The following is a 112,346-nucleotide window of genomic DNA, read 5'->3' as shown; positions in this document are numbered from 1 at the left end:
GTGTGGTCACGGCCCTCTTGCGCGCAGCCGAGCAGGAGGGGGCGCGGGTGATCAAGGCCGTCGACGCCCACGTCCTGGGGGCGCTGGCCGCGCTGACGGACGCGGCCGAGCACGTCCAGCGCCGCACGCCCGCCTACGCGACCGAAATAGCCCGCTGGGCGCCGTCGCCGGCGACGGCGCGCAAGGACGGCGTCCAGGAGATCTCCTACCCCGCGCGGACGCCCAGGACGGAGCCGCACTTCCCGCCGCGGGATTTCGCCCGCGGTCAGGGATGGGGAGTCGAGGCCGCCGATGACGACGGCACCGCGCTCGCGGGGATCGCCCTGCTGCTCGTGACGGCCGAGGACACCCCGGCGGCGTGGCTGCGGGCCGGTCAGGCGCTGGAGCGCCTGCTGCTGTGCGCCACCGAGCACGGTCTCGCGGCCGCCCAGCACACGCAGGCGTTGGAGGTCCCCGAACTGCGGGCCTTCATCCGCACGCATTTCTGTGGCGACGCATACCCGCAGATGCTCCTTCGGATCGGCGTACCGGCAGGGGAGGAGCTGGCGACCGTGCGGCGGCCGGTCGAGGACGTCATGATCGAGGAGGCTTGATCAAAATACCCCGCCGGAGCGGGAGCGGCCGCTCGGAAGTCAGCGCCCGGTGAAGGACCGGGACGGGGGCGAGGCTGCTTCCGCCCGCCATGTGGGGCATGAAATGAACGGTTGGTCGTAAGCGAAGTACTCTGCGTGAACAAGAGCCATCCGGCCACGGCCCAATGGCGCCTCGCCTTATGTCCGGGGCCGCCGGTCGGCGATACTGGGAAGGTGACCGACGAGTCTGGGCCAGGCGAGGACAAGGCGCGACTGATCCTGCCTCAGTTGCAGCTGGACGATCTCCTGGCGGAACTCCAGACGCGGCTGGAGGCCGCGCGGTCGACGCGCGACCGGGTGCACGGGCTGCTGGAGGCCGTGGTCTCGATCGGCGGCGAGCTGGACCTGGAGACGGTGCTGAGGCGCATCACGGAAGCCGCCGTCACGCTCGTCGACGCCCGCTACGGCGCCCTCGGCGTGATCGACGAGGAAGGCGAGCGGCTCGTCCAGTTCGTCACCGTCGGGGTCACCGAGGACGAGATCGCGGCGATCGGCCACTGGCCGCACGGCAAGGGCATCCTGGGCCTGCTGATCAAGGAACCGCGGCCGCTGCGGCTGCCGGACCTGTCCGAGCACGCCGAGTCGTACGGCTTCCCTGCCGACCACCCGCCGATGCGCACGTTCCTGGGCGTCCCGATCCGGGTCAGGGACGAGGTCTTCGGCAACCTCTACCTGACGGAGAAGGCCGGCGGCGGCGTCTTCGAGGAGGAGGACGAGGTCGTCGTCACGGCGCTGGCGACGGCGGCCGGCGTCGCGATCGAGAACGCCCGCCTGTACCAGGAGACCCGGCGTCGCGAGCGGTGGCTGGAGGCGTCTGCGGAGGTCTCCACGAGGCTGCTGTCGGGCACCGACACCCACCAGGTCACCTCCCTGGTCGCCGAACGGGCGCGGCAGGTCTCCGACGCGGGCCTGGCGACCGTCGCGCTGATCGACGAAGCGGGCGGGGAGTTCACGGTGGAGGCCGCGGACGGCGCCGATGCGGGCCGGGTACGCGGGATGCGGCTGCCCAGGGGCCACTCGATCGCCGGGAAGGTGTTCGAGGAGGGCGTGGCGCTGCGCCTGGCCGACGGGGCGGACGCGGTTCGCGAGGCCGGCACTCCGGTCGACCTGGAGATCGGTCCGCTGCTGGTGGTGCCGCTGGGCGTCGGCTCGTCCGCCCGCGGCGTCCTGTCGGTCGTCAACGCGCCTGGCGAGCCGGCATTCTCCGAGGGGACGCAGCGGCTGCTGGAGGCGTTCGCGGGGCAGGCGGCGGTGGCGCTGGAGCTGGCCGAGCGGCGCCGGGACGCCGAGCGCCTGGCGCTGCTGGAGGACCGGGACCGGATCGCCAAGGACCTGCACGACACCGTCATCCAGCGGCTGTTCGCCATCGCGATGACGCTGATGGCCGCGATCAAGATCACCCAGAAGCGGGAGGTCGCGGTCCGGGTCCAGCGGGCAGTGGACGATCTCGACGACACCATCCGCCAGATCCGGTCATCGATCTTCGCACTACAGGCGACGGGAGACGAGGAGTCGTTGCGCAGTCGCGTCCACGCCCTCGTCGACGGCGCCGCCGAGCAACTCGGGTTCTCCCCTTCGGTCCGGCTCGACGGCCTGCTCGACACCGCCGTCGACGACGACACCGGCGAGCAGCTCCTCGCGGTCGTGCGCGAAGCGCTGTCGAACGTGGCACGGCACGCGCAGGCCGGCGAGGCCGTCGTCGCCATCGACGTCGGCGACGAATTGACGCTTCGGGTCGAGGACGACGGTGTCGGCATCCCCGATGGCGGCCGCCGCAGCGGCCTGCGCAACATGAGCGAACGCGCCGAGGTGTGCGGCGGGTCCTTCAGGACGCGGCAGCGGCCCGGCGGCGGCACGATCCTGGTCTGGCGCGTGCCCCTCAAGGACGGCTGACCGTTCACGGTCCGATGCGGTGCCGGTCGAAGTCGGCCCACGCGGCGTCCCAGAGCCTGTAGCGGACCTCGTCGAAGCGGCGCCGCAGGAGCTGGTAAGCGCCGAAGAAGACCGCCGCGGTCACGGCCACCGTGCCAACGGCGTAGGCGACGGCGTCACCGATCGTCCGCGCGTGCGGCCGCGGAGGGTCCTCTCTGACGCCCGCCGAGCCGACCCAGACCCGAACGTGATCGCCCACGGACGCTCCACGCCAGGTCTCGTAGCCGCCGGTCCGGCGAGAACCGTCCGGGGCGACCCAGGACACCGTCACTCCGCGGGTCCGGCTCGCCTCGTGGACCTTAACCACCGTCGCGTCGGTCGCATGGAAGACAGCTGCCTCGTGGCGTTCGGTCCGGACCCCCGAATCGTAAACGGCGCCCCCGATATGGACGGCCGCGACCGAAGCGACCACCGTACCGGCCAACAGCAGCATCAATCCGATGAACCACTGCCACCGGTCCATTCCGCGTCGCAGGTCGTTCCGGTCGAAACCGCAGCTACGGCGCCGGCGTTCCATCGTCCGCTCGATCCTCGACAGTTCCATAACTTCCTCCCGCCAAAGTCCTTCTCGGTGAAGCTAAGAGACCGGCCTTCCACACGGCAGGGTCGTCCGGCCCGAAAATGTGATGCTTTGTGAGCGCGGAAACGGCTGGACAACAGGACTTAAGTCCCGTCAGCCATGCGCCGAACGGACCTACAGCGCGCGTCCGCCATGGAGTTGAGTTCGGGGTGGCAAGAGAAAAGGCGATGCGATGGAAGGTGAGACACGATGGCGGTCTCCGAGCACAAGATGAACACCCGGCACGGGCACCACGCGCTGGTGCGGGTGGTGACCCCCAAGCCGCTGACCGAGTCGCCCGCGGCCCGGTACGTGTGGGCGGCCGCGCGGCTCGCCCTCGGCTGGGTCTTCCTGTGGGCGTTCCTGGACAAGCTGTTCGGGCTGGGCCACGAGACCCCCGCCGCCAAGGCGTGGACCAAGGGCGGCGGCCCCACCGAAGGGTTCCTGAAGTTCTCGCCGAAGGGCCCGTTCGCCGGGTTCTACCACGACATCGCCGGCGCGGCCTGGGCCGACTGGCTGTTCATGATCGGGCTCGCGGGCGTCGGTGCCGCCCTGATCCTGGGCATCGGCATGCGGATCGCCGCCGCGGGCGGCGCGGCGCTGCTGGTCATGATGTGGTCGGCGGTCCTGCCCCCGGAGAACAACCTCTTCATGGACGACCACCTGATCTACGCGCTGCTCATCGTCGGCCTCGCCCTGGTCAGCGCCGGCGACACCCTCGGCCTCGGCCGCTGGTGGGCCAAGATCCCGCTGGTCAAGCGCCTCCCGATCCTGAAGTGATCCAAGCCGAGACCGCCGGAGAGGCGCTCGCCCCAAAGGGTGAGCGCCTCTCCGCCATGTCGAGACTCGCCCATCAGGCACATTGACGTGGTGCTAGGCGTGGTGGCGCGCGAGGTGGACTTGGAGAATGGCGTGCCGGAACTGATAGACGGGGCCTACCTGCCGTAGCAGACCAGCCTGGTGTGCTTGCTCAAGGAAACGCATTAAGCGGAGGGGAGGCGCCGGCGGATTCGTAGGAGCACGATCGTTGCGAGATAGGTTGCTCCCGCACTCTGGAGCCCGGTGCCGAGCCCCAGCCCGAGCATCGCACCGATCCATGCGCCGACGGTGAGCATGCCCCCCACTGTCTCCCAGTCGACGGCCCCGTCGATCATCAATGCCTCCGGTATCACCAGGGTGTAGAGGAGCATGATGAACGTCATCGCCAGCAGGCCGCTGACCGCGACGGTGAGGTAGTTCAGCCGCAGGTCTCCACGCAACGAGGCTGACGGGGTCCTGGGCCCGTCGTCATCGGCCTGGGGAAACTCCGCCCAGCGGCGGAGGCCCACGACGAGCCCGGCCCCCACCGAGGCGAGTCCCATCAGGACCGCCGACGCGAGATCCAGTACCGGATAGAGCACCACCCCTATCGCGGTGCCGCCGGCGGCGCCCTCCCCGGCGCTGGTCGCCAAGGCGCGCATGATCAAGCCGGTGCGCCCACGAAAACTCAGCTCGGCGTAGGCCGGTTCCCTTCCCAGGCGGAGCAGACGCCTGGCCGTCGATCCGCCGGCGAGCCCGACGAATCCGAGAAATCCTGAAACGGCCATCATGAACAGGCTCGTGAAGGCAAGCCCGTCCTCCGGGTCGTCGCCGCGGAGGACGCTGGCCATAATCGGGACCAGCCCCGTCAGGACGGTCACCGTCAGCAGCGGAAGCAGGCTGACGGCTCTCGTTCCGGCTGTGGGCACGGCTCGGCGCAGCTGCCATCAGGCCAGGTCACGGCTGCCCCGCGCGTGCATGTGAGCGGCAAGCAGCCCCAGGCGTCGCCGGACCTCAGCGGGGCCAGGGGAACGCCACCAGGGATCGGTGCCCACGATCGCGTCGATGAGGTGGTTGAGAAGGTGCTCGGTGATCGCGTCCGGGGTGGGGAACCGATCGCGGTCCGCCAGGCCGGACGGGTCCTTGCCGCCGTCGATGTAGACCTTGCGCATCAGCCATAACGTCAGTGGGGTTGTCAGGGCGCGGGTGAGCGGTGTGTCTGCATGGCCCCTCAGCGCCGCGATCACTGCAGGCCAGCCCCCCGCCGGAGCGAGGCGGACGGCAGGCGGTCAGATACGCGGCGGCTGCGGCGGGGGCCACCGGGACCGGCTCGATGACGGCGCCGCTGGTGAGCACATCCCCCGCCGGTGGCGTCCACGGCGGAGACGTACTGCTCGGTGCGGCAGGTGAGGACGAGCCCGTCGTCGCTGGTGAGCGCATTGTTGAGGGCCGTCAGCACGCGCGGGCGCACCGGTTCGGGGATCTCGTCGAGGCCGTCGAGGATGGGCAGGATCTTATGGCCGTCCAGCAGGGCGCGGACGGCGTCGGGACCGAATCGCCCGGCCCGCATCGCTGGGTACGTGTCGGTGATCCGGTCGGCCAGCCAGCTGCGCAGCGGCTGGACTGCCGGGTTCCAGTCGGATAGGGGGAACAGGACCGGGACCGGCTCATCGGGCTGCCGGGAGCGGAGGAGCTCGCGCAGCAGCAGGACGGCCAGTGTGGTCTTCCCCATGCCCGCCTCGCCGAGGATGACCAGTCTGCGCCGCGGTAGTGCGCGCAAGCGCTGTGCCAGAGCCTCGATACGGTCGCTGCGGCCATCGAACCGGACCCGCCTGCGGGCCAGCGGCGACCAGGCGCCGCCTGGGCCGATGATGTTGCCGGGGTGATCCGCGACGGGCCGTTCGGTGAACCGCCGGCGCACGGTCAGCGGCGCCGGGTTATCCAGCTGCCGGATGATGATCTCCTCGTCCCACTGGACGCGGAGCAGGTGCGCCAATCTCTGCTGAGCTCGCATCGCCTGCTCCGGCGTACTGGTCGAGGAGACGCCCCCTGCACCGTGGCGCATCCATCTGACGGCGACCGCGGCCAAGGGAGTCAGCCCGGCCACGGCCAGCACGACCGACACCAGTTGCGCCCGATTGGCCTGCACTTGCAGCCCGCGTCCTTCCAGCACGTATGCGGTACCGGCGACGAGACCCACCACCAGGGCCCCAGCGCCGCCCCGCCCGCCCAAGCACGCCATTGCGATCCCCCGGTCGCCATCCATCCATGCTGTCAGCACAACATCTGGATGCGCGTTGTTTCCGCCTGGCAGGTCCCCCTGAACCCTCGGGTGGCTGATCGGCTGGATCGTCAGAATCCGCGTCAGGAGCTGTGGCCGCCCTCGGCGGGCTCGCCGCCCATCCCGTCACCATCGTCACCCGGAACTGGATCTTCGTGTGTCATAGCCTGGCCAGCGGGATCGCGCCTCTCGAGCCCGAACGGCCGGGATGCCGTCAGCCGGGGGAGAGGAAGGGGCGGCGGGGCCAGACCAGCTCGGCGCCGTGGGGGCGGACGACCGGGAGTGCCCGTTCCAGGGCCGCGGGCAGAGGGCCGCCGGTGTCGATCGTGGTGGCCTCGGGCCAGGGTGCGGTGTGAGCGGTCATGGCGAGCGCGATGTCTGTGTCTGCGTCAGAGACGCCCTGAGTCCGTTGCCGCATGCGTTCGGCGGTGAGGGTTTCCGGTGCGTCGCAGCGGAGCGGTATGAGGTCGGCGTGCTCGCGGCGCGCGACGGAGGCGATGAGGTCGCGTTCGGTCTTGTCGGTCCAGGAGGCGTCGAGGATGACCGTTTCGCCCATCTGGAGCAGCCATGCGGCGCGTCCGGCGAGTTCCTGGTAGGTGCGCCGGCTCCATTCGGGCGTGTAGATGCCTGTGCCGTAGGGGGTGGCGGCCGGCGTCTCAGGGGTGATTCCGGCCAGTTCCTTGCGGACGCGGTCGCTGCTGAGGACGGTGCAGCCGAGCCGATCGGCCAGGGCGCCGGCGAGGGAGGACTTCCCGGTTCCGGGTAGCCCGCCGACCAGGATCAGATCGACCTTCCCGGCACGCAAGTGGCGCACGGCGAGGTCGGCGTAGTCGCGGGCTTCGGCGGCCGCGTGGTCGTCGCCTTGGGCGTGGCGCAGGCAGGCGACCTTGGCGCGGACGAAGGCGCGGTAGGCGACGTAGTGGTGGCGCAGCGAGGGCGGGGCGGGGTCGGCGGCGAACTCGGTGTACCAGCCGATGAACCGTTCGGCGAGGTCAGGTGCGCCGAGGTGCTCCAGGTCCATGGCGAGGAAGGACGCGTCGTCGAGGCCGTCCAGCCAGCGCAGGTGCTCGTCGAACTCCAGGCAGTCCAGGATCCGCGGGCCGTCGTCGAGGCAGAAGATGTCGGTGGCAAGCAGGTCCCCATGGCCGTCCAGGACACGTCCGTCGGCGATGCGGGCGTTGAAGAGCGGATCGCGGCCGGCGAGGAAGCCGGTCGCGAGCCGCTCGATCTCGGTTACGGCGGAGGGGGCGACGCCGTGGACGGGGAAAGCCCTGGCCTGTTCGAAGCTGTCGTGCCAGCGGGACCGGACGGCGTCGCGCGTCTCCTGCGCGGAGATCTGCGGGCCGCGCGGCGCCTCGGCGTGCCACGCGGCCAGGATGCGGGCCGTGTCGCGCAGCGCGCCTTCCACCGGCTCGTGCGCCTTGATGAGCGTGGACATGCGCCGGTCGGCGGGCATCCGCCGCATGGTGACCAGGTGGTCGCAGACGTTGCCGTCGGGGCCGTGGACGTCGCAGACGCCGAGGTAGACGTCCGGTGCGAACCGCCGGTTGAGCCGGACCTCCTCGTGGCACGCGTGTTCGCGCCGTTCCCGGGTGCTGAAGTCAAGGAAGCCGAGGTCGAGCGGCTTCTTCAGCTTGTAGGCCCGGTCGCCGACGAAGAAGACGACGCCGCTGTGGGTCTCGCTGACGGCTGCGTTGCTCACCTGGTCGGTCATCGTGGCTCAGGCTCTCGGGTAGGCGGTCGGGTGGGTGTCGTCGTGTTCGTAGGCGAGGTCGCTGATGACGTCCACGACGCCTTCGGTCGCGGCGGTCATCCGCACCACGACGGGGATGAGGCTCTTCAGCTCCATGCGCCCCGAGAGCCGGACGACGCCTTCGCGGACGTCGACGTGGACCTCGGACGGGTCCTGCCAGAGCCGGGACACCAGCACGTCGTAGACGATCTCGTCGCGGATGTCGTCGTCACCGCGGTGGAACACGCTCAGCAGATCGCGCCGGGCGACGATGCCGCACAGCGCTCCGCTCTCGTCGACGACGGGCGCGGCCTTGAAGCCGCGCGAGGCCAGCAGCCGTGCGGCCTGGGCGACGGTGGCGTCCGGTTTCACCGTGACGGCGGGTGTGCTCATCAGGCCGCGGGCGTCGACCGCGCGGGCCTTGGCGAGGGCGTGGTGGCGCCGACGGCCCCACAGGGGACGCTCCCCGGCGTCGTCGGGCTTGAACTGCTCCTTGCGGAGCAGGTCGGCTTCGGTGACGATTCCGATGACGCGCCGGTCGTCGTCGAGGACGGGCACGGCGCTGATGCGGTGCTCGGCCAGGGCGTCGGCGATCTCGGCGAACGGGGTGTCCTCGACGACCGTCACGACCTCGGTGGTCATGACGTCCTTGACCGTCCGGCGTTTCATGGCTTCCTCCAAACGGCGCGCGGGCTCACGGGACCTGCTCGGACGCGGCGGTCTGGTCGGCGCAGATCACGACCGGGCACCGTGCGAGCGAGCGGACGACGGGCACGGTGTCCCCGCCGAACGGGTTGCCGTGCTCGGAGTTGACCCGCGCGCCGATCACCAGCAGCTCGGCGTGCTCGGTGGCTTTGGCCAGCGCCTCGCCCGGCCTGCCGTGGGCGATCTTGAGGCGGGTGGTGAGGTGCTGCGTACGGGGGATGGTGTGCGCGACGAGGTCGCGCAGCCGCAGCCACTCCTTGGCGGTGTGCAGCGGGCGAGGGGTGGAGCCGGCGCCGGGGTTCACCACGCGGATGACGTCCAGACGCGCATGCCGCTCCACGGCCTCCCGGGCGGCGCGGTGGAGCGCGGCCAGGGAGTTGGGGGATCCGTCCACGCCGACGACGACGGCGCGGTGTTCGGGCATGACCTGCATTGATGACCTCCCTCAGTCGCTTCCAGCCTCGCAGTCGGCCGGCCTGGGGATCAGTGCCGAGCGTCCCCTGCGATCGGGACCTTGGGCCCGTCCCGTAGGCGGACGAGGTCCCGTGCCGGCCTCAGAGGAACTCGGTGTGATCGAGCGTGAACCTGATGAACTCCCCGCGGGTCCAGCGCTCGGTTCCGTACCACCATCCGGCTCGCACGGCGGAGGGCACGGTATAGCCGCCGTAGGATGCCTCCCCGCTGAAATGGGCGCCGAAAACGTGCCGGTCGAAGCTTCCGCCTTCCGGGGCGCCCCAGCGGTGGAGTGTCAGCTCGATGAGCGAGCCTTCGGGTGAGACGGTCAGGACGACCGAGTGAGCGGTGCCGTTGACGGTCAGCTCAGCGCGGGCCCGGTCGCCGCCGCCCGGCTCCCAGGACACGGCAGGCGACAGCGCCACGGCGGGCACGAAGACGAATTCGCTCGCCAGCCGCCCCGCGGCGCTGCGGGTGATGTCCGGCCCGGTGGCCGACATGACGGGAAGCGCGCCGAGCATTCGCCAGCGCATCTCCCCGTCCCCGCCGCTGTAACGGTCGAAGCCCCTGACCGGCAGCCCGGCGACACGGACGCCGGCGGCCCAGATGAAGCCGTGCGGGGGACGCAGGATCTGGGTCGCGCGGAACGTCCGCCAGGAGCCGAGCCGTATCCGCCCGTGCATGCGCAACAACGCCGCCGGAGACAGCGGCGTACCGGGTCGGATCGCATGATCCAACCAGCGGCGGGCGGGCTCGGGCAGGTGCCGGGTCATCTCCGGGTCAAAGGGCGTCTCGAACTCCGGAGCCGCCACGAGGGCCGTCCAGTCGCGCCGTGCCGCTCCCGCCAACCGCGGAGCCGGCAGGGGCGAACGGCGATTTACGGGAATCGTCCGGGGCCGACTTGTGCTCATTGCCCGCCTCCTACAGCCGTCACCAACTTCATGAGAACGTTCGGGTACGGCCGATCGGCACGGTCGTAAGTCCCCTGCACCCAGAGGAAGGTCCCCTTCGCCCCATGTCTTCGGGGCGTGTCCCAGGCGGGCCCTTCGGCCCTGTGCGTTGCACCTGCGTGGTGGTGAGGTGGTGATGACGGCGAACGTGGAAAGCCGATTTCGATGATTTCGCATCGCGCCGGTCCGCCGGGTGTGGAGCGGCTCGCTATTGCAGGGGGGTGAACGTGGTGGGCGTACTGACCGGTGAGGAACTCGCTCGCGAACCGTTCCTGCACGGCATGAGGAGAGCCGATCTGACGAGGCTCGCGACGGCGGGCCGTCGCGTCACGATCCCGGCCGCACACCGAATCTGCGCGGAGGGACGACCTGCCGAGCATTTCTGGATCATCGACGCCGGAACGGTGACCGTCGACCTGCGGCTGCCCGATCGGCGCGCGATCATCGAGAGCCTGGGACCCGGGTCCGTTCTCGGCTGGTCATGGCTGTTCCAGCCACGTCGATGGAGCTACGGAGCCGTGACGGATACGCCGGTCGACGCGATCGAGTTCGACGGACGGCTGGTGCGCACCCTTTGCGCGGTCGACACGTCCCTCGGGTACGAGCTGACGCGCCGCTTCGCGGAACTCGTCGTCGAACGGCTCCAGGCCATCCGCCTCAGCCTCCTGGAACAGGCACCGGCTCCGGCTGGAGCCGCCCACTGAGGGCGACCAAGAGCCGACACCAGCGCGAAGGAAGCCAGCGTCATGTGCGAATACTGCGGATGCCAGGCCATAGAGTCGATCCGGCAGCTGACCGATGAACACGACCTCGTGGTCGATCTGATCGGTGAGGTGCTTTCCGCTCACCGAGCAGGAGATCGGGACCGGATGAGCGCTCTCGCCTGCCGGATCGCGACGGTCCTCGGTCCGCACACCGCCGTCGAGGAGAAGGGTCTGTTCCCGGCTATAGCCGGTGACTTCCCCGACCACATCGAGGCACTCGTCCATGAGCACCGTCTCATCGAGGCGGCGCTCGCGGAGGCCGCCGAAGCGGTGGAGGCGGAAGGGGAGGAGCGCCTGCTGGACGCCCTGGCCGTCCTACGGCAGCACATTCTCGCGGAGCAGGACGGTGTGTTCCCCGCCGCGCTCGCGACCCTCGCGACCGCCCAGTGGGAAGCGATCGAGGGGGTACGGGCCCAGGCGGGTTCGGCGCTGCGCGGCCCGCCGAGTGCGGCCTGACGTCCCGGACGCCGTCGGCTCCCGCGCATCCCCGGCGCTTGGGGCGCCGCTGTTCCCGCCGTCAGGCCGGTTCGTCGTTGGGGTCGATGTGCTCAGTCGTGATGGCGCCCGGGTGGAGGGGAATACGGCGTCCGGTGATCTTCGCGGGCGTCAGCCGGACGAAGAAGGGCTTGGGAGCGGCGATCCACGGGGCGAGCGGCAGCGACTTCAGGCGTTCGATCTCCGCCGGGTCGGTGACGACCTCGGCGGGGCCGGTGACGATGACGCTCCACGCGGTGCGCAGGGCCGGTTCGAGGTCGTCGGCCTCGAAGGTCAGGGGGCGTCCCGCCTCGGCCGCTTCCATCTTGGAACCGTGCGCGGTAGCGAACACCACTGCGGCACCGTCCAGCACGAAGTTCACCGGCAGGATGGACGCGGTGCCGTCGTCGCCGGCCCAGGCGACACGGCCGACGGGCACGCTCTGCAGCAACGTCAGGCAGGTGTCGCTGTCGAGACTCTGCAGACCGGTGCTCATCGCGCCTCGATTCTGGTGCCCGCACGGCCGGCGAGCAGGGCGGGCGCGTCGGCGAGAGAGCCGATGACCGCCACGGCGCCGGGGCGCTGCTCGGCGAAACGGCAGCCCGCCTCGGCCTTCGGGCCCATGGAGCCGCCCGGCAGGTCCATCGCGTGCAGCTGTTCTGGGGTGATGGTGGTGACAGGGCGCGCGTTCACGGTCCCATAGTCGCGCATCACCGCGGGGACATCGGTGAGCAGCAGCAGCGTGTCCGCCTTCAGCCGCGCGGCGAGCAGCGCGGCTGTGAGGTCCTTGTCGACGACCGCCTCGACACCGTGGTGGTCCGGGTCGACCGGGACGCCCCCGCCGCCGGCGGCGATGACCACGCAGCCGTCGTCGACGAGCCGCCGCATGGCGGGCAGTTCCACGATGTCGCGCGGTTCGGGGGAGGGGACGACCCGTCGCCACATGCGGCCGTCCGGGCGCATCGCCCAGCCCCGATCGTCCCGCAACCGCCTGGCCTCCGCCGGTGGGTAGCCACGGCCGATGAACTTGGTCGGATCACCGAAGGCGGGGTCGGCCGGGTCGACCAGGGTCTCGGTCAGCAGGGCGACGATCTCCCGTCCGGGAAGGGCGCGGCGGAGTTCGCGGATCAGCCAGTAGCCGATCATGCCCTGGGTCGCGGCGCCGAGGACGTCGAGTGGGTACGGCGCGGACAGTTCGGGGTCGGCGGCGCTCTCGATCGCCAGCAGCCCCACCTGCGGGCCGTTCCCGTGCGTGACGATCAGCTCGTTGCCGTCCGCCAGCGCCGCGAGGCCGCGGACGGCCTCGCGGACGTGAGCGATCTGGACGGCGGCGTCCAGGGGTTCCCCGCGCCGTAGCAGCGCGTTGCCTCCGAGCGCGGCGACGATCCTCATCGGTGGCCCTCCAGCCGGTCGGTCAGGAGGGCGTAGAGGACGGCTTGGGCGGCGGGGAGCCGGTTGGCCGCCTGCCGGAAGGCCAGGGACCGGCCGCCGTCGATGACGTCCGCGGCGACCTCCTCGCCGCGATGCGCGGGCAGGCAGTGCATGAACACCGCGTCCCTGCCGGCGTGGTCCATGAGGTCCTGGTCCACCTGGTAGGCGGCGAACAAGTCCTTGCGGTGCGCGCGTTCGTCCTCGGAGTCGCCCATGGACAGCCAGACGTCGGTGTACACCACGCTCGCGCCGTTGACGGCAGCCGCGGGATCCTGCGTCACGGTGACGCTTCCGCCGTGCCGTTCGGCTTGGCCTCCGGTGGATGCGACGGCGTCCTCGCCGGGCAAGTAGCCGTCCGGGGCCGCGATGGCGATGTCCATGCCGGCGAGCGCGGTGGCCTCCATCAGGCTGCGGGCGACGTTGTTGCCGCCGTCGCCGACGTAGGCGATCCGGTGACCGCGCAGGTCACCGAAGTGCTCCTTGACGGTCAGCAGGTCGGCGATGGCCTGGAGCGGGTGGTGGCCGTCGGTCAGCGCGTTGATCACCGGGATCGGAGCGGCGGCCGCCAGCTCGGCGACGTCGGCGTCGGCGAACGTGCGGATGACGACCGCGGCGGCGTAGGAGCCCATGACGCGCGCGGTGTCGCCGATGGTCTCGCCGCGCCGCAGCTGCAGCTCGTCCGGGCCTACCGTGACGGGGGAGCCGCCGAGGCGCGCGACCGCCGCCGCCGTGGACAGCCGGGTCCGGGTGGACGGTTTGGCGAAGTACATCGGGACGATCCGTCCCGCGAGCAGTCCGGACTCGGCGGCGGGCTCATCCTGGAACCCGGCGGCCAGCTTCAGCAGCAGGGACAGGTCGCCGGCGCTCAGGTCGGCGACGCGCAGCAGGTCCTTCACGGGGTCACCTCTTCACGTTCCAGAGGGCAGCTCATGCAGCGGGGACCGCCACGGCCGCGGCCGAGCTCGCCGCCCGGGATCGTGATGACCTCGATGCCCTGGCGGCGGAGCATGGTGTTGGTCGTGACGTTGCGCTCGTAGGCGACGACGACGCCCGGCTCGACGGCCAGGACGTTGTTCCCATCGTCCCACTGCTCCCGCTCGGCCGCGCGGACGTCCTGCTCGGCGGACAGGACATGGACGTGGGCGAGGCCCAGAGCGCGGGCGATCGCGGGGAACAGAGCCTCGTTCTCGTGCACCGCGACCTCGTCGGCGCGCCCCGGCGACAGGGTGTAGGAGCGCAGCGGCGGCAGTTCGGGGTAGACGGTGAAGACGTCCCTGCCGACCATCGTCATGACGGTGTCCAGGTGCATGAACGCCCGCCGGCGCGGCAGCTGCGCGGCGATGACGCGTTCGGCGGCGCCGGCGGCGAACACGCGCTGAGCGAGCAGCTCGATGGCCTGCGGGGTGGTGCGCTCGCTCATCCCGATCAGGACGAGGCCGTTGCCGAGGACATGGACATCGCCGCCCTCGATCGTCGGCAGCGTGAAGTCCGCGCCCGGATACCAGACGGTCGGTGGCCGCTCGGCGAACATCGGGTGGAACCGGTAGATCGCGCTGAGGTGCAGCGTCTCGCGGCGGCGGGCGGGCTTGGCCATCGGGTGCAGCGTCACGCCGCCGTAGACCCACGCGGACGGGTCGCGGGTGAACAGGTGGTTCGGCAGCGGCGGCAGCACGAAGTCGCCGTCGTCGAGCGAGGCCAGCAGCAGGCTGTGGACGGCCAAGCCCATCTCCGCCTTCGTCAGGCCGCCGATGAGGTGCCGTGCGAGGGTGTCGGGGTCCAGCTCGTCCAGCGCGGCCCGGACGGGCCCGGCCAGCGTCGGGCCGAGCGCGGTCTCGGAGGCGGTGTGGTCGAGCAGGTGCGCCCGCGCCTGCTCGATCTTCAGGGTCTCGGCGAGCAGTTCGCCGAGGTAGTACACCTGGACGCCGCGTTCGCGCAGGGTGTCGGCGAACACGTCGTGCTCCTGGCGGGCGCGCTTGGCCCACAGCACCTCGTCGAAGAGGAGGTCGTCCTTGTTGTCGGGGGTGAGCCGGAGCAGCTCCAGGTCGGGGCGGTGCAGCAGTACCTGCCGGAGCCGTCCGACCTCGGAGGAAACGGTGAACACGGATGTACGTCCTTTCAGGCGGTGTAGAGGGTGGCGGGTCAGGCGGCCCTGGCGGGCGGCTGGGTCTCGCCGCCCACGGCCTTGATCGGGGCGCGGTTCTCGCGGTACCTCAGCCAGGCGTAGACCGGCATCCCGGCGAAGATCAGCAGCGTGCCCTTGTAGACGACCTCGTAGCCGGCGCCGCCGATCGCCCAGACGGTGTAGCCGAACGCCAGCAGCGCGATGACGCCGGAGCGGGCGAGGCGTCCGCCGGAGAACGCGGCGCGGTCGGTGGCCAGCAGCACCAGCTCGGCCATCGCGGCATAGGCGTAGGGGATGAGGGTGGTGAGGGTGGCCAGCAGGATGATGAAGGTGAACTGGTCGACCAGGCTGCTGTTGTAGTTCATCAGCATCAGCCCGGTGACCAGGACGCTGGAGACCACCAGCCCGACGACGGGGGTGCCGCCGCGTCCGGTGCGAGTGAACGCTCGGGGGAACAGGCCGTCGCGGGCGGCGGCGAAGGGGATCTGGCCCTGCAGCAGGATCCAGCCGTTCAGGGCCCCGAACGCGCTGATGGCGGCTCCGGCGGCGACGAGGTCGGCGGCCCATCCGCCGAACGCGGCGTCGGCGGCGTCGGCGAACGGCGCGGTCGAGGTCGCCAGCGCCGCCGCGGGCACCAGGCCGAGGACGGCGACGGTGCCCAGGATGTAGATCAGCGCGGTGACGGCGGTGCCGGCGACGGTGGCGCGCGGGATGTTCTTCTGCGGGTCCTGGACGTCCTCGGCGGGGACGGTGGCCGACTCCAGGCCGATGAACGACCACAGGGTGAGCGCGGCCGCGGCCGTCACCGCGCCGAACGCGCTGTCGCCGCTGGCGTTGAACTCCCCGAAGTTGCCGGACTTGACGAAGAACAGCCCGCCGACCGCGATCAGCAGCAGCGGCACCAGCTTGATCACCGTCGTGAGGACCTGCAGGGCGCCGCTCTCCCGGACGCCATAGGCGTTGACCGCGGTCAGCAGCCAGATCGCCGCCACCCCAACGCAGGCGGCCAGGACCTTGTCATCGCCCAGCACATGCCAGAAATGGGCGAGGTACCCCACGAACGCCACCGCGATCGCCGCGTTCCCGGCCCACACCGCGATCCAGTAACCCCACGCCGTCTGGAACCCGACGAAGTCGCCGAACGCCCGCCGCGCGTAGGCGTACGGGCCCCCTGTCTTCGGATAGGCGCGCGCCAGCCGCGCGAACACCAGCGCCAGCAGGATGGCGCCGGCGGCCGTGAACACCCAGGCCACCAGTGAGATCGGGCCGTACTTGGCCAGCGAGCTCGGCAGCAGGAAGACGCCGGATCCGATCATGTTGCCCACGACCAGAGCCGAGGCCATCCACAGCCCGAGTCTCCGGCGGGCGGGTTGCGTGCGCATGAGCGCCTCCTCGATGAGCGGCCCGCGTGCCGCACCATCAGCCGATCACCGGCGGGCTCGGCCGGTCGCCGGGCTTCGGTCCCCGGGGTGCCGGACCAAGGTCCCGCCGCACATGCCCCGTCGGTCCTTGCGGGCTTCCGACGGATCGGGTGATCGCGACGCACGAACCGGGGCCGGGCTCCGCGGACCCGTCACGTGGCTGAGAGGCTTGGAGCCGCTGGCCGGGGGCATGCCGCTGTCACGAGGGCCGAAGGTCCCGGGGGGCGATGACGTTCGGGCGCTGTCCCCGAGATCCATGTGTCGGAGGCTGGGCCCATGGGAGTACGAACGTCCACCAGGCAGGTCTACGCGCTACTGACCGACGGCACGCAGGTCGAGATCAGACCGCTCTCCGGAGCCGATCGCGACGCGGTGTGCGCGCTGCACCGCGACCTCAGCGATGAGAGCCTCTACCTGCGCTTCTTCGGGTTGAACAGAGCAATGGCCGACCGGATCGCCGATCAGGTCTGCCGTCCGGCCGGCCCGGAGCACGCGGCGCTGGGCGCGTGGCTTCGCGGCGAGCTCATCGGCATCGCTGAGTACGAGCCGTCCAACGCGCCTGGCGAAGCCGAGGTGGCGATGGCCGTTGCCGACAGGATGCACCACCGCGGGGTCGGCACTCTGCTGCTGGAGCACCTCGGGTCGCTGGCCCGCGGAAACGGGATCGTGGCGTTCCGGGCCGACACCCTGGCCGAGAACGGGCCGATGCTGCGGGTCTTCGCCGATGCCGGAATGCCCGCCAAGCGCCGCATGACATCGGGCGTCGTGGAGATCACAATGCCGCTGGTGTCCGACGAGCATTACCTGGACGTGGTGGCCGAGCGCGAGCGGAGCGCCGACGTCGCCAGCCTCATGCCGCTGTTCCGGCCCGGAGCCGTGGCGGTCGTCGGCGCGAGCCGGCGGGCGGGCACGGTGGGCGCGTCCGCCCTGCGGAACATCGCGGCGGGCGGCTATGCGGGACGGCTGTACGCGGTCAATCCGCACGCCGCCGGCGCCGAACTGCACGGTGCGCCGTGCGTGGCCGCGGTGTCGGACCTGCCGGAGCCGGTCGACCTTGCCGTCATCACCGTCCCGGCGGACGCGGTGGTCGCGGTGGCGGCCGAGTGCGGGGCCTTCGACATCCCAGCCATCGTCGTGGTCACCTCCGGGCTGTCCACCGAGCAGGGCGGCGAGCTGCTGGCGACCTGCCGGAAGCACGGCATCCGGCTGGTCGGCCCCAACTGCCTCGGCGTCGCCGACACCGGCACCGCGTTGAACGCGACCTTTGCCGCCCGCCGGCCCGCCGCCGGCGTGGCAGGGGTGGCGGTGCAGTCGGGCGGGGTCGGCATCGCCCTCATCGATCACCTCTCCCGCCTGGGCATCGGCGTGTCGTCGTTCGCCTCCCTAGGCGACAAGTACGACGTCAGCGCCAACGACATGCTCATGTGGTGGGAATCGGAGCAGACCACGCGGCTGGGCCTGCTGCACGTCGAGTCGTTCGGGAGCCCGCGCAAGTTCGCCCGCACGGCGCGCCGCGTGGCGTCCCGCATGCCGCTGCTGACGGTCCTGGCGGGACGCTCGGGCCCCGGCGCCAGGGCGGCGGAGTCGCATACGGCCGCCGCTGCCACGCCGGAGGCCACCCGCCGCGCCCTGTTCGAACAGGCGGGCATCGTCGCAACCGACGATCTCGGCGAGCTGGTGGACGCCGCCGCGATGCTGGCGAGCCAGGCGCCACCGGCCGGGCCGCGTGTGGCGGTGGTGTCCAACGCCGGAGGGGCCGGCGTCCTGGCCGCCGACGCCTGCGTCGACGCTGGCCTCACCGTCCCCCCCTTGGGAGCGACGGCGCGCCGCCGCCTGTCCGCGATGCTCCCCGCGTGCTCCTCGGTCACCGATCCCGTCGACACGACCGCGGCCGTCTCAGCCGAGATCTTCCAGCGCGCGCTCCACCTGGTCGCGGCCGATCCATCGGTGGACGCCGTCCTCGCCGTCGTGGCACCGACCGCCCTCGCGGATCTCACAGGTGCCTTGGACGGCGGCGCCAAGCCGTTGGCGGCCGTGGTCCTGGGGCAGGCGGAGACCGTACAGATCACAAACCAGGGCGTTCCTTGCTACGCCTACCCGGAGAGCGCCGCCCGTGCCCTGGCGCGCGCCTGGTCCTACACGCGGCGCCGTGATCGGGCCCCCGGCCTGCCGCCCGAACTGTCGGATCTGCGCGCCGACGAGGCGGCGGCCCTCATCAGCGGTTTCCTGGCAGACGCGCCCGAGGGCGGCTGGCTGCCGCCCGTCCAGGCGTTCGAGCTGCTGGAGTCCTACGGGCTGCCCCTCGCGCCGTGGCGTTGGGCGCGCAACGAGCAGGAGGCGATGGCCGCGGCGGACGAACTCGGTGGCCCCGTGGTCTTGAAGGCCGATGCCGAGGGCGTCCTGCACAAGACCGCGGCCGGTGCCCTGCAACTCGATCTGCGCGGGCCCCGGGACGTCCGCAACGCCTACCGGTGGCTGGCCGACCGGTTCGGGCGCCGGCTCCGCGGGGTGGTCGTGCAGCGGATGGCCGCCGACGGCGTCGAGGTGCTGTGCGGCGCCGTCCAGGACGACGTCTTCGGCCCTGTCGTGATCTTCGGGTCCGGTGGGGTCGACATCGAGGCCCTCGCCGACCGCACCGCCCGGCTCGCGCCCCTCACCGAGCGGGAGGCCGACGACCTGGTCGGCGAGCCGCGGGTCGCCGCGGTCCTCGCCGGCCATCCCGCTCGGCCCGCCGCGGACCTGCCGGCGCTGCGTGATGCACTGCTCCGGCTCTCCCGCCTCGTGGCCGACCACCCCGAGATCGCCGAACTCGACCTCAACCCCACGATCGTCCGCCCCGACGGGGTCGTGGCCGTCGACGCGCGCATCCGCCTGGCCCCGCGCGGCGTCTGGGATCCGTACCTGCGCCGCCTCCGCTGACCCCGGCGCCCGGCCGCGGCCCGGGGCCGCGGGCGTTACCGCGATTCCGGCCGGGGTAGGCCAGAGGGACTTTCGGCCGCCGTACGCCGGGCGTTCGGCCCTGACCCGTTGATCACGGGGTGACGATCATGAGATCCATGGGACATCATTCCGTCGCGCGCCCCGAGCCGAAGCCGGACGCGGCGGCTGCGGCGAACCCGGAGGAACCGCTCCCGCTGCTCCGCAAGGAACTGGGGACAGGGGACCGCGGGCTGTCGGCGCGCGAGGCGGCGCGCCGGCTCGCGGTGTACGGGCCGAACGAGGTGCGCCGGCACGAGAAGACCTCGTTCGTCCGGCTGCTCGCGGGCCAGTTGGCGCACCCGCTGGCGCTGCTGCTGTGGGGCGCCGGAGCGCTGGCCTTCATCGCCGGTATGCAGGTGCTCGGCTGGGCGATCCTCGCGGTGATCCTGGTGAACGCGGCCTTCGCGCTCCTGCAGGAGCACCAGGCCGAACGTGCCGTGGAGGCGCTGGCCGCCTACTTGCCCGAGCGAGCCCAGGTCATCCGGGACGGCCGGCGCCAGGCCGTCGACGTCGCCGGCCTCGTCCCAGGTGACCTGGTGGTGATCGAAGAGGGCGACAAGGTCCCCGCCGACGCCCGGCTGACCGACGGCGCCCTGGAGCTGGACATGTCCATGCTCACCGGGGAATCGGCCCCCGTCGAGCGGGTGGCGGTCCCCGGGACGGAGGGGGTCGCGCTCCTGCGCGAGCCGAACCTGGTCTTCAGCGGGACGACCTGTACCGGGGGAGAGGCGCAGGCGATCGTGTTCGCCACCGGCGGGCACACCGAGCTCGGCCGCATCGCGGCGCTCAGCCAGCGCGCCCCACGCCAGGACAGCCCGCTGGAGAGCCAGGTCAAGAAGGTCGCCTGGCTGATCGCCGGTGTCGCCGTCGGCATGGGCGTCGTCTTCCTGCTGATCGGCGCGCTGGTCGGCCTGCCGCTGCGGGACGCGCTGATGTTCGCGATCGGGCTGCTGGTCGCCAACGTCCCCGAGGGCCTGCTGCCCACCATCACGCTGGCCCTGGCGGTCGGCGTGCGGGTGCTGGCCAGGCAGGGCGCGGTGGTCAAGCGCCTCAGCGCGATCGAGACCCTCGGGTCGACCAACGTGATCTGCACCGACAAGACCGGCACGCTCACCCAGAACCGGATGCGGCTGCACACGTTCTGGACCCCGGACACGGGGACCATCGCGGCCTCGGAGGAACGGCTGCCGCCGTTGGCTCTCGCCCAGGCGATCACCGACTGCACCACGGTTTCCTACAACGAGGACCACGAACTGCAAGGGGACCCGACCGAGATCGCCCTCGTCGAAGGGGCCGGACCGGACGTCACCGAGCGGCTGGCCGACCGCGATTCCCGCCGCCGCGCGATCTTCCGCTTCGACGCCCGGCTGCGGCTGATGTCCACGGTCGCCCAGCGGGACGACCGGCTCCTCGTCTCGGTGAAGGGCGCCCCGGAGTCGGTGCTCCGCCATGCCGACCTCGCCAATGATCAGCGCGCCGAGGTGCTCGCCGCCGTCGACGAACTCGCCCAGAAGGGCCTGCGGGTCCTGGCGGTCGCGATCCGTGAGCTGCCCTCCGGGCACGAGATCCCGGCCAAGCGTGAGGACGTCGAGAAGGAGCTGCGGCTGATCGGGCTGGTGGGCCTGTACGACCCGCCGCGTGCCCAGGTCGCCGCCGCGGTCCGCCGCTGCCACGAGGCGGGCCTGCGCGTCCACATCGTCACCGGCGACAACGGGACCACCGCGGCGGCCGTCGCCCGCGAAGTCGGCATCGGCGTCCCCGAACTGCGGGTCGTCGCCGAGTCCGAGGAGGTGCACGACCACGAGCTGGACGAGCTGCTCACAGGCCCCGCCGAGATAGTCTTCGCCCGCTCATCGCCGGAGACCAAGCTCAAGGTCGCCGACGCCCTGCGCGCCCACGGGCAGATCGTCGCGATGACCGGGGACGGTGCCAACGACGCCCCCGCCCTGCACCAGGCCCACATCGGCGTCGCCATGGGACGGTCCGGCACCGACGTCGCCCGCGAGGCGTCGACCATGGTGCTGACCGACGACAACTTCGCCACCATCGTGACGGCGATCGAATCCGGCCGCCGCGTCTACGACAACGTCCGCAAGTTCATCCTCTACATCTTCGCCCACGCGATCCCTGAGATCGTCCCGTTCCTGGTCTTCGCGCTCAGCGGCGGCCTGATCCCCTTGCCGCTCACCGTGCTGCAGATCCTGGCGATCGACCTCGGCACCGAGACGCTGCCGGCCTTGGCGCTCGGCCGCGAGCCCGCCGAGCCGGGCATCATGAGCCGCCCACCCCGGCCGTCCTCCCAGGGCGTCATCTCCCGCGACATGCTCATCCGCGCCTGGGGCTACCTCGGCCTGGTCTCCGCCGCGCTGGTGATGTCGGTCTTCTTCTACGTGCTCTGGCGCGCCGGCTGGCACCCGGGCGACGCCACAGGGTCGGGCACGGCCCTTCACCACGCCTACCTGGCGGCGACCACGGCGACCTTCGCCGGGCTGGTCACCTGCCAGATCGGCACCGCCATGGCGTCCCGCACCGACCACGCGTCGCTACGCCAGGTTGGCCTCACCTCCAACCCCCTGCTCCTCGCGGGGATCGGCTTCGAACTCCTCTTCGCCGCAGCCCTGATCTACCTCCCACCCTTCCAACACCTCTTCGGCACGGCGGCTCTCGGCCCGGACGTCCTGGGCATCATCGCGGTGTTCCCCTTCATCGTGTGGGGCACCGACGAACTGCGCCGCTGGTTCCGCCGCCGCACCGCAGGCCCTCCCCGGCCCGCCCGGCCGGCGAAGGACGGCTGACCACCGTCCCCGGCAAGACGCCGATCGGCCGGGACGGGCCGTACAGCCAGGCGGCCAAACGGTCGGGTGCTCTCGTACGAGGTAGGGGCGTGGCGGCGATGAGAACCCCCGGCGCGGGAGTGTGGGGGACGACGGTGGCAGGCGGGGCGATGTCGGGGCTGGTCTCCTGGCGGGCCGCGGCGATGGTGGTCGCCATCCTGGTGGTGAGCGGAGTCATGCGGATCCTCCTCGAGTGGCAGCGGCGCCGGACCTTCGCTGCTTTGATGGCCGATGCGCCGCCGGGCACGGTGGTGGTGCAACGGGACCGTCCGGGGGAGCAGACGATGAGGGTCACGCTGGGCGGGCAGACGCGTCGCTCCCGGGCGGGGGAGAGGAAGTGACCGCCCGCATTCCTCCCGAGCATGCCGATGAAGTGGGGAAGCTGTACGCGCGCACCGCGCCGGCGCTGTTCGGGTATGCCCGCACGCTGCCGCAGGTCGGCCCGGCGCGTGCCGAGGACCTGGTGCAGGTGGCGTTCCAGGAGGCCGCGGTGTGCTGGGACAAGCTCGCCGCGCTGGACGGCGAGCGGCGGCGTCAGTGGCTGTTCGCCGTCGTGCGGAACAAGGCGATCGACGAGTGGCGTCGCGACCGGCGGGTGCAGGCCGAGGCCGATCCCGCAGACTACGCCCGTCCGGCGCCGGAACCCGTCGCCCAGGTCCTCTCCACGCTGGCGTTGCAGAAATGCTGGGCGGCCATCGAGCGGATGCCGCCGACCCGGCAGCGCGTGGCTTTCCTGCGCTGGAACGAGGAGTGGAGCACCCGCGAGATAGCCGACTGGCTGGGCGTCGCATCGGCCACGGTGCGATGGCACCTGAAGATCGCGCGGGACGAACTGGTCGAACAGGCGGGTTCCGCCGTCCCGTTCCTGGACGGCCCCGACGATACTGGAGACGGCGGGAACGGTCTCGGGGAGGAGGCGTCATGAGGGAGAAGGACCTCGACCTCCGCGTCCATGATCGGGTGGCGCTCGACGAGATCGAGCTCTACGCCGAAGTGCTCTCGGCGGCGGCGGCGGCCGACGGGCCCCTGACCGCCGCGGAGATCGACAACGTGCTCGGGGTCCGTCGCGGGCGTCCCCCGAAGGCGGGTGCACGGCCACGGACCGCGGTCTCGGCGGCGCAGGTGTACCGGCAGGCCCGGCGGCAGGCCGCCGCGGAGCAGCCCTCCTTTGACGTGCGCAGCGGACTGGAGAAGCTGAACCAGTGGATGGCCGGAGATTCCGGCGAGGGCGGCGACTGAACCCGCCGCCCCTGCTCCCGGGCTTAAGAGATTGTCTCCACTCCGCCCCGTCACCACTACGTTGGCCACGAGGTCTCCGGAAATCAGGGTCTTCTTGGGCGATGACCCCTGTACCGGGGACCTCACTGCTTTTGTGACCGGACACGCCGCTCATCCCACTTTGAGACACGGCCTAGCGGTCCCAGGACTGGGACACCCGCGCCGGCACTGTGGAGCCGCCGATCCCCAACCTGCGGGCGGGGTCCTACTTTCCTTTAGGGGAGCCGGAGGTCTCGTCGCTTGTAGAGGGCGCAGGCCAGCGTGCACAGAGCCGCTGCTGCGGTGATCGTTATGGTGATCGTGGAGGCGTCCGGCGATTCGGTGGGCGCGGAGGCCATGTAGTGGAAGAGCGAAGCATTCCTTAGCCAGTGAGTGCTGGGCTGCAGTGAGCCCAGCATGTCGGCGAGCAGTGAGCCGATGATGGCGGTGTAGACGGCCAGTCCGGCGGCGCGGGCAGCAAGGGCGAGCACGCAGGCGCCGATGCCGAGGACCAGCAGCGCCGTCGGGACGACGTTCAGCCCGGTGGTGATCATCGAAACGAGACCGACCCTGGTGCCCCGCATGGTGACGCCGAGCCACGCCGCGATGCCCGAGAGCAGGCCTGCGGCCGTGATCGTGGCTGTGGTGAGGGCAAGTCTCCCGGCGAGCACGGAGGTCCTGCTCCCGCGGCCGGCCAGAACGTGGGCCAACCGTCCCGAGGTCTCCTCGGCCGCCATCGCGGTGAGCTGGCCGGCGGGGATCAGGGCGACGATGGTGGCCACGAACAGGAACGCCACGCCCAGGTAGCGATCGACCAGGGCCCCCGGTGGCGCGAACTTGTCCAGCGCGTTGGCGAGGGATCGGGTCGAGGTGTCGGTGACCACCTTGGCGAGAGTTCCCAGGCAGAGGGCGGCGGCGCAGGCGCCGGCGCACCATCCGGCCAAGGTGGGAAGTTCCAGGCGTGCGGCCAGCGCGGTGGGGGAGCTCAGCCCGGACAGCCTCGGTGGCGCCGTGTCGCGCGATGCCAGGATGCCGGAGCCGGTGTCGCGGCGGGCCGACAGCCCGATCGCTGTGACCGCCAGGGCCAGTGCCGCAGCGGCGGCCGGGAGCAGCGGAAGCAGGGCATTGCCGGTGTAGGGGCGCAGCAACTGGGCCCACCCGAACGGGGTCAGCCACAGCAGCCAGTGCATGTGGGGCCCGCTGTCGCCGAGCATGCGCACGACGAACAGCACGGCGAAAACGCCGAACCCCATGCCGGCCGCGCCCCGCCGTGTCGCGGTGAGCTGCGAGGTGAGCGCGCCGACGGCGGCGAACACCACGGGGTTGATCACCAGGCTCACGCCGTACAGCAGCGTGGCGTCCGTGCCGAGTCCCAACCGCGAGTCGCGGCCTGTGAGCAGCAGGATGACGACCGTCCCGAAGAACACGATGCCGATGGCGGTGATGAGCCCGGCCAGTGTGGCGGTCGTGGCGCGGACAGGGGTGGTCCGGCCCGACAGGAGCACCTGCCAGCGCCCCGTGTCCTCTTCGCCGCGCAGCAGGCGGGTGGCGGCAAGCAGAGCCCAGATGGCACCGATCGTGGTCAGGAAGACGAAGTTCTTGTAGACGGTGTAGCCGCCGACGGTTCCGATGTCGGACACCGGGCCCAACAGGACCGCGAAACCGCTGTCGCGTCCAGTGGTGGAGGCGATGGCCTGTCGTTCGGCCAAGGTCGGGTAGGTGTCTGCGTAGGTGAGCGCCGAGGCCGCGGCGGAACCGCCGAACACCAGTGCCCACGCCGTCGCGGCCGCCCATGTTCTTCCGAGCGCGCTGCGGGCGATGGTGGGCTCTGCGGAACCGTTCCGGCGTACGCGGACGGCGAGTGGTGTGAGGGCGTCCTGCATCTCGTCTCCTCGGCCTCGGATCAGCCGGCCGTGCCGTACTGGGCGATGAACAGCTCCTCCAGGGAGGGCTCGCGGGTCGTCAGCTTCTCGAGCCCTGCGCCGGCGAGTGCGTGCAGCAGCGGGCGCATCGGCCCGGAGACGTCGCACTCGAGCATCCGGTCGTGGACGACGACGTTGTGTATCCCCGGTACGGCGGACAGGTCGGGTACGGCCGAGTCCAGGTGGGCCCGGACGTGGGTCGCCGCGAGCCTGCGCAGGACCTCCAGCGTGCCGGTTTCGGCGATCCGGCCGGCGCGCAGCATCGCGACCCGGTCGCACACCGCCTCGACCTCGCTGAGGATGTGCGACGACAGCAGCACGCTCTGTCCCCGGTCGCGGGCCTCCCGCACGCACTGCCGGAACACCTGCTCCATGAGCGGGTCGAGGCCGGTCGTCGGCTCGTCCAGGACCAGCAGCCGCGGCCGGGCCGCGAACGCCGCAATGAGCAGGACCTTCTGGCGGTTGCCGTGGCTGTAGGAGCGGATCTTCTTGTCGACGTCGAGCTCGAAGCGGCGGACGAGTTCGTCGCGGTAGGCCTCGTCGACCGAGCCGTGGATGCTGCTCAGGAAGTGCAGGGTCTCCTCGCCCGTCAGCGAAGGCCACAGGTTCGCTTCGCTGGGAACGTAGGCCAGGTCGCGGTGGATGTCCCGGGCCGCGTTCCTGACGTCCAGCCCGAAGATCCTCGCCTCGCCCGAGGTCGGGCGGATGAAGCCGAGGAGGAGGCCGACCGTCGTGGACTTGCCGGCGCCGTTGGGCCCGAGGTAGCCGAACACCTCGCCTTGCTCGACGTTCAGGTCGAGGGCGTCGAGCGCCGTCGTCCGACCGTAGCGCTTGGTGAGTCCGCGGGTCTCGATCACGGTCGTCATGCCGGCCGCCTGTCCTCGGTCCGCTCGTCCACGGGGAAGCGCCGGTGGAGGCCGGTGATGCGCAGGATCCTGCGCAGCAGCGGCTGGGCGTTGGTCAGCGTCAGGCCGCCGCCGTGCCGCACGGCGACCTCGTCGACGGCGACCAGCGTCCCCAGCCCGGTCGCGTCGCAGAACGTCAGGTCGCGGGCGTCGATCTCGACTCGCGGTGAGCCGGTCTCGACGATCTCGGTCAGCAGGTCCTCCAGGCGGGCGGCCGTGAGGATGTCGAGCTCTCCGGCCACGAGGACGCGCCGAGGCGGCCCGGACAGGACCGTGGTTCGCAGCTGTGCGGACGGCGTGGGCCATCCGGTCGTCATAGTCATCTCAGTCGTCTCCCGTTCCGCTCGCCGCGCGGTTTCTCAAGCCTCCGACGAGGGGAGGAGCCGACTCCAGGGACGAAAGTCCCCCGTGCACCCGTGGAAGTCCGGGATTACTGCGGCACCAGAGGTATCACCCGCTCGCGTCTCGGCGAGGCATGCTCGGCGCGTGCCGAGGCGCCGCCGGTGCACCCGCCGCCTGGCTTCCGAGCTGGAGGAGCATTGAGGTCACCAGGCTGTCCAGCCAGCCCCGCGCGCCCGAGCAGGCGAGCCTGGTGTCCACCGCCCTGGGATGTTCGTCCAGCGCGGGGATCAGGTGGCGCACCTCTTCGGCCAGCGGCGCCGACACCGATGCGAGAACCTCGCCGCGCACCCGGTTGAAGAGCCGGCCGACCCGGCGGCACGTCTCGTCGTTGTACGGACCGGCGTGCATCTCCCGGTCGAGCATCGTGAGCAGCCGCCAGGCACGCAGCAGCCGCGCCGGTGCGGTCACCTTGGCGCCGGTGCGCCGTACCTCCTCGGGTGCGCCGATGAGGATGACGATCTGCGAAAGGCGCGGCGGTGTGCTCGCCGCCTCCCAGGCGCGGCCTGCGTTCATGGTTCCTCGCCCCCTCGTTCGCTCTCACCTCGATTGCAGCCGTTCCTCGAGGACGGATATAGAGGCGTACGGCCTGGGGTTATCGCGACCTTTGGCCTCAGGAAACCGTCGCCGGGTGCGCATCCGCGCGGGCGGCGTCGCTCTTCAGAAGCTCCGTGCGAAGGGCGTCCAGGACCGCGCTCCCGTCGATGCACGCGACCTCCTCGTCGATCAGCCGCTGGGTGGCTTCGGAGTACGGCGGACGCGCCGCGTCCGGGGCGTCGCCCAGGAAGCCGGTCGATCCGGTGCTGCAGCCGACCGGTCCCAGGGCGGGGGAGAGGCCGAGCTCGCGGACCATCCGGGTGGCGATCTGCGTGTTCGCACAGCGCCGCGAGAAGCGCGTGCCCTGATTCGCGGACGGCGACCGACCGGCGTTTCTCGGGCAGCAGGGCGTTGGAGGCGTCGCGGCGCCCGAGCATGACCCGCTCGCGGTGGCGTCGAGGTCGCGTGCGGTGATGGTGACGCGGCCGTTCCGCACCGAGTTGAGGGCGGCCACGTTGACCAGGCCGGCCAGGTCGGCGCCGGAGAGGCCGGCTGTGCCGCGCGCGGTGCGGTCCAGGTCGGCGAGGAGCTGGTTGAGGGTCTGCTCGCGTTCCTCGTGCCCACCGCCGGGCACCGTGGCGCCGCGCTTGCGGGCCTGGGCGAACAGGTCAGGGAGTCGGGACGCGCCCACGCCGACGAACATCTCCATGAACGAGGACCCGGTGACCGACAGGAACGGTACCTCGGCCTCACTCGCGACGGCCCACGCGAACAGGGTCTTCCCGGTGCCGGGTGGGCCCACCATGATGACGCCGCGCGGAGGCTTGGCACCGGCGGCCGCGTGCCGGTCGGGCGTGCGCAGGAAGTACACCGACTCGCTGATCTCCTGCTGACGCCCTCGTAGCCGGCGACGTCGGCGAACCGCGTGGTGGGCTGTGGGGGACGGATCCCGGGATTCCAGCCTCTCCGTGATCGTCGGCCGCGGGTATGCGCGTAGGTCCCGTGTGGCGCGGGACGTTGGGCCCTGCGTGCCGACCGGGCGGGGACGTAGGCACCGATGAAGCCGGGACCTTCGGCCCCTGCGCACAGGACCAGCCTGTGACCAGGCTGAAGGTGTCGGCGATGACCGATCGACGGGCCGATCAAGGAGGCGACATGAAGGCGAGCAAGGGCGACTGGGTGATCGTTCGTGGCCACCTGGTGGGGGAGCCGACCCGCAAGGCGCTGATCCTCGACGTGCTCGGCCACGACGGCGAGCCGCCCTACGTGGTCCGGTGGGACGACGGTCACGAGAGCACCTACTACCCCGCTTCGGACGCGGTGATCGAGCAGCACGCGCCGAGCGGCTCGCACGGCTGACCAAGGCCGTGCGTCCACGCCGGCGCCGACCGCCGGCCGGCGCCGGTCGCGAATCGCGGAACGAGGTGATCGCGATGTCGGCGGGCACGCCCATGCTGGGCATTTCAATGATCATTCTGGTGGTCGTCGGGGTGACGTTCCTCGTCGCCCTGTTCTACCTCGCCGACCGCGGTGCGGGGCGCCACGACGACTCCGACGACAAGCCCTACCGCAGGTACTGAAGGCCCATTGCGGGCGGTGAGGAGGAAGACGATGAAGGTGCTGGTGGCGTACGCCTCCGAGCGCGGGGGCACCGCGGAGATCGCCGAGTGGATCGGCGCCGAGTTGCTGGGCACCGGGGTGGACGCGCAGGTCAGCCCGGCCGGGGACGTCACGACGCTCGATGGCTTCGACGCCGTCGTCCTCGGCGGCGCCCTCTACGGCGGGCGCTGGCACCGGGAGGCGCGGCATTTCGTCCGCCATCACGCCGGCGCCCTGGCCGATCGTCCGGTGTGGCTGTTCAGCAGCGGGCCCCTCGACCATTCGGCAGAGGAAGGGGAGATCGGTCCGGTGCCGGGCGTGGCCAAGTTCGCCCGCCGCGTCGGAGCGCGCGGGCACGCCACGTTCGGCGGCCGGCTCGACCCCGGCGCCCGCGGCTTTGTGGCCTCCAGGATCGCGCAGCGGGCGGGCGGCGACTTCCGCGACCGCGACCACGTCCGCGCCTGGACGGACGCCATCGCCGAGGACCTGCGGGCGGTGAGCGTATGAACGGGATCGTCGTCGGGGTCGACGGATCGAAGCAGAGCCTGCGCGCCGTGGACTGGGCCGCAGCCGAAGCGGTCCGCCGGGGCGCTCCATTGCGGATCCTGTACGTCATCACCCCCTGGCTGTTCGACGTGCCCGTCGATCCCCGTGCAGGGGCGATGCGCGCATGGCTGCTGCACGGCGGCGAGGACATCGTCGGATACGCCGTCGACCGGGCGGCCGAACGCGCACCCGGCGTGGAGGTCAGCGGAGAGCAGATCGGCGGGCAGGCCGCCGAGACGCTCGTCGACAGGGCCGGTGACGCGCTGATGCTCGTGGTCGGGTCCAGTGGCCGGGGCGGTGTCGGAGGGTTGCTTCTGGGGTCGGTGGCGTTCCAGGTCGCCTCGCACGCACGCTGCCCGGCGGTCGTCGTCCGCGATGCGCCGTCCGACGGATTCGGCGAGGTCGCGCTCGGCGTGGACGGTTCGCCGGCCTCCGCGGGAGCGGTCGGATTCGCCTTCCAGGAGGCCTCCGTCCGCGGTGCCCGCTTGCATGCGGTGCTCGCCTGGCCTCATCCGATCTCGACGGGGCCCGGAGATATGCAGCCCCTGGTCTATGACCCTGAGATGGTCGCGAAGGGCGAGGAGCGCGTGCTCAGCGAGTGCCTGTCCGGATGGCGCGCGAAGTTCCCCGATGTCGATGTGGTTCCCGAGGTCGTCCACGGCCGCGCGGCACCGGCATTAGCGCGCGCCTCCGCGCACGCGGACCTGCTTGTCGTGGGCTCCCGAGGGCGCGGCGGATTCACCGGGCTGCTGCTCGGGTCCGTCGGCCACGCGATGCTGCACCGTGCCCGATGCCCGGTCGCCGTGGTCGCTCCCGGCTGACGGCCCGGAGTCATCGGGTCCTCCAGCCCGCCCAGGCGGGACCTTCGGCACTCATACCCGGTGTCGTCCCTGGTGAGGCTGTAGGTGAAGGGCAAACGACGAAACCAACGAGGGAGGCGACCTTCCAATGCAGGAGATCAGGGTCGTCCACCGTGAGAACGACGCCTTCGCCGTGCTCATCCGGGACCACGTGATCGACGTGGATCAGCCGTACACCTCGGGCGGTATGGACGAGGGCCCCACACCGGTCGAGCTGTTCGTGTCATCCGTGGCGGCGTGCGCGGCGCACTACGCCCGCCGGTACCTGGCGGGTCGCGCGCTCCCGGCCACCGGGCTGGAGATCACGGCCGACTTCGCCATGAACGCCGGTGTCCCGGCGCGCGTCGCGCGGATCCGCCTTCGCCTGCGTCCCCCGACCGACCTTCCGGCGGAGGCGCTGAGGGGCCTGGAGGCCGCCGTGGCCAGCTGCACCGTGCACAACTCGATCCTCGACCCGCCGCGGGTCGACCTGGACGTGCTCGGCGTCATGCCGGCGGCCTGAGCCGGCGGATCACGGCGTCCGTCCCACCGCTTGAGCCGCAGCCGCGGTATCGGCAGATCGCATGGAGGAGACATGAGTGACGTGCTCGTCGGTTATGACGGTGGTACCGGCAGCGAGCGGGCCTTGCGATGGGCGGTGGACGAGGCGCGCATGCGGCGCGTTCCGCTGACCGTCTGCCACGTCTGGCGCTGGCCGTACCCGATCACCTACATCGACTACGAAGGCGTCGGGATCATCAGGCGCATGGGCGAGCACCTGCTCGACAGCGGCGTGGAGCTCGCGCGCGAGATGGCGCCCGGGCTGCAGGTGCGCAAGCGCCTGATGGACGGGAGCGTCTACCCCGCGTTGCTGCACGAGAGCGAGGACGCCGACCTGATCGTGGTCGGCTCCCACGAAACAGGTGAGCTGCCCATCGGGTCGACCGCGCTGCAGCTGCCCGCGCGGGCACGCCGCCCCGTCGTGGTCGTCAGGAACGCCGGCGCCCCGGACGGCCGCGTGGTCGTGGGCGTCGACGGGTCGCGGTCGGCGGACGCGGCGCTGGCGTTCGGCTTCGAGCAGGCGGCACTGCGCGGCTGGGAGCTGCGCGCGGTCTACGGCTGCTGGGAGCCCGGTGCGGCCCCGGACGGGGACCTGTCGCTGTTCGAGAACGAGGACAAGCTGCGTCACGTGTGCGGCTCGGTGCTGGAGCGGGCCGTCGCGCCGTGGCGGGTGAAGTACCCGTATGTCGAAGCCGTGACCGAGCTGGTGCTGAAGCCGCCTCGTGATGCCCTCTTCGAAGCCGCCGAGAGCGCCTCGCTGGCGGTGGTCGGCCAGCGCGGAACGGGCACCGTGCAGCCCTTGACGCTGGGCGCGACGAGCCACGCGCTGCTCCAGCACGCCGCATGCACCGTGGCGGTCGTCCCCCACGCCGACGAGTGAACGAGCCGAGGACAGACGTCCGAGAGCCGATCGGGTCGGCCCGGTGATGTCCGAGCCCCTTCACGGCCTTGGCGAGCCAGGCCGTCGCCGACCGATGAAGAGGATGGGGGGAGCATTCATGGCCATGGTCACGGGGGAACTGGCGCGCGAGCCTTTCCTGAGCGGCATGCGCGGTACCGATCTCAGCCGGCTGGCGCCCGCCGCTCGGCCCGCTGGGTTCCCGCCGGGCCGGCGTTTGGCGACCGAGCCCGAACCGGCGGAGCTGTTCTGGCTCATCCGCGACGGGACGATCGATCTCGACTCGCGGCTGCCCGACGGCGGCTCGGTCGCCATCGACACGCTGGGCCCCGGCTCGGTCGTCGGGTGGTCATGGATGTTCCCGCCGTACCGGTGGCGGTTCGGAGCGGTGGCGAGCACGCCCGTCGAAGCCATCGAGTTCGACGGGCGGCTGGTCCGGACCCTGTGCGCCGTCGATCCGTCGCTCGGCCACGAGCTGACCCGACGCTTCGCGGAGGTCATGGCCCACCGGCTCCAAACAGCACGGACCCGGCTCCTGGAGCCTTCTTCCGGCTTTGTACCGAGCAAAGGGCGGCCTGAGCCCCGAAGCACGGACGCGTGAGCTCGGTCGCACCAAAAGGCAGCGCGCCGCCGGCAGGAGGGGACGAGTGGTGCGTTGACCGCATGGCGGGCCACTGCCGTATCGGGCCGCCAAGAAGATCCAGTCCAGCTGCGTGAGCGCCGAAACCGCCTGCGGGCCGACGGCGCTGACGTCGAGCCGGATGACGTCAACAGCTGGGGCCGTTATGGGGATGGGCTGATCAGGACGCGGGTGGCGCCGGGGACGGTGCGGGCCAGCACTTCGACGATGCGTTCGGCCTGCTCGTCGTCGCGCCCGGTCAGCCGGACGACGCCGTCTTCGACGGTGACGTCCCACGGGCCTCCGTCCGGAGCGTAGGCGGCGATGGAAGCCAGGACGTCGTCGCGGATGCGGGCGTCGCTGCGGGCCAGAGCCGCGATGAGGTCGCGGCGGCTGATGACGCCGACGATGGCGGGGCCGTCGACGACGGGGACGCTCTTGATCCTCGTCCGCGGCATCATCTCCGCCAGTTCGGCGACGTCGGTGGTGGGGCGCGCCGTGCGGACATCGCGCGTCATGACCTGCTCGACGGTGCGGGGCTCCGGTGCGCTCGGCCCACCGCTCGGCGGCCGGGCGAACGCGCGGGGGTCGGCCTCGAACGCGCCGAGCAGCAGATCCATCTCGCTGACGATTCCGAGCAGCCGGCCCGTTCGGTCGGCAACGGGCAAGGCCGTCACGTCGTGTTCGAGCAGTACCCTCATGGCCTGGCGGACGGTGGCCGACGGCGCGATCGCCACCGCGGGCGCGGTCATTGCTTCGCGGACCAGCATGAGTGTCTCCTCTCGGCGATCCTTCGACGACTTTCAGTAGTCGGTGAGGTCGGACGGGACTCCCGGGTGGTTCGTGAAGACCTGCTCGATGATCTCCCGGCGGATGTCCGGGTCGGGGCGCAAGAGCACCTTGAGCAGGTCGCGAGGACGCTGGCCTTCGGGGTGCCCTGCGGGCAGAACGCCGAGATCGTGACCTGGGCGCCGCCCACCGGCACCATCGACGGGGAGATCGACACCCGCGGGGTGGGCGTCGGTGTTGTCGGCTCCGGTGTTGTCGGCTCCGGGGTCGTCGGGACGGGCGTGGTGGGGGGAGTCGTGGGCGGGGTCGTTGTCGGCGGCGTGCGGGTCGTCGGGGTGGGGGTCGGGTCCAGGGGGTGAGCGCCAAGAGCGCGGCGAACGCGTGGACCAGGGAACTGCTGATAGACATGACCTGTCCTTGCGCGTGTCCTGCGGCACGGCCGAACCGGGGGTTCCTGATCTCAGTGCAGGCGTCGTCCTGCCGCCGAAGCAGAGGCGGAAGACGCATCCTTCACGGGACCTTCGGCCCGCCGGCAAGGGCCAGGGCCGTGCCGCCGGCGCCGCGGAGAACCCCGGGATGCGGTAGCCGAGGCCGTTCCATGGCTCGTCGGCGACGGGTCGTTGGTCGTCCGGGCTAGGGACGTTCGCCCCTGGGACATCGGCAGGCCGGTGCCGAGGATGGAGATGGACGCGATCCAGGTGAGGAGGTTCACCATGGAGACCAAACAGTGGAGTGTGGAGCTCTACATCAGCGAGGACGCCACCGACACCGACGTGCGTGCGGTGCTGTTCAGCGGCCGTCAGCAGAAGACCACCGGGCACGGGCACGCCCGCCGCAACCCGGCCGACCGCCGAATTCCGGAGATCGGCGACGAGCTGGCCGTCGCCCGAGCCCTGGCGGATCTCGCCGACCGGCTGCAGGGAATCGCGAGCGAGGACATCGCCGAACTCGCGGGTCCGGCATGAGAAACCAGGCCACGGGAACATCCCGGACCGGACATAAGGGCGTGCCGGCCGGGCCACGCAGGCGGCCGCGTCTCGCGTGCCCGCCGTCGCCACGGCGGGCACCGCGGCGGCCCCCTGGCTCGAAGCGTCCCTGAACACCGTTCTGTGGGGCGCGATCGTCCTCGTGGCCGTGCTCGCCGTGCTGCGGCTGGTGGCGGCACTGGACGCCGGCCGCCGCGCACGTCGTGGATCGTGGGAGGGCGGATGGACGTCATCGGCGGGCTCCGGCAGCGCGTGTCCGAGATCCTCTTCATTGCCGCCGCCGTGGGGCTGGTCACGGGAGCGGTCCTGCGCTGGGCGGGGCTCCCCGGCTCCGGTGACGTCGCGTGGGCGCTGGTCACCGTCGTCGTCGCCGTCCCCGCGGGTTGGTGGGTGCTGGACGGGCTGCTGCACCGCAGGTTCGGCAGCGACGTGATCGCTCTGCTCGCTCTGGCGGGCACGCTCGCCGTCGGCGAGCCCTTGGCGGGCGCCGTGATCGCGGTGATGATCACGGGTGGCCGCCTGCTGGAGGAGCGCGCCGGACGCCGCGCCCGCCGGGATCTGGGGGCGTTGCTGTCGATGGCGCCGCGCGTCGCCCACCGCCGTGGCGCGGACGGGCTGGAGACCGTCGCCGTAGATCAGGTCCGCCCTGGGGACAGGCTCCTCGTCCGGCCGGGCGAGGTCGTCCCGGTGGACGGGCAGGTGGAGCAGGGGCCCGCGGTCCTGGACGAGTCGACGCTGACCGGCGAGCCCGTCCCGGTGGAGCACGCCGAGGGCGACGGCGTGCGCAGCGGAGCCGTCAACTCCGGAAGCCCGTTCGGGTTGCGCGCGACCACCGACAGCCGCTCCAGCACCTACGCGGGGATCGTCCGGCTGGCCCGTGAGGCCGCGGCGGAGAACTCCCCGTTCGTCCGGCTCGCCGACCGCTATGCCGCGTTCTTCCTGCCAGCGACGCTGGTGCTCGCGGGGGCGGCCTGGTGGGCGGCCCGGGACCCGGTCCGCGCCGTGGCCGTGCTGGTGGTGGCGACCCCATGTCCCCTCATCCTGGCCGCGCCGATCGCCTTCGTCTCCGGCCTGTCGCGCTGCGCGCGCAGGGGAGTGGTCGTGAAGGGCGGCGGCGCGCTGGAACGCCTCGCCGAGGCCCGGGTGCTGCTGTTCGACAAGACCGGCACGGTCACGGCCGGGCACCCCGCCCTCACCGAGGTGGCCGCCGTCCCAGGGAAAAGCACTCAGGACGTACTGGGGGCGGCGGCCTCCCTCGATCAGGTATCGCCGCACGTGCTGGCGACCGCGATCGTCCGCGCGGCCCGCGAGCGCGGGTTGCCGCTCGGCACACCGTCGGAAGTGACGGAGGAGCCAGGCAAGGGGGCGCGCGGGACGGTCTCCGGGCGCGAGGTGAGCGTCGGAAAGGCCGACTGGGCAGGAGAGGGCGACCCGGCATGGGTCGAGCGGATGCGTGCCAGGGCCGCGGCGCGCGGCATGATCACCGTGTTCGTCGGCGTGGACGGGCGGCTGGCGGGGGTCCTGCTGCTGCGCGACACGGTGCGCCCCGACGCGGCCCGCACCTTCCGGCTGCTGCGCAGGGCCGGGATCGAGCGGACGGTGATGGTGACCGGCGACCGGCCGGCCGTCGCTGAGCCGATCGCCGAGCTGGTGGGCGCCGACGGCGTCCACGCGGGACAGAGCCCCGCGGGCAAGGTCGAGATCGCGCGGGCCGAGACCGCCCGTGCGGCCACGGTCATGGTCGGCGACGGCGTCAACGACGCCCCGGCGCTGGCGGCGGCCGGCGTGGGCGTCGCGCTCGGCGCCCGCGGCGCGACGGCCGCCTCCGAGACCGCCGACGTCGTGATCACGGTCGACCGCCTGGAGCGGCTGGCCGAGACGCTCGCGATCGCCCGGCGGACCCGCTCGATCGCCCGCCAGAGCGCCCTGCTCGGAATGGGCCTGTCACTGGTGGCCATGCTCGCTGCCGCGTTCGGCTTCCTCGCGCCGGCGGTCGGTGCGCTTCTGCAGGAGGGCATCGACCTCGCGGCGATCCTCGGGGCCCTGCGTGCGCTCGGCCCCGGACGCGACAGCACGCCCCGGCTGCGCGGCGACGAAGCGGAACTGGTTCGCCGGCTCGACGACGAGCACCGCGCGCTGCGGCCCCGCATCGACCGGCTTCCCGACCTCGCCGAGAAGATCGCCGGGACGGACCGCCAGACGCGCGACGCGGCGCTCGACACCGTCGGCGGGCTCCTGCGGGACATCGCCGACCATGAGCGCCGGGACGAGGACCAGCTCTATCCCGCCGTGGCCCGCGCGCTGGGCGGATCGGACCCGACCGGCGTCATGAGCCGAGGCCACACCGAGATCGCCGACCTGACCCGCCGCATCGGCCTGCTCTCCGCCGAGCTGCGCGACAGACCGGACTCCGCGGGCACGGCCGTCGACCTCCGCGCGACGATCCAGGAGCTGCACGCGGTCCTGCGGCTGCACTTCGCGCAGGAAGAGGAGAACTACTTCGTGCTCGCCGACGAGCCCGCCCCGACTCCACGGTGACGCCTCCTCGATGAGGGACCTACGCCTCTGGTCTCCTCGGGCTTGACAAACGAGCCTGGGAGGACGCGACGGGAGGTGAGGACATGAGCGTTCTCGTCGGGTACGCGAGCGTTCACGGGTCGACCAGGAGCATCGCCGAGCGGATCGCGAGCGTGCTCGCCGATCGGGGCGTGCAGGTGACGATCCGCCCGATGGCCGAGGCCGGCGAGGTGGGGCACCATGAGGCGTTCGTCCTCGGAAGCGCGATCCACAGCCGAGCGTGGCTGCCCGAGGCGATCGACTTCGTCTCGCGAAGCCGGGGGGTGCTCAGCCGGCGCCCCGTGTGGTTGTTCAGCGTCGGCATGCCCGCCGCGCTGCGCGGCCCCTGGCGGGCCTTCGCCGGTAAAGAGGCGTCCGCGGTGCTGGCGGGGCCGCTCACCGATATCGACGCACGCGATCACGAGCTGTTCTCGGGCGTCATCGCCGCCGAGCACTTACCGCGTACGGGCCGAGTGCTGTTCAGGGCGATGGGATGCAGGTACGGCGACTACCGCGATTGGGCTCTCGTGGACGCATACGCAGCCGGTGTGGCTGACGCGCTCCGATCTCTCCGGAACGGCCCCGTTCCTTCGCAGTCCGATCACATCGCCGGTAACCAGCGGAACACAAAGGCGCACAAGAGCCGACCCGGCTCCTGAGCGGATCCGATTCGCGATCGTTTCACCGGACCCGGCGGGCGACCAGTTCCTCGCGAAGCCGGTCGCGGGCTCGCCGGAGCGAGCTGCTGAGCCGGACGGCGCCGGTCTCCGGTGCCCGCAGCCGGGTGATCTGCCCGGGTAATGCCGCGAGTTCCCCGGCGAGCCGGTCCCGGATGGTGGAGAAGGGCTCGGAGACGGTCGTCCGTCCGCCCCGCATCACCGGGACGAGCAGCGGCTCGGTGCCCGGGGGCGCCGGCTCGTCCCGGAGGGAGATGATGTCGCCCTGCGGCCTGCGGTACACCTGCTTGGCGCCAGGTGCGGTGGCCTTGCCGGCGGACAGCTTCATCACGTGCCGGTCGCCGTAGGAGACGAGCTTGTAAGCGCTGTCGAGGAAGGGCGCATCGGCGGAGACCCCCATCCTGGTACCCACTCCGTAGGTGTCGATGGGAGCGCCGCCTGCTGCGATCTCCGCGATCCGGTACTCGTCGAGCCCGCCGCTGGCCACGATCCGGGTCTGCGTCATGCCGGCTTGGTCGAGGGTGCGGCGTGCCGCCACCGCCAGCGCGCCGAGGTCTCCGGAGTCGAGCCGGACGCCCGGCAGGTGGTGGAGGCCGGCCCGCCGGGCCACGCGTATGGCGGTTCTGACGCCGTCCAGGGGGTACAGACGAAAGTCCTAGCCCCACAGTGACGAAACGACCCAGAGCTCCGGGTGCCGCATAACGGGCGCGTCGCCAGGCCAAGCTGGCGGTTCTACTCGAAGGTTCCCAGGGGCGCGGCTTCACGGCTCGCTCGTCGGGACCGGTCGCGCGGCGCAGCAGCGGGTACAGTTCGGCAACCGGCACATCTCGCCGTGACGCCGCTCGCCGCAGGCCATGCACACGGGGCGCATCCATTGGGATCGACATGACTCTTCCTGTCGACCGCCATCCAAGCATTTACGTCTCGCTTGCCTTCAAGGGGAACAAGCAGGGGGAGATGCCGCGAAGTGGGCGTGTGGATTGAGGTGGTCGCATGGATCAGTTCGATTGGCAACCGTTCGGGCTTCCCGGAGCGTCCCTTCCATATGTAGTGGACGTCGGCGTCAGTAAAGTCAATCTCGATCCCTTCAGCTTCAATCCGAATATCAAGAACTACACGTACTGGGTGGCCGGGGGACGGGGGCCTGTACCGAACACGCTTCGGCGTGGAGGAGCTTGAGCAGGTGGCCTCTCCCGGAGACCTGGCCCGGGTCGCCGTCTCGCCGGACATGAGCGTCTGGTGCGCGGACCGGGGAGGGCAGGGCCTGGGCAATGCACGGCAACTCCAACTGGTCACGCGTCCTGCTGCCGCAGAACGATTTCGTCGTGGACGTCGACGTCGCCGGCGACCAGTCGGTCTGGCTGTTGACGAGGAACGGGCGGTACTACGTCAAGCGCAACGACGCCTCGACGCCGCAACTGGTCCCGCTCTTCATCACCATCAGCGGCGTGACCGGGGTCGCGCAACCGGATTTCGACGACCCTGAGCACTCCGCCGGGACGGCGTGGGCCACGACCGACTTCGGCGGGCCCGGCAGGCTCATGATCAGTAACGGTGTCTGGGAACCGAACTCCAGCACCTTCCAAGGGATCACCGACCTGTCCAAGGGGTCAGCGAGTTCAGCGAACCTGTGGATGATCACGGCGGACGGCTCCATCTGGACGACGAAGGACGGACAGACCCGGCAGCGCATGGGAAACATCACCGCGAAACGGATCGCGGCCGACTACACCGACCTCGTCGCATGCGCCGTCGATCCCGACGGGCGCGCTTGGGTCTGGCAAAAGGTCGTCGCCACCTCACCGCCGCCCCACCCATCGACGCCGCCGCAACCGCCACCGCCACCGACTCCGGGCGTTCAGGCGCCGTCCTTACAGGTGACGAGCACCGGCAGCGGCCAGAGCACGGTCTACAAGATGACAGGTTCGGGCTTCGTCCCGAACGCACAGGTGCACATCCGAGCCGTGGAAATCATCGATGGCCAGGCGAACGAGATATTCCGGCTGACCATTGCGGACGGCGCCGGCAAGATGGCCTTCGACCTCGCGGTGCCCTGCCAGTCGGGTGAGACCTTCAGCTTCTCCGCCAACGACGGCCGCGTGCAATCAGGGGACTTCACCCAGACACTTTGGAGCAACACGGTCACTCTGCAGTGCCCGTAAACGGATCAGTGGGCCGCCGTCCCGGTGACGTTCGAGCACCGCCCCGGCGTCCGCGGCCGGGTGCCGTCGGGTGGAGGGAGCGTGGCCGGATGCTCGTGGTGAAGGGGCCGAGGCGCAACACTAGTGGAAGATGATCTTGCTTGGTGTGGAATCCAGCAGAGCGGAGACTTCACATTGTTGCTGATCAAAGAGTTTCGTCAGTACCCCAGGGTGTCGTAGGTGCCCACCGGCAGGGTCGAGCGGTCGGGGAAGTCGGCGGTGAAGGTCGTGAAGGCGCGTTCCTCATCGGAGAACGCCTCGATGTAGGAATGCGCCATCGTCCCGACCGCGGGGATGCCGTAGCGGCGTGCGGCCTCGACGTTGCTCGTGCCCCCGAAACCGGCGATGTGTGATGCCCGGGCGACGGCCATGGCGGCGTCGACGCCCTGCGTCCGGCGGGAGGAGAAGTCGATCACCTCTGCGCCGGCGGCCGCCTGGACGCAGCGGACGGCCTTGGTGGCGACCAAGGACTGGAAGGTGACGTGGTTGAGCAGGACCGTCTCCACCACCTGCGCTTCGGTGATCGGTGCGGTGATCTCCAGGAGGGGTTCACCGGCGAAGACGACGCGCCCCTCCGGTACCGCCCACACGTCTCCTGTGAACCGCAGGTCCTCCAGCGCCCGAAGCGTACCGGTGCCGAACCGCTGCCGCCGTCCCAGGTAGTCGATGTCCTCGGGTGAGAACCGGTAGCACTCGAGGAACGACAGGCAGTCGGCCAGCCCGCAGGCGACCAGGAAGCCGCGATCGGCGGGCAGGCCGCGGGCGAACAGGCTGAAGGTCGCGCGATCGGTCATCCCGTGCTCGAGATGGCTCGCCGCCATCGTCAACTCGTACAGGTCGGTGAACAACCCGCCGGTCATGCCGTCATCCCTTCCCTGGGGAAGCATCCTGACCGGGGCTTATGCCGCTCGACCCGTGGCCGCCGGAATGGCGAGACGCAGCCTGCTGCGGCGGATGAGCATCTGAACGTTCTCGGTCGTGACGATTCCGAGCAGGTGGTGGTCGGCGACCACCACCGCGATGAGGTCGCCCATGAACGGCGGGTAGGAAAGCACCGTGGTCGCGGGTTCGTCGGGGCCGACGATGCGTCCGGCCTGCAGCGGCACCGCGAGCGTGCCGAGCGTGACGTCGGCGTCCCCGGCGGGTACGCGCGCGAGCCGTTCCACCGTCACGACGCCGACGGGACCCCCGCCGGCGTCGATGACGGGGAAGACCTTCTGGCGTGACGCCAGGGCGACGGTCTCGATGAAGGCGCCGGCCGGTTGCCAGGTCCATCCGTGATCGGGATGGGGCGTCATGATGTCGGCGATCCGCCGGTCGGCGGCGGCTTCGCGCAGGTCGGTCCAACGGTCCTCGGCCTTCGCCGAGCTGGTGATGAACCATCCGACCAGGACCAGCCACAGCCCGTCGAACCAGCCGCCGATCAGCAGGGCGGCCAGGCCGCCGCCGATCATGGCGCGGCCCATCGCCAGCCCGGCGCGGTCGGCGGCGTGGGCGGCGCTGATCCGATCGCCGCGGCGGCGCCACAGCAGCCCGCGCAGGATCCTGCCGCCGTCCAGGGGGGCGCCCGGGAGGAGGTTGAAGAGCGCGATGGCGCCGTTCGTGATCGCCAGCCAGGCGAGCGACGCGGTGGAGAGCGGCGATGCGCCGAACGCGCCGGCCACCGCCCAGGCGGCGGTGAAGACGGCAGCCATGGCGCCACTCGTCGCCGGCCCCACCGCGGCGATGCGCAGGTCTGCACCCGAGTTGGGAGGCTCGCCTTCCAGCTCGGCCACGCCGCCGAGCATCCACAGCGTGATCGAGTTCACCCGGACGCCGTGCCGGCGGGCGACCACCGCGTGGGCGAGTTCGTGCGCGGCCAGCGAGCCCAGGAAGAGCGCCGCCGTGACCAGCGCGGCCAGCCACCGCGCTCCGGCGGGCGCGGACGGCAGGATCGATTGGGCCAGGATGTCGGCGATCAGGATCACGGTGACGACGGCGGACCAGTTCAGGCCGACGGGGACGCCTCCGATCGTGCCGAGCTTGAACGTCTGTTTCATGGCGACCTCTCGGTGACGCTCCCAGCGTCGTTCGCCGGACGGCTGGCGGGCAGGGCCGAAGGACCCGCTTCACGCGGGCAAGGGCCCATGAGACGGCGGAGGCCACCGCCGTTAGCCGCGGGCGCGGACGATGGCGACTGAGCAGTCGGCATGGTGGATCACCCCGTGCGAGACCGAGCCGATCGGCATGATGCGCCCGCGCGATCCGACGACCACCAGGTCGGCGTGCGCGGACGCCATGACCAGCGCGGCCACGGGGTGCCCGACGTCGACGTCCTCGATGACCTTGACCTCCGGGTAGCGGTCCTGCCAGGGCGCCAGCGCCGCGGCGAGATGGCTCCGGAGTGTGTTCGCCGCGGTCTGCAGATCCACGCCCGCCTCCACGGCGAGCGGCGCCGGCCGCCAGGCGTGGAGCGCCCGCAGCCGCGCACCGCGCGCCTTCGCCGCGGCGAACGCGTGGTCGAGCTGCGGCGCGGGATCCTCGAGCAGGTCCAGGCCGACGATGACCTCGCCCACCGGTTCGACGTCCTGCCCTCGCACGATGGTCAGCGGGACGGGCAGGCGGCCGGCGAGGTGGAGCGCCGTCGAGCCCAGCAGCAGTTCGGCGAAGCCGCCGCGGCCGCGATGGCCGATCACGACCTCCGCGGCCCCGGCGGCGCACCGCTTCAGGACCGCGGACGCGCTGCCGTCGCGAATGAGATCGGCCTCGACCTTGAGCTCCGGCCGGCGGCGCAGCGCGAGATCACGCCCCGTCCGCAGAATGGGATTCCAGGACTCCACGAGCGCCCGGACGCCGTTTCCGGCCTGGTTCGGCAGGCCATGGGCGGCTGTGCCCACGACGTGGACGATCCGCAGGTTCCGGCCGGTCCGCGCGGCTTCGTCGGCCGCCCAGCCGATGGCACGGTTCGATGGAGCGGAGCCGTCCGCTCCGACGATGATGAACTCTCGCTCTTCCGGCATTGGAGCTCCTTCACAAACGTCATGGAGAACTCGGTAGCTCCGGCAGGAGCAGTTCGCGGGCCTGCCGGAGCGCCGCCGCCTTCGCATCGCCCGCCGGGACGGAAACGGTGCTCTCCAGCGCCTGGGCCATGACCTGCAGCGCCTCGGTCAAGGCGGCGACGCGGCGCTCCAGGACCGCGACGCGATGCTCCAGGGCCATCACGGAGCTGCCCGCGGACTCGAAAGTGATCTGCCTGGACATGACCGCTCCTCTGGCCGGCCGTGGCACCCGATGGCGGCCACGCTTCCCTATTCAAGAGTTCGTCAGGTGTTCACCTGCCTGTAGGGACCTTCGTCCCGGCGACGGCGCCGACAGACCCGATATGGCAAGGCCCTCGGCCGTTGGCCCGACGGCCGCGCAGACGGCGGCGGTCCTACTCGACGACAGATTCACGAACGGGGGACTTTCGCCCCTGTGGAGGAACGGGTATCGCCGGCAAGCCTGAAATGAAGGAGAGCGCACGCACAGCCGCGGGGCATGGGCGTCCGCGACGCCTCACCGAGGAGGGAACATGTCCGAATCGATCGTCGTCGGCATCGATGGGTCCGAATGCGCGAACCTCGCCCTCGACTGGGCCGCCGACGAGGCCGTCCGGCGCCGGCGGCCCCTGCACATCGTCCATGCCGTCGACAACACGCCGTACCGCGCGCCGCTGTTCACCCCGCCCGAGACGGTCGAGCGCCTGACGCGGATGAGCCATCGCGTCCTGGACGACGCGCGGGAGCGGGTCGGCCGGCGCCGCCCGGAGCTGCAGACCACGACGTTGCTGGTGGCCGAGTACGCGCCCAAGGCTCTGCAACTGCAGTCGGAGAACGCCTACGAACTCGTCCTCGGCAACCGCGGGCACGGCGGTTTCGCCAGCATGCTGCTCGGCTCGACGAGCCTGCGGATGGCGGCCCGGACGACCGTCCCGCTCGTGATCGTCCGGGGCGACACCGACGACCGGGGCGAGGTGGTCGTCGGCCTCGACCTGAGCAAGGACGAGGAGACGACCCTGAGCTACGCCTTCGACGTCGCGGCCCTACGCGAGGCTCGCCTGCGGGTGGTCCATGCCTGGCTGATGTACCCGACCTACGTCGAGGCGGGATACGCCCCCGACGACGAGAAGGTCGAGGCGGAGATCCGCAAGCAGGTCGCGTCCGCGGTCGCCCCATGGCGCGCCAAGTACCCGCAGGTCGACGTGGTGGAAGAGGTCGTCATCGAGCACCCCGTGGCCGCGCTCGCCAATGCCTCGCGCAGCGCCCGCCTGGTGGTCACCGGGGCGCACGAGCGCAGCTGGAACGCGCCGCGGCTGGGGTCGATCAGCCATGGGGCGATCCACCACGCGCACTGCCCGGTCGCCGTGGTTCCCCGCTGACGGGCGCATCCAGAACGAAGCCGGCTCGGCCGGGGAGGACGAGATGAACGGTGAACGATGGCCGGTCCATGTGGAGGGCCGGCTGGACGGCGAGCCGTCACGGTGGCTGTGGCTGGTGAAGTGGCTGCTGCTGATCCCGCACTACGTCGTGCTGTTCTTCCTCGGGATCGCGTTCACGGCGCTCACCGTGGTGGCCTTCTTCGTCATCCTGGTCACCGGCCGCTACCCGAGGACGATCTTCGACTTCAACGCCGGCGTGCTCCGCTGGGCCTGGCGTGTCGCCTTCTACGGCTACGGCGCGCTGGGCACCGACAGTTACCCGCCGTTCACGCTCGCGGACGATCCGACGTATCCCGCCCGCCTCTCGATCGACGCTCCGGAGCGGCTCTCGCGCGGTCTGGTGCTGGTGAAGTGGTGGCTGCTGGCGATCCCGCACTACCTGGTGGTCTCGCTGCTCATCGGTGGCAGCATGGGGGCAGAGCATTGGGGCTGGGACACCCCCGGCCTGGATGCCCTGCTAGTGCTCATCGTCGCCATAGCGCTGCTGTTCACGGGTAGGTACCCGCGCGGGCTCTTCGACCTGGTGATGGGGATCGCGCGCTGGGTGCTCCGGGTGGCGGGCTATGCGTTCCTCATGACCGACCGATACCCGCCGTTCAAGCTGGACATGGGCGGTTCCGATCCGGACGACTTGGGCGGCGGCGTTCGGGAGACCCGCCTGTAGGCACGCGGGGCTGTGAGGCCGGCCTGACCGTCATACGTCAGGCGGGCCTCACGGCATGACCGTGGTGTAGATGAGCGTGCGGGAGCACAGGACGGCTCCCAGCGCGGCTCGGGCCGCCGCTGAAGCCGATACGGCAGGAGCTCGTCGAGCCCTGCCCTGATCCTGGCGGACAGGATCGCCAGATCAGGAACCGCATCGCGATCGCCGGTGAGGCCGAATGCGAGCGCGCCATCGTAAGAGATGACCGCGATGGAGATCCGGCGTCCACTACGACCCGCAGGATACGGACAACTTCACCACGCACTCCGCCCACACAGGACCAGATCGGCTCCATCATGCTGATCCTGATGGGGCTGTCCTTGGTGATCTTGATGCCGCTGCTTGTCCTCAAGCCCGGCTGGGAGGCCTACCGCGAAGGCCACAACAAGCGCGGCTGAGGCGGGCACCACCGGTTCCCTTGATCGGCGGTGGGTTCCCGCATCGAACGGATCGCCCAAGGCGTGCGTGTGCATGGCGGCCTGCGGGATGAACCCGACGAGCCACTCGACCTCGGCAACTCGGGGACCGCCACTCGGCTGTTCGCCGGGGTCTGCGCCGCTCGGGACGGGTACGCGGTTCTGACCGGGGACAGGTACCTTCACGCCCGGCCGGTGAACCGGGTCACCGCCCCCTGCGGTCCATGGGCGTCCGCGATCCTGCTCGCCGGCCTTTCCGCGGACGGGCGGACCAGCGTCCTCGAACCGGTGGTCACCGGGCGGCACACCGAAGACATGCTGCACGACTTCGGCGCGGAGGTCGTGGTCGAGGGGAGGAGCGTGTCGGTCGAACGCTCGGTCCTGGCGGCGACCGATGTGGACGTGCCCGGCGACCCGTCGGCGGCGGCCTTCTGGATCGTCGCCGGTCTGAGCGTGCCGGACGCCTCGGTGACGGTGGAGAACGTCTACCTCGGTCCCGGCCGGATCGGCTTCGCAGATGTCCTGCGGCGCATGGGCGCCCAACTCGATGTCGATCCCGCATGCAGTGTCCTGCCCTCCAAGCACAGCCCCCCGCACGGCATCGACATCGGCCCGGATGACATCCCCTCCATCATCGATGAAGTGCCCATCATCGCGGTCGCTGCGGCCTCCGCTACCGGAACCACCACTATTCGCGGTGCGGAAGAACTACGCGTCAAGGAGAGCGACCGCATCACCAGCACTGTCCGCATGCTCCAAGCGTTCGGGACTCGGGTTCGGGAGACATCGGACGGCATGATCATCGAAGCGGCCAGATCCCGCACGCGGCCGAGATCGACAGCCGTGGAGACCATCGCATCGCGATGGCGGCGTGCGTCAACGCGCTCAACGCGTCCGGAACCACGATCACCCACGGATGGCACTCGGTGGGCACCGGCTACCCAGGGTTCCCGCGTGACCTGGCCGCCCTGACTGGTCAGCCGACCCCATTGGCCGTCGCCGCCGGCATGCACCCCTGAGGACGCGGCGCGGCCGGTCCAGCACCGACTGTTCGCCCTGGACCGCCCTCGCCCCTGCCCTACAGGACGTGTCCGGTGGATTGTGAAAGCTCGCCGCGGCCATCGGCGGCGCCCCCGCCGGTCTCCTGGAGACCTGCACCGCCGAACGCCACGGCGTCGGTGTAGCGCTGGCGGCGCGACGAGGATGACGGTCAGATCGATGCTCGCGAAGCGCTGGACACGGCCGCGGATCTCCTCGGTGGTCATCGGCTCGTCGCGTCCGGGCGGCGGCACGTACTCGACGGTGTGCACGCGTCCGGGGACGGACCCGTGGACATAGGCAACCGTGCTCTGAGCGGACCCAGCCGCCGACGGGCAGCGCGTCCAGCCCGTCCGCCTCCACCATCCCCCGCCGCGATCGAAATGCCCGGCGAACAGCGGCTCCCCCTTCGCTGCGAACCCCGTGATCCGTGCGGTCCTCGTCGCCGGCCCGCTGGCGGGCGTTACGTCCCATGTCGTCCGGAGTCTTCGTGGAGATGGTCGGTTCTCCGTAGGCTCCTTGCGGGGCGGGGGAGGAGCCGGTGGGCGCGAATGGCGAGTTCCATCTCGAATCGCCATGCCGGGTCGTGGAGCTGGTCTCCGAACAGTTCGTCGAGGCGGCGCATGCGGTAGCGGACGGTCTGGGGATGCAGGTGGAGCCGGACGGCGGCCTGCGCTTGGGAGCCCGTGCTCAGCCAGGCCAGCAGGGTTTCGAGAAGCCGCCGGCGTGGTTCGGGGTCGAGCTGCTCCAGTGCGGCCATGCGGCGTTCGATCAGCCGGCGTGTCAGGTGCTCGTCGTTGAGCAGGAGCAGGGTGGAAAGGTGGTCGTCGCAGCGGACGTGGTCGGCGCCGGGGAACGCCCCTTGGCGGAGCAGGGCCAGGGCGTGTTCGGCGGTGCGCAGCGACTGCGCCGCCTCGGTCACGCCGACGCGGGTGCCGATGGCGAAGCGGATCCCTTCGAGCCCCCGGCGCAGCCGGTCGATCCGGCCCGGGCGGTCGGGTTCGGGGAGGATCAGGCGGGGTTCGGGTTGGCGGAGGTCGCTGAGCACGTCGGGCTCGAGGGCGGGAGGCAGGCGCTCGCCGGTCTCCCATGGCCGGTCGAGCACGACGCAGGCGATTGATCGCGGGACGGTCCATCGCGCCGCGCTCGCCGCCCGCGACAGGACGCTCGGGCCGAGGGTCCCGGGCTCGGCCAGGATGACCTGCAGCAGACGCCGCCGGTTCCTGCGCAGCGCTGCGGTGCCGTCGTCGGTCAGCTCGGTGTAGGAGCGGAGTGCGTGGCCGCAGAGTTCTTCGGTGGAGGCGAAGACCGCCTCGGTCAGACGGTAGAGCTGGTCGGCGGTCGCGCCGGATCGTCGGACGGCCTCGCCCAGCCGGCGCCAGGCGAACCGTGCGCCGGCCTGGTAGGCGCGTTGCAGGAGGACGGGGCCGACGCCGTGGAGGTAGGCGCTTCGTCCCAGGGCCCGGTGCATCCTCGCCCGGTCTTCGGGGGATCTCGTCGGATCGGCGATGTTCCTGATGAACGCCCGCAGTTTCCGGTCGATGGCGGACGGGGCGCCGCGTTCGGAGGAGTGCGGCAAAGCCCGGGCGATCTCCGGCATCGACCGCCAGACGTCCTCCAGGACCCTCTCCGGCAGATCCGGCAGCCAGGACTGGAAGTACAGCGCGAGCGATTGGTCTTCGAGGCCGCCGCCGGCCTCGAAGGAGGGTAAAGGGCTCCACTCCGTAGGGATGGACTCGTTCATCAGCCGTGCTCCTTGCCGGCCGCTATGGACGGGCCTATCGACCCGATGATGGCGGACACCGTTCGCACCAGCCGGTCGGCGAACGTCTCGACGTCGAGGGGGTCGTCGCCTTCCACGACCCAGGTGTTGATCAGGGTCGCCCAGCCGCCGGTGAGGAAGGCCGCGAGGTCCTCGATCTCCTGCGGCGCGAGGTCCCCGCCCCACAGGAGCCGGACGGCATCCCGGTTGTGCGGCAGGAAGAACCGGGTCAGCGCCTGGTTGACCCCGAAGGCGCAGGAGCTGGTCAGGATCGCCCGGTAGAACGGCCGGTGGTCCGCGAAGTGCCCGACCACGGCCGCCGCCGTAGCGTGCAGGTCGGGGTTGTCGGGCAGCTCGGACAGCCCTGGCAGCAGTTCCCGGCGCAGCAGGTCGAGTGCGGCCTCCAGCAGCAGGACGTCGCGGTTGCCGAACTGCTGGTACACCACCTGCCGGCTCACGTCCGCGGTTTCGGCGATCTCCGAGAGCGGTACGGCGGCCGTCTCGCGGCGGGACACCAGGTCGATCGCGGCGCTGATGAGGGAGGACCTTGACCGGCGGACCCGGCGGTCCAGGGCGGGGGCGATCGACGTCGGCTCGGCTTCCACGCCGACGATGATGGACAAGTGTCAATAAGAAGGCAAGTGTCCACTCAAGGGGCCAGGTCAGCGCGGTCGACTGTCATGAACGCGACAATCCGGGCGCCTCCCGCGCTCGGGTTCGCGCGTGGTCGCCCGCCCGGGGCGCCGCCTATGGTCGGCGGACCCGTGGATCAGGAGTGTGATCATGAAACCGTTCCGCCTGCGCCCGAGAGGGAGCACCCTTTCCGCCGGCGTGCTCTTCCTGCTGCTCGCGGCGGCCGCCATCGGCCCGGCGCCCGCATCGGCGGCGTCCCCCGGCCAGGGCCCGGTGGTGCGCGTCGCGGGCGGCGAGGTGCGCGGCAAGGCCGATGCCGCCGGCCGGACCTTCCTCGGCATCCCGTACGCGGCGCCCCCCACGGGCGCGCGGCGGTTCCGGCCCCCGGCCCCGCCCCGCGCATGGTCAGGCGTCCGCGACGCCACCCGGCAGGGTCCGCTGTGCCCGCAGTCGGTCCCGCTGGGAGGCACCAGCGAGGACTGCCTCTACCTCAACGTCTACGCGCCGCCCGGTGCCGTCCACCACAAGCTCCCGGTGATGGTGTGGATCCACGGCGGCGCCTACATCCTCGGATCAGGTGCGGGCTACGACCCCGCCCCGCTCGTGGCCACGGGCCAGGTCATCGTCGTGTCGATCAACTACCGGCTCGGCCCCCTCGGGTTCATGGCGCTGCCCGGGCTCGCGGGCGAGTCCACGTCGACGGGGAACTACGGGCTCCTCGACCAGCAGGCGGCCCTCCGCTGGGTGCGCGCCAACATCGGCGCCTTCGGCGGCGACACCCGCAACGTCACGGTCTTCGGTGAATCCGCCGGCGGCAACAGCGTCTGCATGCAGCTGATCTCCCCGCCCGCGCGGGGCCTGTTCGACAAGGCGATCTCCGAGAGCGGGGGGTGCGTCGGCACTCCTCTGGGGCCGAGGCCGCTGAAGAACGCTTACCGCATCGGCCAGGAGTTCGCGGACTCCCTGGGATGCACCGATCCGCGCACCGTCGTCGCGTGCCTGCGCAGCCGGCCCGCGAGCAAGCTCGTCGGCGACTTCGGCGGGCTGTTCAGGCTCGACGACCTCAGCTGGGAGCCGGTGATCGACGGCAGCGTGGTCAAGGAGGACACCGCGTCGGCGATCAAGGCGGGCCGCTACAACAAGGTGCCGCTCATCGTCGGAAGCAACAACGACGAAGGCCGGCTGTTCACCGCCCTCGGATACCACCTGCAGCAGCTCCGGCACGCGAAGGCCGACGACCTGGACAGGACGATCGACCTCAGGACGCCCGCGGCTGCCGCCGCGATGCGCGCCACATACCCGCCTGCCTCGGCCGGTGACGCCGACCTGGCCCTGTCCGCCTACACCACCGACGGCCTGTTCGCCTGCCCCGCCCACTTCACCGCCCAGGCCGCGGCATTGTCCCGCTCCCAGCCGGTCTACCAGTACGAATTCGCCGACCCCAAGCCGCCGTTGTCGGGCTTCGACCCGCTGATGCCCCTGGGCGACTACCACGCGTCCGAACTGTTCTACCTCTTCAGGACAGTTCAGAGCCTCCCGCCGGTGCCTGGGCTGAACGCCGCCCAGCAACGCCTGTCGCAGCAAATGCTGAGCTACTGGACGACCTTCGCCAGAACCGGCGCCCCCAACAGCCCAAGCACCCCCAACTGGCCGGCCCTCGCCCCCGGAATTGCACCGATACAGCGCCTGACCTCCGAGGGAACCGGGCCGTTCACCACGTTCGCCCGCGACCATCACTGCGGCGTCTGGGCCGGAGCCACCGGCTGAGCCGGGACCTTCCGGGAACGGACGCCGATCGCGGACGGGCCCGGCTCACCGGCTCCTCGGAACCAGCCGGTTTCCGGCCGGTGATTTCACCGATGCCCGCGGACGGCACGACGCTTACCGTGGCGATCCCCGACCGGAAACCGGCTCGTCCCGAAGCCCGCACTTCCACCCCCCGGCGCGGAACGCGCAGGAAAGAGGCACTCGATGACCCTCTCCAAGCGGACGGCTTCCTCCACGCACCTGCGGCGGCTCGCAGCGGTCGCGGTCGCCGGCGCCGCCGGCACCGCGGGCCTGACCGCGGCCTCCGGCATCACGACCGCCGCGTCGGCTGCCTGCTCCGATGTCGACGTCGTATTCGCCCGCGGCAGCGGCGAACTCCCCGGACTCGGAATCGTCGGCACCCCGCTCGTCAGCGCGATCAGGGCCGACCTGCCGGGCAGATCCGTCAGCGCGTACGCGGTGAACTACGCCGCCGACCTCGCCCAGACCAGCGCCGGCCCCGGGGCGACCGACATGAGCAACCACGTCAGGTCCGTCGCCGCGGCCTGTCCCAACACCGCGTTCGTCCTGGGCGGGTACTCGCAGGGCGCGAGCGTCACCGACATCGCCATCGGCATCCCGACCCTGCTGGGAATCGGCGGCACCATTCCCACGAGCCTGGCCCCGCGCGTCAAGGCCGTGGTGGTCTACGGCAACCCGCTGCGCCTGTACGGACAGACCATCAACACCGCCAGCCCGCTGTACGGACCGAAGGCGAAGGAGTTCTGCAACCTCGGCGACCCCGTCTGCGCCAACGGGTTCGACGTCACCGCGCATCTCACCTACCCGATCAACGGCACCGTCCCGCAGGGCGCCCGATTCGCCGCCGACAGAGTAAAGGCTGGAACCAGCCTGACCCGGTGAACCCCGCGCTCAACCGGGCCACCCGCCGACGACAGGGCGAGTAGCGGGCTTCGGCCGGGCCACGGGAGCACGAGAGCCCCGGCGCCCGTGCGCCTCGAATCATCCCCTTGCAACATGCGCGCCGCCGTCACGCTGAGCGCTGGAGCCCCGTGCTGATCGGCAACGTCAGCCTCACCACGCTGCGGAGGCTCTCAGCACGGTTGACGGCAGCGGTCGGCGGCGCGCCGGCGTGTTGCGGACCGGCCGCCGGCAGCACCGGTGACCAGGACGCGCTCGCCCCTGGCGACCCGGCCGACCGGATCGACCGCGGCCTACGCCGTGGTCATGGGCGAGTAGCAGGTGGCGGCGAGCGCCGCATCCGCGTCGTCAGGGATGATCCGTACCGCCGCATGCGGCGCGGTCACCTGCTCGGCCCAGGTACCGGGCCGTTCCAGTCCGATACCGCCGCCCCGGACCAAGACCCGGCGTCCGAGCAGCGATTCGTCGCCGGCGCTCACCCTGCCGATACCCGCGGTGCCAGGGATGAACGGCAACTCGGGGCGGTAGGTGAAGGTCCCGGACATCAGCGTGAGGTCCAGATGCGTGACCGCGGCGGCCTCCATGTCGACGGTCACCTCCTCGGCCCCAAGGCGCGGTGGCACAACGTCCTCAACAGCCGGGGCGGTGTTCCACCGGTGCAGTCGGGCAGCGAGCATGACGGACTCCAATGCGTTAGGGACTCTGCGACATGAGAAGCGGGCGCCGGGTCGACGAGCTCTACCGCTTGACAAGGGCAGCGAAGTGGTGTGGCTCGGCCTCCGCGCGATCCTGTTTCAGCAGGCTAAGCGGTGAGTTCGCGCTGCTGGACGCCGGGGCTGACGGGCAAGGAGGTGGACGCGGCCGCCGTCGTCGGCTGGGCTGGTTCTGCTCAGTCGCGGTGCCGTTGGCGGGGAGCGTGGGCGTGGCGTTCGCTGTACAGGCGGCCGGCGATGGAGCCGAGGTGGACGACGACGCCGACGGCGACCAGCCAGGACATGATGACCATGACGACGCCGATGGAGCCGTAGCTCTGCTTGTTGGAGACGATCTCGTCGGAGAAGAAGCGGGACGAGAAGGCCCCCAGCCCCACCCAGAACAGGCCGGTGGCCAGTGCCGAGGGCAGCAGGGACATCCAGTCGGCGGCTTTCCCGAGCAGGACTTTCATCGTCCACCACCAGAACAGGACCGCCAGCGCCAGGCCGGTCAGGCCCTGGAGGACCGGTCCGGCGAGGGGGCCGAGGGGGCCCAGGGCCCAGCTGAGGGCGGCGTGCGCGGCGCCGTAGCCGAGGAGGCCGGCCAGCCAGGCGGCTTGGGCGGCCAGATCCCGCAGGCCGCGGCCGGGCAGGTCGAACACCCGCCGGTACCAGCCCTGGAGTGTTCCTGCCACGGCCAGGGCTCCGAGGATCAGCAGGCAGGCGCTGATCACGGTCGAGGATCCGGTGGCGGGGGTGGCGGCGAACAGGCCGGCCACGGCGTGCGAGGCCGGTTCGTCCAGGCCCAGCCAATGGGTGACGACGGTGGCGGTGTCCTGACCGGCCGCCGTGGTGATCACGATGAGGAACGGGAAGAAGCACAGGATCGCCAGCGCGGCCAGCTGGATGGAGTTGCCGAAGAAGTCGACCGCCGTCATCCGGGTCCACAGCGGGTTCTCCTTGACCGCCTTCAGGCGTGGAGCGGCCCACTCCTGGCTCGCCCGGTAGAGGGTGCGACGCCGTGGCCGAGACGGTGGCCCGAGCCGGTGAACCCCGGACGGTTCGGCGCTCATGTGGCAGACCTTCCCTGGCACCGCACCGCCACCTACCAGCCAGCATACGCACCTCGCCGCAACCGGCGCCGCTGGCGAAGGCCAGGCGATCCAGCCGCGAATCTCCTCCGAATGGGGTGAATCGCGCGGGCTCGTCTCGGACGAGCCTCTTCCCTGTCGGCCGTGCCAACTGGGAGGTGCCACACGTCAGAACGGACGACGGCGCGGCGGTAGGAGGCTTGCAGCGTCGGCTCGCCAGGCAAGCCACTACTGAGCGTTACGTCTGGCGACCTCCCGTCCGCACACCATTGCCCGCCGCACTCCCACGTTGGCGGCAAACGATGTGTGCCGGCTGCGCCGCGACCGCAAACTCGGCCCGGCCCGCATCGGGGCGATCCTGGGCATAGCGCCCTCCACCGTGCACTGCGTCCTGACCCGTCACGGGCTGGCGCGGCTAGCCTGGCTCGATCGGCAACAGGCCGTTGCGCGCTGGCCCGGGACCGTGGCTGGTCCCGGGCCTCGTTCTATGGGGCGTTTTGTTCAGGCGCTCTGGCGGGCGGCGGTGACGGCGTCGATTCGTGGTCGTGCGGCCATGGTCCTCAGCTTGGACTGGGGCGGGTCGGCGGGACGGCGCCAGTGCCAGTCCGTGACGGCCTGGTAGGCCGCCACCACTTCCAGGAGCCGGTCCTCCTCGTACGGGCCGCCACCGAGGATCGTGCCGACAGGCACTCCGGAATCGAATCCGATCGGGAAGCCGATCTCGGGCAGCCCGAGGATGTCGAAGGGGACCGGACCGGTCTGCAGGAGGACATCGCAGTCGTTCAGCAGCCCGTCGAGGACCTGGTGGAGCAGGTGGGTCTTGGCGCGCTGCCCGGTGATCCACTCGTCGCCGGACAGCATCAGGCCGCCGAGCCAACTCAGGACCGAGACTCCGAACAGCTTGAGGTCCTTCTGCAGCCAGGGCCGGAACGGTTCGGTCCGCTCGGACAGGCGCACGTCGTTGAACGCCCCCGTCAGCAGGGACCAGTCGTCGGGGTAGGAGACCGGGACGGTCCGCGCCCCGGGGATCGCGTCCAGGGCGGCGAGGAACGTCTTGCGCAGCGCGAGCACCGGCGCGCTTACTCCGGTCAGGTAGTCCGGGGGGACGCCGATGCGCGTGGTGCGCCGCAGCCGGACCTTGCCGTTGGCGCGCACGGGCGTGGCCGCGCGGACGAGGTCGGGCACCGCGGGCAGGCCGAGGGTCCGCACGTCATGGGGGTCGGGCCCGGCGAGCACCGTCATCATGATCGCGGCGTCCAGGGCGTCGCGGGCGAGCGGTCCGCTGTGGTCGCGGGTGAACGACAGGGGGATGACCCCATAGATCGAGGTGCGGCCCATGGTGGGCTTGAGCCCGGTCAGGTTCTGCTGGTTCGAGGGCAGCACAATGCTGCCGCCGGTCTGCGTGCCGATCGACGAGGTGGCCATCCGTGCGGCCACGGCGCAGGCGGGGCCGGTCGAGGAGCCGCCGGGATCGACCGAGGGGTCGGTGGGCGTCCAGGCGTTGACGGTCGTGATCCGGCCGTCGGGGGTCGTCGCCCGGGTGGTGGCCAGCGGCCCCATCTGCCCCTTGCCGATGACGATCCCGCCCGCGTTCTTCAGCCGGGCGACACCCGTCGCGTCATAGCCGGGAACGAACTGGTCGAAGATGAACGAGTTCGCGGTCGTCCGGACCCCGGCGGTGAAGTAGTTGTCCTTGATGCACAGGGGGATGCCGGAGAGCGGGCCGCCGCGCTGCCGATCGGCTCTCCTCGCGGCGGCGAGCGCCTGCTCCCCGGTCACGGTGACGAACGCCTGGTAGGTGCCGTCGTAGGCGGTGATGCGGTCCAGGTGCGCCTGGACGAGCCGCACCGCGCTGATCTTGCGGCGGCGGAGCAGCGTGGCCGCCTCCGCCAGGGTCGCCTCGGTGGGATCGGCCGCCGCCTCCGGACGTACCGGGACGTCGGGGATCGTCAGCCGGCGGGTGGTGGCGAGGGCCGGCGTCGTGCCGGGCGCGGTCGCCAGGGCCGCGGCGGCGGTCACCGCGCTCGAACGCGCCAGGAACAGCCGGCGGGAGACCGAGCGGCTCATCGGGTCGCCGTCCAGGCCGTGGTGATCGAGGGGTACTCCAGTGGCGGATCGGCCTGCTGCGACAGCGCGGCGGAGTCCGGGCCGTCCGCCGGCGGCCGCCAGCCGCCGATCGCGGCGGGCCGTCCGCCGGGCCGCGCGCCGCCGCTCTTCGCGCCGGCGAGGAACGTCCGCAGGTACTCCATGGCCTGCGCGCGCGACGGCGCGCCGGTCGTGGCATCGGGCGACTCGGGAAGCTGGTTCAGATCGACCCCCGCCAGCGCCAGCCGCGCCGTGATGAAGGCGTCGAGATCGTCATCCGACGGTAGGCCCATCGGCCCTCCTCCGCTTGTAGATCATGAACGGTGAGGAAATCGGATGACCGTTTCCGGCATATTTCGCCAGTGTCGTAACCACGTAACGCCTGAGGTGGCGCGGTGGGCTCAAGGCGTGACCAGGACGGCCGAAGGCGCGGACCGAGCCGTTCCGGCATCAGACGGCGAGGAGGTTCTTGACCTCGTCGGTGTGCAGGTCGGCGGCCGTGCCGGAGTGCCGGACCGTGCCGCCGTCGAGGATGACGAAGGCGTCGGCCAGGCGGAGGGCCAGGTCGAAGTACTGCTCGACGAGCAGGACCGCGAGCCCGCGGTCCCTGTGGAGTTGCTCGATGGCCTCCTCGATCTCGCGGATGATCGACGGCTGGACGCCCTCGGTCGGCTCGTCGAGGATGAGGAGGCGTGGCCGGGTCACCAGGGCGCGGGCGATCGCGAGTTGCTGCTGCTGCCCGCCCGACAGGAAGCCGGCCCGGCGTTTCAGCAGCCCGGTCAGCCGCGGGAAGACCTCCAGGGCGTCGTCGACGGCGGTCCGGTCGGCCGGTCCTGTCGCCTCCAGGGTCACCTGGAGGTTCTCCCAGACGGTGAGCTGCGGGAACGTCTCGTGCCCTTGCGGCACGTAGCCCATGCCCGAGCGGACGCGCTGGAAGGTGCGCGTCCGCGTCACGTCGGTGCCGTCGAAGGTGACCGTGCCGGCCGTCGGGGGAAGGAGGCCCATGATCGAGTTGAGCAGGGTGGTCTTCCCGACCCCGTTGCGGCCCATGACCGTGACGAGTTCGCCCTGCCGTACCGTCAGGTCCACCCCGAACAGCACCTGGGACCTTCCGTACGCGGCCTGCAGCCCGCTGACCTGGAGCATCATCTCGGCCATGCCGTCTCTCCGTTCGTGCTGAGGCCGTCGCCCGCCGCCTGGAGCGGCGCCCGCTCCTCGCTCATGGCGTCTTCTCTTCTCTCGGGCGGCCGAGATAGACCTCCTGGACGCGGGCGTCGGCCTGGACGGCGGCGACGTCCCCTTCCATGAGCACGCTGCCCTCGTGCAGGACGGTCACCTGGGACGCGTACCGCCGGAGGAACTCCATGTCGTGCTCGACGACGATGACCGTGTGGTCCTTCGCGATCTCGACGAGCAGCTCGCCCGTCCGGTCGCGTTCGGTGCGGCTCATGCCCGCCACGGGTTCGTCGAGCAGCAGCAACCGGGGCCGCTGCGCGATCAGCATGCCGATCTCCAGCCACTGCCGCTGGCCGTGCGACAGCACTCCGGCGGGCCGGTCCGCGATGCCGGCCAGCCCGGTCCGCTCCAGCGCGGTCGCGACGGTCTCGGACGTGCCGCGCCGCTGCCGGAGCAGCGTGGGCAGCGGGCGGCGGAAGCAGGCGGCGAGGTCGATGTTCTCGGCCACCGTGAGCTCCTCGAAGACCACGGAGGTCTGGAACGTCCGCCCGATTCCGAGGCGCACGATGCGGTGCTCGCGCCGTCCCAGCAGGGAGGTGCCGGCGAAGGCCACCGATCCGCTCGCCGGCCGGGTCAGGCCGGTGATGACGTCGATCAGCGTGGTCTTCCCGGCCCCGTTGGGCCCGATCAGGAAGCGGAGCTCGCCCTGCCGCACGGTGAGGTCGACGCCGGTGAGGGCGCGGAACCCGCCGAAGACGACCTCCAGCCCGCGGATCTCCAGCAGAGCGGGGGCCACCGTCGCGGAGGCGGGAGGGGAGGGGGAAGTCATGGAGTGGCCACCTCCTTCTGTCCGTGCGTGGGCTCCGCCGGTTCCGGGGCGGAGGACGGACCGCGGCCCGTCCGGCGCCGTGCGATCGCCTCGGCGGCCCAGCGGGCGGCACCGGCGACGCCGCCGGGGGCCACCATGATGACCAGGATGAACATCAGGCCCTGCAGGTAGACCCAGCCGCTCGGGTACTGCTCGCTGAAGGTGGTGTGCGCCCAGTTCAGCAGGACCCCGCCGAGGGCCGCCCCGGCCAGCGAGAACCGTCCGCCGATGGCGACCGCGACGACGAGCTCGATGGACGGGACGACGCCGAGCAGCGAGGGCGAGATGATGCCGACGACCGGCACGTACAGGGCGCCGGCGATGCCCGCCATCGCGGCGGAGACCGCGAAGGCGACGGTCTTGACGGTGGCGGGGTTGTAGCCGAGGAACCGGACCCGGTCCTCGCCGTCGCGCACCGCGACCAGCAGCCGGCCGAAGCGGCTCTTCATCAGCTGGCGGGCCAGGAGGTACAGGGCGCCGAGCACGAGGGCCACCACGAAGTAGAAGATCCGTTTGGCGCTGTCGGTCTCCGGGTCCCGGCCGAAGACGTCGTAGAAGTGGGTGAGCCCGTTGGTGCCGCCGGTGAGGCCCTGCTGGCCGACGAGCCAGATCGTGAAGGCGGCGGCCAGCGCCTGGCTGAGAATGGCGAAGTAGGCGCCGCGCACGCGCTGGCGGAACACCAGGAGTCCGAGCAGCGCGGCCGCGGCGGCGGGCACGACCACCGCGGCGGCGATGGCGAACACGGGATTGGAGAAGGGCTTCCACAGCAGCGGCAGCCGCTCCACACCGCTCCAGACCATGAAGTCGGGGAGGTTGCCGGGGCCGGCGTCGTGGAGCTTGAGGTACATCGCCATCGAGTAGCCGCCGAGCCCGAAGAACACGCCCTGCCCGAGGGTGAGCATGCCGCCCTGGCCCCAGGCGAGCCCGATGCCGAGCGCGGCGATCGCGAAGCACAGGTACTTGGCGAGCAGGCCCAGCCGGAACGGGTCCAGGACGGCCGGCGCGACCACGAGGACCAGCAGCGCGACGGCCGTGAAGAGCGCGGGTCCGCGCAGCCGGGCGGTCATGTCAGCGCCCGGCTGCGCAGGACGAACAGCCCCTGCGGGCGCGCCTGCAGGAACACCACGATCGCCGCGAAGCCGATCACCTTGGCCAGGCTGGCGTCGGTCCAGAACTCGGCGTAGGAGTCCAGCAGGCCGAGGGCCAGCGCGGCGATGACCGCGCCGCGGAGCCGGCCGAGGCCGCCGGCGACCACGACCAGGAAGGCGTCGACGATGTAGTAGGTGCCGAGGTTGGGGCCGATCGGGCCGATCAGCGTCAGCGCGACGCCCGCGATCCCGGCGAGGCCGGACCCGATGAAGAAGGTGATCTGGTCGACCCGTCCGGTGTCGATGCCGCTGCACGCGGCGAGCTGGCGGTTCTGCATCACCGAGCGCATCCGCCGGCCCTGCCGCGTCCTGCTCTGGTACGCCCAGATCGCGAGCGCCGAGACCGCGGCGAGGACGATGATGAACAGCCGGGTGTAGGGCAGCTGCGACCCGAACATCCGGACGCCGCCGTCCAGCCAGCCGGGGGCGCGCACCTGGACGTTCGGCGCGCCGAAGATGTCGCGCGCGAGCTGCTGGAGGACGAGGCTGACCCCCCAGGTGAGCAGCAGCGTGTCGAGCGGCCGGCCGTAGAAGCGGCGGACGGCCGCCCGCTCCAGGACCAGGCCCATCGCGCCGGCGACGGCGAACGCGACCGGGAGCGCCGCCAGGACCGCCTCTCTTCCGGTCCAGTCCTGCAGGACGTACGCCGTGTAGGCGCCCGCCATCATGAACTCGCCGTGGGCCATGTTGATCACGCCCATCTGGCCGAAGGTGAAGGTCAGGCCGAGGGCCACCAGCATCAGGACGGCTGCGATGCTGAGGCCGATCGGCAACTGGCTGAGCAGGGCTTCCATGCGACTCCTCGGTGCCCGTGGTCGGCGGGTCCGCCGGGCCGCGCCGTCATTGGGCGGGCCGGGGCCGCCCGATGACGGCGGCGGGACGGGTCAGGACAGGCCGGCGGCCCACGGGTAGCTCTTGAGGTAGGGGTCCGGTGCGATCGGCTTGCCGGAGTCCCACACCTCCTTGATCGTGCCGTCGGGCTGGATCACGCCGATGCGGGCGGTCTTGTACATGTGGTGGTTGGCGCCGTCGATCGTCACCTTGCCTTCCGGCAGGTCGAGGGAGATGCCGCCCGCGGCCTTCTTCACCGCCTCGACCTCGGTCGTCCCGGCCTTCTGGACGGCCGCCGCCCACAGCTTGACGGCGTTGTAGCCCGCCTCCATCGGGTCGGAGGTCACCTTGTCCGCGCCGTACTTGGCCTTGAACGCCTTCACGAACGTCTCGTTGGTCTTGCCCGGGGTCGTCATGTAGTAGTTCCAGGCGACGAGCTGGCCCGCGACGTTGTCCACGCCGATCCCCTTGACCTCCTCCTCGGCGATGCTCACCGACATCACCGGAAGGGAGGACGCCGTCGCGCCGGCGCTCTTGAGCTGCTTGAAGAACGCGACGTTGCTGTCCCCGTTGAGGGTGTTGAACACCGCGTCCGGCTTCGCCTGCATGACCTTGTTGACGAGCGTGCTGTACTCCGTCGCACCCAGCGGGGTGTACTCCTCGCCGAGAATGGTCATGCCATTGGCTTTGGCGTAGGCCTTGATCTCCTTGTTCGCGGTGCGTGGGAAGACGTAGTCGCTGCCGACGAGGAATATCTTCTTCTTGCCCTTCTCCTTGAGGTAGTCCAGGGCGGGCACGATCTGCTGGTTGGTGGTCGCGCCGGTGTAATAGATGTACGGCGAGCTTTCCAGGCCCTCGTATTGCACCGGATACCACAGGAGTGCCTTGTTGCGTTCGAAGACCGGCAGCATCGCCTTGCGGCTGGCCGACGTCCAGCCGCCGAAGACGGTCGCGACCTTGTCCTTGCGGATGAGCTTCTGGGCCTTCTCGGCGAAGGTGGGCCAGTCGGAGGCGCCGTCCTCGACGACCGGCTGGAGCTTCTTGCCGAGCACTCCGCCGGCGGCGTTGATCTCGTCGATCGCCATCAGCTCGGAATTCTTGACGGTGACCTCGCTGATGGCCATGGTCCCGCTCAGCGAGTGCAGGACACCGACCTTGATGGTGTTCCCGCTCGCCGCCGCCGTTCCTCCCGAGGATTCCGAATCACCGCAGGCGGCGAGGACAGCAGCGTCGCGGCGGCCAGGGAGGCCAATACCGGCAGAGATTTCCTGAGCACGTACCACTCCTTGCGGACAGGCCCCGAAACCGGTGGGCGGATCGCTCACCGTGTGAGTCGGGTTAATGCAAGCCGCGAGCTGTGTCCTCGGTAATTCTGCTCTGTATCCGGTGCGTCAACTGAACCTCACCGGCGGGACCTGCCCGGTGCCGGCCCTGGTGTGTGTTCTCAACCGCTCGCGAGGCTCTCGCCGTGGACGAGCCGGCGGCGGAGCGCCGCGGAGTCGGCCGCGAGCGCGGTGACCAGGACCCCCGGTCCCGCGAGCGGCATGACCGCGAGCCCTTCGGCGGCATGGGGCTCCTTCGCCAGTCCGGGACCGACGAGCAGCACGCTTCCGGTGCAGCGCGCGCCGCCCAGGACCGCGCCGCTGGTATGCAGGGTGCGGTCGGGCAGCCGCAGCTCATGCCGCAGGACCGGGTCGCCGCCGTGGGTGACGTCGACGCGGGCCGTGTAGCGGCCCGGCGGTTCGCCGTGCCGGCCGAGGACGAGCTCCTCGCGCCATCGCAGGGTGGCGCCGTCCGCGAGCGTGATCTCGGTGACCGAACGGTGGTGGCATCCTGCCGCCGCGACCGCCGGCTCCAAGGCGAGGTCCAGGTGCCCGCCCGGCCCGACCTCGGCCCGCACGTGCGCTCCGGACTCGCCGTCGCCGGGGAGCAGCAACGCGCTCGCGACGGACCGGACGGCCAGGACGGCGCCCGCCGCGACCTCCAGTTCGAGGTGCAGCTCGTCCCCTCCGAGGGGTCCCGCGGCGGCCCCGACCAGGTAGACGGCGTCCGGGGCGGCGCGCAGCGCGTACGGACCGTCGGAGCGCAGCGTCGCCAGCCGGGTCCGCCCGTCGGCGCCGAGTTCGGCGTGGACGGCGGCGCGCGCCGTGTAGTGCCGGGTCACGGAGCCCCGGGCGCGGCCGCCGCCCGCGCGGCGCCCGCCGCGGACCGGGCCTCGTGCGTCTCGGCGAGGACGGACCGGACCCAGCCGGCCACCTCCGGAGCGCCGGGGCGCTCCCGCAGCGAACTGAAGATCACCGGCTTTCCGCGGCGCACCCGCGCCGCGTCGCGGTCCATCACGCCGAGGTCGGCGCCGACGAGCGGGGCCAGGTCGGTCTTGTTGACGACCAGCAGGTCCGCGCCGCTCACCCCGGGCCCCCCTTTGCGCGGGACCTTGTCGCCGCCGGAGACGTCGAGGACGAAGATCTGCCGGTCGACGAGCCCCCGGCTGAACGTCGCGGTGAGGTTGTCGCCGCCGCTCTCCACGATGACGAGGTCGAGCGGCGCGTGCCGCCGCTCCAGCGACTCGACGGCGTCGAGGTTGGCGGAGATGTCGTCGCGGATGGCCGTGTGCGGGCAGCATCCGGTCCGGACGGCGGCGATCCGGTCGTCCGACAGCACCGCGTTGCGGCGCAGGAAGTCGGCGTCCTCGGTCGTGTAGATGTCGTTGGTCACCACGGCGAGGCGGAGGTCGTCGCGGAGCGTCCGGCACAGCGCCGCGACCAGCGCGGTCTTGCCGCTGCCGACCGGACCGCCGACGCCCAGCCGCAGGGCCCGCCCGCGGGCCGGCGGCGCCGGGTGGGGATCGTGATCGTGGTTCGCGCCCATCGTGGCGTCCTCTCTGGCGGCGCGTCCCGGCCGGGACGATCGCCGCCCTGCTCGTGGTGGCCGTGGGTGGTGGTCTGTGCCGCGGGGTCAGGATTCGAACAGGCGCAGGTCCGCCTGGAGGTGCAGTTCGGCGAAGATGTCGAGGGCGGGTGCCGACGCGGCCGGAAGGTCCCGGGGATCACCGCGCGCGTGTCCGGCGGCCTCGGCGGCGACCGCGTCCACCTGCGGTGCCAGCTCCGCCAGTGCGCGGTGCACGGCCAGCGGGTCGAGTCCGAGCAGGCGCACGGCCGCGGACGCGGGGCCGGTGACCGCCCCGTACGCGCCGATCGAGGCGGCGTAGGCGGGGGAGCCGCCGGTGACGGCGACGGCGGCGCCGAGGACGAGGGGGTGGTGCGGTGCGGAGAAGGCCGCGAGGGCGTCCAGCACCGGGTGCGGCGACATCTCGCGGACGGCGCGCAGCAGCGACCGGCCCTGGGCCCGGGAGGCCCGGCGCCCGGCGGGCGACGGCATCCGGGCGTCGGCTTCGGCGTCGAGCACCGACCATCCCTCGTCCCCGCCAAGGCCCCCGTCCCCGCGGCGCGTATGCGCCGCTCCCTCCACGGCGCGGGCCGCGTGGCCGCAGGCGGCGGCCGAGAGCGCGGCGGCGACAAGTCCGGTGGTGGCGAGGCGTCCGCGCAGGAAGGCCGTGAGCGTCGGAAGGTCGGTGACCGCACCGGCCTCCGCCGCCGGTTCCAGCCCGCCGGAGTGGGCGTGGCCGCCCGCCGGGAGCCGCGAGTCGGCGAGGAGCAGCAGCGATGCGGGCAGGGCCATCAGAACAGGAAGTAGCGCTGCGCCATCGGCAGCTCGGTCGCGGGGGCGGGCTCGACCTCGTCGCCGTCGATCGACACCGTGAAGGTGTCCGGGTCGACGTCGATCCGGGGGAGCGCGTCGTTGAGCACCATGTCCGCCTTGCCCACCAGGCGGGTGTCCTTGACCGGCACCAGAGCGCGGTCGACCTCGAGCCGGCCGGCCAGGCCCGCGTCGATGGCGGCGGGGGCCACGAAGTGCACCGAGGTGGCGGCGGCGGTGCGCGGCGCGGCACCGAACATCGGCCGGGGCAGCACCGGCTGCGGCGTCGGGATCGACGCGTTGGCGTCGCCCATCGCCGCCCAGGCGATGACCCCGCCCTTCAGGACTACCTGCGGGCGGACGCCGAAGAAGGCGGGATGCCACAGCACCAGGTCGGCGAGCTTGCCCGGCTCCACCGAGCCGATCTCGCCGTCGAGCCCGTGCGCGATGGCCGGGTTGATCGTGTACTTGGCGACGTAGCGGCGGGCCCGCAGGTTGTCGGCCGGCTCCGCGGCGCCGCCCCCGCCCGGGGAGCCGCGGCGGAGCTTCATGACGTGCGCGGTATGCCAGGTGCGGATCACCGTCTCGCCGATCCGTCCCATGGCCTGCGAGTCCGAGCCGATCATCGCGATGGCGCCGAGGTCGTGCAGGACGTCCTCGGCGGCCATGGTCGTCGGCCGGATGCGCGACTCGGCGAAGGCCAGGTCCTCGGGCACGGACGGGTTCAGGTGGTGGCACACCATGAGCATGTCGAGGTGCTCGTCGAGGGTGTTGACGGTGTGCGGCCGGGTCGGGTTGGTGGAGGAGGGCAGCACGTTGGGATGCGCGGCGATGGTGATGATGTCGGGCGCGTGCCCGCCGCCCGCGCCCTCGGTGTGGTACGCGTGGATCGACCGGCCGGCGATGGCGCCGAGCGTCGACTCGACGTACCCCGCCTCGTTCAAGGTGTCGGAGTGCAGGGCGACCTGCACCCCGGACGCGTCCGCGACGCGCAGGCAGGCGTCGATGGCCGCCGGGGTCGAACCCCAGTCCTCATGCAGCTTGAAGCCGGACGCTCCGGCGCGCAGCTGCTCCCACAGCGCCTCCTCGCCGACCGTGTTGCCCTTGCCGAGGAGCGCGACGTTCACCGGCCACGAGTCGAGCGACTCCAGCATCCGGGCCAGGTACCAGGCACCGGTCACGGTCGTGGCCTTCGTCCCCTCCGCCGGGCCCGTCCCGCCGCCGATCACGGTCGTGACCCCGGCGCCGAGCGCCTCGTCCAGCAGCTGCGGGCAGATGAGGTGGACGTGGGAGTCGACCGCCCCGGCGGTCAGGATGCGGCCGTTGCCCGCCAGCACCTCGGTGGACGGCCCGATCACCAGGTCCGGGTGGACGCCGTCCATCGTGTCGGGGTTGCCGGCCTTGCCGAGCGCGACGATCCTGCCGTCCCGGATCCCGACGTCGGCCTTGACGACACCCCAGTGGTCGAGCACCACGGCCCCGGTGACGACCAGATCGAGGGCACCGTCCGCGCGCGTGGTGCGCGCCTGCCCCATCGATTCGCGGATCACCTTGCCGCCCCCGAAGACCACCTCGTCGCCGGCTCCCGCGCCGCGGCTCCGGTCCTCGGTCACCTCGATGAACAGGTCGGTGTCGGCCAGCCGGATCCGGTCGCCGACCGTGGGGCCGTACAGCTGCGCGTACCGGGCCCGCGACAGGTCAGCCATCCAGCGCTCCGGCCTGCTCGGGCCGCAGACCCGGCACCACCCGGTTCCCGGCCAGCGGCACCAGCGCGACCTCCCGGGTCAGGCCGGGCTCGAACCGCACCGACGTGCCCGCCGGGACGTCGAGCCGGTGTCCCCAGGCCGCGGACCGGTCGAACTCCAACGCCGGGTTCGCCACCGCGAAGTGGTAGTGCGACCCGACCTGGACGGGCCGGTCGCCCGTGTTGACGACGGTGACGGCCGTGCGCGGCCGGCCGGGGTTGAGCGCGACCGGCGGCCCGTCACCCGGGACGACCTCGCCCGGAACGAGGGGACGCCCGCTCACGGGATCGGCCGGTGGACGGTGACGAGCTTGGTGCCGTCGGGGAACGTCGCCTCGACCTGCACCGAGTCGAGCATCTCCGGAATGCCTTCCATGACGTCCTCCCGTGTCAGCACCGTCCGGCCGGACTCCATCAGCTCGGCGACCGACCGCCCGTCCCTCGCGCCCTCCAGCACGTGGACCGCGATGACCGCGGTCGCCTCCGGATGGTTGAGCCGCAGGCCGCGAGCGCGGCGCTCCTGCGCGACCGACGCGGCGACGTGCAGCAGCAGGCGCTCCTGCTCATGTGGGCTGATCAGCACGCTCCGGACCCTACTGGCCGGAAGCGAACACGGCGCCAGGTGAATTGCGGATTTAACACCGAATTAACGTGCTCGGCACAGGGAACCCCGAGCCGTCCTCCACGAGAACGGAATTACGCCATTCCCCGAACCCGTACCGGAAAACGCCAGAACCTTTTGGAAGCCGGCGCTCCGCTGCGTCAGGGGGTGGCCGGTTTGCGGGCGGTGACGAGGCGGGTCGGGACCCACGGGCTGCCCCACCACGCGCGCCAGCCGAGGCCGCGCACGCGAATGTCCTGGGCGTTCAGCCGGGCCAGCACCGCGGCGTACTGGCGGGGCGTCCGCGCCAGGTCGGCGATCAGCAGGCGGCCGCCCGGCCGCAGCACCCGGTACGCCTCGGTGATCGCCTGGGCGCGGGCGTCCGAGCCGAAGATGGTGTGCACCGTCAGGCTGGACACGACCAGGTCGAAGCTCGCCTCCGCGTACGGGAGTCTGCGCAGGTCACCTCCTTGCACGCGAACGCGGTCGGCGACGCCTTCGGCGCGGGCGTTGCGCAGGGTCGCCGCCGGGGTGTTGCCCGACTGGTCCCGTCCGCGCCACAGGTCCACGCCGACCGCCCGCCCCTGCGGGAGGCGCCGGGCGGCGGCCAGCAGCACGGCGCCGCGTCCGCAGCCGAGGTCGAGCAGCCGTTCGTCGCCACGCAGGTCCAGCTCGTCCAGCACCTCTCGCCAGACCAGGAACTTGCCGCGCAGGGTGGCGTGCAGGCTCAGGGCCAGGCATCCCGCCAGCAGGGTGCCGGACACCAGCGCAGGCAGCGCGGCGGCCAGATCGGCGGTGACCACCATCACCAGCCCGGTGCCCCAGAACCCGAGCACGACCAAGCCCACGAAGCCGAACCCGTAAGGCGCATCCATCCCATACCGCGCGGCAGGCATCCCGCAACTCTGCCACAAACCGGCCGCTCGGGGGCGACCACGATGCCAGCGTCGATATCTGGGCTATCTAGGTCAATTCGGTGTTCGGTTAAGGCTTATCTTTGCTCCGCAAAAGAACCGATCATCATGCCTTTCTGGCCGATCAGGGAATCGGTCTCATGGATGACTGCCATCCGCAGGAGTGATTTCCGCTTGAGTCTCCTCGTAGGTCAGAGTTAGGACATATCAAGGAGGACGTTGATGACCCCTGGCTCGCATGCCGGCCGCCTGGCCGGGAAGGTCGCGTTGATCTCTGGTACCGCTCGCGGTCAGGGGCGCGCGGCGGCCCTGCGCTTCGCGGCCGAGGGGGCCATGGTGGTGGGCGGCGACCTGCTCGCCGGCGAAGCGGCCGAGACCGCCGCGCTCGTCCGCAAGGCAGGCGGTGTCATGGACGACGCGAGCCCGCTCGATGTCACCGATGAGGCGTCGGTCCGCGGGTGGGTCTCCCGCGCGGTCGCCGAGCACGGCCGTATCGACATCCTCTACGCCAACGCCGGAGCCGTCCGTTTCGGTGCCGTGGACGTCCAGTCCTATGCCGACTTCTCCTTCACCCTGCGCGCCGAGCTCGACTCCGTCTGGCTCTGCGCCCACCACGCCTGGCCCTACCTCACCGCCGCACGCGGCTGCATCATCACGGTCGGATCCACTGCGGGCATGACGGGCTCACTGACCAACCAGCGCACCGCGCATTCCGCTTCCAAGGGCGGCGTCATCGCCCTCACCCGCCAGCTGGCCGCCGAAGGCGCCCCGCACCGGGTGCGCGCGAACTGCATCAGTCCCGGAATGATCGACACCGCGGGCTCTCGCGGCGACCTGCTCGCGCCCGACCACCCCATGCGCTCCATCCAGCGCCACATCCCGCTCGGCCGCCTCGGCGATCCCAGCGACGTCGTCAACGCCGCCGTCTTCCTCGCCTCCGACGAGGCCACCTACATCACCGGGGCCAACCTGGTCGTGGACGGCGGCTGGTCCACCGTCCTGCCAGGCGCAGTCCCTGAAGGATGATGCTCGCGCGATCGTCGAACGCGGGGTGACCAGGAATTTACCTGGGCGTTTCCTGTGACCCTTGCCACCGCTTCAAAGTGTATGCAAAAGTGTGGGCACCTTCGGAAGGGAGGCCGCCGTGGTGGGAACCGGCGTGCGGGCGCGGGCAGGCAGCGCGCTCTACAACGAGGTCGTCGACTGGATGGACGTCGAGGCCGAGTTGCTGGACGACTACCGGGAACGCGAGTGGCTGGAGGGCATGGTCAGCCGCGACGTCGTCTACCAGGTGCCGCTGAGGCAGACGGTGGAGCGGGCGCGCGGGACCGGCTTCCTGCCGGGAACGTTCCATCTCGACGAGTCGTACGGTTCGCTGCAGAGCCGGGTCGCCCGCAACGAGACCGCGTACGCCTGGGCCGAGGACCCGCCCTCCCGGATCCGGCACTTCGTCACCAACGTGAAGGTCACCGACCTCGGCGGCGAGCAGGCCGGAGTGCGCAGCAACCTGCTGATCTACCGCACCCGGCAGGAGCAGACGCAGCCGCAGCTGCTGTCCGGCGAGCGCAGGGACGTGCTGCGCCGCGAGGACGGCGTGCTGCGCCTGCTGCGCCGCGAGGTCCTGCTGGACCTCACCGTGATCGGCACCCACAACCTTTCCATCTTCTTCTGAGGGGGCACGCGATGGCACGGAGCGAGCAGCTCCTCGACGACCTCGCCGAGGGCGTCGCGCGAGGCGAGGTCCCGGTCGGCATCTTCGGCGACCAGGAGATCTACGACCGCGAGCTGCGGTCGATCTTCGGCCGGTGCTGGGTCTACCTGGCGCACGAGTCGGAGATCGAGGCGAAGGGCGACTACGTCCTGCGCAAGATCGGCGAGGACAACTTCATCGTCGTCCGGGACGAGCAGGGCGAGATCCAGGTGCTGTTCGACGCCTGCCGGCACCGCGGCGTGCAGGTGTGCCGGTCGGACTCGGGCAACACCTCCCACTTCCGCTGCCCGTACCACGGCTGGACGTACAACACGAAGGGCGACCTGGTCGGCGCCCCGCTCTGGCGGAACGCGTTCGGCGGGATGCCGAAGGAGGGCAACGGGCTGTCGAAGGTCGCCCGCGTCCGCTCCTACCACGGGCTGGTCTTCGCGACGCTCGACCCGACGGCGCCGGAGCTGGAGGAGTACCTCGGCGGCATGGCCTGGTACCTCGACCTGCTGTTCGGCCTGAACGAGCACGGCATCGAGATCATCGGCGCGCCGCAGCGGTTCGTGATCGACGCGAACTGGAAGTCGGGCAGCGACAACTTCTCGGGCGACGACTACCACCTCGGCACGCTGCACCGGTCGGTGTGGGAGATCGGCGCGTTCCCCGTCCCGTTCCGGGAGAACATGATGGGGTACCACATCCAGGCCTCGCCGGGCCATTCGCTGTCGTTCTCGATGGCGCCGACCGAGGACGAGCCCGGCCCGAAGTTCTTCGGCTTCCCCGAGGACGTCGCCGCGACGTTCGACACGTCCCGGATCAGCGAGCACCAGCTCGACATCGCGCGCCGCTCGCGGGTGATGGTCGCGAACGTCTTCCCGAACTTCTCGATCCTCGCGCTGCCGATGACCGAGGACGGCGCGCACCATCCGCCGACGGGCGTGATGACGATCCGGACGTGGCAGCCGCACGGCGTCGGCCAGGTCGAGATCTGGAACTGGTTCTGCGTGTACAAGAACATGACGCCCGAGCAGAAGGACCGGGCGTACCGCGCGGGCCTCGGCACGTTCTCGATGGGCGGCGCCTTCGAGATGGACGACACCGAGCCGTGGATCACGGTCAGCCGCACCGGCCGGTCCGTGGCGGCGGACCTGCTCGACTTCAAGCTGAACTACCAGATGGGGATGCCCGGCGTCGGGATCGCGAAGGAGGTCCCCGACTGGCCGGGGCCCGGCATCGCGTACTGGACGCGGTACGAGGAGGGCGTCCAGCGCAACCTGTACCGGTTCTACGCCGACATGATGCGCGCCGAGCCCGGCAGCTGGCCGAAACTGACGTTCGAATGAGCGACTGGATCGCGGCGACGCGGGAGCGGTACGGGCGCGGCGGCCTTGCCGGCCGGCTGGCCTGGGGCGATCGTCCGGCGGTGGTCGTGGTGGACCTCATCGAGGGGTTCACCGATCCCGAATGCCCGCCCGGCTCGGACCTGGACGCGGTGGTGGCGCGCACCGGCACGCTGTTGGAGCGCGCGAAGTCGGCGGGCGTCCCGATCTTCCTCACGACGATCGCCTACACCCCGGACGACCTGGACGGCCTCGTGTGGCTCCGCAAGATGCCCGCGCTCCGCGCCCTGACCCTGGGGTCGCGGTGGGTGGAGGTGGACGGGCGGCTGCCCGTCCGCGAACCGGTGATCGTCAAGAAGGCGGCCTCCGCGTTCGCGGGCACCGACCTCGCCGCGCGGCTCGCGGCCGAGCGGGTGGACACGCTCGTCGTGTGCGGCGCGACCACGTCCGGCTGTGTCCGAGCGACCGCCGTGGACGCCTGCGCGCTGGACCTCGCGGTGTTCGTCCCGCGCGAGTGCGTCGGCGACCGCGAGCCCGGCCCGCACGAGGCGAACCTGCTGGACATCGACGCCAAGTACGGCGACGTCGTGGGGATGGAGGAGGTGCTGGCACGGTGGTGACGACGACGCTGACCGGCCCCCGGCTGCTCACACCGGGGCCCCTGGATCTCGCCGCCGAGCGCGGGCGCGGCACGTACGACCCTCCCGCGTGCGGCGACGTGATCGCAGAGCTGGCGGCCGCCGGGCTGCGGGGAAGGGGCGGCGCCGGGTTCCCCGCGCACGTCAAGTGGCGTGCGGTCGCCGACGCGCCCGGCCCGCGCGTGGTCGTGGCGAACGGCGAGGAGGGCGAGCCCAGCTCGCGCAAGGACCGGTGGCTGCTGACGAACCGTCCGCACCTGGTGCTGGACGGCCTGCTGCTCGCCGCCCGCACGGTCGGCGCGGACCGCGCCGTCGTCTACCTCTCCCACGCGGAGACGGTCACGGCGGTGCGCGCCGCCATCGCGGAGATGCCCCCGCTCGACGGGCCCGTCCCGGAGGTCCACGTCGTCGAGCCGACTTACGTGGCGGGGGAGGAGACGGCCGTGTGCCGGTCGATCGGCGGCGGCCCGGCGCTGCCGCTGGCCCGACCGCCGCGCGTGTGCGACTCCGGCGTGGACGGCCGCCCGACGCTCGTGTCGAATGTCGAGACGCTCGCGCACGCCGCGTGGATCTCCCGGAACGGCGCCGCCGCGTACCGCGAGAACGGCACCGAAGACTCGCCCGGCACCACGCTTGTCACGCTGACCGGCGCATGCGCGGCGCCCGGCGTGTACGAGGTGCCGTTCGGCCTGACCGTCGCGGAGCTGTTCGCCCACGCGGGCGGCTTCACCAGCGAACCCGCCGGGTTCGTGATGGGCGGCTGGTTCGGCGGGCTGCTCGGCCCGTCCCACACCGGGACGACCTGCACCTACGAGGCGGTGCGCGCGGCCGGCTCCGGGCTCGGCTGCGGTGCGATCACCGCGCTGCCCGCCGGGACGGACCCGCTCGCCGTCGCCGCCGACATCACCGCCTGGTACGCCCGCGAGTCGGCGCGGCAGTGCGGCGTCTGCGCCAAGGGCACCGCCGCGATCCGCGACGTGTTCGCGGCGCTGAAGGACGGCACGGCGACCGACAAGGACCGCGGCAACCTCCAGCGCTGGGGCGAGACGCTCCCCGGACGCGGTGCCTGCGCGTTCCTCGACGGCGCCGCCGGATGGGCGCGGACCGTCCGCGCCGAGTTCCCCACCAGCTTCGAACGAGACCTCGGACGAGAGGAGACCTGACATGAAGGTGTTCGTCGACGCGACCAAGTGCAGCGGCTACGGCACGTGCGCGGAGATCGCCCCCGACCTGTTCCAGCTCGACGACTGGGGCTACGCGTCGGTGATCGGCGACGGCGTCCCCGCCGACCCGGACGCCGCGCGCCGCGCCGCCGCGCAGTGCCCCGAGTCCGCCATCACGATCGAGGACTGAGCGTGGACCTCGAACTGGGCGGCAAGGTCGCGCTCGTCACCGCCGCGAGCCGCGGCATCGGCGCGGCCATCGCCGGCCTGCTCGCCGCCGAGGGCGCGGACGTCGCCGTCAGCGCCCGCAAGCCGGAGGCCGCCCCGGGCCGCACCCCCTACCCGGTGGACCAGTCGGACCCGGCGGCCGTGGAGCGGCTCGTCCCCGACGTCGTCGCCGCGCACGGCCGGCTCGACGCGCTCGTCATCAACACCCCCGGTCCGAAGATCATGCCGTTCCTGGAGACCGTCCAGGAGGACTGGACGCTGGCCTACGACCAGCTCGTCCGGCCCGCCGTGCAGCTGGCGTCCGCCGGTGCCCGGCAGATGGCCGAGCAGGGCGGCGGCTCGATCCTGTTCATCACCTCGACCTGGGTGAAGCAGCCGGCGCCGGGAGGCGTGCTGTCGGCGTCCATGCGGTCGCTGCTGTCGGCGCTGGCCAAGCAGATGTCGCTGGAACTGGCGCCGCACGGCGTCCGCGTCAACCAGCTGATGCCGGGGGCGACCGGCACCGACCGGATGCGGAACATCGCCGCCGCGAAGGCCAGGGCGAACGGGACGACCGAGGACGAGGAGCACGCGAAGGTCGTGTCCGCGATCCCGCTCGGCCGCTGGGCCGAGCCCGCCGAGATCGCCCGCGCCGCCGCCTACCTGCTGTCCCCCGCCGCCGGGTTCGTCACCGGCGAGGCGTTCGCGGTCGACGGCGGCGCGCTGCGCTCCACCCTCTGAGAAAGGACTACGACATGCCGAAGACCCTGCGGGAACTGTTCGTCGACCAGTACCGGCTGTGCGCGCTCAAGCCATCGGAGACGGTCGCGGTGATCTCCGAGCTCGGCAAGAAGACCGACTACGCGGAGGCGGCCGTCGCCGCCGCGCGCGACGTCGGCGCGGGCGCGCTGGTGCTGACCGCGTCGAGCCTGTCCAACCCGCTGCTGCCGCCCTACGAGGCGGACGGCCGGGAGGTCGCGGCGCTGCTGGCGGCCGCCGCCGAGTGCGACCTCGTCATCGACGTGACGGTGGAGGGCCTGATCCACTCCGACGTCCGGACCCGGATCACCGGGAACGGCAAGCGGATGCTGTTCGTCGCCGAGCCCGCCAACGTGCTGGAGCGCCTGATGGGCGACGAGAAGCTGCGGGCGGTCGTCGAGGCGGGCGGCCGGCGGCTGAAGGCCGGGAGCACGCTGCGGGTGACGTCCGCCGCCGGCACCGACCTGACCGCCGACATCTCCGGCGAGGACCTGCCGATCACCCACCAGTGGGGCTACGTCGACGAGCCGGGCCGCTGGGACCACTGGCCGAGCGGGTTCGTCGCGTGCTTCCCGCACGACCGCACCGCCGAGGGGACGATCGTCCTGCAGCCCGGCGACGTGCTGATCCCGTGGCAGCGCGCGGTCCGCGACACGGTGACGATGACGATCGAGAAGGGCTTCATCACCGAGGTGAAGGGCGCCGGGAACGACGCGTTCGTCCTGCGCGACTACTTCGACGCGTGGGACGACGAGAACGTGTACGCCGTCTCGCACATGGGCTGGGGCGTGCACCCGATCGCCCGCTGGTCGGCGTTCGAGGTGTACGAGCCGCGCTCGCTGTACGGGCAGGAGCTGCGCTCGACCTCCGGGAACTTCATGTGGTCGACGGGCCCGAACCGGTTCGCGGGCCGCGAGACCCCGGCGCACCTGGACATCCCGATGCGCGGCTGCACCGTCGAGATCGACGGGCACGCGGTCGTCCGCGACGGGGTGCTGACGGGCGAGGAGGCATGAGATGGCGGTGAACGCGAAGGTCCTCGAGCAGGCGATCCTGGCGCTCGGCCGCGACACCGCGCTGCTCGCCCGGTTCCGCGCCGACCCGCCCGGCGTCGGCGCCGAGCTCGGGCTCGACGCCGAGTGGGCCGGGGTCATCGCCGACGGGCGGCGCGACCGGCTCCGCTCGGCCGGGGTCGTGGACGGCATCACGATCCTGGTCAGCCGGTGGTTCGCCGACGACCTCGGCGACTCGACCAGCGCGAGCCGCTTCCACGTGGAGCACTCCGCGCCGCTGCCCGACCCGGACGTCCCGGCGACCCTGGTGTTCGCGGGCGGCTGCTCGCACGTCCCCGACCTGCTGGCCCGCCCCGAGATCGACCCGGCGGACGGCGTCGCCCGGCTCACCGAGGGGTACCGGCGGCTCGGCGAGCGGATCGCCGCGGCCGACCCCGACGTGCTGATCGTCACGGCCGACTGCCATTTCCAGAGCTTCCGGACGGGCGCGTTCGTCGTCGGCACCGGCGCGTCCCACACCGGGTCGATGGAGTTCTTCAAGCGCCCCGACCTGGACCTCGCACTGACCGGCGCGCCCGGCTTCGCGCGCTCCATCGTGGACGCGGTCCGCGCCGAGGGCATGGAGGTCGAGGAGGCGGACCGCATCGACCTGGACCACGGGCTGATCGTCCCGCTGCGGCAGGTGCTGCCCCGCCCCGACCTGCCGGTCATCCCGATCATCACGCAGCCGGCGCGGACGTTCTCGCCGTTCGGCGCGCGGGCGTTCGGCGAGGTGCTGCGCACGGTCCTGGAGACGCGGGGCGAGCGCGTGGCGATGCTCGCGACCGGCGGGCTCTCGCACTGGCTCGACCCGGGAAAGTTCGGCGGCGTGGACGTCGAGTTCGACACCTACATCCTGGAGATGCTCCAGGCCGGGCGCGGCAACGACCTCGGCAACCTGGAGCCCTACCCGCTGCTCGACCACGGCCAGTACGAGTTCCTCAACTGGCTCATCATGCTCGGGCTGGTCGGTCCGGGCGTGCCCGCCGAGGTGCTCGCCTACGAGCCGATGGAGGCGTCCGGCGGCGGCTGGACGGTCGTCGACCTGCCCCTCCCCGAGCGAGCCGGGCGCGCGTCCGGGCAGGAGCACGCGCATGCCTGACCGGACGCTGACCGTCGGCCTCACCCAGTGGCACGCGACCCGCGACGTCGCCGCCAACGTCGACACGGCGTGCGCGATGATCGGCGAGTGCGCGGGCGCCGACCTCGTCCTGCTCCCGGAGAACGGGCTGATGCTCGGCACCAACACCGAGATGCGGGACGCGGCGCTGGCCGTCGACGCCCCGGAGATCGGGGCGCTGCGGCGGGCCGCGAAGACGGCGGCGTCGACGGTCGTCCTCGGCGGCTTCAAACGGCGTGTGGACGGCGGCATCCGCAACACCGCGCTCGTCATCGGCCCGGACGGCGAGATCGCCGGCGGCTACGACAAGATCCACCTGTTCGACGCGCGGATCGACGGCCGCTCGTTCGAGGCGTCCGGCGTCGAGACGGCCGGCGACCGCCCCGTCCTGCTGCGGGTCGCGGGCGCCACCGTCGGCCTGACGATCTGCTACGACGTGCGCTTCCCCGAGCTGTACCGGGCGCTGGCGCTGGCGGGCGCCGAGGTGCTGCTCGTCCCGTCGGCGTTCACGCAGCGGACGGGGGAGGCGCACTGGGAGCTGCTGCTGCGGGCCCGCGCGGTGGAGAACTCCGCCTTCGTGGTGGCGTCGGCGACCGTCCGGGGCGCCGACGACGACGCGTTCCCGACCTACGGCCACGCCCTCGCCGCGGGGCCGTGGGGGGAGGTGCTGGCCGACCTCGGCACCGCGCCCGCCGCGAGCCGCGTCCTCGAACTCGATCTCGGCGAGGCGGCCCGCCGCCGGGAAACGCTTCCGGTGCTGCGCGGAGTGCGTCCGGACGCCTACGGTGTCCCCGCGGACACCATCAAGATCGACTGAGTTACGGCGACTGAGGGGGACGGGACATGACCGCGGAACCGGATCTGCCCGAGGGGGTCGTCCGCGCGGGCGAGCCCATCGGCATCGGCAACGAGTTCACCGGCGTCCGGATCCGCAAGGTGTGGACGCGGCAGGGCGAGCGGCTGGAGGTCCTCGTGCCCAAGCACGGCCACCGCATCCTGCTGGACGCCATGCAGCTGGAGATCATCGCGCGGCAGGACCCGGAGCGGTTCACCCAGCTGTTCGCGGTCGCCCTCGGCTCCGAGGACGCCGCGGGCGCCGGGCACGTCCCGGACACCGGCAAGCCGGACACAGGCGCGTCGGACACCGGCGCGTCGGACACCGAGGGGGACGGGCGCCGATGACCGAGACCAGGCCCGGCAACACGGTCGACGCGATCTACCAGACGCTCCGGGAACGGATCATCGACGGCGTCTACGCCCCCGGCCTCCGGCTGTCCCAGGGCGGGCTGGCCACCGAGCTGGAGGTGTCGCGGACGCCGCTGCGCGAGGCGCTGCACCGGCTGGAGGCCGACGGCCTCGTGGTCGCGGAGGCCAACCGCGGCATGGAGGTCGCGCCGACCAGCGCCGCGCACGTCGAGCAGTACTACGGCCTGCGGCTGCTGGTGGAGCCGCCGACGATCGCCGGGATCGTGGCCGAGCTGACCGCCGGCGACCTGGCGCGGATGGACGCCGACCTGGAGCGGATGGAGGGCGACGGGCGCCGCATCCGCGACTTCCAGGAGGCGCACCTCCGCTTCCACCGCACCGCGCTCGGCCGCTACCCGAAGGCGTGGGCGGAGCTGACCGAGTCGCTGCACCTGAAGATCTACCGGCACCAGCGGCTCTACCTGTCCCACCCCGAGGCGCCGGAGGACTTCACCCGGCTGGACCGGCTGCTGCTGGAGGCGATGCGCGACCGCGACGCCCCGTCCGCCCGGCAGATCCTGGAGTTCCACCTGATCGACGCCGCGCTCGGGCTCGTCCTCGACCAGGACCCCGACCATGTCTTCGGCCCCCTGCCGCTCGCGGCGCGCGGGCTCGGCATCGAGCTCGGCACCACGCCGGACGGCCGGATCCAGCGTCCGGGCACGCTGGGCTGGCTGCGGTCCGGGCTGCGCGCCGAGCTGAACCTGTCCACGTCCAACCTGCGGCACGTCCGCGAGGAGAGGAACAACGCATGACCGCGATCCGCTTCGGCATGATCGTGCCCAGCTCGAACACCACCATGGAGACCGAGATCCCCGCGATGCTGCGGGCCCGCGAGGAGATCGCGCCGGAGCGGTTCACGTTCCACTCCGCGCGGATGCGGATGCAGCACGTCGACCCCGAGCAGCTCCGCGCGATGGACGACCAGTCCCTCGTCTGCGCCGAGCAGCTCGCCGACGCCGACGTGGACGTGATGGCCTACGCCTGCCTCGTCGCGATCATGGCGCACTCGCCGGGCTACCACCGGGTCAGCCAGGAGCGGCTGTCGGCGGTCGCGGGGAAGGCGCCGGTGCTGACCTCGGCGGGCGCGCTGGTCGAGGGGCTCCAGCACCTCGGCGCGAAGAAGGTCTCCGTCATCACCCCCTACATGAAGCCGCTGACCGGGACGGTCTGCGAGTACATCGAGGCGGAGGGCGTCGAGGTGCAGGACGCCGTCAGCCTGGAGGTGTCCGACAACCTCGCGGTCGGGCGGCTCGATCCGGCGAACCTCGTCGACATCGCCGCGAAGGTCGACACCTCCGGCGCCGACGCGCTCGTGCTGAGCGCGTGCGTGCAGATGCCCTCGCTGCCGGTCGTGCAGCGGATCCAGGACGCGTTCGACATCCCGGTGGTGACCGCGTCGGTCGCCACCGTGTGGCGGACGCTGCGCGAGCTCGGCCTCAACCCGGTCGTTCCCGGGGCCGGCTGGCTGCTCGCCGACCGGAGCTGATCTTTCCTCTCATGTGCATGCACTTATGAGTCCGATTCTGCATGCACATGTCGATAACCCCCTTCGAGCGGGCTCGAGAACGACACCGCTTTCACGAAGGCCGTCCGATCCGAACCGGCCGGGGACGCTCCCGTCCCCGCCGCCAACGCCTGAGCCGGAGGAACCTTGCGCGTACACGGAATGGCATGGGTCGGGTCCCGGACCCCGCAGTTCGAATCCATGCGCCACTTCCTCGCCGACGTCGTCGGCCTCCCCGTCGGCCTCGACCAGCCGGACGCGGTCGTGTTCGACCTGCCCGACGGCGGCGCCTTCGAGGTCTTCAAACCGTCCGACACCGAGCACTCCTTCTTCGACCACCCGGTCGCGGGGCTGCTCGTGGACGACGTCCGGGCCGCCCGCGAGGAACTGGAGTCCCACGGCATCGCGTTCATCGGCGACGTGCACGTGGGCGTCGAGACCTCCTGGGGAACCGAGTGGTCGCATTTCCGCGCCCCCGACGGGCACGTCTACGTGCTGGTCAGCCGCCCGGCGGCGCATCCGGGCGGAAGCCGCCGCGCGTTCGACGAGCTGCGGATCTGCCTGCGCGTCCGCGACCTCGACGCGGCCGTCCGGACCTACCGGGACGGCCTCGGCCTCCCCGTCGTGGACGAGTGGACGCACCCGGGCGGGCAGCGCGGCGTCCTGTTCGCCGTCGCGCCCGCCGCGATCGAGCTGTTCGACGAGGCCCAATGGGACTTCGTCGACGACGCCGAGACGGGAGCCCGGCACGGCCGGGACCACGCCCTGCGCGTCGAGGTCGGCGACGAGGCGGAGCTGCGCGCCCTCGCGTCCCGGCTCGCCGCGGCGGGCGCCGCCGTCCGGGACGAGCCCGTCGACACCCCGTGGGAGCAGCGCTGCCTGCGCGTGAGCCTCGCCGGCGACGAGCAGCTCACCCTCTTCACCCTGCCGGACGAGGAGCGCCGCGTCCGGCGGGCCGCCCGCCGCATGCTGCCCCGCTGACCCGATCGGAGATCGCACATGAGTGTGGAAGCGCCGTTCCGGCCCGGCCGCATCAGCTCGCCGGAACCGAAGAGCTTTTGGCGCCGTAATGTGCATGCAAATTTGAATTTACTTCTGCATGCATGCAGATACGGTCACTCGTGGACATGGGAGAGGAGCTGCTGATGGGATCGCTGGAAGGGCAGGTCGTGGTCTTCACCGGGGCCGGTTCCGGGATCGGCCGGGCCGTCGTCACCCGGTACGCCGCCGAAGGGGCGCGCGTCGTCGCCCTGGACGTGTCGGAGAAGGTCACCGAACTCAAGGCCGAGCTGGGGGACCGCGTCGTCCCGGTCGTCGCCGACGTCCGGTCCTGGGAGGGCAACGTCCAGGCCGTCCAGACCGCGCTGGACACCTGGGGACGGCTCGACGTCTTCGTCGGCAACGCCGGGATCACCGACGCCGCGCGCCCGCTGGAGGACATCCCGGGCGACCGGCTCGCGGCCGGTTTCGAGGAGCTGTTCGGGGTGAACGTCCTGGCGCCCATCCTCGGCGTCCGGGCCGCGCTGGACGCGCTGGTGGAGACGCGTGGTTCGGTCATCCTCACCGGATCGTTCGCCGGATCCAACGCCGCGGGCGGCGGCGTCCTCTACACGGCGTCCAAGCACGCCGTCGAGGGCCTCGTCCGGCAGCTCGCGTACGAGCTCGCTCCGGACGTGCGGGTCAACGGCGTCGCGCCCGGCGTCGCGCCCACCCGCCTGAAAGGGACGTCCACGCTCGGGCAGACGGCGACCGACTCCGTCCTCGACGGGACCAGGGAAGCGCTCCCGCTGCAGGAGATCCCGGGCATCGACGCCTACAGCGGCATCTTCACCCTGCTGGCGTCGCGCTCCGACTCGGCCGTGATGACCGGCACGATGGTGACCGCGGACAGCGGCCTCGGAATCCGGGGCATCGCGCGCCCCGGCGGGCGCGTGCGGACCGCCGGGTGACCGGGCGGCTGCACGGCCGGGTCGCGGTCGTCACCGGCGCCGGCCGCGGCATCGGCGCCGCGATCGCCGCGGCGCTCGTCGCGGAGGGCGCCGCGGTCGTTCTCGGCGGCCGGGACCGCGAGCGCCTCGCGGCGCAGGCCGCGCGGCTGAGCGCGCAGGGCACCGCCACCGCCTGCGCGGGCGACCTGACGACCCCGGCCGGCCGCGACGCGCTCATTGAGGCGGCGGGCCGCGTCGACATCCTCGTCAACAACGCGGGCGGCTTCGTCGAGGCCGTGACCACCGCGGACGCGTCCCGCGAGGACTGGGACCGGCAGATCGAGCTGAACCTCACCGTGCCGTTCCTGATGTGCCAGGCGGTCCTGGACGGGATGGTGCGGCGCGGCTGGGGACGCATCCTCAACATCGGCAGCGTCGTCGCGGCCGCCCCGCAGGCGGGCAACGCGATCGGCTACGTGGCGGCCAAGGCCGGCCTGGTCGGCTTCACCCGCCAGCTCGCCGTCGAGGTCGCGGGGACCGGGGTGACCGCGAACGTGCTGAACCCCGGAACGGTCCGCACCGAGCATCTGCTCGACTACTTCGCCGCCTCCGGAGTGGCGGAAAAAGACCTGGCCGCGAACATCCCCGTCGGCCGGCTCGGCGCCCCCGAGGAGATCGCCTCACTCGTCCCGGCCCTGGTGGGGGAGGGCGGCGGGTTCCTGACCGGAGCCGTCATCGATGTCAACGGAGGAGCAGTACATGCCTGAACGTCACGTACCCGGCCGCCACGGCGGCGGGGGAGCGCTCGCAGGGAAGGTCGCACTGGTCACCGGCGGTGCCGCCGGGATCGGGCGCGCGGTGGTGGAGGCCTACGTCGAGGCGGGAGCCAAGGTCGCGGTCCTGGACCGCGACGCCGACGGCGCCGCGGCGGTCGCGGCGGAGTTCGGAGCCGACGTGCACGCCACGGTCGGCCTGGCGGAGAGCCTGGCCGACAACCAGCGGGCCGTCCGGGAGGCGGTGGACGCCTTCGGCCGGCTCGACGTGTTCGTCGGCAACGCGGGCGTCGGGGCGGGCAACCTCCCGCTGGCCGGCATCCCGCTGGACCGGCTGGAGGCGGCGATCGACGAGATCTACGCGATCAACGTCAAGGGGTACCTGCTGGGCGCACGCGCGGCGCTGGCCGCGCTGCTGGAGACCGGCGGCAACATGATCTTCTCCTGCTCCATCGCCAGCTACCGCGCGGTCGACGACGGCGTCCTGTACGTCTCGACCAAGCACGCGAACCTCGGCATCGTCCGCCAGCTCGCCTGGGAGTTCGCGCCGCGGATCCGGGTGAACGGCGTGGCCATCGGCGTGGGCAGGACCCGCATGCAGGGCCTGGCCGCCCTCGACCAGGACCCGATCGACGCCGTCCTCCCGGGCGCGGAGCAGGTCATCCCGCAGGGATTCATCCCCGAACCGGGCGACCACGCCGGAGCCTTCGTGTACCTCGCCTCCGACGCGGCCCCGCTGACCACGGGCGAATGCCTGTGGACCGACAGCGGGTTCGGCGTCCGCGGCATCGGCCGCCCCGCCGGCGGCACCGACCTGGACCCGGCCGCACTGAGGGCCTGACCAGCGAAGACGTAAGGCGGCTGGGCGGGGGCCAAGGCCGCACAAGTGCATTTCCCAACCGAATAGCCAGAACCACCCACCCCCCTCTCGCCCTTGGAGCGACCATGTCGCTGGCCCCGGAAAACACCCTCCCGCCGCTGCGGACGAGCACCACCGACGACCCAGACGTCGTCGCCGAGCAGCGCGCGGACGACTACACCAGCCACGTCGTCCCGGCCACCGCCCGAGTCGGGCGCTGGCAGCTCGCCATGTCCTTCTGGTCGCTGCTGAGCGCCATGGTCTGGCTGTTCTACGGCGCCCTGGCCGCCGGCCTCTACGGGACGTCCGCCGCGCTGACCGCCATCGGCGTCTCGGTGGTCACCTACAGCCTGATCAACATGCTGCTCGCCGGGTGGGCCCGGCGCAGCGGCCTCAACAGCACACTGCTGTCGCGGCGGATGTTCGGCGTCGTGGGCGCCTCGCTCACCGCCCTCCTGGTCGCGGCGAACACCACCTACTACGCGGTGTTCGAGAGCAGCACCCTGGCCGTCGCGTTCGAGCACTACACCCCCGGCTGGGACGTCCGGGTCTGGTACGCGATCGTCGCCCTGGTCATGCTGCCGCTGATGCTCGGCGGCGTGCAGACGTGGATGGCCCGCCTCAACGGCGTCCTGCTGCCCCTCTACCTCGTGGGCATCGTCATCGCCGTGGTCGTCGCCGCCGTCAGGTTCGACGGCGACGGCTGGCTCTCCTTCCAGGGCATCGTGCCGCCGGAGGGCCGTCCCATGCCGGGCTGGCTGCTGAGCGTCATCCTCTACATGGGCATCTACCTCACGATGTCCACCACGGTGGACTTCGCCCGCTTCGCCAGGTCCGAGGACGACCGCTTCCACAAGCACGTCACCTTCGGCTGGGTCTTCTACGTCCTGCTGTTCGCGGCCAACGGAGCGGCGGGCATCTTCCTCGTCCGCGCCGCCATCCCCGACCGGCCGGCGGCCGAGACGGGGGTCGTCGAGGCGATCCTCGCGACCCTCGGTGCCGCCGGGCTCGTCCTCATCGTCGTGTCGCAGGCCAGGATCAACAGCCTGAACTACTACCAGGCGTCCTCGAACTGGGAACGCCTCATCGCCGGCCTGACCGGACGGCGGCTCGGACGCATCCCCCTCGTCCTCGCCACCACGGCCGTGGTCTTCCTGCTGATGCTCACCGATGTCTTCAGCTACCTGAACAGGGCGCTCACCTGGCAGGGCGTGTTCCTCGTCAGCTGGGTCGGCATCGCCCTCACCCACTACGCGCTCATGCCGGAGGACCGCGCTCGCGGGCCGGAGTTCCGTGCGCTGCGGCTGCCCCGCGCCACCTGGGGGCTGGCGGCCTGGGTGATCGCGGCCGGGACCGGCATCTACTGCGCCGAGGGCCCCGGCGTGCCCGCGCTGCTCGCCGAGGGCGCGCCCGCCGTCGCACTGGTGCTCAGCGTCGTCCTGTACGCGGTCGTGGTCAAGGCGCGCCCGCTCGTCCGCCCCGCCGCGCCGGATCCGCGCCTGGAGGTCGAGGACGCCGCGGCGACGCGGGCCGAGTGCCACCGCTGCGCGAAGTCCTACATCGTCCTGGAGATGGACCGCGAGCCCGCGGCCGGCGACGCCCCCGTCTGCGACGGCTGCGCCACCGCCACCCTCGCCGGCCGCCGCTGACCCACCGGACCGCCGCCGACTTACCGGACACACCCAGGAAAGCGAGCACCGATGGCTTTCGACAGCCTCTTCCAGCCCGTGACGATCGGCACCCTGAAGATCCGCAACCGCATCGTCAAGTCGCCCAACACGACCGGCACCTGCAACCCCGACGGCACCGTCACCCAGCGCACGATCGACCACTACCGGACGCTCGGCGAGGGCGGCGCCGGCATCGTCATGGTCGAGTACACCTACGTCGACGACGACGCGGCCAAGTCCATCCACGGGCAGCCCGGCGCCGCCAACCAGGACCACGTCGCGGGCCTCGGCTGGCTCGCCGACGAGATCCGGGCCGGCGGCGCCCGCGCCGGCCTGCAGCTCGTGCACAGCGGCCGCCAGCGCTTCCTCGGCACCGCACCCATGAAGTCGGCGTCGGACTCCTCCTGGGACGTCGCCGAGATGCCGTTCGGCGTCCGGCCCACCCCCATGACCACCGACGAGATCGCGGGAGTGGTGCGCAGCTTCGGCGAGGCGGCGGCGCGGGCCCACGCGGCGCGCTTCGACCTCGTGGAGATCCACGCCGGGCACGGCTACCTGATCACCAACTTCCTGTCCCCGCACACCAACAAGCGGACCGACGAGTACGGCGGCGGCGCGGAGAACCGCCGCCGCATCCTGCTGGAGATCGTCGACAGCGTCCGCGCCCGCGTGCCGCGCGAGTTCCCGCTGAGCGTCCGGCTCTCGGTCACCGACTACGAGCCGGACGGCATCACGATCGAGGAGACCGTCGAGCTGTGCCGGCTGCTGGAGGAGCACGGCGTCGACGTCGTCCACGCCTCCGGCGGCCACCACGCCCTGCAGCACTACGAGGCCAGTTCCTGGTTCATGCCGCGCCAGCTGCACCGCTGGGGCTGGGAGAAGATCAAGCCCGCCGTGTCGATCCCGGTCATCGCCTCGGGCTCGCTCGTCTCCCCGGAGGTGGCCGACGAGATCATCGCCTCGGGCAGCGCCGACCTCGTCTCGGTCGGACGCGCCCTGCTCGCCGACCCGCAGTGGCCCGAGAAGGCCCGCACGGGACGGCACCTGGAGATCGTCCCGTGCATCCGCTGCAACGACGGCTGCCTGGTGCGGGGCCTGGAGTCCAAGCGCAGCGTCGGCTGCACCGTCAACCCGACCGTCGTGGAGGAGGGCCGCTTCCCGATCGGGACGGCGCCCGCCGCCAAGCGCGTCGCCGTCGCGGGCGGCGGCCCGGCCGGGCTGCGGGCCGCCGCGATCCTGCACGACCGGGGCCACCACGTCGTGCTGTTCGAGCCGCGGGAGCTCGGCGGCGACCTCAATCACGCCGTCGGCTCGACGTTCAAGGTCGACATCGCCGAGCTGCGCCGTCACCTCGTTCACGAGGTGGAACGGCGCGGCATCGAGGTCAGGAAGGCCGCGGCCGACGCGGCCGCCCTCGCCGCCGGGTTCGACGAGGTCGTCCTCGCCACCGGCGCCCCGCAGCGGCCGTTCCCCGGCCCGGTCTCCGGCACGGCGCTGGTCATCGGCCCGACCGACGTCACCGCGCACGCGGACACCCTCGCAGGACGATCGGTCGCCGTCATCGGCGGCGGCTTCCAGGGCGTCGAGACCGCGATGCGCGTCGCCGAAATCGAAGGCACCAGCGTGACCGTCCTCGAGCGCGGCGACTCGCTCATCCGCGGCGACGAGGTCCACTACGACGCCGAGGAACTGCCCAAGCTCCTCGTCAAGGCCGGCGCCACGGTGAAACTCGGCCACGAGGCCACCGCGATCGAGGAGAAGGGCGTACGGGTCCGGTCAGACGGCATCGAGAGCCTGGTAGAGGCCGACGCCGTGATCGTCGCGCTGGGCCGGGAACCTTCGAGGAGCACGTTGCAGGCCGAGCTGGACGCGGCCGGAATCCCGGCACGGACCATCGGCTCCGCCGACAGGCCGGGCCGCGTCTTCGACGCGATCCACGCCGCCTTCTGGACGGCCCGCCTGATCTGACCCTCCCAGGACGACAGCACACACCAAGGCACCGCCCGCCCGGGACGAGCACCCCGCATCTCCCGGGCGGGCGGGAACCACTGCAATGTGCGGGTCTGCGCTTGCGGCTGTCACGTGGTGACGGCCACGGTGCCCGCTGCCTTGCAACAGCCGGGGCAGTGTCCCAGCGGGAAGCCTCGGTTGAGGGTGCGGGTCACGGCTTCATTGATAGGCCGTGGTGAAGCCGGCGATGGCGGTGATGGTGCTCATCACGACGCCATAGGCGAGAGCGGCTTTCAGGGGGACGAGGTCGGATGCCGCAAGGGTGCCGGTGGGATCAGTGCGGCGATAGGTGAGGTAAATCAGAGCGGGATAGAGGAGAGCGAAGGCGGTCGTACCGATGACGAGGCCTATCGCGCGGAAGCGGCTGTCGGACTGGTCGTGGACGGCGGTGTCGACTTCGAACCTGATCTTGGCGGCTTGAACCCTGAGGTCGGCGGACGTCACGGGATCGGTCGCGGCGAGGGACCGCGCCCTGGAATCGAGCGCACCGGCATGGGCGCGCTGGGCCTGCTGAAGCCGGGCCGCACCGGGTGCGGCCCTCAGCTCGAAGAGCGCGTGCTCCTGCAGAGCGAATCCGATGATCAGGAAGTAGACGAGCGTTCCCCATCCGAGCACCTTCAGGATCAGTTCCCGTCGGGTGGCGCCGTCCAGCTCCATGGGGTTCCCTTCCATTCTGGTGTGGATCCCGTCGGCACGGGCTGTCAAGGGCAGGCGGGGGAGGACGAGAGCCGGTGCGCCAGGGTGCACAGGGTGCGCAGCCAGGCGGCGGGAGCGGTCGGTTCGAGGCGGCCGTCGGGGGAGATCCGCCAGGGCGCGGAGGCAGGGTGGCCGCCGGTGAGGATCCTGGTGCGCGGTGCCGGGTCGAACGGGCGCAGCAGCCCGAACCATGGATCGCGGGTCCAGCGGCGCACGGCCAGGCCCGAGGACGCCGTCCAGCGGAGGTTCTGGGTGGTGTAGGTGACGTCGAGGTGGCGCGGGTCGCCGGCGAAGGAGAGGGCGACCGGAACCAGGCCGGCGGGTGAGGGCAGCCTGCCGACCAGGGTGCGGGTGGTGAGGTCCCAGACCTGGACTTCGGTGGGGGTGGCTTCGATGGGGACAAGGGCGGCGAAGCGTTCCGAGGGATCGATGGCCAGCAGCGGTCTGTCGAGAAAGCTCGCGCCGAATTCGACGTCCGAGCCGGGGACGGGAGTGCCGTCCCACCAGAAGCGTGTCAGGAACCCTCGGCCGGATTGGTTCCGCCCCAGGACGATCATGTCCCGGTGGCGTGGGCGGACCCGGACGTCCTTGGTGAAGGGTGTCGGGAGGGGGCGCCGGGTCAGCCGGCGCAGGGGACGGATGCTCCACAGAGTGCCGCCGATCACGATTCTGCTGTCGTCGGCGAAGGTGACGCTGTCGCCGCCCTGGCCGATGGTGCCGACCGGGGTCAGGTTCGGGAGCCGGAACAAGGTCGTGGTCCGCGTCTTCGACGAGGTGCTCGCCAGGATCCGGCCGTCAGGGGAGAGCGCCAGCCGCTCGGCGAGCCTGGGGAACCGGTCCGGGGCAGGACGGAATCCGCCCGGCCCGGTGTCGTCGGCCGAGACGGGGATGGGGACCGTGCCGGTGCGATGGCGGGTGCGGGTGTCCCAGACCTCGGCCCGCGAGTCCGGGTCGATGAGCAGCACGTGGGAGCCGTCCTGGGAGAACCGCACGAACTGCCAGGCGGTCAGGCTCAGCCCGGCGGGGTGAAGCGTGCCGAAGAGGAGCCGATGGATCGTCCTGTCCAGGGCGTCCGGTGCCGGGACCCGGACGACCATGGCGGCGTGGTTCTGGACGGTGATCAGCCGGTAGTCGCCGTTCGGTTCGGCGATCAGCGCGGCCAGCCGGTGGTCGGTCGGCAGTTGGACGGTGCGCATGGAGCCTTCGTCGGCGCCGGCCTCGCCCACGTGGACGAGATTCTCGTCGACGAGGTCGCGGTAGGCCACGAGCGCGCCGTCGGAACTGAAGACACTCGAGCGGGGGCAGTCCGCCGAATCGTTCATGTGCGGGGTCATGGCGTGCCGGGCGAGTACCGCGTTGTCGCTCAGGCTTCGAAGCCTGAGGTCGTAGGCGCGGCCCTCGATGCCGCAGTCGACGAAGGTGTCCAGGTCGCGCGGCGTGGGCGCCCTGGTGGCGTGCGGCCCCGGCGGGGAGAACGGGCGAGTGCCGGACGCGCTCAGGACCGTCGGGAATCCGCTTGCCACGCTCAGAACCGCGTCGCCGGAGGGCAGCACACCGAGCAGTGCCGTCCCGGACTGGAAGTAGGAGCCGTTCTCGTCGACCGGCGGCCTGGCCAGGCGGCGCGGAGCCGTGCCGGGCCGGTCGAGGTCGGCGAGCAGCGTGCCTTCGTTGGTCAGCAGCGCCAGCCATCGGCCGGACGGATCGGCGAGCAGGTCGAAGACATCGGTGTCCAGCAGGAGAGCACGTTCGGGCCGGCCGGTGCGCGCATCGGTGATGACGATCCTGCCCGGAGCCGTCGCCGTCGGATCGGTGATGAACGCGATCCGGTCGTCGCCGAGCCAGACCGGCTTGGCGGCCACCGAATAGGGCTGGAGCAGGACCGGGCCGGCACGTGCCGGACGCTCAGGCGGCATCCTGAAGGTCCGGACGGGGGCGGCTCCCGAGAGGTCCCAGATTCTCGCGGACCTGTCGAAGGTCTCCACCAGCCGGGTACCGCTGCGGTTGACGCGGGACCTTCCGTCCATCGGTTCGACGAAGGGCGTGAGAGTGAGCACCGATTCGACGGACCGCAGGCCCCGGTAGCGTTCGAGCAGGCGTTCCCGGGTGAACTCGTCGTCGTAGAGCCCGTACGCCTGCAGAGCGGAGAGCAGGCCGTTCGGCATCGACGCGGTCCGCTCATAGTTCAGGATCTCGTGGGCGGCGAGGGCCGCGTTGCGGTCGTTCCTGGTGGCGACACCGCCGTTGAGCGCGTTCACCAGGGACACCGCCAGCACGACGACCAGCACCAGGGCCAGGCCTCGCAGGACGGAACGGCGCGCGGAGGCACGGGCGCTGGCGTTGATGAGGACGCGCTGGCGAGGGCTCAGTTCGGCCAGGTGGGCACGGCGTTCGCGCCAGGCGGTGACGAGGGCGCGGCCGCGCAGGAGATCGTCGCGTGCGCGGTTCAGGTGCCAGCGGCGAGAGCGCGCGTCGAGCTCGTCCTGCCACTCGCGGAACCTCTCGCGCCGCTGGAATTCCCGGTGCAGCCTCGGCCAGGCTCGGACGAGCGCCTGGTGGGCGAGCTCCACCGTGGTGGGACGGCCGTCACCGCCCGACAACGTCAGAAGGCGGGTGGCGGCGAGGGACCTGGCCAGCGGCGCGTAGACGCCGAGGTCGTCCAGTTCCGCCACCCTGCGGACGTACCGGCCGCCGGGCACCGGGCTGATCAGCTGGCAGAGCAGCTCCATGTCGGCCTCGGAGGAGCCGCGGCCGCGCCAGATCTCCTCGGCGAACGAGGCCACCGCTCCGTCCTCGCTCCGGAGCTCGCGGTAGACGTCGTGGCGCAGCACTCCGGCGACGCGGCGCTCCCACAGCAGGGTGAGCGTGAACTCGAGCAGCGGCAGGGGATTCGGCTCGCCGGCCAGGTCGGCCAGGATGGCGTCGACGAGACCGTCCTGGTAGACGGGCATGCCGACGGGAGCGAGCGGTCGTTCGATCAGGGCGCGCAGCTCGGTGTCGTCGGGGGCACGGATCGGTATGGCCGCGTCCCCGAACCTCTGCCCGATGCGGCGGTCTTCGAGCAGGGTGCCCAGTGATACGGGGCCCACGGTCACCACGAGAGCGAACGGGGCGGACCGTCCCGGGCCGACCAGCTCGGTGAGAACCGCCAGCAGCGCGACGGTTTCCCGCTCCGACCGCGCCAAGGCCTCGTCGATCTGGTCGACCACCATGACGATCCGGCGGAGTCCGCCCTGCTCGGCCAGCGGGCCGAACACGTCGCCGGGATGCTCCGCCAGGCGCCCGGCGAGCAGGTCCGGGTCGTTCGCCCATGCGGCCGCGACGCCGGCCCTGGCCGCCTTCAAGCTCGGCTCGGCGCACAGTGCGGCGGCCAGCGCCGACCAGGGCGTCCCACCGGCGGAGAGCCTGCATTTGGCGACGGCGACGTCCGCCGCCCGCAGTTCCGGCACGAGCCCGGCCCGGACGAGAGAGGACTTGCCGCACCCCGAGGGGCCGGTGACCACGAGGAGACCGCCCCGGTTCAGCTCGTCCAGCAGCTGGGCCGTGAGCCGCTCCCGGCCGAAGAACTGCTCCCGGTGGTTCTCCTCGAACGGGTCCAGACCCCGGAAGGGGATGGCCGGCCCGGACGCCTCGGCCAGGCCGGGCCATGCCCGATGCAGGGCCGGGCCGGACAGCGCGTAGCCGGTGCGCCGCTCCGGCCTGTTCTCGCTCTCGACGAGCATCCCGACGACGGCGCCGAGTTCGACGTCCAGGACGGGACCGCCGCTGAAACCGCGGCCGATGCCGATCCCGGTCGACCGGTCGTCGTCGATCTGGAACCGGCCCCCGGCGCCGTTGCCCCGTATCAGGCCTTGGGCCCACGCCCCCTGGGGCCGTCCGGCGGGGCAGCCGTACAGGCGGACCGGGTGGCCCGTCGTCTCCTCGGCGGCGACGATCTGCAGGGGCATGGCCCCGTCAGGGAGATCGTCCGCGTCGATCCGCAGCCCGGCCACGTCGGCGTCGTCGGCCACGAACGTGACGGTCGCGGGCACCCGCCCGCCCCCGGCGATCAGCGGGAGGTCGACCTCGATCAGCGCGCCGAGCGGAGCCCGGTCGCGTCCCAGCGCGTACGCCGCGACGTGCGCGCACGTGATGAGACGGTCGGCGTCGATCAGGAACCCGACCCCGACGGGCTCGTCCCCCCGCCAGACCCGGACCAGGGCCCGCTCGACGAGCTCAGCCATGGGCCACGGCCGCCCGTTCGCGCCGGACGCTGAGGAGCAACGCGATCACGGTCGACAGCCCGGCGCCGATCCCGAGCAGGGGAGGCCACGGCGACCACGTCCCGTCCGGAAACGGATCGCCGGCGCCTGGCCGGGCGAAGAGCATCAGCAGCAGGCTCGTGCCGTCGGCGACCAGAGCCGTCCCCGGAAGCAGCAGCCAGCCCGCCAGCAGCGGCCGCGCCGGCGGGTACGCGGGCATGAGAACGGCCAGCAGCGGGACGGTGACGACGCAGACGAACGCGAGACTTCCGCTCAGCGGACCCAAGCCGGTCGAGGGCCGAAGCAGAAGCCAGATGAAGAGCACGAAGGCGATCACGAGCGCCGCGGCGGCCCGGCGCCGCGGCCCCGTCCCCGGGGGAGGCGGCGGGTTCGTCCGCCACAACCAGATCCACGGCAGGAGAGTCGCGGCCCCCGCCGCCAGCAGCGCGGCCGAGCCGAGCCACAGCACCGCCGGCGCGTCGAAGACCGAGAGGCCGGTCCAGCGGCCCGGAACCGTACAGGCGGCAGGGCCCCACAGCGCCGCCGAACCGGCGAGGAACGCGACCCTGCTCGGCGACCGGGCCCGGAACAGGCAGGCGATTCCGCTGCCCAGGAGCACCGCGTACGGGAGGATCGTGACCACCAGTGCCGCGATCACGGACGCGCTGCCGGCGACCTCGCGGAAGTCGGGGCTGTAGAGATGGCCGTCCATCCGCCCCCACCGGCTTCCCCGCACCTCGATCGCGACCTGCCACGAGCCGTTCGGATCGTTGCGGAACGCGACCGCCGTGGCCGAACCGACGAGTTCGTGGACGGGTTCGACGTTCAACGCGTACAACGACAGGCAGAACGCGCCGACGGCACAGATCCCCGAGGCTCGGGGCAGGATCGGCCCGGCCGCGCGCACGCGCACCTCGGCTCCCGCCCGTTCAGGCGGAGGCGGAAGGTCCGGCGTTGCCGGCGCCCGGTGATGCGCTCGGCCGCTCAATGCTGATCTTGATGTGCGCGGCGCTGGCGGTCTTGGCGACCACCACTCCGACGTCCGCGGTCATGGTGAGCCCGACCTCGACGGTGACCTTCTCGGCGCGGTCGGCCGAGGCCTCCGCTCGCTGGGCGACGGCCCGGGCGATCCGCAGGACGCGGTCCACGCTCTGCTCCAGCGTCTCCTGCGCCCGGTCGGTCGTGGCCTGCCAGCGGCGTCCTGCCGGTACCGGGGCGTCGGTCTCCTCGACCTCGAAGGGAACACCCTCCCCGTCGGAGAGACGAACTTCGACATACTCAGCCATCGCCGCATTCCCTTTAGTACCGAGGTGCCAGTGAGATGTGCCGTGCAAGGGAAACGGTAAAGGGAAGAGCTCGCCCCCAGAGGGGTCCGCAGGGCGGTGACTGCATGTGGCCATGCTGACCGTGTCAGTTGCCAAACCCCGGAGCGCGCGTGCACGGCAAAGACCAATCCCTTCGAGAATCGCATGCACATTCTTCGCCGGGGGCCCGTAGCCCTTGAGGCATGGGGACGTCCCGGTGCGGCCCTAGAAGATCATTTAGTGATCATCTGCTGTTCGCCCGGGCGTCGGCGCGCACGAAGGACGATCTTGACTGCTCCGGCACATGGCCGGAGCGGAAGGAGATCAGCGTGATGCGCAAGGCAGCCCTCGCCCTCATCACCTCCGCGGCCGCGGCCGGCGCCGCCGGCGTCGCCCTGGCCGCTCCGGCCTCGGCCGCGACGTCACCGTCGGCCGTCTGCGGCTCGGGCTACTCGGTCATCGACCACAAGGCGCTGACCGGCTCGACGGTCTACCTGCTCTGGAACGGCTCGTCCGGCCGCAACTGCGTGGTGACGGTGAAGACCACGTCGGTGGGCACGAAGACGCGGACGGGCGCCTACCTGTACGTCCAGGGAAGCAACCCGATCGAGGACACCGACAGCTACGCCTACTACGCCGGTCCCGTCTCCGCTCCCGCCGTCGGGAAGTGCGTCCAGTGGGGCGGCGGCACCAACAACCAGTGGTGGTACAGCGGCTGGACGCACTGCAGCTGACCCCGCCCGGGCCCGGACCGAGCGATCGGTCCGGGCCCTTCGCGACCTGGTCACCGGGCCGGCCGGCCCGCACCCTCGGCGAGCCCGTGGGCTGACGCAGCCGACGCCCTTCCAGCGTGACGGGGGAGCGGCCCTCAGGGGAGGAGGCCGAGACGGCGTGCGTTGACCACGGCCTCCAGCCGGGAATGGCTGTGGAGTTTGCGCATCGCGCCGCGGAGATACCCCTTCACGGTCTCGACGGAGATGCCGAGATCGGCGGCCACTTCGGGGTTCGTCCAGCCGAGCGCGACGCATGCGAGGACATCGGTCTCCCGCGCGGACAGGACCGGCGCGGGGCCGGCGGGGGCCGTCGCGGCGCAGGCTCGGCCGAGCTTGTCGCAGGCGGCGTCCAAGCGGTGGCGCAGCTGCTCGTCCGCGAGGTCGTGCCGCAGGAGGCGGAGTTCGGCGTAGCTCTCCCGGATCAGTTCCCATTGCCGTCCGCCCGGTCCTTCGCGGGGCTGCTCGGCGGCATTGAGCTGCTCTGCGAACCCGTCGAGGCGGCGTGCGATCTCGTCGTGGACGGCGAGGTCCTGCTCGAGGTCCCGTGCGGCGTCGTGGACGGATTGGACGATCCGGTCCCCGAGCGGGACGGCGGATCGGATCGCGCCGTACAGGACCCCGCGGACGGTGCGGCGGACGGTCACCGGCACCGCCACCATCGCCCGCAGGTCCTCGACCTTGATGAAGCGGTCGTAGTCGTGGCTGATGCCCTCGGCGCTCACGTAGTCGTTGAGCACCATCGGGCGGCGCCTGGCGACGACCTTGCCGCCGAGTCCGAGACCCACGCGCAGGGCGACGCCGCGCATCGCGCCGCGGTGCTCTCCGCAGAATTCCGACAGCCGGAGCCGCCGGTCCGCGCCGACCGGCCCGCCGAAGGTCAGCGGGAGCCTGGTCGAGTCGCGGAGGCGGGTGAGCGCGCGGTGGAGCTGGACGGTGTCATCAGGTGCGTGGTGCCCGGTCACGCTCTCTTCCTACGTCATCGATGAGGGGGGTGGCACCCCCCATCTGGGGGTGCCGGACGTGCCCTGCGGAGGCGAGCATTCCGGAGACCTCACCTGCGTTCATCCGGGAGCCGCCATGACGAGTCCGCACGATCAGGTCGTCCAGCTGCTGGACGCCTTCGGTTCGCCGCATGCGAGCGCGGCGGAGTCGCTGTGCGACCGGCATCCACCGGAGGCCGTCGCGTTCACGGTCGTGGAGGCGGATCTGACCGCCCGCGACGTGACCTTCGGGGAACTCGCCGACGCGTCCGCGCGGGTGGCGGCCGCGCTGGCGGACCTCGGTGTCGGGCGCGGCGACCGGGTCGCGACGCTGATGGGCAAGTCCGCCGAGCTGGTCGTGGCGATCCTGGCGATCTGGCGGCTCGGCGCGGTCCAGGTGCCGCTGTTCACCGCGTTCGCGCCGGCCTCGGTCGCCGCGCGCATCTCGGCCAACGGCACGAAGGTCGTGGTCTGCGATCCGGCGCAGCGCGCGAAGCTCGACGCGGTCCCCGTGGTCGCGGACGGCGCCGTCCGGGTCGTGACCACGGGCGTCGCCTCCGGGGACGACCTGGAGTTCACGGACCTGCTGCGGAGCCGGCCGTTGCGGGAGCCGGTCGCGGTCGGCGGCCGGGGCGCCCTCATCGAGCTGTTCACCTCCGGGACGACCGGAGCTCCCAAAGCCGTGCCCGTTCCGCTGCGAGCGGTGGCGTCCATGCGGATCTATCAGGAGTACGGGCTGGAGCACCGGGCGTCCGACGTCTTCTGGAACGCGGCCGACCCGGGGTGGGCCTACGGCCTCTACTACGCGATCATCGGGCCGCTGGCGCTCGGACACCGTGCGCTGCTGCTGCGCGGCTCCTTCTCACCGGAGCTGACCTGGTCGGTGCTGGCGGAGTTCGGCGTGACGAACTTCGCCGCCGCGCCGACCGTCTACCGCGCGCTGCGGAGGGCGCCGGTGCCGGACGGCCTGCGGTTGCGCTGCCTGTCCTCGGCGGGTGAACCCCTCACCCGTGACGTCCTGGAGTGGGCCACGGAGGTCCTCGGCGTGCCCGTCCTGGATCATTACGGGCAGACCGAGCTCGGCATGGTGGCGGCCAACGCGTGGCACCCCGACCTGTACGCCGACCCGCGTCCCGGTTCCATGGGCCGTCCGCTGCCGGGATGGCGGCTCGACGTGCTGCGCTCCGACGCCGACGAGCCCGCCCGCGACGGGGAGCCCGGGCGGCTCGCCGTCGATGTGGAGGGCAGCCCGCTGATGTGGTTCACCGGCTACGGGAACGCGCAGGCGGGAGCGCCGGGGAACCGGTTCGCTTCCGGCGGCCGCTGGTACCTCACCGGCGACACCGCCTCCCGGGACGCCGACGGGCGGCTGTCGTTCGGCTCCCGTGCCGACGACGTGATCCTCATGGCCGGGTACCGCATCGATCCGTCCGAGGTCGAGAGCGTCCTGATGGAGCACGGCGCCGTCGACGAGGCCGCCGTCGTCGGGGTCCCCGACGAGCTGCGCGGCGAGGTCCTGATCGCCTGCGTCGTGCTGCGCCCGGGGACCCGGGAGTCGGACGAGCTGGTCGCCGACCTTCAGCGGCTCGTGAAGACGCGGTACGCCGCGCACGCCTACCCGCGCAGGGTCCACTTCGTCCCGCGGCTCCCGAGGACGCCGAGCGGGAAGGTCCAGCGCTTCCTGCTCCGCCGCGAGCACGGGACGGCAGGGTCTTCCTCCACCACGGCGAAGAGGAGCACGTCGTGAGATCGCATCCGCGCCGATACGCGTACCTCGCCCTGGGGGCCTTCCTCGTCCTCGCGGCCTTCGGGTCCGAGACGTCGCATCCTTCGCGTGCCGCAGCCGCCCACGCCCCGACGACCGACGCGCGGCCGGTCACCGCACCGTCGTCCGCGTTCGTCCCGTCGACGGCGGCAGGTCCCGGGCACAGGACCTGGTACGTGAGCGCGGAGGCGGCGGCCGGCGGCGACGGCACGCGGCGGGCGCCGTTCAACGCGCTGCTCCAGGCACAGGGCTGGTCAGCGCCGGGCGACACCATCGCGATCCTGCCGGCGGGCAGGCCCCTGGACGGCGGCATCACGCTCAAGCCGGGGCAGACGCTCGTCGGGGAAGGGCCGGCGGTGACCTCGCCCGCCGCGCCCGCCGACGCCCCGACGATCACCAACACGACGGGCTTCTCCAACGGCGGCAACGCGGTCGTGCTCGCCGACGGGACGACCGTCCGGAACCTCGTGGTCGCGGACGCCTACCGTTCCGGGGTGTACGGAGCGAACGTGACCGGCGTGCGGGTGACCGGCAACGACGTCCACGGCCAGAACACCTCCTGCGGGGTCGGCATCCACATCTTCCCCTTCCGGACCTACGCCAGCGCCGGGCTGCCCAACGGCTGGGCCGGCATCATGATCGACAACACCTCCCGCAGCGCGCGCGGGCGAATCGACGGCAACCACGTGCACGACGCCGCCTGCGGTGACGGCATCGACCTCCGCCTGGCCGGAACGGCCCGCTTCGACGCCGCCCTCTCCGGCAACAAGGTCGCCGGGCTGCGGGAGGGCACCGCGCACGGGCTGCGCTCGGTGCTCGCCGTCGGCATCCAGACCGCCGACTCGTCCAGGCTGTCCGCGCGCATCGACGACACGACGGTCACCGGCATCGGCAGCGCCGGCGCCGACCCGGAAGGCCTGTTCGCCAACATCGGCGGCTCCTCCACCGCCGACATCCGCGTCGACCGGTTCAGCGCCGACGGCATCCGCGGCGGCTTCTCCGCCAACGGCGCGGAGTTCGTGCTCATGCAAGAGTCGGCGCGCGCGAACGTCAAGGTCACCGACAGTTCGTTCACGAACGTCACCGGCGACGTGATCGAGGCCCTGACGTTCGGCCGCGGGCAGCGCCTCGTCCTCGATCTCGACAATGTGACGGCAGCGCACGCCGCGCTGCCCTCCGGCGCCGCGTTCGACCGCGGCCTGCAGTGGCCCTTCTACAACACCGCGAGCTGCCTGGTCATCTCGAACACCAGCCCGGAGTTCGAGGACGGCGGCGGCAACACGATCTCCACGACCGTCACGAACAGCCGCATGACCGACTGCGTCGCCGGGATCGTCGACGCCACCCGCCGCAGCCAGCGCGAGACGGCCCTCACCGTGCGGGGCAGCACCGTCACGGGCAACCGGCAGGCGAACCTCTACATCAAGAACTCGGCGCCGGTCACCGCCGCGCAGTCCACGGCCGACCCCGCGCTCGGCTCGCCCACCGCGGGCCGGCTCGGAAGGCTCGCGGTGAAGGTGCGCGACACCGACCTCGGCGGCGCGACGGAGGGCCCGGCCGTGTACGCCTACCAGGTTCCCGGAACCGTCCGCTCGACCACGATCGACCTCGGGACCCGGCACGACCCGGGACGCAACGACCTGTCCGGCGGCCACGGTTCCGCCGAACTGGCCTCCGTCCCCGTGCGGGCCGACGGGAACTGGTGGGGGCGGCCGGACGGCCCGGAGCCCACCGGCCTCGTCCTCACCGGCGACGCCTCCATCACGCACGAGGCCCCCTTGGCCGGGCCGCCCTCGTGAAGCCGCCGCCTCCCTCGTTCACCGGCCACCCATCGATCGACTCCGGAAAGTTGGAACGCGCGTGATCCCCATCGGACTGGCCCTGGCTCCACCGGCTCCCGACGTCCCCGACGCGCTGGCCGACCTGCTCGCGAGGGCGCGCGAGGCGGCGGCCGCGGGCATGGCCTCGCTGTGGCTCGGGCAGGTGTACGACATCGACGCGCTGACCGCCTGGGCCGCGATCGGCGCCCGGGTGCCGTCCGTCCTCCTCGGTACCGCGGTCGTGGCCGTCCATTCCCGCCACCCCATCGCCATGTCCAGCCAGGCCAAGACCACCCAGGTGGCGGTGGGCGGACGGCTGTGCCTCGGGCTCGGCGTCGGGCACCGCGCCACCGCGGAGGACCGCTACGGGATCTCCTACGACCGGCCGGCGCTGCGGATGCGCGAGTACCTCGAAGCCCTCCAGCCGTTGCTGACGCGGGGCGAGGCCGGCTTCCACGGCCGGACGGTGACCGCCGACACCCGGGGATGGCCCGCGGACGTGCCCGGGGCCGGGCCGCCGCCGGTGCTCGTCGCGGCGATGGGCCCGGCGATGCTGCGGGCCGCGGGGGAACTGGCCGGCGGTACCGTCACCTGGCTGGCCGGGCCGCGGACCATCGCCGATCACATCCGTCCCGCCCTGGACAAGGCCGCCGCGGGGCGTCCCGCCCCGGCGGTGGTCGCGAGCCTTCCCGTGTGCCTCACCGACGACGCGGAGGCCGCACGCGATCGGGCCGCCGCGGCGCTCGGGTTCTACGCGGCGGTGCCGGCCTACCGCAACGTCCTCGACAGGGAGGGCGCGGCCACGCCGGCGGACGTGGCGCTGATCGGAGACGAGCGCGTTCTCGACCAGAGCCTCACCCGGCTGGTCGATGCGGGGGTGACGCACCTGGTGGCGAACATGTCGGGGTTCGTGACCGAGGAGGAACGGCTGCGCACGCTGGAGTATCTGGCCTCCCGATCCGCGCCCGCCGCCGGTCGCCTGTGAAGCCGCCGGCGGTGAACGCTTCCCTCGCGGTGGCGGGCCGCCGGCTCCCGCACCGGTGATGGAGCGTTCCAGTACGGCCTTGGAACGCTCAGCCGAGCCTGCGGAAGGCGCTGGCGTGGAAGACCAGCGGCGGGACGTCCGCGGCCGCGTCCAGGTCGTGGACGCGGAAGACGACGATGTCGTGGTCGCCTGAGCGGACCTGCTGCTCGACGGTGCAGTCGTACCAGGCGGACGCGCCTTCGATCAGCACGGCGCCGCAGGAGGTGGAGCGCCATGCCACACCGGCGAACCGATCGCCGGTGCGGGCGCCCAGTCGCCGGCCCACGTGTTCCTGGTGGGCGCCGAGCACGCTGATGCCGATGCGTGGCGAATCGCGCAGCAGCGGCCATGTCGTGGAGGTGTGCGCGACGCACACCGACACCAGCGGCGGGTCCAGGGACACCGGGACGAACGAGCTCGCGGCGATGCCGGCCGGGCGCCCGCCGGCCAGGCCCGCCACCACCGCCACCCCGGTCGGGTAGGCGCCATAGACGCGGCGCAGCTCCAGGCCGAGCGTCGTCATCGTGATGCCCCCTCCGGCGTCGAATTCCCTACTATCCCGACTTGCATAGTTAGGATTGTGAGGGTTCGCCCGGCTTTCGGTCAACGCCGCGTCCGCTCGGATCCCGGGGTGCAGGCGCCCTCCGCGCTGGTGGGCGCGGAGGGCGGGTGATCGGGGAGTGGCCTTAATCTCTACTAAACCGGTCTGTTTTAGGGTAATCTCCTCGCCGTGTCCCAGGCAGCTGACCTCTACGGTCGGCGGTACCTCGACTTGTGCCGCCTGTTCGGTTCGCGCTGTCGCTGAACCTCCCGGTCTTACGGCTCCCAGTCCCGTCTACGCCGTCGTCCCACCCAGGTGTGTGCGGCGCGCCAATGGCGCGTGCCCGCCGACCCCCTTCTTCCGGACAGCACCGAGAGGTCTCCTCACCATGACCACAGACGAATCGACCCTGCACGCAGACCGACCGCCTTCTCCGCGACCCGCCCCGGCTGCCCCGGCCGGGGAACTCCCCACGGACGCCGTGTCCGGCCTCGGCGTCTTCGCCCAGGGCCTGGCCGCCGCCGCGCCCAGCGTCGCGATCGCCGGGGTGCCCGGCTCGCTGTTCCTCGTCGCCGGGAAGGGCGCCTTCTGGGCGGCCATCGTCGGCGGCGTCCTCGCGTACCTCATCGCCGCGGTGATCGCGCTGCAGGCCCGCCGGACGGTGTCGTCCGGATCGCTCGGCACCTACGCCGGCAACGGACTCGGGCCGGCGGCGGCCTTCGTCACCGGCTGGGCGCTCGTCATCGGCTACATCGGGTTCGCCGCCGGCGGCGTGCTCGGCGCCGTCCTGTACTTCAACTCGTTCCTGCAGGAGATCGGCCTGCACACCGACCACCTCGCGGTCAAGGTGCTGCTGCTCGTGCTCGCGTCGGCCGTGGCGTTCCTCATCCCCTACCGCGGGGTGAGCCTGTCGGTGAAGGCGGGCCTCGCTTTCGAGGTCGTCTCGCTGCTGGCCATCTCCATCATCCTCGTCGCCTCGTACGTCCACTACGGCGCGCACGTCGACTCCGGCCAGTTCGGCCTGGACCACCTCGGCCGCAGCGTCACGCTGATCGCCGCGGTCACCGCCGTCGGCTCGTACGCCGGCTTCGAGAGCGCCGCGTCGCTCGGCCACGAGGCCAGGGACGCCCACCGGAACGTTCCACGCGCGATCCTGCGGCTGGTCATCGGCCTGTCGCTGGTCTACCTGATCGCGACCTATCCGGAGGTGCTCGGCTTCCAGGGGCCGCACAAGCTGGACGCCGACGGCACCCCGCTGCCGGTCGTCGCGCAGAACGCCGGCGTCCACTGGGTGACCTACGTCGTCGACCTATCGCTCGGCACCGCGATGATCGTGTTCTCCTCGGCGGTCATCAACTCCGGTGCGCGCAGCCTGTTCACCCTCGCGCGCGAGCGGGCCCTGCCGGGCGCGCTCGGACGCGTGCACGCCGGCTTCCGCACCCCGCATGTCGCGATCGCGTTCGTGAGCCTCGTCGGCTTCGCGGTCGGCCTGATCGGCACCGTCAGCGACGTCGGCCGGTTCAAGTGGGACGTCTACGTCAGCATCGTCTCCAGCTACTCCTACCTCTTCGCGTACCTGCTGGTGGCGATCGCCACCCCGCTGTGGCTGCGCAGGATCAGGTCGCTGACGTCCGCCGGCCTGGCGGTGTCCGTTCTCGCCGTCCTCGGCATCGGCTACGTCATCTACAAGAACCTGGTCCCGGTTCCCGAGGGCGCGTACCGATACCTGCCGTACGTGTTCCTGCTGCTGATCGCCGCAGGTCTCGCCCGCTACCTGTGGCTGCGCGCCCGCCGGCCGGACGTCGCCGCGCGGGTGGGATCGATCCAGACGCTGTCGGAGGCCGAGCAGGAGCGCCTCGCCGCCCTCGGCATCCTCGACGCCGCCCGCGCCGGGAGGCGCACCCGACCCGCGCCGGAGTGACCGGCGCGCCCCACCCGCCCACCGAGAACGAGGGATCAGACCGTGCCCATCCACCTGCACTGGTACCTGCCGACGAACGGCGACAACCGCGACATCGTCGGCTCCGGCGACGGCTCGCAGCAGACGCTGTCCGCCGTCCGGTCCGGCTTCCGCCCGCCGACCGTCGAGTACCTCGGCGGCATCGCCCGCGCCGCCGAGCAGCTCGGCTTCGAGGCGGTCCTCACCCCGACCGGTACGTGGTGCGAGGACGCCTGGATCACGACCGCCGCGCTGTCGGGGGTCACGAGCCGGCTGAAGTTCCTGGTCGCGTTCCGGCCCGGGCTGGTCTCGCCGACGCTCGCCGCGCACCAGGCCGCGACGTTCCAGCGGATGTCGGGCGGACGCCTGCTGATCAACATCGTTACGGGCGGCGACTCGGTGGAGCAGCGGCGCTTCGGCGACCACCTCGACCACGACCGGCGCTACGAGCGGACGGAGGAGTTCCTGCGGGTCTTCCGCGGCGTCGCCGACGCCGCGGAGCCCTTCGACTTCCACGGCGAGCACTTCGACGTCGAGGGTGCGGCGATCCCGTTCGCGCCGTACGCGCCGCCGCCCGTCTTCTTCGGCGGCGCGAGCCCGGCGGCGGAGAAGGTCGCGGCGCGGACCGTCGACACCTACCTCGCGTGGGGCGAGACGCCGGCGCAGATCGCCGAACGCCTGAAGCGGATGCGCGGGCTGGCCGAGGAGGCGGGCCGCACGCTGTCGTTCGGGATCCGCTTCCACGTGCTCGGCCGCGACACCTCGGCCGAGGCGTGGGCGGAGGCCGGCCGGCTGCTCGACCGGATCGACGAGTCCCGCGTCCGCGCGACGCAGGAGGCGCTCGCGGCCAGCGAGTCCGTCGGGCAGCGCAGGATGCTCGCGCTGCACGGCGGCGACCGCCGGAACCTGGAGGTGTACCCGAACATCTGGGCCGGCTACGGCCTGGTCCGCGGGGGAGCGGGCACCGCGATCGTCGGCAGCCACCGGGAGGTCGCCGACCGGATCGAGGAGTACCACGACCTCGGCATCGACCACTTCATCCTCTCCGGGCAACCGCACCTGGAAGAGGCCTACCACTTCGCCGAGGGCGCCGCCGCCGAGTTGCGGAGCCGCGGGCTCGTCGCGCCCGCCGCCGGCGCGCCCGCGGCGCGCCCCTGACATGGGCTCCACCACTTCACACCCCGAAAGGACCGACATGACCGCAGGACCCGCCGTCGACATCGCCTACTACGCCGGTGTCACCGACGAGGAGTTCGCCACCTGGACCTCGGTGGCCGAACGCGTCGCCGCGGAGCTCGCCGAGACCGCGCTCGCCCGGGACCGGGCCAACCAGAACCCCGTGGCGGAGCTGCGCCTGCTCCGCGAGGCCGGCCTGCTCGGCTTCGCGGCGCCCCGCGAGCTCGGCGGGGGAGGCGGCAGCCTGACGCAGGCGCTCAAGCTGTCGCGGATCGTCTCCGCGGCGGACGGCTCGATCGGGCAACTGCTGACCTACCACTACTCCAACGGCGTCTGGACGCACATCCTCGGCACTCCCGAGCAGCGGGAGCGCATCGCCCGCGGCGTCGGCACCGAGGGCTGGTTCCAGGGCAGCGTCAGCAACCCGCGCGACCCCGGCGTCACCGTGGAGCGCGACGGCGACGGCTACCGGATCACCGGCCGGCGGACGTTCGCGACCGGCGTCGCCGTCGCCGACCTGATCACCGTGCTGCTCTACGGCGACGAGCCGGTGAACGTCGTCATCCCGCCCGACCGTCCCGGCCTCTCCTTCGGCGACGACTGGGACAACCTCGGCCAGCGGCTGACCGCCAGCGGGAGCGTCACGTTCGACGGCGTCGTCGCGCACGCCGACGAGGTCCTCGCCGGCCTCGGCGGCGGCGAGGCCGACCGGCGGCGCGACGGCCTGCGCGGACTGTTCAGCCAGCTGATCTTCGCGCACCTGTACGCCGGCATCGCCGACGGGGCGCTGCAGGCGGCGGCGCGGTACGTGCGCGAGAAGGGCCGGCCCTGGCCGGAGGCGACCAGCCGGGACGTCACCGAGGACCCCTACCACCTGCAGCTGCTCGGCAGGCTGTCGGCGTCGCTCGCCGCCGCGACCGCCCTCGCCGACGCGGCGAGCGAGGAGTTCGAGGCCGCGCTCGCGCTCGGCGCGGACCTGACCGAGGAGCGGTGGGGGCGGCTGGCGATCCTCATCGACCAGGCCAAGTCCGTCACGACCGAGACGGTCCTGGACGTCACGCACAACATCTACCAGGCGACCGGAGCCCGCTCCACGGCGAACGCGGTCGGGCTCGACATCTACTGGCGCAACGCCCGCACGCACACCACGCACGACCCGCTGCCCTACCGGCAGCGCGAGATCGGCCGCCACGTCCTGACCGGCGAGCTGCCGCGGCCCCGGCAGTTCGCCGACCTCGCCAAGGCGGCGGACGCCACGCAGGGCGCGGCGGCGGGCACCGCGACCGCCGCGACCGCCGCGGCCGGCACGGAAGCCGCGGAGCGATGAGCGTCGAGTTCCGCACGCTGACGGCGCCGGACGAGGTCAACGCGGCGTTCCGGGTCTTCCTGCGCGCCATGGTCGGCCTGCCCTTCCGGGACGTCGACGCCACGGAGATCACGGAGGCGGGCCGCTACCTCGGCGCCCTCGACGGGGGCGAGGTGGTGGCCGGCGCCGACTCCTACACCAGCCGACTCGTCGTCCCGGGCGGCGCCCGCGTCCCGCACGCGGCGGTGACCCATGTCGGCGTGCTGCCGACGCACCGGCGCCGGGGCATCATCAGCCGGCTCATGGAGCGGCAGCTCCGCGACGCCGCCGGCCGGGGCGAGGCCGTCGCCACGCTGCGCGCGTCCGAGGCGGTCATCTACGAACGCTTCGGGTACGGCGTGGCGTCCTCGGCGCAGCCGGCGCGCGTGACCCTGGACCGGGCACGGCTGCGTCCGGAGGTCCCGGCGGGCGGGAAGGTCCGGCTCGCCGACCGGACGGCCACCGTCGAACTGCTGGCCGGCGTCTACGAGCGGGCCGCGTGGACCGGCGCGATCGACCGGCCGGACGGCTGGTGGAGGCTGCAGCACCGGCTCCGCGAGTCCGACACGGTGGCGCACTACGTCGCCGTCCACAGCACCGGCGGCGTGGACGACGGGTACGCGATCTACCATCCGCTGGACACGGCGGGCTGGTTCACCAGCTCCGAGCGGGTGGTGGCGGTCACCGACTTCGTCGCGCTCAACGACGGCGCGCGCGCCGGGCTGTGGCGCCACCTGTTCTCGCTGGACCTGATCGACGTCGTCGCGTTCGACTCCCTGGCCCTGGACGACCCGCTGCCGCTGGCCGTCACCGACCGCCGCTCGGTCGCACTCGGGCCGCCCCGCGACGAGACCTGGCTGCGGCTGGTCGATGTCGGAGCGGCCCTGGAGGCGCGCGCATACGGAAGCGAGGAAACGGTGGTGCTTCAGGTGAGCGACCCGCTGCTGCCCGGCAACGACGGCGCCTACGAGATCGGGCCGAAGGGCGTGACGCGCACGACCGCGGCCGCGGACCTCGGCACCGACGTCGCGACGCTGGCGGCGGCCTACCTGGGCGGGACGCGCTGGCGGCACCTGGCGGCGACCGGGCGGGTGGCCGTCCACGACCCCGGCGCCGTCGGCCGGATCGACGCGCTCTTCGCGGTCGACGCGCTGCCGTTCTCGGGCACGGTCTTCTGATGCCCGGACGCCCCGGCGTGCGCGCCGCCCTCCCCGTCCCGACGCTCGTGAAAGGCGGTGACCTGCCGTGACCCGGCCCGACCCGTTCATCCTCTCGGCGTTCACCATGTCGACCGTGTCGCACGGCAACGCCGGCCTCTGGCGGCATCCCGACGACCGGACGGCCGGCTACACCGAGCTGTCCTACTGGGTCGACCTCGCCCGGCGCCTGGAGGCGGGCGGGTTCGACCTGCTGTTCATCGCCGACGCGGTGGGCCAGCTCGACGTGTACGGAGGGAACGCCCGCGAGGCGCTCGCCCGCGCCGTGCAGACCCCGGTGACCGACCCGCTGCTCGTCGTCTCCGCGATGGCGGCCGCGACCGAGCGCCTCGGGTTCGGCGTCACGGTGTCGACGACCTACGAGTACCCGTACCTGCTCGCCCGCAAGTTCAGCACGCTCGACCACCTGACCGGCGGCCGGATCGGCTGGAACATCGTCACGTCGCTGCTGGACAGCGCGGCGCGCAACATCATCGCCCGCGAACGCCAGATCGGCCACGACGAGCGGTACGCGATCGCCCAGGAGTTCCTGGAGGTCGTGTACAAGCTCTGGGAGGGGTCGTGGGAGGACGGCGCGGTCCTGCGCGACCGCGACGGCGGCGTCTTCACCGACCCCGACCGGGTCCACGACATCGGTCACGCCGGGCGGTACTTCTCCGTCCCCGGCGCCCATCTCGTCGAACCGTCGCCGCAGCGGACGCCGCTGCTGCTGCAGGCCGGCACGTCGGCGGCGGGCCGCGCGTTCGCGGCGCGCAACGCCGAGCTCGTGTTCGCCGCCGACCCCCGGCCCGAGGCGCTGCGCCGCAACATCGACGACATCCGGCGCCGCGCGGTGGAACTCGGCCGCAGGCCCGAGCACATCAAGTTCATCACCTCGGTCACCGTGGTCGTGGACGAGAACGACCGCCTCGCCGAGGCCAAGGCCCGCGACCTGCGCCGGTTCCGCGACACGCGCGGCGGCCTGGTGCTGCTGTCGGCGCTCAGCGGCGTCGACTGGTCCGGGCACGACCTCGACCGGCCGATCGGGGAGTTCGACACCGACGCCAGCCGCTCGGTGCTGGCCTCCGTCGCCGACCCCGCCGTCCGCGAGCGGCTCACGCTGCGCGACTACGTCGACGGGCTGAGCGGGTTCGGCGGGGACGCGCTGGTGGGCGGCCCGTCCACCGTCGCCGGCGCGCTGGAGGACTACGCCGCGAGGACGGGCCTCGACGGGTTCAACTTCGTCTACCTGGTGACCCCGGGCAGCTTCGACGACCTCGCCGAGCACCTCGTCCCGGAGCTGGACCGGCGGGGCCGGGTGCGGGAGCGCGGCGCGCCGCGGTCCGTGCGCGACGCGCTGTTCGGCACGGGCCCGCGGCTCCCCGACGACCATCCGGGCACCGCCTTCCGCCGCCGCGCCCTTCGTCCGGCCGCTACTCGATAAAAACGGTAGGAAAAATGAAGAATTTGCCCATGCCTTCTCGGCGCGCCGCGCTCGCGTGGACCGCCGTGCTCGCCGGATCGGCCCTCCTCCTGTCCGCGTGCGGCGGGTCGGGGAGCGGCGCCGCGGCGGGCTCCCGGCCCCGCGACGGCGGCACCCTCATCGTCGGCCAGTACCAGGAGGTGACGCAGTTCGACCCGAACCGCCAGTACTCCTGGGAGACCTGGCGCATCGACCGCAACATCTACGAGACCCTCGTCGACGAGGACCTGTCCTCGCCCACCGGCGTGCCGAAGATCGTGCCCAGGCTGGCGACGTCGTGGAAGGTGAGCGACGACGCCAGGACCTACACGTTCACCTTGCGGCAGGGCGTGAAGTTCAGCGACGGGACGCCGTTCGACGCCGAAGCCGTCCGGTTCAACGTCCGCCGCTTCACCGACCCGACGTTCACGTACTACGACAAGGTCAGCGCCGCCACCATGTCGCTGGTCTACGGCGACCTCGACTCCTTCAAGGTCGTCGACGACCACACGGTCCGGTACACCTTCAAGCACCCGTTCCTGGACTTCCTCCGGCAGATCCCGAACAGCGGCAACGCCGCCTCCGGCATCTTCAGCCCCGCCGCGCTGAAGAAGTACGGGCAGGACGGCCTCGCCGACCACCCGGTGGGCACCGGTCCGTTCACCTTCCAGGAGCGGGTCCGCGGCGACCACACGACGCTGGTGCGCAACACCCGCTACTGGGGCGCCCGCCCGCACCTCGACAAGGTGGTCTTCAAGCCGGTCGGCGACGACCAGAGCCGGGTCGCCGCGCTGCGCAGCGGCGCCGTCGACCTCATCAGCCGCGTCCCGCCGGACTCGGTGGCGTCGCTGGAGAAGGCCGGCTTCACCGTCCCGGAGAACACGAACGTCCCGCAGATCATCTACTACAGCTACAACTTCCAGAACCCCTACCTGCGGGACAAGCGCGTCCGGCAGGCCATCGCCCAGGCCGTCGACCGCAAGCAGCTCGCCGCCAAGATCTACAAGGGCTACGCCGAGGCGGCGACCTCGATCATCAACCAGGGCAACGAGGCCCACGACCCCTCCGCCGTCGATCACCCGTACGACCCGGCGGCCGCGAAGAAGCTCATCGCCGACGCCGGCTACCGGCCCGGCCAGGTCAAGTTCACGATCCTGAGCGACACGACCGGGCAGCCCACGGCCGAGTTCATCCAGCAGGGACTCAAGGCCGTCGGCATCGACGCGAAGGTCGAGTCCTTCGAGTGGATCACCTACGGGACCCGCACCGCCAACCTCACCCCGTCCGACGGCATGTACCTGGGGGAGTGGGGCTACGTCGCGGCGAACTGGGTGCAGATCGCGCACGATCACAGCGTGGTCGCGCATGACGGCGACAAGTACTCCGACACCAGCGGGGCCACGAACAAGGCGATCGAGGCGGCCGCGCACAACGCCGACCCGGCCAAGGCCACCGGACTGTGGCAGGCCGCCGCGCAGGCGTGGGCCAAGGACGCCACGATCCTCCCGCTGCTGTCGTTCAACCGCTACTACGCCGTCTCGTCCCGCGTCGGCGGGTTCGTCTGGCCGCAGCAGGACCACTACGACCTGTCCAGGGTCTGGGTGGCGAGCTGACGATGGCGCGTCGGATCCTGTGGCGGCTGGTGAACGTCGTCCCGCTGCTCTTCGTCATCAGCCTCCTGGTGTTCTTCATCTCGCAGGCGGGCCCGGCCGATCCCGTCCGCGGCGCCCTCAGCCAGAAGATGTCGCCCGCGCAGATCGAGCAGATCCGGCAGGCGTACGGGCTGGACCGGCCGGCGTGGGCGCAGTACCTGAGCTGGCTGAAGGACATGGTCGCGCACGGCGGCGGCGTCTCGCTCAGCCTGCGCAGCCCCGTCTCCGGGATCGTGTTCCCGGCCTTCCGGAACACCCTGCTGCTCGTCGCCGGCGCGACGCTGCTGACGGTCGTGCTCGGGGTCGCGATCGGCTTCGTGGCGGGGATCCGGCACGGCCGGCTCGCCGACCGGGTCACGATGCTGCTCGTGCAGGTCGGCAGCAACCTGCCCATCTACTGGCTCGGTCTGATCATCATCTACCTCACCGCCGTCGAGCGGCGGTGGCTGCCCGCCGGCGGCATGCACGACCTGCGCGGCGACGGCGGCTTCGGCGACCTGCTGCTGCACCTGGTCGCGCCGTCGTTCGCCGCGTCGCTGGTGTCGACGCTGATCATCGCGCGGTTCGTCCGGGCGGCGGTCATCGAGAGCGAGCGGTCGGACTACGTCCGCACCTACCGGTCCCAGGGGTTCGGCCGCGCCGCGATCCTCGGCAAGCACGTCGGCCGCAACGTCCTGCCGCCGATCGTGAACATCACCGGGCTCACCGTCGGCTCGGTGATCACCGGGGTGGTCTTCGTCGAGACGATCTTCTCCTGGCCGGGCATCGGCAGCGTCCTGCTCAACGCCATCGCCGCGTCGGACTACCCGGTGATCCAGTCGGGCGTGCTGCTGGTCGCGGTGACGTTCGTGCTCGTCAACCTCGCCACCGACGTCGTGCTGGACCTGCTGAACCCGCGGCTGAGGCACGGTGCCGCATGAGCGCGCCCACCGTCCCCGCCGCCGGCGCCGAGACGACGGCGCCGCCGCGGCCGCGGCGCTCCGCCCTCGCGCGGTTCGCGCGCAACCGGGAGGCCGTGCTCGGGTTCGCCGTGATCGCCGCCGTCGTCGCGGTCTCGGTGCTGGCCCCGTGGCTGGCGCCGCACGACCCGAACGCCGCCGACGCCGAGAGCGTCCTGGCGCCCACCGGATCGGCCGGGCACCTGCTCGGCACGGACGAGCAGGGCCGGGACGTGCTGAGCCGCCTGCTCTACGGCGGACGGACCGCGCTCGTCGTGTCCGTCGCGTCCGTCACCGCCGCCCTGGTCGCCGGGACGGCGGTGGGGCTGTTCGCCGCGTTCGCGGGGCGCCGCGCGTCCGGTGCGCTGATGCGGCTGGTCGACCTGATGTTCGCGTTCCCGGTGATCCTGGTGGCCCTGTCGCTCGCCGCGGTCGTCCGGCCGGGCGCGTGGGTCCTGGCCGGCACCGTCGTGTTCGGCGCCGTCCCGTACGTCGCCCGGATCGTCTTCGCCGAGGCCCGCGTCGAGCGCGAGAAGGACTACGTCGAGGCGGCGCGCTCGCTCGGCGCCTCCGAGGCGGCCATCGTGTGCACCGAGGTGCTGCCCAACCTCGCCTCGTCCGTCGTGATCTACGGGACGAGCCTGGTCGGGGTGAACATCGTCTTCACCGCCAGCCTCAGCGCGCTCGGCCTCGGCGTCCAGCCGCCCGACGCGGACTGGGGCCGGATGATCTCCGAGGGCGCCAAGGTGCTGGTCACCGGCAGCCCCGGCGTCGCCACGTTCCCCGCCCTCGCCGTCCTGCTGGTCGCGCTGGCCTTCAACTGGCTCGGCGACGGCCTGCGCGACGTCCTGAACCCGTGATCGGGACCATGACCGCGCCACGAGACCCCGGAGGTCGGAAATGAACGCCGTGCTCACCGTGCGGGGCCTGAGCGTCGAGTTCGCGCTGCCCGGCGCCCGGGTCGAGGCGGTGCGGGGCGTCGACCTGGAGATCGGCGAGGGGGAGGTGCTCGCGCTCGTCGGCGAGTCCGGCTCGGGCAAGAGCGTGACGGCCGCCGCGATCCTCGGGCTGCTGCCCCGCGACGCCCGCGTCACCGCGGGCGGCGTCCGCTTCCGGGGCACCGAGCTGGTCGGGCTGCCGGAGCGGCGGCTCAACGCCCACCGCGGCTCCGGCATCGGAATGATCTTCCAGAACCCCGTCACCTCGCTCGATCCCTCGTTCGCCGTCGGTGGCCAGCTCGGCGACACCGCCCGCCTGCACCTGGGCGTGTCCCGGAGCGAGGCGGCACGGGTCGCGGGCACGTGGCTGGAGCGGGTCGGCATCCCCGACCCGGACCGCGTCCTGCGCTCCTACCCGCACGAGCTGAGCGGCGGCATGCGCCAGCGCGTCATGATCGCGCTCGCCGCGCTCTCCGGCCCGGACCTGCTCATCGCCGACGAGCCGACGACGGCGCTGGACGCCACCGTGCAGAAGCAGATCCTGGACCTGCTGCTCGGCCTGTCCGCCGAGACCGGGACGGCGGTGCTGCTGATCACGCACGACTTCGGCGTGGTGGCGCACACCGGCTCCCGCGTCGCGGTGATGCGCGAGGGCGAGATCGTCGAGGTGGGGGAGACCCGGCGGGTGCTGGACGCACCGTCGCACCCCTACACGCGCTCGCTCATCGCGTCGGTGCCCGAGATCGGGCGAGGCCGCCCGTCCGCCGCCCGGCACGCCCGCCCGGCGCGGCCCGCCGGCCCGTCATCCGATGAGGCGATCCTGGAACTGCGGGGCGTGTCGAAAGAGTTCGCCCTCGGCGGCTTCGGCACCGGACGCCACCGGACCACGGTCCGCGCCGTCGGCGACGTCTCGCTGAGCGTGCGGCGCGGCGAGACGTTCGGGCTCATCGGCGAGTCCGGGTCGGGCAAGTCGACGCTCGCCCGGCTCTCCGGCGCCCTGCTCCGGCCCACCGCCGGGTCGGTCCTGTTCGACGGCGCGGACGTCGCCGCGGCGGACGCCCGGGGCCGACGCGACCTGCGGCGCCGCTTCCAGTACGTCTTCCAGGACGCGGCCACCGCCCTGAACCCGCGGCTCACGGCGGGCGACCAGATCGCCCGGCCGCTCGTCCGGCTGGGGAAGGCCGCGAACCGTCGCGAGGCCGCCGCCCTCACGGCACGGGCGCTGGAACTGGTCGGCCTCCACGCCGCGCACGCCGACCGCTACCCGCGCGAGTTCTCCGGCGGGCAGCGCCAGCGGGTGAGCATCGCCCGGGCCATCGCGCTGGAGCCCGACCTGCTGGTGCTCGACGAGCCCACGTCCGCCCTCGACGTGTCCACGCAGGCGAGCATCCTGGACCTGCTCTTCGACCTGAAGGACGAGCTCGGCCTCACCTACGTGCTCATCGGCCACGACCTCGCGGTGATCGAGTCGGTCTGCGACCGCATCGGCGTGATGCGGCACGGATCGCTCGTCGAGACCTTCCCGGTGGACGACCTGTTCGCCGAGGACCGCCATCCGGCCACCCGCGCACTGCTCGACGCCGTCCTCCCGATCGGCGCCGCGCACGAAGCCAAGGAGATCCCATGACCACGCGTCCGCTCATCCTCAACGCCGTCGAGATGAGCACGGCGGGCCACCTCGCCTTCGGCCTGTGGCGCCGCCACGCGCCGGCGGCGCGCGACTACACCGACGTCGACTACTGGGTCGAGCTCGGCCGGGTGCTGGAGGACGGCGGCTTCGACGCGCTGTTCCTCGCCGACGCGCTCGGCCAGCTCGACACCTACGAGCGGTCGGCCGACCGGGCGCTCACCGACGCCGTCCAGACACCCCTGGACGATCCGCTGCTGGTGGTGTCCGCGATCGCCGCCGCCACCAGCACCCTGGGCATCGGCGTCACGGTGTCGACGACCTACGAGCAGCCGTACCTGCTGGCCCGCAAGTTCACCACGCTCGACCACCTCACCCGCGGGCGGATCGGCTGGAACATCGTCACGTCCCAGCTCGACAGCGCCGCGCGCAACCTCGGCCTCGACCGCCAGCTGCCCCACGACAAGCGCTACGAGCTCGCGCAGGAGTTCCTCGACGTCACCTACAAGCTCTGGGAGGGGTCCTGGGACGACGGCGCGGTGGTCAAGGACCGCGAGCGCGGCGTCTACGCCGACCCGTCGAAGGTGCACGCGATCGGGCACTCCGGCGAGTACTTCTCCGTGCCGAGCGCGCACCTGTCCGAGCCGTCGGCGCAGCGCACCCCGGTGCTGTTCCAGGCGGGCTCGTCGCCGCGCGGGCGCGCGTTCGCCGCCCGCAACGCCGAGGTGGTGTTCGTGGCCGGGATCGAGCCGGTGGCGCTGCGCCGCAACATCGAGGAGATCAGGCGCCTCGCGGCGCTGGAGGGCCGGGGGCCCGGCGCGATCCGGTTCATCGGCCTGGTCACCGTCATCGCGGACGCGACCGACGAGGCCGCCCGCGCCAAGCTGCGCGACTACCAGCGCTACCGCAGCGTCGAAGGCTCGATCGCCCACTTCTCCGCCATCACCGGCATCGACTGGGGGCAGTACGACCTCGACGCGCCCCTGGAGTACATCGAGACCGAGAGCAACCGGTCGATCCTCGCGAGCCTGACCAAGGACGTCCCCGGCGCCGCGTGGACGCTCCGCGACGTGTTCGCGTCCCCGGACGGTGTCGGAGGCTACGGGCGGCCCATCGTCGGAAGCGGCGCGACGGTCGCCGGGCGGCTCGAAGAGCTCGCCGACGAGTCGGGACTCGACGGCTTCAACATCGCCGGAGCGGTCGCCATCGAGGACTACCGGGCGTTCGGCGAGCACGTGACGCCCGTCTTGGCCGAGCGGGGCCGCGTCAGCGAGAAGGCGCCCGGCCGCACGCTCCGCGAGGCGCTGTCGGGCGCGTCCTCGCCGCTGCTGCCCGCCGACCATCCCGCGGCGCGCTACCGCGGCGCGTTCGCCGGCCGTCCGTCCGCGGCGCCCCCGCTCGCGGCCGTCACCGGCACCGAAGGCTGACGATCGGCACCGGCCCGCCGCCAGGGCGGTCAGGCGGGGAGAGCGAGCTCCGGGAGCCCGGGCGTGGGCGACGCCGCGGCGAAGTGCTCCCGCAGCGTGCCGGTGTCGTACTCGTGCCGGTAGAGGCCCCGCTCGCGCAACAGCGGCACGACCTCGTCGACGATGACCTCCAGCCCGTCGACGAGGCGGTCGGGCTGGAGGTTGAAGCCGTCGACCGCGCCGGACCGGAACCAGTCCTCGATGTGGTCGGCGAGCTGCTCGGGCGTCCCGACGAACCCCGCATGCCCCGACCCGGTGTAGCGAGTCTGCCGCAGGTACTCGCGGACGGTCGGGTTCGTCCGGCGGATCTGCTTGACGATCGACTCGCGGAACCCCAGGCTGCCGGTGAAGGTCCGCGGGTCCGCGGGGGCCGCGAGGACCTCCTCGGGGAACGGCTCGTCCAGCGGCAAGGTGGACGCGTCGAACCCGATCGCCTGCGACAGCCACTGCGCCGAGTACGACGCGGGCCCGAGGTCGTGCAGCTCGTCGCTGCGCCGCCGCGCCTCCTCCTCGGTGCTGCCGAGGCTGAGCAGCAGCCCCGGCAGGATCCTGACGTCGTCGGGGTGCCGGCCCGACGCGACGGCGTTGCGCTTGACCTGCCGGTAGTGCTCGACCGCGCCCTCCTTGGTCAGCTCGGCGGCGAAGACGCCCTCGGCGAACCGCCCGGCGAGCCGGCGGCCCTTCGGGGAGCCGCCCGCCTGCAGCAGCACGGGACGGCCCTGCGGCGACGGCGGCACCCGCAGGCGTCCGGCCAGGTTGAAGAAGCGCCCGTGGTGGTCGACCGCCTCCCCGGTGCGGGCGGACTCCCACAGTGCGAGCACCACCTCGACGAACTCCTCGGCGCGGTCGTAGCGGTCGTCGCGTCCGGGCACGTCGGGCAGGCCGAAGTTGCGGGCGGCCGCGGCGCCGCGGGTCGTCACGATGTTCCAGCCGGCGCGCCCGCCGGAGAGCAGGTCGAGGGTCAGCAGCCGCTCGGCCAGCTCGAACGGGTCGTTGAAGGTGGTGGACGCGGTGACGACCAGGCCGACGTCGCGCGTGGCCGCCGCGACGTGCGCCCAGGTGACCGTGGGTTCCAGGCGGCCCGCGTTGGCGTCGTAGGACGGGTCGCCGAGGGCGGGCCCGTCGGCGAGGAACACGGCGTCGAGCGTGCCGCGCTCGGCGAGACGCCCGATGGTGCGCCAGTAGTCGGGATCGACGAAGGCGTCCGGCCCGAGCCGGGGCGACTGCCACGCGGCGGGCAGGTAGCCGAGGACCAGGACGTTGACGCCGAGCAGGACATGGCCGGTGCGGGGTTCGGACACGAGCGTTTCTCCTCGGTACCGTCAATACTAGACTTATCCTACCAATAATATCGAAAATAGGAGCCTCGATGCCCCGTCACCACGGTTCACGGCCTCGTCTCGCGCTGGCGCTGACCGGCGGCCAGGCGCTGGCCGTGCTGGACGAGGACGCGCTCACCGCGCCGCTCGACCGCGCGCCGCTGGCGTTCACCGTCGTCGGCGGCGCCCGCGCGCCGCCCCGCCGCGCCCCCCGCCCCCCCCCCACCCCCACCCCGCCGGCGAGCTGGCCAACCCCGCGGACCACTCCCCACAACAC

At 71.9% G+C, this 112,346-nt stretch carries 108 protein-coding genes and 3 pseudogenes (1 of these 111 running past the window's edge); 60 read left to right on the top strand and 51 right to left on the bottom strand.

The annotated features are described in order from the left end of the window. A protein-coding gene (locus tag AB0C78_RS22585; protein ID WP_360750902.1) for a hypothetical protein crosses the window boundary here: on the top strand, positions 1 to 593 show its 3' portion. It extends 415 nt beyond the left edge of the window; the window shows 593 of its 1,008 coding nt (coding positions 416-1,008); its start codon lies beyond the left edge, outside the window; the stop codon is at positions 591 to 593. 213 nt (positions 594 to 806) lie between these two features. After that, the gene (locus tag AB0C78_RS22580) at positions 807 to 2,525 is read left to right on the top strand and encodes a GAF domain-containing sensor histidine kinase (RefSeq protein ID WP_360750900.1); all 1,719 of its coding nucleotides are present in this window, start codon (positions 807 to 809) and stop codon (positions 2,523 to 2,525) included. A 4-nt stretch (positions 2,526 to 2,529) separates the two neighbouring features. Here the strand turns inward: AB0C78_RS22580 and AB0C78_RS22575 are convergent, their stop codons facing one another. Further along, positions 2,530 to 3,108 carry a hypothetical protein gene (locus AB0C78_RS22575; RefSeq protein ID WP_360750899.1) on the bottom strand — a complete coding sequence of 193 codons (579 nt, stop codon included), beginning with the start codon at positions 3,106 to 3,108 and terminating at the stop codon, positions 2,530 to 2,532. Between the two features lie 246 nt (positions 3,109 to 3,354). Between AB0C78_RS22575 and AB0C78_RS22570 the strand changes: the two genes are divergently transcribed. Further along, entirely contained in the window at positions 3,355 to 3,903 is a 549-nt protein-coding gene (locus tag AB0C78_RS22570; RefSeq protein ID WP_360750915.1) for a DoxX family membrane protein, read from the top strand. 203 nt (positions 3,904 to 4,106) lie between these two features. On the opposite strand, the gene AB0C78_RS22565 is transcribed toward AB0C78_RS22570, so the two are convergent. The 7 genes from AB0C78_RS22565 to AB0C78_RS22535 all read right to left on the bottom strand — a co-directional run bounded on the left by AB0C78_RS22565 (position 4,107) and on the right by AB0C78_RS22535 (position 9,904). Then, positions 4,107 to 4,802: a hypothetical protein gene (locus AB0C78_RS22565; protein ID WP_360750897.1), complete on the bottom strand. Its 696-nt coding sequence runs from the start codon at positions 4,800 to 4,802 to the stop codon at positions 4,107 to 4,109. Between the two features lie 66 nt (positions 4,803 to 4,868). Further along, a complete protein-coding gene (locus AB0C78_RS22560) occupies positions 4,869 to 5,093 on the bottom strand; it encodes a hypothetical protein (RefSeq protein WP_360750895.1) in 225 nt (74 codons plus the stop codon). A gap of 71 nt (positions 5,094 to 5,164) precedes the next feature. Next, positions 5,165 to 6,124 carry an NACHT domain-containing protein gene (locus AB0C78_RS22555; protein ID WP_360750894.1) on the bottom strand — a complete coding sequence of 320 codons (960 nt, stop codon included), beginning with the start codon at positions 6,122 to 6,124 and terminating at the stop codon, positions 5,165 to 5,167. 292 nt (positions 6,125 to 6,416) lie between these two features. Beyond that, positions 6,417 to 7,916, bottom strand: coding sequence for an AAA family ATPase (locus AB0C78_RS22550; RefSeq protein ID WP_360750892.1), 1,500 nt, complete (start codon positions 7,914 to 7,916; stop codon positions 6,417 to 6,419). Between the two features lie 6 nt (positions 7,917 to 7,922). Continuing rightward, on the bottom strand, positions 7,923 to 8,603 hold the full coding sequence (locus tag AB0C78_RS22545) for a CBS domain-containing protein (RefSeq protein WP_360750890.1): 681 nt from the start codon (positions 8,601 to 8,603) through the stop codon (positions 7,923 to 7,925). 25 nt (positions 8,604 to 8,628) lie between these two features. Next, complete coding sequence (locus tag AB0C78_RS22540) at positions 8,629 to 9,072, bottom strand: universal stress protein (protein WP_360750888.1); 444 nt, start codon at positions 9,070 to 9,072, stop codon at positions 8,629 to 8,631. Positions 9,073 to 9,193: 121 nt separating this feature from the next. Next, entirely contained in the window at positions 9,194 to 9,904 is a 711-nt protein-coding gene (locus AB0C78_RS22535; protein WP_360750886.1) for a DUF6544 family protein, read from the bottom strand. A 359-nt stretch (positions 9,905 to 10,263) separates the two neighbouring features. On the opposite strand from AB0C78_RS22535, the gene AB0C78_RS22530 reads away from it, so the two are divergent. Continuing rightward, a complete protein-coding gene (locus AB0C78_RS22530) occupies positions 10,264 to 10,746 on the top strand; it encodes a cyclic nucleotide-binding domain-containing protein (RefSeq protein ID WP_360750884.1) in 483 nt (160 codons plus the stop codon). Positions 10,747 to 10,788: 42 nt separating this feature from the next. Further along, positions 10,789 to 11,262, top strand: a complete 474-nt coding sequence (locus tag AB0C78_RS22525) for a hemerythrin domain-containing protein (RefSeq protein ID WP_360750882.1) — start codon at positions 10,789 to 10,791, stop codon at positions 11,260 to 11,262. A 61-nt stretch (positions 11,263 to 11,323) separates the two neighbouring features. On the opposite strand, the gene AB0C78_RS22520 is transcribed toward AB0C78_RS22525, so the two are convergent. The 5 genes from AB0C78_RS22520 to AB0C78_RS22500 are packed head-to-tail and all read right to left on the bottom strand — an operon-like array spanning position 11,324 to position 16,215. After that, entirely contained in the window at positions 11,324 to 11,776 is a 453-nt protein-coding gene (locus AB0C78_RS22520; RefSeq protein WP_360750880.1) for a pyridoxamine 5'-phosphate oxidase family protein, read from the bottom strand. Then, positions 11,773 to 12,672, bottom strand: a complete 900-nt coding sequence (locus AB0C78_RS22515; protein ID WP_360750878.1) for a carbamate kinase — start codon at positions 12,670 to 12,672, stop codon at positions 11,773 to 11,775. Before AB0C78_RS22515 ends, AB0C78_RS22520 begins: the two co-directional genes overlap by 4 nt. After that, positions 12,669 to 13,607 (bottom strand): ornithine carbamoyltransferase, encoded by a 939-nt coding sequence (gene argF, locus AB0C78_RS22510; protein WP_360750876.1) that lies wholly within the window; start codon positions 13,605 to 13,607, stop codon positions 12,669 to 12,671. Before argF ends, AB0C78_RS22515 begins: the two co-directional genes overlap by 4 nt. Continuing rightward, a complete protein-coding gene (locus tag AB0C78_RS22505) occupies positions 13,604 to 14,812 on the bottom strand; it encodes an arginine deiminase (protein ID WP_360750874.1) in 1,209 nt (402 codons plus the stop codon). Before AB0C78_RS22505 ends, argF begins: the two co-directional genes overlap by 4 nt. A gap of 38 nt (positions 14,813 to 14,850) precedes the next feature. Then, the gene (locus AB0C78_RS22500) at positions 14,851 to 16,215 is read right to left on the bottom strand and encodes an amino acid permease (protein ID WP_360750872.1); all 1,365 of its coding nucleotides are present in this window, start codon (positions 16,213 to 16,215) and stop codon (positions 14,851 to 14,853) included. Positions 16,216 to 16,530: 315 nt separating this feature from the next. Here AB0C78_RS22500 and AB0C78_RS22495 point away from each other — a divergent pair, with 315 nt between their 5' ends. From AB0C78_RS22495 to AB0C78_RS22475, 5 genes are all read left to right on the top strand, one after another. Further along, positions 16,531 to 19,173 (top strand): GNAT family N-acetyltransferase, encoded by a 2,643-nt coding sequence (locus AB0C78_RS22495; RefSeq protein ID WP_360750871.1) that lies wholly within the window; start codon positions 16,531 to 16,533, stop codon positions 19,171 to 19,173. A gap of 137 nt (positions 19,174 to 19,310) precedes the next feature. Further along, positions 19,311 to 22,028 (top strand): cation-transporting P-type ATPase, encoded by a 2,718-nt coding sequence (locus AB0C78_RS22490; protein ID WP_360750869.1) that lies wholly within the window; start codon positions 19,311 to 19,313, stop codon positions 22,026 to 22,028. Between the two features lie 149 nt (positions 22,029 to 22,177). Then, positions 22,178 to 22,408: a hypothetical protein gene (locus AB0C78_RS22485; protein ID WP_360750867.1), complete on the top strand. Its 231-nt coding sequence runs from the start codon at positions 22,178 to 22,180 to the stop codon at positions 22,406 to 22,408. Then, complete coding sequence (locus tag AB0C78_RS22480) at positions 22,405 to 22,992, top strand: sigma-70 family RNA polymerase sigma factor (RefSeq protein WP_360750865.1); 588 nt, start codon at positions 22,405 to 22,407, stop codon at positions 22,990 to 22,992. Before AB0C78_RS22485 ends, AB0C78_RS22480 begins: the two co-directional genes overlap by 4 nt. Further along, entirely contained in the window at positions 22,989 to 23,306 is a 318-nt protein-coding gene (locus AB0C78_RS22475; protein WP_360750863.1) for a hypothetical protein, read from the top strand. Before AB0C78_RS22480 ends, AB0C78_RS22475 begins: the two co-directional genes overlap by 4 nt. A gap of 254 nt (positions 23,307 to 23,560) precedes the next feature. On the opposite strand, the gene AB0C78_RS22470 is transcribed toward AB0C78_RS22475, so the two are convergent. The 5 genes from AB0C78_RS22470 to AB0C78_RS22450 form a co-directional block, all read right to left on the bottom strand. Then, entirely contained in the window at positions 23,561 to 25,207 is a 1,647-nt protein-coding gene (locus AB0C78_RS22470) for a hypothetical protein (protein ID WP_360750861.1), read from the bottom strand. A 20-nt stretch (positions 25,208 to 25,227) separates the two neighbouring features. Beyond that, positions 25,228 to 26,112, bottom strand: coding sequence for an ABC transporter ATP-binding protein (locus AB0C78_RS22465; protein ID WP_360750859.1), 885 nt, complete (start codon positions 26,110 to 26,112; stop codon positions 25,228 to 25,230). Further along, positions 26,109 to 26,468 (bottom strand): STAS domain-containing protein, encoded by a 360-nt coding sequence (locus AB0C78_RS22460; protein WP_360750857.1) that lies wholly within the window; start codon positions 26,466 to 26,468, stop codon positions 26,109 to 26,111. The genes AB0C78_RS22465 and AB0C78_RS22460 overlap by 4 nt, the downstream gene beginning before the upstream one ends. Positions 26,469 to 26,601: 133 nt before the next feature. Then, positions 26,602 to 27,066, bottom strand: a complete 465-nt coding sequence (locus tag AB0C78_RS22455) for a hypothetical protein (protein WP_360750855.1) — start codon at positions 27,064 to 27,066, stop codon at positions 26,602 to 26,604. A 97-nt stretch (positions 27,067 to 27,163) separates the two neighbouring features. Continuing rightward, the gene (locus AB0C78_RS22450; protein WP_360750853.1) at positions 27,164 to 27,958 is read right to left on the bottom strand and encodes an AAA family ATPase; all 795 of its coding nucleotides are present in this window, start codon (positions 27,956 to 27,958) and stop codon (positions 27,164 to 27,166) included. A gap of 251 nt (positions 27,959 to 28,209) precedes the next feature. On the opposite strand from AB0C78_RS22450, the gene AB0C78_RS22445 reads away from it, so the two are divergent. The 6 genes from AB0C78_RS22445 (at position 28,210) to AB0C78_RS22420 (ending at position 32,131) form a co-directional block, all read left to right on the top strand. Next, positions 28,210 to 28,446 (top strand): DUF1918 domain-containing protein, encoded by a 237-nt coding sequence (locus AB0C78_RS22445; protein ID WP_360750851.1) that lies wholly within the window; start codon positions 28,210 to 28,212, stop codon positions 28,444 to 28,446. 252 nt (positions 28,447 to 28,698) lie between these two features. Continuing rightward, positions 28,699 to 29,193, top strand: a complete 495-nt coding sequence (locus AB0C78_RS22440; protein WP_360750849.1) for a flavodoxin domain-containing protein — start codon at positions 28,699 to 28,701, stop codon at positions 29,191 to 29,193. Beyond that, positions 29,190 to 30,053 carry a universal stress protein gene (locus AB0C78_RS22435; protein ID WP_360750847.1) on the top strand — a complete coding sequence of 288 codons (864 nt, stop codon included), beginning with the start codon at positions 29,190 to 29,192 and terminating at the stop codon, positions 30,051 to 30,053. Before AB0C78_RS22440 ends, AB0C78_RS22435 begins: the two co-directional genes overlap by 4 nt. Before the next feature lie 127 nt (positions 30,054 to 30,180). Then, positions 30,181 to 30,594: an OsmC family protein gene (locus AB0C78_RS22430; protein ID WP_360750844.1), complete on the top strand. Its 414-nt coding sequence runs from the start codon at positions 30,181 to 30,183 to the stop codon at positions 30,592 to 30,594. A gap of 72 nt (positions 30,595 to 30,666) precedes the next feature. Then, a complete protein-coding gene (locus tag AB0C78_RS22425; protein WP_360750842.1) occupies positions 30,667 to 31,512 on the top strand; it encodes a universal stress protein in 846 nt (281 codons plus the stop codon). Positions 31,513 to 31,630: 118 nt separating this feature from the next. Beyond that, a complete protein-coding gene (locus AB0C78_RS22420; protein ID WP_360750840.1) occupies positions 31,631 to 32,131 on the top strand; it encodes a Crp/Fnr family transcriptional regulator in 501 nt (166 codons plus the stop codon). A gap of 182 nt (positions 32,132 to 32,313) precedes the next feature. Here the strand turns inward: AB0C78_RS22420 and AB0C78_RS22415 are convergent, their stop codons facing one another. Together AB0C78_RS22415 and AB0C78_RS22410 are read right to left on the bottom strand one after the other, a co-directional pair. After that, positions 32,314 to 32,919: a CBS domain-containing protein gene (locus tag AB0C78_RS22415; protein WP_360750838.1), complete on the bottom strand. Its 606-nt coding sequence runs from the start codon at positions 32,917 to 32,919 to the stop codon at positions 32,314 to 32,316. A 33-nt stretch (positions 32,920 to 32,952) separates the two neighbouring features. Further along, complete coding sequence (locus tag AB0C78_RS22410; RefSeq protein ID WP_360750836.1) at positions 32,953 to 33,375, bottom strand: hypothetical protein; 423 nt, start codon at positions 33,373 to 33,375, stop codon at positions 32,953 to 32,955. 246 nt (positions 33,376 to 33,621) lie between these two features. Between AB0C78_RS22410 and AB0C78_RS22405 the strand changes: the two genes are divergently transcribed. From AB0C78_RS22405 to AB0C78_RS22395, 3 genes are all read left to right on the top strand, one after another. Further along, complete coding sequence (locus AB0C78_RS22405; protein ID WP_360750834.1) at positions 33,622 to 33,903, top strand: DUF1876 domain-containing protein; 282 nt, start codon at positions 33,622 to 33,624, stop codon at positions 33,901 to 33,903. A 243-nt stretch (positions 33,904 to 34,146) separates the two neighbouring features. Continuing rightward, entirely contained in the window at positions 34,147 to 36,462 is a 2,316-nt protein-coding gene (locus tag AB0C78_RS22400) for a heavy metal translocating P-type ATPase (RefSeq protein WP_360750832.1), read from the top strand. Between the two features lie 83 nt (positions 36,463 to 36,545). Beyond that, positions 36,546 to 37,139: a flavodoxin domain-containing protein gene (locus AB0C78_RS22395; protein WP_360750830.1), complete on the top strand. Its 594-nt coding sequence runs from the start codon at positions 36,546 to 36,548 to the stop codon at positions 37,137 to 37,139. 22 nt (positions 37,140 to 37,161) lie between these two features. On the opposite strand, the gene AB0C78_RS22390 is transcribed toward AB0C78_RS22395, so the two are convergent. Continuing rightward, complete coding sequence (locus AB0C78_RS22390) at positions 37,162 to 37,767, bottom strand: hypothetical protein (protein ID WP_360750828.1); 606 nt, start codon at positions 37,765 to 37,767, stop codon at positions 37,162 to 37,164. A 661-nt stretch (positions 37,768 to 38,428) separates the two neighbouring features. Here AB0C78_RS22390 and AB0C78_RS22385 point away from each other — a divergent pair. Beyond that, positions 38,429 to 39,319 (top strand): hypothetical protein, encoded by an 891-nt coding sequence (locus tag AB0C78_RS22385; protein WP_360750826.1) that lies wholly within the window; start codon positions 38,429 to 38,431, stop codon positions 39,317 to 39,319. Positions 39,320 to 39,516: 197 nt separating this feature from the next. On the opposite strand, the gene AB0C78_RS22380 is transcribed toward AB0C78_RS22385, so the two are convergent. The 4 genes from AB0C78_RS22380 to AB0C78_RS22365 form a co-directional block, all read right to left on the bottom strand. Next, positions 39,517 to 40,218, bottom strand: coding sequence for a nicotinate phosphoribosyltransferase (locus AB0C78_RS22380; RefSeq protein ID WP_360750824.1), 702 nt, complete (start codon positions 40,216 to 40,218; stop codon positions 39,517 to 39,519). 39 nt (positions 40,219 to 40,257) lie between these two features. Next, positions 40,258 to 41,397 (bottom strand): site-2 protease family protein, encoded by a 1,140-nt coding sequence (locus tag AB0C78_RS22375; protein WP_360750822.1) that lies wholly within the window; start codon positions 41,395 to 41,397, stop codon positions 40,258 to 40,260. Between the two features lie 111 nt (positions 41,398 to 41,508). Next, positions 41,509 to 42,357: a universal stress protein gene (locus AB0C78_RS22370; RefSeq protein WP_360750820.1), complete on the bottom strand. Its 849-nt coding sequence runs from the start codon at positions 42,355 to 42,357 to the stop codon at positions 41,509 to 41,511. A gap of 19 nt (positions 42,358 to 42,376) precedes the next feature. Continuing rightward, positions 42,377 to 42,598, bottom strand: a complete 222-nt coding sequence (locus tag AB0C78_RS22365; protein ID WP_360750818.1) for a hypothetical protein — start codon at positions 42,596 to 42,598, stop codon at positions 42,377 to 42,379. Between the two features lie 310 nt (positions 42,599 to 42,908). Here AB0C78_RS22365 and AB0C78_RS22360 point away from each other — a divergent pair, with 310 nt between their 5' ends. Continuing rightward, positions 42,909 to 43,754: a universal stress protein gene (locus AB0C78_RS22360; protein ID WP_360750816.1), complete on the top strand. Its 846-nt coding sequence runs from the start codon at positions 42,909 to 42,911 to the stop codon at positions 43,752 to 43,754. A gap of 43 nt (positions 43,755 to 43,797) precedes the next feature. Then, complete coding sequence (locus AB0C78_RS22355; RefSeq protein ID WP_360750814.1) at positions 43,798 to 44,478, top strand: DUF4389 domain-containing protein; 681 nt, start codon at positions 43,798 to 43,800, stop codon at positions 44,476 to 44,478. Here the strand turns inward: AB0C78_RS22355 and AB0C78_RS22350 are convergent. Next, positions 44,376 to 44,753 (bottom strand): annotated as a pseudogene (locus AB0C78_RS22350) (WS/DGAT domain-containing protein); the annotation flags it as partial. The gene AB0C78_RS22355 and the pseudogene AB0C78_RS22350 sit on opposite strands and share 103 nt — an antisense overlap. 192 nt (positions 44,754 to 44,945) lie before the next feature. On the opposite strand from AB0C78_RS22350, the pseudogene AB0C78_RS22345 reads away from it, so the two are divergent. Further along, positions 44,946 to 45,952, top strand: a pseudogene (locus tag AB0C78_RS22345) (hypothetical protein). A gap of 482 nt (positions 45,953 to 46,434) precedes the next feature. Here the strand turns inward: AB0C78_RS22345 and AB0C78_RS22340 are convergent. Next, on the bottom strand, positions 46,435 to 47,715 hold the full coding sequence (locus AB0C78_RS22340; protein ID WP_360750812.1) for a helix-turn-helix domain-containing protein: 1,281 nt from the start codon (positions 47,713 to 47,715) through the stop codon (positions 46,435 to 46,437). Continuing rightward, entirely contained in the window at positions 47,715 to 48,356 is a 642-nt protein-coding gene (locus tag AB0C78_RS22335; RefSeq protein ID WP_360750810.1) for a TetR family transcriptional regulator, read from the bottom strand. The genes AB0C78_RS22340 and AB0C78_RS22335 overlap by 1 nt, the downstream gene beginning before the upstream one ends. A 160-nt stretch (positions 48,357 to 48,516) precedes the next feature. Between AB0C78_RS22335 and AB0C78_RS22330 the strand changes: the two genes are divergently transcribed. Then, positions 48,517 to 50,133 (top strand): carboxylesterase family protein, encoded by a 1,617-nt coding sequence (locus AB0C78_RS22330; protein WP_360750808.1) that lies wholly within the window; start codon positions 48,517 to 48,519, stop codon positions 50,131 to 50,133. Positions 50,134 to 50,337: 204 nt separating this feature from the next. Continuing rightward, positions 50,338 to 51,036 carry a cutinase family protein gene (locus AB0C78_RS22325; RefSeq protein WP_360750806.1) on the top strand — a complete coding sequence of 233 codons (699 nt, stop codon included), beginning with the start codon at positions 50,338 to 50,340 and terminating at the stop codon, positions 51,034 to 51,036. Between the two features lie 311 nt (positions 51,037 to 51,347). On the opposite strand, the gene AB0C78_RS22320 is transcribed toward AB0C78_RS22325, so the two are convergent. Then, positions 51,348 to 51,650, bottom strand: a complete 303-nt coding sequence (locus AB0C78_RS22320) for an alcohol dehydrogenase catalytic domain-containing protein (RefSeq protein ID WP_360750804.1) — start codon at positions 51,648 to 51,650, stop codon at positions 51,348 to 51,350. A 293-nt stretch (positions 51,651 to 51,943) separates the two neighbouring features. Next, positions 51,944 to 52,819 (bottom strand): YhjD/YihY/BrkB family envelope integrity protein, encoded by an 876-nt coding sequence (locus tag AB0C78_RS22315; protein WP_360750802.1) that lies wholly within the window; start codon positions 52,817 to 52,819, stop codon positions 51,944 to 51,946. A 268-nt stretch (positions 52,820 to 53,087) separates the two neighbouring features. On the opposite strand from AB0C78_RS22315, the pseudogene AB0C78_RS22310 reads away from it, so the two are divergent. Then, positions 53,088 to 53,270: pseudogene (locus AB0C78_RS22310) on the top strand (IS481 family transposase); the annotation flags it as partial. Between the two features lie 68 nt (positions 53,271 to 53,338). Here AB0C78_RS22310 and AB0C78_RS22305 read toward each other — a convergent pair. The 14 genes from AB0C78_RS22305 to AB0C78_RS22240 all read right to left on the bottom strand — a co-directional run bounded on the left by AB0C78_RS22305 (position 53,339) and on the right by AB0C78_RS22240 (position 65,834). Next, positions 53,339 to 54,904 (bottom strand): amidase, encoded by a 1,566-nt coding sequence (locus AB0C78_RS22305; RefSeq protein ID WP_360750800.1) that lies wholly within the window; start codon positions 54,902 to 54,904, stop codon positions 53,339 to 53,341. Further along, positions 54,901 to 55,215, bottom strand: coding sequence for a hypothetical protein (locus tag AB0C78_RS22300; protein ID WP_360750798.1), 315 nt, complete (start codon positions 55,213 to 55,215; stop codon positions 54,901 to 54,903). Before AB0C78_RS22300 ends, AB0C78_RS22305 begins: the two co-directional genes overlap by 4 nt. Before the next feature lie 157 nt (positions 55,216 to 55,372). After that, complete coding sequence (gene urtE / locus AB0C78_RS22295; protein WP_360750796.1) at positions 55,373 to 56,080, bottom strand: urea ABC transporter ATP-binding subunit UrtE; 708 nt, start codon at positions 56,078 to 56,080, stop codon at positions 55,373 to 55,375. A gap of 61 nt (positions 56,081 to 56,141) precedes the next feature. Then, positions 56,142 to 56,927 (bottom strand): urea ABC transporter ATP-binding protein UrtD, encoded by a 786-nt coding sequence (urtD, locus tag AB0C78_RS22290; protein WP_360750794.1) that lies wholly within the window; start codon positions 56,925 to 56,927, stop codon positions 56,142 to 56,144. Continuing rightward, positions 56,924 to 58,033, bottom strand: coding sequence for an urea ABC transporter permease subunit UrtC (urtC, locus tag AB0C78_RS22285; protein ID WP_360750792.1), 1,110 nt, complete (start codon positions 58,031 to 58,033; stop codon positions 56,924 to 56,926). The genes urtD and urtC overlap by 4 nt, the downstream gene beginning before the upstream one ends. After that, complete coding sequence (gene urtB / locus AB0C78_RS22280) at positions 58,030 to 58,908, bottom strand: urea ABC transporter permease subunit UrtB (RefSeq protein WP_360750790.1); 879 nt, start codon at positions 58,906 to 58,908, stop codon at positions 58,030 to 58,032. Before urtB ends, urtC begins: the two co-directional genes overlap by 4 nt. 90 nt (positions 58,909 to 58,998) lie before the next feature. After that, the gene (gene urtA, locus AB0C78_RS22275; protein WP_360750788.1) at positions 58,999 to 60,228 is read right to left on the bottom strand and encodes an urea ABC transporter substrate-binding protein; all 1,230 of its coding nucleotides are present in this window, start codon (positions 60,226 to 60,228) and stop codon (positions 58,999 to 59,001) included. Positions 60,229 to 60,389: 161 nt separating this feature from the next. After that, positions 60,390 to 61,109: an urease accessory protein UreD gene (locus AB0C78_RS22270; RefSeq protein ID WP_360750786.1), complete on the bottom strand. Its 720-nt coding sequence runs from the start codon at positions 61,107 to 61,109 to the stop codon at positions 60,390 to 60,392. Next, positions 61,106 to 61,813, bottom strand: a complete 708-nt coding sequence (gene ureG, locus AB0C78_RS22265; RefSeq protein WP_360750784.1) for an urease accessory protein UreG — start codon at positions 61,811 to 61,813, stop codon at positions 61,106 to 61,108. Before ureG ends, AB0C78_RS22270 begins: the two co-directional genes overlap by 4 nt. 87 nt (positions 61,814 to 61,900) lie before the next feature. Beyond that, on the bottom strand, positions 61,901 to 62,623 hold the full coding sequence (locus tag AB0C78_RS22260) for an urease accessory UreF family protein (protein ID WP_360750782.1): 723 nt from the start codon (positions 62,621 to 62,623) through the stop codon (positions 61,901 to 61,903). Continuing rightward, positions 62,623 to 64,347 (bottom strand): urease subunit alpha, encoded by a 1,725-nt coding sequence (locus AB0C78_RS22255; RefSeq protein WP_360750780.1) that lies wholly within the window; start codon positions 64,345 to 64,347, stop codon positions 62,623 to 62,625. Before AB0C78_RS22255 ends, AB0C78_RS22260 begins: the two co-directional genes overlap by 1 nt. Beyond that, positions 64,340 to 64,669, bottom strand: a complete 330-nt coding sequence (locus AB0C78_RS22250) for an urease subunit beta (RefSeq protein WP_190861216.1) — start codon at positions 64,667 to 64,669, stop codon at positions 64,340 to 64,342. The genes AB0C78_RS22255 and AB0C78_RS22250 overlap by 8 nt, the downstream gene beginning before the upstream one ends. Beyond that, positions 64,666 to 64,968 carry an urease subunit gamma gene (locus tag AB0C78_RS22245; RefSeq protein WP_089329508.1) on the bottom strand — a complete coding sequence of 101 codons (303 nt, stop codon included), beginning with the start codon at positions 64,966 to 64,968 and terminating at the stop codon, positions 64,666 to 64,668. Before AB0C78_RS22245 ends, AB0C78_RS22250 begins: the two co-directional genes overlap by 4 nt. 179 nt (positions 64,969 to 65,147) lie before the next feature. Beyond that, positions 65,148 to 65,834 (bottom strand): class I SAM-dependent methyltransferase, encoded by a 687-nt coding sequence (locus tag AB0C78_RS22240; protein WP_360750777.1) that lies wholly within the window; start codon positions 65,832 to 65,834, stop codon positions 65,148 to 65,150. A gap of 288 nt (positions 65,835 to 66,122) precedes the next feature. On the opposite strand from AB0C78_RS22240, the gene AB0C78_RS22235 reads away from it, so the two are divergent. The 19 genes from AB0C78_RS22235 to AB0C78_RS22145 all read left to right on the top strand — a co-directional run bounded on the left by AB0C78_RS22235 (position 66,123) and on the right by AB0C78_RS22145 (position 83,828). Further along, entirely contained in the window at positions 66,123 to 66,926 is an 804-nt protein-coding gene (locus AB0C78_RS22235) for an SDR family NAD(P)-dependent oxidoreductase (RefSeq protein ID WP_360750913.1), read from the top strand. Positions 66,927 to 67,044: 118 nt separating this feature from the next. Then, positions 67,045 to 67,572 (top strand): aromatic-ring-hydroxylating dioxygenase subunit beta, encoded by a 528-nt coding sequence (locus AB0C78_RS22230; protein ID WP_360750775.1) that lies wholly within the window; start codon positions 67,045 to 67,047, stop codon positions 67,570 to 67,572. Positions 67,573 to 67,583: 11 nt separating this feature from the next. Then, positions 67,584 to 68,942 carry a Rieske 2Fe-2S domain-containing protein gene (locus tag AB0C78_RS22225; RefSeq protein WP_360750773.1) on the top strand — a complete coding sequence of 453 codons (1,359 nt, stop codon included), beginning with the start codon at positions 67,584 to 67,586 and terminating at the stop codon, positions 68,940 to 68,942. Then, positions 68,939 to 69,559, top strand: coding sequence for an isochorismatase family protein (locus tag AB0C78_RS22220; RefSeq protein WP_360750771.1), 621 nt, complete (start codon positions 68,939 to 68,941; stop codon positions 69,557 to 69,559). Before AB0C78_RS22225 ends, AB0C78_RS22220 begins: the two co-directional genes overlap by 4 nt. After that, positions 69,553 to 70,740: an NADH-ubiquinone oxidoreductase-F iron-sulfur binding region domain-containing protein gene (locus AB0C78_RS22215; RefSeq protein WP_360750769.1), complete on the top strand. Its 1,188-nt coding sequence runs from the start codon at positions 69,553 to 69,555 to the stop codon at positions 70,738 to 70,740. The genes AB0C78_RS22220 and AB0C78_RS22215 overlap by 7 nt, the downstream gene beginning before the upstream one ends. A 1-nt stretch (position 70,741) precedes the next feature. Further along, complete coding sequence (locus AB0C78_RS22210; RefSeq protein ID WP_151538546.1) at positions 70,742 to 70,930, top strand: ferredoxin; 189 nt, start codon at positions 70,742 to 70,744, stop codon at positions 70,928 to 70,930. A gap of 2 nt (positions 70,931 to 70,932) precedes the next feature. Further along, positions 70,933 to 71,688, top strand: coding sequence for an SDR family oxidoreductase (locus AB0C78_RS22205; protein ID WP_360750767.1), 756 nt, complete (start codon positions 70,933 to 70,935; stop codon positions 71,686 to 71,688). A gap of 14 nt (positions 71,689 to 71,702) precedes the next feature. Then, positions 71,703 to 72,722 (top strand): hypothetical protein, encoded by a 1,020-nt coding sequence (locus AB0C78_RS22200; RefSeq protein ID WP_360750765.1) that lies wholly within the window; start codon positions 71,703 to 71,705, stop codon positions 72,720 to 72,722. 1 nt (position 72,723) lies between these two features. Next, entirely contained in the window at positions 72,724 to 73,860 is a 1,137-nt protein-coding gene (locus AB0C78_RS22195) for a hypothetical protein (RefSeq protein WP_360750763.1), read from the top strand. Next, entirely contained in the window at positions 73,853 to 74,695 is an 843-nt protein-coding gene (locus AB0C78_RS22190; protein ID WP_360750761.1) for a nitrilase-related carbon-nitrogen hydrolase, read from the top strand. Before AB0C78_RS22195 ends, AB0C78_RS22190 begins: the two co-directional genes overlap by 8 nt. A gap of 26 nt (positions 74,696 to 74,721) precedes the next feature. Further along, positions 74,722 to 75,060 carry a hypothetical protein gene (locus AB0C78_RS22185; RefSeq protein WP_360750759.1) on the top strand — a complete coding sequence of 113 codons (339 nt, stop codon included), beginning with the start codon at positions 74,722 to 74,724 and terminating at the stop codon, positions 75,058 to 75,060. Then, a complete protein-coding gene (locus AB0C78_RS22180; RefSeq protein WP_360750757.1) occupies positions 75,057 to 75,878 on the top strand; it encodes a GntR family transcriptional regulator in 822 nt (273 codons plus the stop codon). The genes AB0C78_RS22185 and AB0C78_RS22180 overlap by 4 nt, the downstream gene beginning before the upstream one ends. Continuing rightward, positions 75,875 to 76,612: an Asp/Glu racemase gene (locus tag AB0C78_RS22175; protein WP_360750755.1), complete on the top strand. Its 738-nt coding sequence runs from the start codon at positions 75,875 to 75,877 to the stop codon at positions 76,610 to 76,612. Before AB0C78_RS22180 ends, AB0C78_RS22175 begins: the two co-directional genes overlap by 4 nt. A gap of 165 nt (positions 76,613 to 76,777) precedes the next feature. Beyond that, entirely contained in the window at positions 76,778 to 77,611 is an 834-nt protein-coding gene (locus AB0C78_RS22170) for a VOC family protein (RefSeq protein WP_360750753.1), read from the top strand. Between the two features lie 122 nt (positions 77,612 to 77,733). Next, positions 77,734 to 78,579: an SDR family NAD(P)-dependent oxidoreductase gene (locus AB0C78_RS22165; protein WP_360750751.1), complete on the top strand. Its 846-nt coding sequence runs from the start codon at positions 77,734 to 77,736 to the stop codon at positions 78,577 to 78,579. Beyond that, on the top strand, positions 78,576 to 79,325 hold the full coding sequence (locus tag AB0C78_RS22160) for an SDR family NAD(P)-dependent oxidoreductase (protein WP_360750749.1): 750 nt from the start codon (positions 78,576 to 78,578) through the stop codon (positions 79,323 to 79,325). The genes AB0C78_RS22165 and AB0C78_RS22160 overlap by 4 nt, the downstream gene beginning before the upstream one ends. Continuing rightward, positions 79,318 to 80,172 carry an SDR family oxidoreductase gene (locus AB0C78_RS22155; protein WP_360750747.1) on the top strand — a complete coding sequence of 285 codons (855 nt, stop codon included), beginning with the start codon at positions 79,318 to 79,320 and terminating at the stop codon, positions 80,170 to 80,172. The genes AB0C78_RS22160 and AB0C78_RS22155 overlap by 8 nt, the downstream gene beginning before the upstream one ends. Positions 80,173 to 80,276: 104 nt before the next feature. After that, on the top strand, positions 80,277 to 81,839 hold the full coding sequence (locus tag AB0C78_RS22150; protein ID WP_360750745.1) for a cytosine permease: 1,563 nt from the start codon (positions 80,277 to 80,279) through the stop codon (positions 81,837 to 81,839). 51 nt (positions 81,840 to 81,890) lie between these two features. After that, positions 81,891 to 83,828 (top strand): FAD-dependent oxidoreductase, encoded by a 1,938-nt coding sequence (locus AB0C78_RS22145; RefSeq protein ID WP_360750743.1) that lies wholly within the window; start codon positions 81,891 to 81,893, stop codon positions 83,826 to 83,828. Positions 83,829 to 84,029: 201 nt separating this feature from the next. On the opposite strand, the gene AB0C78_RS22140 is transcribed toward AB0C78_RS22145, so the two are convergent. From AB0C78_RS22140 to AB0C78_RS22125, 4 genes are read right to left on the bottom strand one after another with little or no spacing between them, the layout of a single operon-like run. Next, positions 84,030 to 84,527, bottom strand: a complete 498-nt coding sequence (locus AB0C78_RS22140; protein ID WP_360750741.1) for a hypothetical protein — start codon at positions 84,525 to 84,527, stop codon at positions 84,030 to 84,032. 44 nt (positions 84,528 to 84,571) lie between these two features. After that, positions 84,572 to 88,786 (bottom strand): serine protease, encoded by a 4,215-nt coding sequence (locus AB0C78_RS22135; RefSeq protein ID WP_360750739.1) that lies wholly within the window; start codon positions 88,784 to 88,786, stop codon positions 84,572 to 84,574. Next, positions 88,779 to 89,717 carry a hypothetical protein gene (locus AB0C78_RS22130; protein ID WP_360750737.1) on the bottom strand — a complete coding sequence of 313 codons (939 nt, stop codon included), beginning with the start codon at positions 89,715 to 89,717 and terminating at the stop codon, positions 88,779 to 88,781. The genes AB0C78_RS22135 and AB0C78_RS22130 overlap by 8 nt, the downstream gene beginning before the upstream one ends. A 16-nt stretch (positions 89,718 to 89,733) precedes the next feature. Further along, positions 89,734 to 90,090, bottom strand: coding sequence for a CU044_2847 family protein (locus tag AB0C78_RS22125; RefSeq protein ID WP_360750735.1), 357 nt, complete (start codon positions 90,088 to 90,090; stop codon positions 89,734 to 89,736). 347 nt (positions 90,091 to 90,437) lie between these two features. Between AB0C78_RS22125 and AB0C78_RS22120 the strand changes: the two genes are divergently transcribed. Beyond that, a complete protein-coding gene (locus tag AB0C78_RS22120) occupies positions 90,438 to 90,842 on the top strand; it encodes a spore-associated protein A (RefSeq protein WP_360750734.1) in 405 nt (134 codons plus the stop codon). A 134-nt stretch (positions 90,843 to 90,976) separates the two neighbouring features. Here AB0C78_RS22120 and AB0C78_RS22115 read toward each other — a convergent pair whose 3' ends face one another. After that, positions 90,977 to 91,843: a LuxR C-terminal-related transcriptional regulator gene (locus tag AB0C78_RS22115; protein WP_360750732.1), complete on the bottom strand. Its 867-nt coding sequence runs from the start codon at positions 91,841 to 91,843 to the stop codon at positions 90,977 to 90,979. A gap of 115 nt (positions 91,844 to 91,958) precedes the next feature. On the opposite strand from AB0C78_RS22115, the gene AB0C78_RS22110 reads away from it, so the two are divergent. The 3 genes from AB0C78_RS22110 to AB0C78_RS22100 all read left to right on the top strand — a co-directional run bounded on the left by AB0C78_RS22110 (position 91,959) and on the right by AB0C78_RS22100 (position 96,431). Beyond that, the gene (locus AB0C78_RS22110) at positions 91,959 to 93,608 is read left to right on the top strand and encodes an AMP-binding protein (protein WP_360750730.1); all 1,650 of its coding nucleotides are present in this window, start codon (positions 91,959 to 91,961) and stop codon (positions 93,606 to 93,608) included. Then, positions 93,605 to 95,425 carry a right-handed parallel beta-helix repeat-containing protein gene (locus AB0C78_RS22105; RefSeq protein WP_360750728.1) on the top strand — a complete coding sequence of 607 codons (1,821 nt, stop codon included), beginning with the start codon at positions 93,605 to 93,607 and terminating at the stop codon, positions 95,423 to 95,425. Before AB0C78_RS22110 ends, AB0C78_RS22105 begins: the two co-directional genes overlap by 4 nt. A gap of 61 nt (positions 95,426 to 95,486) precedes the next feature. After that, complete coding sequence (locus tag AB0C78_RS22100) at positions 95,487 to 96,431, top strand: TIGR03564 family F420-dependent LLM class oxidoreductase (RefSeq protein WP_360750726.1); 945 nt, start codon at positions 95,487 to 95,489, stop codon at positions 96,429 to 96,431. Positions 96,432 to 96,519: 88 nt separating this feature from the next. Here the strand turns inward: AB0C78_RS22100 and AB0C78_RS22095 are convergent, their stop codons facing one another. Further along, on the bottom strand, positions 96,520 to 96,993 hold the full coding sequence (locus tag AB0C78_RS22095; protein ID WP_360750724.1) for a flavin reductase family protein: 474 nt from the start codon (positions 96,991 to 96,993) through the stop codon (positions 96,520 to 96,522). Positions 96,994 to 97,492: 499 nt separating this feature from the next. Here AB0C78_RS22095 and AB0C78_RS22090 point away from each other — a divergent pair, with 499 nt between their 5' ends. The 10 genes from AB0C78_RS22090 to AB0C78_RS22045 all read left to right on the top strand — a co-directional run bounded on the left by AB0C78_RS22090 (position 97,493) and on the right by AB0C78_RS22045 (position 110,711). Next, complete coding sequence (locus AB0C78_RS22090; RefSeq protein WP_360750722.1) at positions 97,493 to 98,932, top strand: amino acid permease; 1,440 nt, start codon at positions 97,493 to 97,495, stop codon at positions 98,930 to 98,932. A 42-nt stretch (positions 98,933 to 98,974) separates the two neighbouring features. Beyond that, on the top strand, positions 98,975 to 100,108 hold the full coding sequence (locus tag AB0C78_RS22085; RefSeq protein ID WP_360750720.1) for an LLM class flavin-dependent oxidoreductase: 1,134 nt from the start codon (positions 98,975 to 98,977) through the stop codon (positions 100,106 to 100,108). A gap of 37 nt (positions 100,109 to 100,145) precedes the next feature. Then, complete coding sequence (locus AB0C78_RS22080) at positions 100,146 to 101,453, top strand: acyl-CoA dehydrogenase family protein (protein WP_360750718.1); 1,308 nt, start codon at positions 100,146 to 100,148, stop codon at positions 101,451 to 101,453. Continuing rightward, on the top strand, positions 101,450 to 102,649 hold the full coding sequence (locus AB0C78_RS22075) for a GNAT family N-acetyltransferase (protein WP_360750716.1): 1,200 nt from the start codon (positions 101,450 to 101,452) through the stop codon (positions 102,647 to 102,649). Before AB0C78_RS22080 ends, AB0C78_RS22075 begins: the two co-directional genes overlap by 4 nt. A 67-nt stretch (positions 102,650 to 102,716) precedes the next feature. Further along, a complete protein-coding gene (locus tag AB0C78_RS22070) occupies positions 102,717 to 104,111 on the top strand; it encodes an NtaA/DmoA family FMN-dependent monooxygenase (protein WP_360750714.1) in 1,395 nt (464 codons plus the stop codon). Positions 104,112 to 104,140: 29 nt separating this feature from the next. Next, positions 104,141 to 105,742, top strand: a complete 1,602-nt coding sequence (locus AB0C78_RS22065; RefSeq protein ID WP_360750712.1) for an ABC transporter substrate-binding protein — start codon at positions 104,141 to 104,143, stop codon at positions 105,740 to 105,742. A 2-nt stretch (positions 105,743 to 105,744) separates the two neighbouring features. Then, positions 105,745 to 106,701 (top strand): ABC transporter permease, encoded by a 957-nt coding sequence (locus AB0C78_RS22060; protein ID WP_151538572.1) that lies wholly within the window; start codon positions 105,745 to 105,747, stop codon positions 106,699 to 106,701. Then, a complete protein-coding gene (locus AB0C78_RS22055; protein WP_360750710.1) occupies positions 106,698 to 107,579 on the top strand; it encodes an ABC transporter permease in 882 nt (293 codons plus the stop codon). Before AB0C78_RS22060 ends, AB0C78_RS22055 begins: the two co-directional genes overlap by 4 nt. Positions 107,580 to 107,619: 40 nt before the next feature. Beyond that, positions 107,620 to 109,284, top strand: a complete 1,665-nt coding sequence (locus tag AB0C78_RS22050) for an ABC transporter ATP-binding protein (RefSeq protein ID WP_360750708.1) — start codon at positions 107,620 to 107,622, stop codon at positions 109,282 to 109,284. After that, positions 109,281 to 110,711 (top strand): NtaA/DmoA family FMN-dependent monooxygenase, encoded by a 1,431-nt coding sequence (locus AB0C78_RS22045; protein ID WP_360750706.1) that lies wholly within the window; start codon positions 109,281 to 109,283, stop codon positions 110,709 to 110,711. Before AB0C78_RS22050 ends, AB0C78_RS22045 begins: the two co-directional genes overlap by 4 nt. A 29-nt stretch (positions 110,712 to 110,740) precedes the next feature. On the opposite strand, the gene AB0C78_RS22040 is transcribed toward AB0C78_RS22045, so the two are convergent. Beyond that, entirely contained in the window at positions 110,741 to 112,051 is a 1,311-nt protein-coding gene (locus tag AB0C78_RS22040) for an LLM class flavin-dependent oxidoreductase (RefSeq protein ID WP_360750704.1), read from the bottom strand. A gap of 68 nt (positions 112,052 to 112,119) precedes the next feature. Here AB0C78_RS22040 and AB0C78_RS22035 point away from each other — a divergent pair. Then, positions 112,120 to 112,346: hypothetical protein (locus tag AB0C78_RS22035; RefSeq protein WP_360750702.1), on the top strand; the 227-nt coding region annotated here is incomplete at its 3' end.

The organism is Actinomadura sp. NPDC048394 (genome assembly GCF_040651755.1).
Taxonomy (GTDB): domain Bacteria; phylum Actinomycetota; class Actinomycetes; order Streptosporangiales; family Streptosporangiaceae; genus Spirillospora; species Spirillospora montaniterrae.
The sequence above is the reverse complement of the archived record's forward strand: the minus strand, read 5'-3'. Positions and strand labels throughout refer to the sequence as shown.

Excerpts from the sequence above, each read along its gene's own strand:
- urtE (WP_360750796.1), bottom strand. The coding sequence starts at position 56,080 with ATGGCCGAGATGATGCTCCAGGTCAGCGGGCTGCAGGCCGCGTACGGA.
- AB0C78_RS22420 (WP_360750840.1), top strand. The coding sequence starts at position 31,631 with ATGGCCATGGTCACGGGGGAACTGGCGCGCGAGCCTTTCCTGAGCGGC.
- AB0C78_RS22180 (WP_360750757.1), top strand. The coding sequence starts at position 75,057 with ATGACCGAGACCAGGCCCGGCAACACGGTCGACGCGATCTACCAGACG.
- AB0C78_RS22465 (WP_360750859.1), bottom strand. The coding sequence starts at position 26,112 with ATGACGACCGTGATCGAGACCCGCGGACTCACCAAGCGCTACGGTCGG.
- AB0C78_RS22475 (WP_360750863.1), top strand. The coding sequence starts at position 22,989 with ATGAGGGAGAAGGACCTCGACCTCCGCGTCCATGATCGGGTGGCGCTC.
- urtC (WP_360750792.1), bottom strand. The coding sequence starts at position 58,033 with ATGACCGCCCGGCTGCGCGGACCCGCGCTCTTCACGGCCGTCGCGCTG.
- AB0C78_RS22080 (WP_360750718.1), top strand. The coding sequence starts at position 100,146 with ATGACCGCAGGACCCGCCGTCGACATCGCCTACTACGCCGGTGTCACC.
- AB0C78_RS22400 (WP_360750832.1), top strand. The coding sequence starts at position 34,147 with ATGGACGTCATCGGCGGGCTCCGGCAGCGCGTGTCCGAGATCCTCTTC.
- AB0C78_RS22525 (WP_360750882.1), top strand. The coding sequence starts at position 10,789 with ATGTGCGAATACTGCGGATGCCAGGCCATAGAGTCGATCCGGCAGCTG.
- AB0C78_RS22340 (WP_360750812.1), bottom strand. The coding sequence starts at position 47,715 with ATGAACGAGTCCATCCCTACGGAGTGGAGCCCTTTACCCTCCTTCGAG.
- AB0C78_RS22455 (WP_360750855.1), bottom strand. The coding sequence starts at position 27,066 with ATGAACGCAGGCCGCGCCTGGGAGGCGGCGAGCACACCGCCGCGCCTT.
- AB0C78_RS22395 (WP_360750830.1), top strand. The coding sequence starts at position 36,546 with ATGAGCGTTCTCGTCGGGTACGCGAGCGTTCACGGGTCGACCAGGAGC.
- AB0C78_RS22360 (WP_360750816.1), top strand. The coding sequence starts at position 42,909 with ATGTCCGAATCGATCGTCGTCGGCATCGATGGGTCCGAATGCGCGAAC.
- AB0C78_RS22235 (WP_360750913.1), top strand. The coding sequence starts at position 66,123 with ATGACCCCTGGCTCGCATGCCGGCCGCCTGGCCGGGAAGGTCGCGTTG.
- ureG (WP_360750784.1), bottom strand. The coding sequence starts at position 61,813 with ATGGGCGCGAACCACGATCACGATCCCCACCCGGCGCCGCCGGCCCGC.
- AB0C78_RS22300 (WP_360750798.1), bottom strand. The coding sequence starts at position 55,215 with ATGGGCCTACCGTCGGATGACGATCTCGACGCCTTCATCACGGCGCGG.
- AB0C78_RS22385 (WP_360750826.1), top strand. The coding sequence starts at position 38,429 with ATGCACGGCAACTCCAACTGGTCACGCGTCCTGCTGCCGCAGAACGAT.
- AB0C78_RS22325 (WP_360750806.1), top strand. The coding sequence starts at position 50,338 with ATGACCCTCTCCAAGCGGACGGCTTCCTCCACGCACCTGCGGCGGCTC.
- AB0C78_RS22260 (WP_360750782.1), bottom strand. The coding sequence starts at position 62,623 with ATGGCCCTGCCCGCATCGCTGCTGCTCCTCGCCGACTCGCGGCTCCCG.
- AB0C78_RS22125 (WP_360750735.1), bottom strand. The coding sequence starts at position 90,090 with ATGGCTGAGTATGTCGAAGTTCGTCTCTCCGACGGGGAGGGTGTTCCC.
- AB0C78_RS22155 (WP_360750747.1), top strand. The coding sequence starts at position 79,318 with ATGCCTGAACGTCACGTACCCGGCCGCCACGGCGGCGGGGGAGCGCTC.
- AB0C78_RS22470 (WP_360750861.1), bottom strand. The coding sequence starts at position 25,207 with ATGCAGGACGCCCTCACACCACTCGCCGTCCGCGTACGCCGGAACGGT.
- AB0C78_RS22485 (WP_360750867.1), top strand. The coding sequence starts at position 22,178 with ATGTCGGGGCTGGTCTCCTGGCGGGCCGCGGCGATGGTGGTCGCCATC.
- AB0C78_RS22545 (WP_360750890.1), bottom strand. The coding sequence starts at position 8,603 with ATGAAACGCCGGACGGTCAAGGACGTCATGACCACCGAGGTCGTGACG.
- AB0C78_RS22200 (WP_360750765.1), top strand. The coding sequence starts at position 71,703 with ATGCCGAAGACCCTGCGGGAACTGTTCGTCGACCAGTACCGGCTGTGC.
- AB0C78_RS22175 (WP_360750755.1), top strand. The coding sequence starts at position 75,875 with ATGACCGCGATCCGCTTCGGCATGATCGTGCCCAGCTCGAACACCACC.
- AB0C78_RS22110 (WP_360750730.1), top strand. The coding sequence starts at position 91,959 with ATGACGAGTCCGCACGATCAGGTCGTCCAGCTGCTGGACGCCTTCGGT.
- AB0C78_RS22570 (WP_360750915.1), top strand. The coding sequence starts at position 3,355 with ATGAACACCCGGCACGGGCACCACGCGCTGGTGCGGGTGGTGACCCCC.
- AB0C78_RS22060 (WP_151538572.1), top strand. The coding sequence starts at position 105,745 with ATGGCGCGTCGGATCCTGTGGCGGCTGGTGAACGTCGTCCCGCTGCTC.
- urtB (WP_360750790.1), bottom strand. The coding sequence starts at position 58,908 with ATGGAAGCCCTGCTCAGCCAGTTGCCGATCGGCCTCAGCATCGCAGCC.
- AB0C78_RS22540 (WP_360750888.1), bottom strand. The coding sequence starts at position 9,072 with ATGCAGGTCATGCCCGAACACCGCGCCGTCGTCGTCGGCGTGGACGGA.
- AB0C78_RS22185 (WP_360750759.1), top strand. The coding sequence starts at position 74,722 with ATGACCGCGGAACCGGATCTGCCCGAGGGGGTCGTCCGCGCGGGCGAG.
- AB0C78_RS22135 (WP_360750739.1), bottom strand. The coding sequence starts at position 88,786 with ATGGCTGAGCTCGTCGAGCGGGCCCTGGTCCGGGTCTGGCGGGGGGAC.
- AB0C78_RS22165 (WP_360750751.1), top strand. The coding sequence starts at position 77,734 with ATGCAGATACGGTCACTCGTGGACATGGGAGAGGAGCTGCTGATGGGA.
- AB0C78_RS22435 (WP_360750847.1), top strand. The coding sequence starts at position 29,190 with ATGAACGGGATCGTCGTCGGGGTCGACGGATCGAAGCAGAGCCTGCGC.
- AB0C78_RS22445 (WP_360750851.1), top strand. The coding sequence starts at position 28,210 with ATGACCGATCGACGGGCCGATCAAGGAGGCGACATGAAGGCGAGCAAG.
- AB0C78_RS22515 (WP_360750878.1), bottom strand. The coding sequence starts at position 12,672 with ATGAGGATCGTCGCCGCGCTCGGAGGCAACGCGCTGCTACGGCGCGGG.
- AB0C78_RS22575 (WP_360750899.1), bottom strand. The coding sequence starts at position 3,108 with ATGGAACTGTCGAGGATCGAGCGGACGATGGAACGCCGGCGCCGTAGC.
- AB0C78_RS22490 (WP_360750869.1), top strand. The coding sequence starts at position 19,311 with ATGGGACATCATTCCGTCGCGCGCCCCGAGCCGAAGCCGGACGCGGCG.
- AB0C78_RS22495 (WP_360750871.1), top strand. The coding sequence starts at position 16,531 with ATGGGAGTACGAACGTCCACCAGGCAGGTCTACGCGCTACTGACCGAC.
- AB0C78_RS22430 (WP_360750844.1), top strand. The coding sequence starts at position 30,181 with ATGCAGGAGATCAGGGTCGTCCACCGTGAGAACGACGCCTTCGCCGTG.
- AB0C78_RS22460 (WP_360750857.1), bottom strand. The coding sequence starts at position 26,468 with ATGACGACCGGATGGCCCACGCCGTCCGCACAGCTGCGAACCACGGTC.
- AB0C78_RS22050 (WP_360750708.1), top strand. The coding sequence starts at position 107,620 with ATGAACGCCGTGCTCACCGTGCGGGGCCTGAGCGTCGAGTTCGCGCTG.
- AB0C78_RS22195 (WP_360750763.1), top strand. The coding sequence starts at position 72,724 with ATGGCGGTGAACGCGAAGGTCCTCGAGCAGGCGATCCTGGCGCTCGGC.
- AB0C78_RS22075 (WP_360750716.1), top strand. The coding sequence starts at position 101,450 with ATGAGCGTCGAGTTCCGCACGCTGACGGCGCCGGACGAGGTCAACGCG.
- AB0C78_RS22500 (WP_360750872.1), bottom strand. The coding sequence starts at position 16,215 with ATGCGCACGCAACCCGCCCGCCGGAGACTCGGGCTGTGGATGGCCTCG.
- AB0C78_RS22520 (WP_360750880.1), bottom strand. The coding sequence starts at position 11,776 with ATGAGCACCGGTCTGCAGAGTCTCGACAGCGACACCTGCCTGACGTTG.
- AB0C78_RS22145 (WP_360750743.1), top strand. The coding sequence starts at position 81,891 with ATGGCTTTCGACAGCCTCTTCCAGCCCGTGACGATCGGCACCCTGAAG.
- AB0C78_RS22045 (WP_360750706.1), top strand. The coding sequence starts at position 109,281 with ATGACCACGCGTCCGCTCATCCTCAACGCCGTCGAGATGAGCACGGCG.
- AB0C78_RS22440 (WP_360750849.1), top strand. The coding sequence starts at position 28,699 with ATGAAGGTGCTGGTGGCGTACGCCTCCGAGCGCGGGGGCACCGCGGAG.
- AB0C78_RS22560 (WP_360750895.1), bottom strand. The coding sequence starts at position 5,093 with ATGCGCAAGGTCTACATCGACGGCGGCAAGGACCCGTCCGGCCTGGCG.
- AB0C78_RS22375 (WP_360750822.1), bottom strand. The coding sequence starts at position 41,397 with ATGAAACAGACGTTCAAGCTCGGCACGATCGGAGGCGTCCCCGTCGGC.
- AB0C78_RS22380 (WP_360750824.1), bottom strand. The coding sequence starts at position 40,218 with ATGACCGGCGGGTTGTTCACCGACCTGTACGAGTTGACGATGGCGGCG.
- AB0C78_RS22210 (WP_151538546.1), top strand. The coding sequence starts at position 70,742 with ATGAAGGTGTTCGTCGACGCGACCAAGTGCAGCGGCTACGGCACGTGC.
- AB0C78_RS22150 (WP_360750745.1), top strand. The coding sequence starts at position 80,277 with ATGTCGCTGGCCCCGGAAAACACCCTCCCGCCGCTGCGGACGAGCACC.
- AB0C78_RS22190 (WP_360750761.1), top strand. The coding sequence starts at position 73,853 with ATGCCTGACCGGACGCTGACCGTCGGCCTCACCCAGTGGCACGCGACC.
- AB0C78_RS22355 (WP_360750814.1), top strand. The coding sequence starts at position 43,798 with ATGAACGGTGAACGATGGCCGGTCCATGTGGAGGGCCGGCTGGACGGC.
- AB0C78_RS22305 (WP_360750800.1), bottom strand. The coding sequence starts at position 54,904 with ATGAGCCGCTCGGTCTCCCGCCGGCTGTTCCTGGCGCGTTCGAGCGCG.
- AB0C78_RS22315 (WP_360750802.1), bottom strand. The coding sequence starts at position 52,819 with ATGAGCGCCGAACCGTCCGGGGTTCACCGGCTCGGGCCACCGTCTCGG.
- AB0C78_RS22370 (WP_360750820.1), bottom strand. The coding sequence starts at position 42,357 with ATGCCGGAAGAGCGAGAGTTCATCATCGTCGGAGCGGACGGCTCCGCT.
- urtD (WP_360750794.1), bottom strand. The coding sequence starts at position 56,927 with ATGACTTCCCCCTCCCCTCCCGCCTCCGCGACGGTGGCCCCCGCTCTG.
- AB0C78_RS22095 (WP_360750724.1), bottom strand. The coding sequence starts at position 96,993 with ATGACGACGCTCGGCCTGGAGCTGCGCCGCGTCTATGGCGCCTACCCG.
- AB0C78_RS22415 (WP_360750838.1), bottom strand. The coding sequence starts at position 32,919 with ATGCTGGTCCGCGAAGCAATGACCGCGCCCGCGGTGGCGATCGCGCCG.
- AB0C78_RS22055 (WP_360750710.1), top strand. The coding sequence starts at position 106,698 with ATGAGCGCGCCCACCGTCCCCGCCGCCGGCGCCGAGACGACGGCGCCG.
- AB0C78_RS22365 (WP_360750818.1), bottom strand. The coding sequence starts at position 42,598 with ATGTCCAGGCAGATCACTTTCGAGTCCGCGGGCAGCTCCGTGATGGCC.
- AB0C78_RS22220 (WP_360750771.1), top strand. The coding sequence starts at position 68,939 with ATGAGCGACTGGATCGCGGCGACGCGGGAGCGGTACGGGCGCGGCGGC.
- AB0C78_RS22550 (WP_360750892.1), bottom strand. The coding sequence starts at position 7,916 with ATGACCGACCAGGTGAGCAACGCAGCCGTCAGCGAGACCCACAGCGGC.
- AB0C78_RS22065 (WP_360750712.1), top strand. The coding sequence starts at position 104,141 with ATGCCTTCTCGGCGCGCCGCGCTCGCGTGGACCGCCGTGCTCGCCGGA.
- AB0C78_RS22425 (WP_360750842.1), top strand. The coding sequence starts at position 30,667 with ATGAGTGACGTGCTCGTCGGTTATGACGGTGGTACCGGCAGCGAGCGG.
- AB0C78_RS22405 (WP_360750834.1), top strand. The coding sequence starts at position 33,622 with ATGGACGCGATCCAGGTGAGGAGGTTCACCATGGAGACCAAACAGTGG.
- AB0C78_RS22140 (WP_360750741.1), bottom strand. The coding sequence starts at position 84,527 with ATGGAGCTGGACGGCGCCACCCGACGGGAACTGATCCTGAAGGTGCTC.
- AB0C78_RS22255 (WP_360750780.1), bottom strand. The coding sequence starts at position 64,347 with ATGGCTGACCTGTCGCGGGCCCGGTACGCGCAGCTGTACGGCCCCACG.
- AB0C78_RS22330 (WP_360750808.1), top strand. The coding sequence starts at position 48,517 with ATGAAACCGTTCCGCCTGCGCCCGAGAGGGAGCACCCTTTCCGCCGGC.
- AB0C78_RS22225 (WP_360750773.1), top strand. The coding sequence starts at position 67,584 with ATGGCACGGAGCGAGCAGCTCCTCGACGACCTCGCCGAGGGCGTCGCG.